Annotated in this window: 92 protein-coding genes, 4 tRNA genes, 1 other RNA gene and 1 riboswitch; of the genes, 38 read left to right on the top strand and 59 right to left on the bottom strand. The window is 64.9% G+C overall.

The genetic code is table 11. The annotated features are described in order from the left end of the window. The 7 genes from MJ606_RS17500 to tpiA form a co-directional block, all read right to left on the bottom strand. Nucleotides 1-314: transposase (locus MJ606_RS17500; RefSeq protein WP_243050843.1), on the bottom strand; the 314-nt coding region annotated here is incomplete at its 3' end. A 419-nt stretch (nucleotides 315-733) separates the two neighbouring features. Further along, nucleotides 734-2,077, bottom strand: a complete 1,344-nt coding sequence (locus tag MJ606_RS17505) for a hypothetical protein (RefSeq protein ID WP_243050844.1) — start codon at nucleotides 2,075-2,077, stop codon at nucleotides 734-736. Between the two features lie 92 nt (nucleotides 2,078-2,169). Continuing rightward, complete coding sequence (locus MJ606_RS17510) at nucleotides 2,170-4,128, bottom strand: N-6 DNA methylase (RefSeq protein ID WP_243050845.1); 1,959 nt, start codon at nucleotides 4,126-4,128, stop codon at nucleotides 2,170-2,172. Nucleotides 4,129-4,353: 225 nt separating this feature from the next. After that, nucleotides 4,354-5,652: an integrase arm-type DNA-binding domain-containing protein gene (locus tag MJ606_RS17515; protein ID WP_243050846.1), complete on the bottom strand. Its 1,299-nt coding sequence runs from the start codon at nucleotides 5,650-5,652 to the stop codon at nucleotides 4,354-4,356. Nucleotides 5,653-5,817: 165 nt separating this feature from the next. Then, a tRNA-Leu gene (locus MJ606_RS17520) sits at nucleotides 5,818-5,902 on the bottom strand. 11 nt (nucleotides 5,903-5,913) lie between these two features. After that, on the bottom strand, nucleotides 5,914-6,366 hold the full coding sequence (gene secG / locus MJ606_RS17525; protein WP_243050847.1) for a preprotein translocase subunit SecG: 453 nt from the start codon (nucleotides 6,364-6,366) through the stop codon (nucleotides 5,914-5,916). A gap of 24 nt (nucleotides 6,367-6,390) precedes the next feature. Next, nucleotides 6,391-7,140: a triose-phosphate isomerase gene (gene tpiA, locus MJ606_RS17530; protein WP_243050848.1), complete on the bottom strand. Its 750-nt coding sequence runs from the start codon at nucleotides 7,138-7,140 to the stop codon at nucleotides 6,391-6,393. 121 nt (nucleotides 7,141-7,261) lie between these two features. Between tpiA and MJ606_RS17535 the strand changes: the two genes are divergently transcribed. Continuing rightward, nucleotides 7,262-8,077 (top strand): SDR family oxidoreductase, encoded by an 816-nt coding sequence (locus tag MJ606_RS17535; RefSeq protein WP_243050849.1) that lies wholly within the window; start codon nucleotides 7,262-7,264, stop codon nucleotides 8,075-8,077. A gap of 84 nt (nucleotides 8,078-8,161) precedes the next feature. Here the strand turns inward: MJ606_RS17535 and MJ606_RS17540 are convergent, their stop codons facing one another. From MJ606_RS17540 to orn, 4 genes are all read right to left on the bottom strand, one after another. Then, nucleotides 8,162-9,097 carry a 2-oxoglutarate and iron-dependent oxygenase domain-containing protein gene (locus MJ606_RS17540; protein WP_243050850.1) on the bottom strand — a complete coding sequence of 312 codons (936 nt, stop codon included), beginning with the start codon at nucleotides 9,095-9,097 and terminating at the stop codon, nucleotides 8,162-8,164. A 93-nt stretch (nucleotides 9,098-9,190) separates the two neighbouring features. After that, on the bottom strand, nucleotides 9,191-10,543 hold the full coding sequence (glmM, locus tag MJ606_RS17545) for a phosphoglucosamine mutase (RefSeq protein WP_243050851.1): 1,353 nt from the start codon (nucleotides 10,541-10,543) through the stop codon (nucleotides 9,191-9,193). A gap of 57 nt (nucleotides 10,544-10,600) precedes the next feature. Next, nucleotides 10,601-11,512 carry a dihydropteroate synthase gene (gene folP / locus MJ606_RS17550; protein WP_243050852.1) on the bottom strand — a complete coding sequence of 304 codons (912 nt, stop codon included), beginning with the start codon at nucleotides 11,510-11,512 and terminating at the stop codon, nucleotides 10,601-10,603. A gap of 23 nt (nucleotides 11,513-11,535) precedes the next feature. After that, entirely contained in the window at nucleotides 11,536-12,096 is a 561-nt protein-coding gene (gene orn / locus MJ606_RS17555) for an oligoribonuclease (RefSeq protein ID WP_243050853.1), read from the bottom strand. A gap of 101 nt (nucleotides 12,097-12,197) precedes the next feature. Between orn and sbcB the strand changes: the two genes are divergently transcribed. Together sbcB and MJ606_RS17565 are read left to right on the top strand one after the other, a co-directional pair. Next, nucleotides 12,198-13,646 (top strand): exodeoxyribonuclease I, encoded by a 1,449-nt coding sequence (gene sbcB, locus MJ606_RS17560; RefSeq protein WP_243050854.1) that lies wholly within the window; start codon nucleotides 12,198-12,200, stop codon nucleotides 13,644-13,646. A 7-nt stretch (nucleotides 13,647-13,653) separates the two neighbouring features. Further along, nucleotides 13,654-14,340 carry a DUF2461 domain-containing protein gene (locus MJ606_RS17565; RefSeq protein WP_243050855.1) on the top strand — a complete coding sequence of 229 codons (687 nt, stop codon included), beginning with the start codon at nucleotides 13,654-13,656 and terminating at the stop codon, nucleotides 14,338-14,340. 47 nt (nucleotides 14,341-14,387) lie between these two features. On the opposite strand, the gene MJ606_RS17570 is transcribed toward MJ606_RS17565, so the two are convergent. Together MJ606_RS17570 and MJ606_RS17575 are read right to left on the bottom strand one after the other, a co-directional pair. Then, nucleotides 14,388-15,299 (bottom strand): LysR family transcriptional regulator, encoded by a 912-nt coding sequence (locus MJ606_RS17570; protein WP_243050856.1) that lies wholly within the window; start codon nucleotides 15,297-15,299, stop codon nucleotides 14,388-14,390. Between the two features lie 199 nt (nucleotides 15,300-15,498). Further along, nucleotides 15,499-18,090 (bottom strand): bifunctional aconitate hydratase 2/2-methylisocitrate dehydratase, encoded by a 2,592-nt coding sequence (locus MJ606_RS17575; RefSeq protein ID WP_243050857.1) that lies wholly within the window; start codon nucleotides 18,088-18,090, stop codon nucleotides 15,499-15,501. Between the two features lie 384 nt (nucleotides 18,091-18,474). Between MJ606_RS17575 and acnA the strand changes: the two genes are divergently transcribed. Then, a complete protein-coding gene (acnA, locus tag MJ606_RS17580) occupies nucleotides 18,475-21,225 on the top strand; it encodes an aconitate hydratase AcnA (RefSeq protein WP_243050858.1) in 2,751 nt (916 codons plus the stop codon). 118 nt (nucleotides 21,226-21,343) lie between these two features. Here the strand turns inward: acnA and MJ606_RS17585 are convergent, their stop codons facing one another. Further along, nucleotides 21,344-21,781, bottom strand: coding sequence for a hypothetical protein (locus MJ606_RS17585; protein ID WP_243050929.1), 438 nt, complete (start codon nucleotides 21,779-21,781; stop codon nucleotides 21,344-21,346). A gap of 137 nt (nucleotides 21,782-21,918) precedes the next feature. Between MJ606_RS17585 and MJ606_RS17590 the strand changes: the two genes are divergently transcribed. Beyond that, nucleotides 21,919-23,607, top strand: coding sequence for a long-chain-fatty-acid--CoA ligase (locus tag MJ606_RS17590; RefSeq protein ID WP_243050859.1), 1,689 nt, complete (start codon nucleotides 21,919-21,921; stop codon nucleotides 23,605-23,607). A 73-nt stretch (nucleotides 23,608-23,680) separates the two neighbouring features. Here MJ606_RS17590 and MJ606_RS17595 read toward each other — a convergent pair whose 3' ends face one another. After that, entirely contained in the window at nucleotides 23,681-24,052 is a 372-nt protein-coding gene (locus tag MJ606_RS17595; protein WP_243050860.1) for a PilZ domain-containing protein, read from the bottom strand. A gap of 98 nt (nucleotides 24,053-24,150) precedes the next feature. Next, nucleotides 24,151-25,326 carry a DNA polymerase IV gene (locus tag MJ606_RS17600; RefSeq protein WP_243050861.1) on the bottom strand — a complete coding sequence of 392 codons (1,176 nt, stop codon included), beginning with the start codon at nucleotides 25,324-25,326 and terminating at the stop codon, nucleotides 24,151-24,153. A gap of 472 nt (nucleotides 25,327-25,798) precedes the next feature. Here MJ606_RS17600 and MJ606_RS17605 point away from each other — a divergent pair, with 472 nt between their 5' ends. Genes MJ606_RS17605 through arsC form a run of 4 tightly spaced genes read left to right on the top strand, consistent with a single transcriptional unit; the run spans nucleotide 25,799 to nucleotide 29,434 of the window. After that, nucleotides 25,799-26,707, top strand: coding sequence for a ScpA family protein (locus MJ606_RS17605; RefSeq protein WP_243050862.1), 909 nt, complete (start codon nucleotides 25,799-25,801; stop codon nucleotides 26,705-26,707). A gap of 50 nt (nucleotides 26,708-26,757) precedes the next feature. Then, entirely contained in the window at nucleotides 26,758-27,582 is an 825-nt protein-coding gene (scpB, locus tag MJ606_RS17610) for an SMC-Scp complex subunit ScpB (protein WP_243050863.1), read from the top strand. Continuing rightward, on the top strand, nucleotides 27,579-29,072 hold the full coding sequence (locus tag MJ606_RS17615) for a pseudouridine synthase (protein ID WP_243050864.1): 1,494 nt from the start codon (nucleotides 27,579-27,581) through the stop codon (nucleotides 29,070-29,072). Before scpB ends, MJ606_RS17615 begins: the two co-directional genes overlap by 4 nt. Before the next feature lie 14 nt (nucleotides 29,073-29,086). Then, nucleotides 29,087-29,434, top strand: a complete 348-nt coding sequence (gene arsC / locus MJ606_RS17620; RefSeq protein WP_243050865.1) for an arsenate reductase (glutaredoxin) — start codon at nucleotides 29,087-29,089, stop codon at nucleotides 29,432-29,434. 64 nt (nucleotides 29,435-29,498) lie between these two features. Here the strand turns inward: arsC and MJ606_RS17625 are convergent, their stop codons facing one another. Then, nucleotides 29,499-31,397, bottom strand: a complete 1,899-nt coding sequence (locus MJ606_RS17625; protein ID WP_243050866.1) for a sigma-54-dependent Fis family transcriptional regulator — start codon at nucleotides 31,395-31,397, stop codon at nucleotides 29,499-29,501. A 255-nt stretch (nucleotides 31,398-31,652) separates the two neighbouring features. Between MJ606_RS17625 and adh the strand changes: the two genes are divergently transcribed. The 3 genes from adh to MJ606_RS17640 all read left to right on the top strand — a co-directional run bounded on the left by adh (nucleotide 31,653) and on the right by MJ606_RS17640 (nucleotide 34,706). Continuing rightward, nucleotides 31,653-33,182: an aldehyde dehydrogenase gene (gene adh / locus MJ606_RS17630; protein ID WP_243050867.1), complete on the top strand. Its 1,530-nt coding sequence runs from the start codon at nucleotides 31,653-31,655 to the stop codon at nucleotides 33,180-33,182. Between the two features lie 109 nt (nucleotides 33,183-33,291). After that, on the top strand, nucleotides 33,292-34,320 hold the full coding sequence (gene adhP, locus MJ606_RS17635; protein WP_243050868.1) for an alcohol dehydrogenase AdhP: 1,029 nt from the start codon (nucleotides 33,292-33,294) through the stop codon (nucleotides 34,318-34,320). Further along, the gene (locus MJ606_RS17640) at nucleotides 34,320-34,706 is read left to right on the top strand and encodes a DUF779 domain-containing protein (RefSeq protein ID WP_243050869.1); all 387 of its coding nucleotides are present in this window, start codon (nucleotides 34,320-34,322) and stop codon (nucleotides 34,704-34,706) included. The genes adhP and MJ606_RS17640 overlap by 1 nt, the downstream gene beginning before the upstream one ends. 15 nt (nucleotides 34,707-34,721) lie before the next feature. Here the strand turns inward: MJ606_RS17640 and MJ606_RS17645 are convergent, their stop codons facing one another. From MJ606_RS17645 to MJ606_RS17655, 3 genes are read right to left on the bottom strand one after another with little or no spacing between them, the layout of a single operon-like run. Beyond that, complete coding sequence (locus tag MJ606_RS17645) at nucleotides 34,722-35,525, bottom strand: amidohydrolase (protein WP_243050870.1); 804 nt, start codon at nucleotides 35,523-35,525, stop codon at nucleotides 34,722-34,724. After that, nucleotides 35,513-36,658, bottom strand: a complete 1,146-nt coding sequence (locus tag MJ606_RS17650; RefSeq protein ID WP_243050871.1) for a pyridoxal phosphate-dependent aminotransferase — start codon at nucleotides 36,656-36,658, stop codon at nucleotides 35,513-35,515. The genes MJ606_RS17645 and MJ606_RS17650 overlap by 13 nt, the downstream gene beginning before the upstream one ends. A gap of 60 nt (nucleotides 36,659-36,718) precedes the next feature. Continuing rightward, nucleotides 36,719-37,672 (bottom strand): LysR substrate-binding domain-containing protein, encoded by a 954-nt coding sequence (locus MJ606_RS17655; protein WP_243050872.1) that lies wholly within the window; start codon nucleotides 37,670-37,672, stop codon nucleotides 36,719-36,721. 115 nt (nucleotides 37,673-37,787) lie between these two features. Between MJ606_RS17655 and MJ606_RS17660 the strand changes: the two genes are divergently transcribed. Then, nucleotides 37,788-38,372: an FMN-dependent NADH-azoreductase gene (locus MJ606_RS17660; protein ID WP_243050873.1), complete on the top strand. Its 585-nt coding sequence runs from the start codon at nucleotides 37,788-37,790 to the stop codon at nucleotides 38,370-38,372. A gap of 126 nt (nucleotides 38,373-38,498) precedes the next feature. On the opposite strand, the gene MJ606_RS17665 is transcribed toward MJ606_RS17660, so the two are convergent. Next, nucleotides 38,499-38,957 carry a hypothetical protein gene (locus MJ606_RS17665; protein ID WP_243050874.1) on the bottom strand — a complete coding sequence of 153 codons (459 nt, stop codon included), beginning with the start codon at nucleotides 38,955-38,957 and terminating at the stop codon, nucleotides 38,499-38,501. Between the two features lie 226 nt (nucleotides 38,958-39,183). Here MJ606_RS17665 and MJ606_RS17670 point away from each other — a divergent pair, with 226 nt between their 5' ends. Together MJ606_RS17670 and ligD are read left to right on the top strand one after the other, a co-directional pair. Beyond that, the gene (locus MJ606_RS17670) at nucleotides 39,184-39,420 is read left to right on the top strand and encodes a hypothetical protein (RefSeq protein WP_243050875.1); all 237 of its coding nucleotides are present in this window, start codon (nucleotides 39,184-39,186) and stop codon (nucleotides 39,418-39,420) included. A 51-nt stretch (nucleotides 39,421-39,471) separates the two neighbouring features. Further along, a complete protein-coding gene (gene ligD, locus MJ606_RS17675; RefSeq protein ID WP_243050876.1) occupies nucleotides 39,472-40,365 on the top strand; it encodes a non-homologous end-joining DNA ligase in 894 nt (297 codons plus the stop codon). A gap of 52 nt (nucleotides 40,366-40,417) precedes the next feature. Here ligD and recJ read toward each other — a convergent pair whose 3' ends face one another. The 3 genes from recJ to MJ606_RS17690 are packed head-to-tail and all read right to left on the bottom strand — an operon-like array spanning nucleotide 40,418 to nucleotide 44,963. Next, entirely contained in the window at nucleotides 40,418-42,133 is a 1,716-nt protein-coding gene (gene recJ / locus MJ606_RS17680; RefSeq protein WP_243050877.1) for a single-stranded-DNA-specific exonuclease RecJ, read from the bottom strand. After that, nucleotides 42,130-43,047: a phosphoglycerate mutase gene (locus MJ606_RS17685; RefSeq protein ID WP_243050878.1), complete on the bottom strand. Its 918-nt coding sequence runs from the start codon at nucleotides 43,045-43,047 to the stop codon at nucleotides 42,130-42,132. Before MJ606_RS17685 ends, recJ begins: the two co-directional genes overlap by 4 nt. An 8-nt stretch (nucleotides 43,048-43,055) precedes the next feature. Further along, nucleotides 43,056-44,963: an ATP-binding cassette domain-containing protein gene (locus tag MJ606_RS17690; RefSeq protein ID WP_243050879.1), complete on the bottom strand. Its 1,908-nt coding sequence runs from the start codon at nucleotides 44,961-44,963 to the stop codon at nucleotides 43,056-43,058. Between the two features lie 174 nt (nucleotides 44,964-45,137). Here MJ606_RS17690 and MJ606_RS17695 point away from each other — a divergent pair, with 174 nt between their 5' ends. The 4 genes from MJ606_RS17695 (at nucleotide 45,138) to MJ606_RS17710 (ending at nucleotide 49,014) form a co-directional block, all read left to right on the top strand. After that, nucleotides 45,138-45,473, top strand: coding sequence for a hypothetical protein (locus tag MJ606_RS17695; RefSeq protein ID WP_243050930.1), 336 nt, complete (start codon nucleotides 45,138-45,140; stop codon nucleotides 45,471-45,473). A gap of 148 nt (nucleotides 45,474-45,621) precedes the next feature. Beyond that, on the top strand, nucleotides 45,622-46,656 hold the full coding sequence (locus MJ606_RS17700) for an agmatine deiminase family protein (protein WP_243050880.1): 1,035 nt from the start codon (nucleotides 45,622-45,624) through the stop codon (nucleotides 46,654-46,656). Nucleotides 46,657-46,796: 140 nt separating this feature from the next. Next, on the top strand, nucleotides 46,797-47,687 hold the full coding sequence (locus tag MJ606_RS17705; protein ID WP_243050881.1) for a carbon-nitrogen hydrolase: 891 nt from the start codon (nucleotides 46,797-46,799) through the stop codon (nucleotides 47,685-47,687). Nucleotides 47,688-47,781: 94 nt separating this feature from the next. Further along, nucleotides 47,782-49,014 (top strand): TraB/GumN family protein, encoded by a 1,233-nt coding sequence (locus tag MJ606_RS17710; RefSeq protein WP_243050882.1) that lies wholly within the window; start codon nucleotides 47,782-47,784, stop codon nucleotides 49,012-49,014. Between the two features lie 48 nt (nucleotides 49,015-49,062). On the opposite strand, the gene MJ606_RS17715 is transcribed toward MJ606_RS17710, so the two are convergent. Beyond that, a complete protein-coding gene (locus MJ606_RS17715; protein ID WP_243050883.1) occupies nucleotides 49,063-50,169 on the bottom strand; it encodes a glycoside hydrolase family 18 protein in 1,107 nt (368 codons plus the stop codon). 242 nt (nucleotides 50,170-50,411) lie between these two features. Here MJ606_RS17715 and MJ606_RS17720 point away from each other — a divergent pair, with 242 nt between their 5' ends. Both MJ606_RS17720 and MJ606_RS17725 read left to right on the top strand, forming a co-directional pair. Continuing rightward, the gene (locus MJ606_RS17720) at nucleotides 50,412-50,735 is read left to right on the top strand and encodes a cytochrome c (protein WP_243050884.1); all 324 of its coding nucleotides are present in this window, start codon (nucleotides 50,412-50,414) and stop codon (nucleotides 50,733-50,735) included. Between the two features lie 18 nt (nucleotides 50,736-50,753). Further along, on the top strand, nucleotides 50,754-51,107 hold the full coding sequence (locus MJ606_RS17725; protein WP_243050885.1) for a cytochrome c: 354 nt from the start codon (nucleotides 50,754-50,756) through the stop codon (nucleotides 51,105-51,107). 75 nt (nucleotides 51,108-51,182) lie between these two features. Here MJ606_RS17725 and MJ606_RS17730 read toward each other — a convergent pair whose 3' ends face one another. Then, nucleotides 51,183-51,791 (bottom strand): NfuA family Fe-S biogenesis protein, encoded by a 609-nt coding sequence (locus tag MJ606_RS17730; protein ID WP_243050886.1) that lies wholly within the window; start codon nucleotides 51,789-51,791, stop codon nucleotides 51,183-51,185. Nucleotides 51,792-51,930: 139 nt separating this feature from the next. Here MJ606_RS17730 and MJ606_RS17735 point away from each other — a divergent pair, with 139 nt between their 5' ends. Beyond that, a complete protein-coding gene (locus MJ606_RS17735) occupies nucleotides 51,931-52,272 on the top strand; it encodes a 4a-hydroxytetrahydrobiopterin dehydratase (protein ID WP_243050887.1) in 342 nt (113 codons plus the stop codon). Beyond that, nucleotides 52,269-53,798 (top strand): CPBP family glutamic-type intramembrane protease, encoded by a 1,530-nt coding sequence (locus tag MJ606_RS17740; RefSeq protein WP_243050888.1) that lies wholly within the window; start codon nucleotides 52,269-52,271, stop codon nucleotides 53,796-53,798. Before MJ606_RS17735 ends, MJ606_RS17740 begins: the two co-directional genes overlap by 4 nt. Here the strand turns inward: MJ606_RS17740 and MJ606_RS17745 are convergent. Continuing rightward, on the bottom strand, nucleotides 53,766-54,779 hold the full coding sequence (locus tag MJ606_RS17745) for an RluA family pseudouridine synthase (RefSeq protein WP_279236967.1): 1,014 nt from the start codon (nucleotides 54,777-54,779) through the stop codon (nucleotides 53,766-53,768). The two genes, MJ606_RS17740 and MJ606_RS17745, sit on opposite strands and share 33 nt — an antisense overlap. Before the next feature lie 341 nt (nucleotides 54,780-55,120). On the opposite strand from MJ606_RS17745, the gene MJ606_RS17750 reads away from it, so the two are divergent. Next, nucleotides 55,121-58,231, top strand: a complete 3,111-nt coding sequence (locus MJ606_RS17750) for an Rne/Rng family ribonuclease (RefSeq protein ID WP_243050889.1) — start codon at nucleotides 55,121-55,123, stop codon at nucleotides 58,229-58,231. A 75-nt stretch (nucleotides 58,232-58,306) separates the two neighbouring features. On the opposite strand, the gene MJ606_RS17755 is transcribed toward MJ606_RS17750, so the two are convergent. The 5 genes from MJ606_RS17755 to MJ606_RS17775 form a co-directional block, all read right to left on the bottom strand. Further along, complete coding sequence (locus MJ606_RS17755) at nucleotides 58,307-58,960, bottom strand: response regulator (protein WP_243050890.1); 654 nt, start codon at nucleotides 58,958-58,960, stop codon at nucleotides 58,307-58,309. A gap of 152 nt (nucleotides 58,961-59,112) precedes the next feature. Next, nucleotides 59,113-59,358, bottom strand: a complete 246-nt coding sequence (locus tag MJ606_RS17760; protein WP_243050891.1) for a hypothetical protein — start codon at nucleotides 59,356-59,358, stop codon at nucleotides 59,113-59,115. Nucleotides 59,359-59,402: 44 nt separating this feature from the next. Beyond that, nucleotides 59,403-59,489 (bottom strand) — tRNA-Leu (locus MJ606_RS17765). Between the two features lie 115 nt (nucleotides 59,490-59,604). Then, a tRNA-Cys gene (locus MJ606_RS17770) sits at nucleotides 59,605-59,678 on the bottom strand. An 81-nt stretch (nucleotides 59,679-59,759) separates the two neighbouring features. Continuing rightward, nucleotides 59,760-59,835, bottom strand: a tRNA-Gly gene (locus MJ606_RS17775). A gap of 281 nt (nucleotides 59,836-60,116) precedes the next feature. Here MJ606_RS17775 and MJ606_RS17780 point away from each other — a divergent pair. Further along, the gene (locus tag MJ606_RS17780; RefSeq protein ID WP_243050892.1) at nucleotides 60,117-60,818 is read left to right on the top strand and encodes a pirin family protein; all 702 of its coding nucleotides are present in this window, start codon (nucleotides 60,117-60,119) and stop codon (nucleotides 60,816-60,818) included. Between the two features lie 115 nt (nucleotides 60,819-60,933). Beyond that, a complete protein-coding gene (locus tag MJ606_RS17785; protein ID WP_243050893.1) occupies nucleotides 60,934-61,878 on the top strand; it encodes an MBL fold metallo-hydrolase in 945 nt (314 codons plus the stop codon). A 31-nt stretch (nucleotides 61,879-61,909) separates the two neighbouring features. Here the strand turns inward: MJ606_RS17785 and MJ606_RS17790 are convergent, their stop codons facing one another. From MJ606_RS17790 to cmk, 12 genes are all read right to left on the bottom strand, one after another. Then, a complete protein-coding gene (locus MJ606_RS17790) occupies nucleotides 61,910-62,266 on the bottom strand; it encodes a tRNA-binding protein (protein ID WP_243050894.1) in 357 nt (118 codons plus the stop codon). Continuing rightward, nucleotides 62,263-63,552 carry an FAD-binding oxidoreductase gene (locus tag MJ606_RS17795; protein ID WP_243050895.1) on the bottom strand — a complete coding sequence of 430 codons (1,290 nt, stop codon included), beginning with the start codon at nucleotides 63,550-63,552 and terminating at the stop codon, nucleotides 62,263-62,265. The genes MJ606_RS17790 and MJ606_RS17795 overlap by 4 nt, the downstream gene beginning before the upstream one ends. A 91-nt stretch (nucleotides 63,553-63,643) precedes the next feature. After that, entirely contained in the window at nucleotides 63,644-66,049 is a 2,406-nt protein-coding gene (pbpC, locus tag MJ606_RS17800) for a penicillin-binding protein 1C (RefSeq protein WP_243050896.1), read from the bottom strand. Nucleotides 66,050-66,098: 49 nt separating this feature from the next. Beyond that, complete coding sequence (locus tag MJ606_RS17805) at nucleotides 66,099-72,134, bottom strand: alpha-2-macroglobulin (RefSeq protein ID WP_243050897.1); 6,036 nt, start codon at nucleotides 72,132-72,134, stop codon at nucleotides 66,099-66,101. Between the two features lie 297 nt (nucleotides 72,135-72,431). After that, entirely contained in the window at nucleotides 72,432-73,304 is an 873-nt protein-coding gene (galU, locus tag MJ606_RS17810) for a UTP--glucose-1-phosphate uridylyltransferase GalU (protein WP_243050898.1), read from the bottom strand. After that, complete coding sequence (locus tag MJ606_RS17815; protein ID WP_243050899.1) at nucleotides 73,305-75,200, bottom strand: nucleoside-diphosphate sugar epimerase/dehydratase; 1,896 nt, start codon at nucleotides 75,198-75,200, stop codon at nucleotides 73,305-73,307. It lies immediately after the preceding gene. Further along, nucleotides 75,187-76,218, bottom strand: coding sequence for a glycosyl transferase family 4 (locus MJ606_RS17820; protein ID WP_243050900.1), 1,032 nt, complete (start codon nucleotides 76,216-76,218; stop codon nucleotides 75,187-75,189). Before MJ606_RS17820 ends, MJ606_RS17815 begins: the two co-directional genes overlap by 14 nt. A gap of 7 nt (nucleotides 76,219-76,225) precedes the next feature. After that, a complete protein-coding gene (gene lapB / locus MJ606_RS17825; protein WP_243050901.1) occupies nucleotides 76,226-77,401 on the bottom strand; it encodes a lipopolysaccharide assembly protein LapB in 1,176 nt (391 codons plus the stop codon). Next, on the bottom strand, nucleotides 77,398-77,664 hold the full coding sequence (locus MJ606_RS17830) for a DUF1049 domain-containing protein (RefSeq protein WP_243050902.1): 267 nt from the start codon (nucleotides 77,662-77,664) through the stop codon (nucleotides 77,398-77,400). The genes lapB and MJ606_RS17830 overlap by 4 nt, the downstream gene beginning before the upstream one ends. A 179-nt stretch (nucleotides 77,665-77,843) precedes the next feature. Continuing rightward, nucleotides 77,844-78,131, bottom strand: coding sequence for an integration host factor subunit beta (locus MJ606_RS17835; RefSeq protein WP_046973381.1), 288 nt, complete (start codon nucleotides 78,129-78,131; stop codon nucleotides 77,844-77,846). 67 nt (nucleotides 78,132-78,198) lie between these two features. Beyond that, nucleotides 78,199-79,872, bottom strand: coding sequence for a 30S ribosomal protein S1 (gene rpsA / locus MJ606_RS17840; protein WP_243050903.1), 1,674 nt, complete (start codon nucleotides 79,870-79,872; stop codon nucleotides 78,199-78,201). 166 nt (nucleotides 79,873-80,038) lie between these two features. After that, a complete protein-coding gene (gene cmk, locus MJ606_RS17845) occupies nucleotides 80,039-80,719 on the bottom strand; it encodes a (d)CMP kinase (protein WP_243050904.1) in 681 nt (226 codons plus the stop codon). 115 nt (nucleotides 80,720-80,834) lie between these two features. Between cmk and MJ606_RS17850 the strand changes: the two genes are divergently transcribed. From MJ606_RS17850 to ykgO, 4 genes are all read left to right on the top strand, one after another. Then, on the top strand, nucleotides 80,835-81,092 hold the full coding sequence (locus MJ606_RS17850; RefSeq protein ID WP_243050905.1) for an acyl-CoA-binding protein: 258 nt from the start codon (nucleotides 80,835-80,837) through the stop codon (nucleotides 81,090-81,092). Between the two features lie 109 nt (nucleotides 81,093-81,201). Further along, on the top strand, nucleotides 81,202-83,220 hold the full coding sequence (locus MJ606_RS17855) for an NADPH-dependent 2,4-dienoyl-CoA reductase (RefSeq protein WP_243050906.1): 2,019 nt from the start codon (nucleotides 81,202-81,204) through the stop codon (nucleotides 83,218-83,220). 240 nt (nucleotides 83,221-83,460) lie between these two features. Next, a complete protein-coding gene (locus tag MJ606_RS17860) occupies nucleotides 83,461-84,357 on the top strand; it encodes a LysR substrate-binding domain-containing protein (protein ID WP_243050907.1) in 897 nt (298 codons plus the stop codon). A gap of 88 nt (nucleotides 84,358-84,445) precedes the next feature. Then, on the top strand, nucleotides 84,446-84,571 hold the full coding sequence (ykgO, locus tag MJ606_RS17865) for a type B 50S ribosomal protein L36 (RefSeq protein ID WP_008215056.1): 126 nt from the start codon (nucleotides 84,446-84,448) through the stop codon (nucleotides 84,569-84,571). A gap of 126 nt (nucleotides 84,572-84,697) precedes the next feature. On the opposite strand, the gene greA is transcribed toward ykgO, so the two are convergent. From greA to carA, 3 genes are read right to left on the bottom strand one after another with little or no spacing between them, the layout of a single operon-like run. Further along, on the bottom strand, nucleotides 84,698-85,174 hold the full coding sequence (gene greA, locus MJ606_RS17870; RefSeq protein ID WP_243050908.1) for a transcription elongation factor GreA: 477 nt from the start codon (nucleotides 85,172-85,174) through the stop codon (nucleotides 84,698-84,700). Continuing rightward, complete coding sequence (gene carB, locus MJ606_RS17875; protein ID WP_243050909.1) at nucleotides 85,171-88,398, bottom strand: carbamoyl-phosphate synthase large subunit; 3,228 nt, start codon at nucleotides 88,396-88,398, stop codon at nucleotides 85,171-85,173. Before carB ends, greA begins: the two co-directional genes overlap by 4 nt. Next, nucleotides 88,391-89,527, bottom strand: coding sequence for a glutamine-hydrolyzing carbamoyl-phosphate synthase small subunit (gene carA / locus MJ606_RS17880; RefSeq protein ID WP_243050910.1), 1,137 nt, complete (start codon nucleotides 89,525-89,527; stop codon nucleotides 88,391-88,393). The genes carB and carA overlap by 8 nt, the downstream gene beginning before the upstream one ends. 214 nt (nucleotides 89,528-89,741) lie before the next feature. On the opposite strand from carA, the gene MJ606_RS17885 reads away from it, so the two are divergent. The 3 genes from MJ606_RS17885 to MJ606_RS17895 all read left to right on the top strand — a co-directional run bounded on the left by MJ606_RS17885 (nucleotide 89,742) and on the right by MJ606_RS17895 (nucleotide 92,110). Continuing rightward, on the top strand, nucleotides 89,742-90,437 hold the full coding sequence (locus MJ606_RS17885) for a 2OG-Fe(II) oxygenase (RefSeq protein ID WP_243050911.1): 696 nt from the start codon (nucleotides 89,742-89,744) through the stop codon (nucleotides 90,435-90,437). A 58-nt stretch (nucleotides 90,438-90,495) separates the two neighbouring features. After that, the gene (locus tag MJ606_RS17890) at nucleotides 90,496-91,248 is read left to right on the top strand and encodes a tetratricopeptide repeat protein (RefSeq protein WP_243050912.1); all 753 of its coding nucleotides are present in this window, start codon (nucleotides 90,496-90,498) and stop codon (nucleotides 91,246-91,248) included. Nucleotides 91,249-91,360: 112 nt separating this feature from the next. Continuing rightward, nucleotides 91,361-92,110 carry a DUF4184 family protein gene (locus tag MJ606_RS17895; protein WP_243050913.1) on the top strand — a complete coding sequence of 250 codons (750 nt, stop codon included), beginning with the start codon at nucleotides 91,361-91,363 and terminating at the stop codon, nucleotides 92,108-92,110. Here MJ606_RS17895 and MJ606_RS17900 read toward each other — a convergent pair. From MJ606_RS17900 to hrcA, 7 genes are all read right to left on the bottom strand, one after another. Beyond that, the gene (locus tag MJ606_RS17900; protein WP_243050914.1) at nucleotides 92,098-93,102 is read right to left on the bottom strand and encodes a sodium:calcium antiporter; all 1,005 of its coding nucleotides are present in this window, start codon (nucleotides 93,100-93,102) and stop codon (nucleotides 92,098-92,100) included. The genes MJ606_RS17895 and MJ606_RS17900 overlap by 13 nt on opposite strands. Nucleotides 93,103-93,186: 84 nt before the next feature. Next, nucleotides 93,187-93,337: riboswitch (yybP-ykoY riboswitch) on the bottom strand. Nucleotides 93,338-93,420: 83 nt separating this feature from the next. Then, complete coding sequence (gene pdxY, locus MJ606_RS17905; protein ID WP_243050915.1) at nucleotides 93,421-94,329, bottom strand: pyridoxal kinase; 909 nt, start codon at nucleotides 94,327-94,329, stop codon at nucleotides 93,421-93,423. Nucleotides 94,330-94,400: 71 nt separating this feature from the next. After that, nucleotides 94,401-95,204: a 4-hydroxy-tetrahydrodipicolinate reductase gene (gene dapB, locus MJ606_RS17910; protein WP_243050916.1), complete on the bottom strand. Its 804-nt coding sequence runs from the start codon at nucleotides 95,202-95,204 to the stop codon at nucleotides 94,401-94,403. 123 nt (nucleotides 95,205-95,327) lie between these two features. Then, on the bottom strand, nucleotides 95,328-96,449 hold the full coding sequence (dnaJ, locus tag MJ606_RS17915) for a molecular chaperone DnaJ (RefSeq protein ID WP_243050917.1): 1,122 nt from the start codon (nucleotides 96,447-96,449) through the stop codon (nucleotides 95,328-95,330). Nucleotides 96,450-96,582: 133 nt separating this feature from the next. Next, nucleotides 96,583-98,508: a molecular chaperone DnaK gene (gene dnaK, locus MJ606_RS17920; RefSeq protein WP_243050918.1), complete on the bottom strand. Its 1,926-nt coding sequence runs from the start codon at nucleotides 98,506-98,508 to the stop codon at nucleotides 96,583-96,585. A gap of 159 nt (nucleotides 98,509-98,667) precedes the next feature. After that, nucleotides 98,668-99,186 carry a nucleotide exchange factor GrpE gene (gene grpE, locus MJ606_RS17925; RefSeq protein ID WP_243050919.1) on the bottom strand — a complete coding sequence of 173 codons (519 nt, stop codon included), beginning with the start codon at nucleotides 99,184-99,186 and terminating at the stop codon, nucleotides 98,668-98,670. Between the two features lie 86 nt (nucleotides 99,187-99,272). Next, entirely contained in the window at nucleotides 99,273-100,325 is a 1,053-nt protein-coding gene (hrcA, locus tag MJ606_RS17930; protein WP_243050920.1) for a heat-inducible transcriptional repressor HrcA, read from the bottom strand. A 119-nt stretch (nucleotides 100,326-100,444) separates the two neighbouring features. Between hrcA and recN the strand changes: the two genes are divergently transcribed. Next, complete coding sequence (recN, locus tag MJ606_RS17935) at nucleotides 100,445-102,115, top strand: DNA repair protein RecN (RefSeq protein ID WP_243050921.1); 1,671 nt, start codon at nucleotides 100,445-100,447, stop codon at nucleotides 102,113-102,115. A gap of 87 nt (nucleotides 102,116-102,202) precedes the next feature. Here recN and MJ606_RS17940 read toward each other — a convergent pair whose 3' ends face one another. After that, complete coding sequence (locus MJ606_RS17940) at nucleotides 102,203-102,838, bottom strand: response regulator transcription factor (RefSeq protein WP_243050922.1); 636 nt, start codon at nucleotides 102,836-102,838, stop codon at nucleotides 102,203-102,205. Between the two features lie 68 nt (nucleotides 102,839-102,906). On the opposite strand from MJ606_RS17940, the gene MJ606_RS17945 reads away from it, so the two are divergent. Then, the gene (locus MJ606_RS17945; protein WP_243050923.1) at nucleotides 102,907-104,502 is read left to right on the top strand and encodes an MASE1 domain-containing protein; all 1,596 of its coding nucleotides are present in this window, start codon (nucleotides 102,907-102,909) and stop codon (nucleotides 104,500-104,502) included. Between the two features lie 335 nt (nucleotides 104,503-104,837). On the opposite strand, the gene fur is transcribed toward MJ606_RS17945, so the two are convergent. Beyond that, nucleotides 104,838-105,254, bottom strand: coding sequence for a ferric iron uptake transcriptional regulator (fur, locus tag MJ606_RS17950; RefSeq protein WP_243050924.1), 417 nt, complete (start codon nucleotides 105,252-105,254; stop codon nucleotides 104,838-104,840). A gap of 76 nt (nucleotides 105,255-105,330) precedes the next feature. Between fur and bamE the strand changes: the two genes are divergently transcribed. Next, complete coding sequence (gene bamE, locus MJ606_RS17955) at nucleotides 105,331-105,789, top strand: outer membrane protein assembly factor BamE (RefSeq protein WP_243050925.1); 459 nt, start codon at nucleotides 105,331-105,333, stop codon at nucleotides 105,787-105,789. A gap of 15 nt (nucleotides 105,790-105,804) precedes the next feature. On the opposite strand, the gene MJ606_RS17960 is transcribed toward bamE, so the two are convergent. Beyond that, complete coding sequence (locus MJ606_RS17960) at nucleotides 105,805-106,086, bottom strand: RnfH family protein (protein ID WP_243050926.1); 282 nt, start codon at nucleotides 106,084-106,086, stop codon at nucleotides 105,805-105,807. Next, complete coding sequence (locus MJ606_RS17965) at nucleotides 106,079-106,510, bottom strand: type II toxin-antitoxin system RatA family toxin (RefSeq protein ID WP_243050932.1); 432 nt, start codon at nucleotides 106,508-106,510, stop codon at nucleotides 106,079-106,081. Before MJ606_RS17965 ends, MJ606_RS17960 begins: the two co-directional genes overlap by 8 nt. A gap of 83 nt (nucleotides 106,511-106,593) precedes the next feature. On the opposite strand from MJ606_RS17965, the gene smpB reads away from it, so the two are divergent. Then, nucleotides 106,594-107,085, top strand: a complete 492-nt coding sequence (gene smpB / locus MJ606_RS17970; protein ID WP_243050927.1) for an SsrA-binding protein SmpB — start codon at nucleotides 106,594-106,596, stop codon at nucleotides 107,083-107,085. 17 nt (nucleotides 107,086-107,102) lie between these two features. On the opposite strand, the gene MJ606_RS17975 is transcribed toward smpB, so the two are convergent. Continuing rightward, complete coding sequence (locus tag MJ606_RS17975) at nucleotides 107,103-107,555, bottom strand: GNAT family N-acetyltransferase (protein WP_243050928.1); 453 nt, start codon at nucleotides 107,553-107,555, stop codon at nucleotides 107,103-107,105. Nucleotides 107,556-107,674: 119 nt separating this feature from the next. On the opposite strand from MJ606_RS17975, the gene ssrA reads away from it, so the two are divergent. After that, nucleotides 107,675-108,026: a transfer-messenger RNA gene (gene ssrA, locus MJ606_RS17980) on the top strand. Nucleotides 108,027-108,327: the final 301 nt, after the last annotated feature.

A 108,327-nucleotide genomic window follows, 5' to 3' on the forward strand; every position in this document is an offset into this window, starting at 1 on the left:
TGCAAACTGCTCTTCGTCAACAGCCGCGGTCCTTGCAGACCGGGGGCGGACCATACATTTTTTCGAAGTGCCTCACGGGTCACCTCGATCTCCAGCATCGACTCGGCCAGCAGCTTCTTCAGCCGGGCGTTCTCGGTCTCCAGCTCCTTCAGCCGCTTGGCTTCGGGCACCGTCATCCCACCGAACTTGCTCCGCCACAGGTAGTACGAGGCTTCACTGAAACCGTGCTTGCGGCAGAGGTCCTTCACCGCCACGCCGGCCTCTGCCTCGCGCAGGAAGCCAATGATCTGTTCTTCGGAAAAGCGCTTCTTCACGTCCAATCTCCGTCAGTTGTGGGATTGGACTCCAAATCGCTGCACTACTCAAAAGCGGGGGGACGTCGCACGTCCTCGACGGGTGTGCCCATCTCCGCCTGTTTCAGTGCGAACGCGATCTGCTCTTCGGTGAACTTTGACTTCTTCATGGCGACGGGCCTCCTTGGGGCCGAAGTGTCGCCGAATTTTCTTGTTCTGGGCGAACCTGTTTAGCGGGAGGACGTCATTCGGGCAACAAGGCGACCAAGCGCCTCATGCCTCGGCCACAGCCATTACGAATGGGAGCACTCATTTGCCAGGCGAGGCGAACCTTCTCTTCACTGAGAGAAAAGTCCGCCTCGTGGCAGAGCCGGATGAGCTAACAACTCCGAAGCGGCGGGTTTTCTCGCCATTGCACACCAAGATGGGAACGACTCCCTTCAGTCGCTGCGAGCTCCCGCAAGGAACGAATTGATCTCATGCGTGGCTCTACTGGCTAGCTGCCGCTCAAGATCGCTTGCCTCGGCTCTTTTTTTCACCGAGTTGATCATCTTTCGGCCGATCTCAACCTCCAACTCTCTCTCCAGACGAACTATCGGAATGTCAGCAACATCCGAAGGATCTAGATGGGGGATAGATGTTCCATAAGCATTGCGGATCACCAGCGGTCGGCCGAGATCGGGATGACCAAGGACGGTGAACAGATACCCAGGATCAATCACTCGCTTGTCGGGGATGATGCGAACTAGGTCGTGAGAGAAGAAGGCTTGTTCATGCTCTTCCGTCATGAGCGCAACACTGCCATTCAAACCGTAGGTTTGCCCTGAGCACGCCATCACAATCCAACCAGCCTTCACGCGATAGTCGTCTGGATTATCCGCCTGCTCTACCAAGACTCGCTTGAGACCCATGGTGTTAATTGAGAACAGCTCATCCGCACTCAGGTACGGCTCGCCGCCGTCGCCAAACACTCGCTTGAAGCGAGTTAGCCACCACACTGCTTCGGATACCTCTGACAATGGCTGGGACTTCAGCTTTCGCTTGGTGAACTGACCGAGAATGGAAGTGGCAGCCGGCGTATGAAAGCTCGCTTCCAATCGCCTGCGTCTCTTAAAGAGCTCAGATGCAGCAACACTGAATCCGAGTTCCGCATCGGCGGTAGCGCGCACCTTTCCTACGGCGTTAGAAAGCAGGTCCTCGGCCTCCCGCTGAGACTCCCAAGCCTTGTTCCTGGCTTGGATGATCCTATTCCGCAGCTCGTCAAACTCGGACAGAATTGCCGGGTCTGGCAGCGGCACCGGCAATGAACCGAGATGAGCTGGCTCCAGGTGTTTAATGACGTGGCCGTATTGCGCAGAAGTCATCATCGCGAGGGCTTGATCACTCCGCAGATAACCATATACCCACCCCGCATACTTCTTCTCCAACGGATCCACACGCAAAAGGTCATCAGAAATGACTGCGCCCTCGTGAGGAGCATATGCGAGTATGCAGCGCCCGACGGTCCCGGAGCGGGTTACTAGCAGCTGACCAGCATTTACGAAGAGTTGCTCTGCATCCCGAGTCTTATCAAGCGCCAGATATTTTCGCGGGGTAGGACGTGAATCGAACACCTGTGTGGCAGCGAGGAATGGCCGACCATATTCCCGTGAAACCTGTATGCCCTTAAGGCGAGACGGCTGCCAAATGCGCGCAAGATCGTCTAGGCGAGCTCGTGAGCCAACCTGCGCCTCTAATGCCAGATGAATACCGTATCCGCCCGAAAGATAAGTTGCAGCCTCCATCCGTCTCTCACGTCCAAATAGAACGGACGCAGGCAACGTCAACCAGCTCGGCTCATGCCATGTCTGCTTTTGTCGCTCCGGGCGCGGTGCGCTCAAGCGTGCTCGGATAGCCATTCCCTAAATGCCTTCGCGATGTCCAGGGTATTGTCGTCAATGACCTTCTGAAGCGTCTTTTGAGTACGGTAGACGATTCGGCCGTTCTCGTACTCTTTCAGCTGCTCTTCGATCTCCTCAACGATCTCGTTGCCCTTCTTGTCTCTCACGTACGTCCTATTGCCCCGCTTATCGTGACCGATGTGATTTGCCACGGCCATGAACACTGGGTAGTTGGCTTGCGTACGCGCCGCACGCTCCAGAGCGATCTCTGCATCAGTTTTCCTCTCTAGCACGAGGAGGCTCGTTTGTACGCTGACGTTGGGTTGAAACGTATCAGGATGGAGATCAATAGAGGCCAAAACTCGCGTGTTCTCCAGAATCCATGCTCGGACGTACCCGAGCCCTGGAGACCCCAAAATGCCGTCGGGAAGGACCATTGCTACGCGACCGGTCCCTTGCTTCAGGAAGCGCACGCACCGTTCAATGAAGAGGATTTCCGGCGGCTGAGATTTCTGCACACCCTGAGTCTTCTCCCATCGGTCTTCACTTGAGTCGTAAGTCCAAATGTATCCAAGGTCGTACTTCTCCAAGATTGCGGGATCATCCACCGGAATCTTGGAGCCGAAGGGAGGGTTCGTGAAGATCAAATCGACCTTTCCCAGGAGCTCTCGATCGCGCAATGCATCAGGCCATATGGCGGGACTTGCCAGAGAGTTGGCCTGATAAAGTCCCCCGGCACCGTCATTGTTCATGACCATATTCATCTTGGTGGCTTTGACGAGTTCAGGATTGAAGTCAATACCAACGATAGATGCACCCGCATACTTCGCGATACGTGGAGCAACCTTTGGCTCCGCCCTGTTGTGGTTTCCCTTCCACTTTTCGAGCTCAGACGCCCTGATCTTTTCGATCACATGGTTCATTGCGGCAATGAGAAAACCGCCCGTACCGCATGCTGGATCCAAGACCAGCTGGTGCTCTTCCGGGTCGAGCATCGCAACAGCCATGTTGCAGACGTTGCGCGGCGTGAAGAACTCTCCCCGATCACCGCGGAGATTTGACCCTACGATCTCTTCGTACGCATGCCCCTTAACGTCCACATCGCTCTCAAGGAGCGAATACATCTGTAGTTGCGTGACGATGTACGCAAGTACAGGTGGATTCAAAGCAATGACGTCGTTGCCTTGAAAAATTGCAGGATATTCAGCTTTAACGACCTCAAAAAGCTTGTCGAGTCGTTTCTTGACCTTTAGCTGCCCATTTATGTTGGTCCGTTCGGACGCGCCCGCGAAAAATTCGACTTCAGTGCTGTCACGTTCGTCGTGAATCTTGCAGAAGATAAGCTTAAGCAACTCCCAGAACGCTTGCGGCTTCTGCAGGCCCTGGTTTCCGGCGATGTAGTTATGACACCGACGAAAGGCGAACAGAAGAGCGTCTGAGGACGCTGGCTTGAGCTGATCGAATTTTGGCCGGTCAGAGTCATCAGGCGACTGTCCGAAGGTCGGTAGGTCGGGCACCTCCTCGAAGGTTACTCTTCCGCTACGAACAACTTTTCGGAAGCAGTGCCGCTCCAGGCCATTGGTCCACATTCCGAACTCAACATTTGGGCACGCCGCCATATAGCTCTGGAGTTGCCCAACACCTTCCTTACGGTCAGCAGCCTTGACCTTTTGCTCCTTGCACTCAACCACAATGTAGGCATTCGCCTGCTCGCGGCCGGATGATGGGTGAAAGACAACCAGGTCTGCCCGAGGCTTACGACTCCCTAGGCGAAGGGTAAATTCGACAGAGATGTCCGTGCGTGGATAGCCATACTCCCTAACGAGCGACTTCGAGATCTCTTGCCTTACATACTCTTCTGGCGTCTCAAGCCGCTGAGTAGAGCCGTCGATGAAATCGAGTACACGTCCCTGCTGGACAATGACTGCGACGTGCGACGCGGCGTTACCATGCATTTTTTTGTTCTCCCAGTGCATGCTTTCGGCTAACCCCTCACTGTGCCACAGCACTCTTCGACAAACTACTGTAGGAAGAAAAATTCGAGTCTGGGCACATCACTTGCCCCTTTAGGTATTGCCTAAAGGAGGTATACAGTTGCTTTTGCGGAAAATGCGAAGGTTCCGCCCAAACTCCACGACGCCCTCGAAGCGTCGGTACTGAGATCCTGATAGAAGGTCTCTCTAGCCAACCTTCAGCTGAAGCCTTTGCTCGTTGCTACCGATCTTCAGCTCTTCCAGATAGTCCGCCCAATCCTGCACGATTTCGCGGCGTTTATTGCGAAACTTCATACGCGCGTAGGCTGCCTCAGTCTCGTCTTTTGGAGCGTGCGCAAGCTGCGCCTCCAGGACATCAATTTCGATGCCTAATCGCTCACGTGCAATGGTTCGCAAGGTGGCTCGAAATCCGTGAGGCGTCTGCTCGCCACGAAACCCCATTTCGCGAAGAGCCTTGCTCAATGAATCTCTCGACAAGTGATTAGATTGCTGCCTAGCCTGCAGGGGAAAGGCATATTCCATCCCCTGGGTTCTCTGCAACATCTCCGCCAGAACCTCTTCAGCCTGCATGGGTAGCGATGTGCTGAAGTCCTTTCCCGTTTTCATACGATTCCGACCATCAGGCTCTTTGCCCGGAACATTCCATTCCCTGCTTTCCAAATTGATCTCTGACCAACGGGCACTAGCAACAACACCTGGACGCATCGCCGTCCATGCAGTCAGTAGGAGTGCCGCACGAACTACACGGTTCTCGTAAGCGTCAATGGCCCTCATTACATCACCCAGCCTGCTTTCGCTGTCCGTCACTGCCGGCATGTGACCAGCTTGACGAGTTGGCAGCAAGCGCTCCAACCTCAGAAGACTTTCCTCTCCACGCAGCCCCTCATCAATCGCCTGACCCACGATACGCCCGATGAACTGCTTTGCTTTGCGAGCAAGCTGGGGAGTACGCATGGCCATCTCCAAGAGAAGCGGCCGAACGTCACGGGTCGCCAAAGTACGCATATCCACATTACCGAGCCTCGGGATGAAATAGGATTCCACGACAAGCTTAGCTTTGCGGTACGTTTGATCCGCCCACTGTGGCTGGCCAGCGACCAACCATCTCCGCGCCACAGCCCTCAGGGTGGCATTCTCAGTCTCGGCGTCAGCCCGCTCCTTTTCGTCAATCCGCTCAGCGTCGAGCGAAGCGGCAATATGTCGTGCCTTGCGCACTCCAGGTGTTGCTATACCCTCTTTTGCGTCTCTCTGAATCTGGATGGCGCTGATCCGCGCTTCTGCGAGTGACATCGCCGAGTAGTAACCGATACTGGCTGGTGTGGCTGTTCTGCTACCCGGGAGCCGATAGCGGACCACCCACGTCTTCAATCCAGCCTTGCTCACTTGCAGGTAGAGCCCTTTGCCGTCTGGGAGCGTGTAGGCCTTCTGCCTCGCTCTAGCATTGCGGACTTCCAACTCCGTTAGAGGCTTTGCGCGCTTAGGCATCAGCGGGGACCATCTTGTGTATGAAATCCATATTCATGCACAAGAGCATACACAACATTCTGGGATCTACTGAGACATCCTGAGAACAGCAGACACAAAAAACCCCGCAAAATGCGGGGTTTAGTGCGTTCCGTGGGACTCATTGAGACTCCCTGAAACTTCTATTGGTGCCCAAGGGGGGACTCGAACCCCCACGCCTTACGGCGCTACCACCTCAAGGTAGTGCGTCTACCAATTCCGCCACCTGGGCAGGTGTCTTACTTAGTTTTTCTTTGCCGGTTCCGTCGCGGCCGGGACATCGCCTGCAGGCTTGGCCGGGGCGGTGGCTGCCGGGACGTCGCCCTGGCTGGCCGTCGGCTTGGTGGCCTGCGGGATTTCCGGGTTGGCCGGCGCGGCGGGCTGCGCATTCTGCGTGGCCGCCGGCTTGTTGGCAAGACCCGCCATCACGCCAAGGCCGTTGCCATCACTGCCCTGCTCCGCACCATGGTGGCTCAGGTACATGCCCATGCCGAGGCTGAGGATGAAGAACAACGCGGCGAGCACTGCCGTGGAACGGGTCAGGAAGCTGGCCGAGCCGCGCGCCCCGAAAACGGTGGCGGAAGCACCGCCGCCGAAACCGGAACCCGCGTCCGCGCCGGCACCGCGCTGCATGAGGATCAGCACGATCATCGCCGCGGCGATCAGGATGTAAAAGACGCTGAAGATGACGAACATGGTTCTCTAAAGAGTCCGTTGCGCTTAATGCGCCGCAGCGCAGATTCCCAGGAAGTCGGCTGCCACCAGCGAGGCGCCCCCGATCAGTCCTCCGTCAACGTCCGATTGCGCGAACAGGTCCGCTGCATTCGTCGCCTTGACGCTGCCGCCATAAAGCAGCCGGGTCAGACGGGCAATCATAGCATCTTCTTTTTCCAGTTGGCTACGGATGAACGCATGAACCTGTTGCGCCTGTTCCGGCGTGGCGGTGCAGCCGGTGCCGATGGCCCAGACCGGCTCATAGGCAATCACGGCGGTGTCGAAGCTGCCGATGCCATTCAACGCGATAACTGCCTGCAGCTGGCGTGCGATCACGGCCTCGGTCTGGCCCGCTTCGCGCTCGGCCAGCGTCTCGCCCACGCAGAGGATGGGAGTGAGGCCGCCGGCGCGCGCGGCGGCGAACTTGCGGGCCACCAGCGCGTCGCTTTCACCGTGGTACTGGCGACGCTCGGAATGTCCCACCAGCGTCCACTGCGCGCCGACGTCGGCCAGCATGGCCGCGGATACTTCGCCGGTATAGGCACCCTGCCCGTCATGCTCGCTGACGTCCTGCGCGCCAAAGCCCAGGCCCGAGCCCACGTGCTGGCTGGCCAGTTCGCCCAGATAGGGGAACGGGGGAAACACCGCCACATCCATGGAGGAAGGCAAGGCGGCAATGATGTCGCCGACCAGCGCCGACGCCATACTGCGGCTGCCGTGCATCTTCCAGTTGCCTGCGACGAGTTTCTTTCGCATGTCCCTATTCCATTGCAAATAAACGCAAAAGCTTAGCGAACGACCATGCCACTGGCAATGCATGACCGACAAGCCACTGTTGCCACGGCAAAAATCTGCAAAACCACAAAGAGACCACTTTATGACCCCTGCCCGTCCGCTCACCCTGGTCACTGGCGCCTCTGCCGGCATCGGGGCCGCTTTTGCACGCGACCTCGCCGCACGCGGACATGATCTCGTGCTTACCGCGCGCCGCGTGGAGCGGCTGGAAGCCCTGGCCGACGAGCTGCGTGCAGCACACGGCGCGACGGTGACGGTATGGCCGGCAGACCTGGCAGCCCCCGATGCCGTGCACCGTCTTTGCGACAGCCTCGCCGAACGTGGCCTTGAGGTGGACTGGTTGATCAACAACGCCGGCTATGGCGTCGCTGGCACCTTCGACGCCAATGAGTGGCCGGTGCATGAGGCCTTTATCCGCGTACTGATGACGGCGCCGACCGAGCTGGCCTGGCGACTGCTGCCCGGCATGCGCCGGCGCGGCTATGGCCGCATCATCAATGTCGCCTCGCTCGCCGGCCACGTGCCGAGCTCGGCGGGGCATACGCTGTATGCGGCCAGCAAAGCCTACCTGATCAAGTTCTCGCAATCGCTGGCGCTGGAGAACCGCCACCTCGGCATTCACGTGTGCGCGCTTTGTCCGGGCTTCACCTGGTCGGAATTCCACGACGTCACCGGCACGCGTGCACTGATGAACAAGTTGCCGGGCTTTATGTGGCAGACCGCCGAGGCCGTGGTCCGCGAGGGGCACGATGCGGTCGAGCGCGGTGACGTGGTGCATGTCACCGGCGGGGTGAACCGCTTTATCAAGGCGCTGATGAAGCTGCTGCCGGACCGGCTGACGCTGTGGCTGTCGGCGCGCGAGTCGAAGCGCTATCGGGATCTGGGGGAGCTGAGTTAACGGGCGAAAGCCGCTGGTATCCAGCAAGGGTTTCGCGGGCGCCTCCCAACCCTCTCCCCCCAAGGGGAGAGGGTGCTGAAGGCTTTAGATCAGCTTGATTTCGCGTAGGCGCTGCAGCAGGTACTCGTGCGAGGTGATGCTGGTGTCGTAGCGGCTCGGGTTGTCGGCCGTGACGGTCTGCGGCAACGGGTCGAGCACCACGTCCGGGTTCGGATGCAGGAAGTACGGCACCGAGTAGCGCGGCTTGCGGGCGTTGTCGTTCTGCGGGTTCACCACGCGATGCGAGGTGGACGGATACACGTGGTTGGTCAGGCGCTGCAGCATGTCGCCGATGTTCACCACGATGGCGTCGCCTTCGGTGGTGATGGGCAGCCACTCGCCCTCGCGCGTCAACACTTCCAGGCCTTCGGCGCTGGCACCGACCAGCAGTGTGATGAAGTTGATGTCCTCATGCGCGCCGGCGCGCACATTGGGGATGTTGTCTTCGGTGATCGGCGGGTAATGGATCGGGCGCAGGATGGAGTTGCCCTGGTCGATCTTGTCGTCGAAGTAATGCTCCGGCAGGTCGATATGCAGGGCCAGGGCACGCAGCACACGTGTGCCGAGCTGGTCCAGTGCCTCGAACAGGCCGTAGCCATACTGCTGGAAATCCTGCACTTCCGCCGGCCAGATATTGGGCGGCATCACGTCGGCAAACTTCGAGTCGCGCGGAATCTCGCGGCCGATGTGCCAGAACTCCTTGAGGTCGGCGTACTTGCTGTCCTTGGCGGTTTCCACCTTGAACGGCGTATAGCCGCGGGCACCGCCGCTGCCGACGACGTGGTACTTCATCTTGGTGTCGGTGGGCAGCGCGAAGAAGCGCTGGAACGTGTCGTAGGCGCCGTCGATCAGCTCGCGCGGAATGCCGTGCCCGCTGATGCAGCAGAAGCCGTATTCGCGATAAGCGGCACCCAGCTCGGCGACGAAAGCGGCACGGTCGGTGTCATAACGACGGATGTCGAGGGTCGGAACTTTCTTCATGGCTTGTCCACAGGTTGTGCGTGCGGTCCACTTGAATCCGCCACCGCAGGGGCGGGGCACGTCGGGCCAATCCTTGGCGACCTGCTTACAGGCTCACGAACGTTCTGCGGCCGATTTTACGACATCGGCCAGCTTTCCCGCCAACTGCCGCACTTCGGCCTCGTCGGCGGCTTCCACCGTCACGCGCACCAGCGGCTCGGTGCCCGAGGCGCGCAGCACCACCCGGCCGCGGCCGGCCAGCGCCTGCTCGGTTTCCACCAGCGCCGCTTTCACGGCCTCGCTGTGCAGCGCCTCGCGCGCGCCCTCGGCACGCACATTGATCATCACTTGCGGCATCTTGTGCAGCCCCTGGCGCGCCTGGGCCAGATCCTGGCCGGCATAGACCAGCGCCTCCAGCACCGCGAGCGCCGAGACGATGCCGTCGCCGGTGGTAGCCCGGTCGAGGCACAGGATATGGCCCGAGGTCTCGCCACCGAGATTGCCGCCGTGCTCTTTCATCTGCTGCAGCACGTAACGGTCGCCCACGTTGGCGCGAATCAGCTTTACGTCCAGCGTCGCCAGGGCCAGTTGCAAGCCGTAGTTGCTCATCAAGGTGCCGACCACCGGCCCCAGCAACAGCCCCTGCGCATGCCAGGCGTTGGCCAGCACATAGAGAATGTCATCGCCATCGCATAGCTTGCCGTGGCGATCGACCAGCTGCACGCGATCGCCGTCACCGTCGAACGCAATGCCGATATCCGCACCCTGCTCCACCACCGCGCGCTGCAGGGCCTGCGGATGGGTGGAGCCTACGTCGCGATTGATATTGAAGCCGTCGGGCTTGTCGCCGATGGCGATGACCTCGGCGCCCAGCTCGGAAAACACCTTGGGCGCGACCTGGTAAGTGGCGCCGTTGGCGCAATCGAGCACGATCTTCATGCCGCGCAGGCTGAAATCCTCGGCCACGGTGGCCTTGCAGAACTCGGCGTAGCGCGCCACCGCATCGCTGACGCGAATGGCCTTGCCCAGCTGCTCCGACGGCACGGTGGTGAACTCGAGTTCGAGTTCATGCTCGATGGCTAGCTCCACCTCGTCGGACAGCTTCTCGCCGTTGGCGGAGAAGAACTTGATGCCGTTGTCGTGATGCGGATTGTGCGAGGCGCTGATGACGATGCCGGCATCGGCGCGCAGCGAACGCGTCAGAAAGGCCACGGCCGGCGTGGGCATGGGGCCGAGCAGCGCCACGTCGGCACCGGCGGCCACCAGGCCCGCTTCCAGCGCCGATTCGAACATGTAGCCGGACACGCGGGTGTCCTTGCCGATCAGCACCCGGGGCCGCGACTTGCCGTCGCGCGCCAGCACCACGCCTACGGCGCGCCCCAGGCGCAGCATGAAGTCGGCGCTGATCGGCCACTGACCCACCAAGCCGCGAATGCCATCGGTTCCAAAATACTTGCGTTGTGTCATCGCTTAACTCCAAGGTTGCGCGGGCCCATGGGCCGCGCAACGTCCATCACTAACTATTCACTCGTCATCCGGCCAGCGCGGCGCGGTGGGCTTGCTGTCGCGCCGCACCGGCGTATCGCCGGCCTGCACCGCATGCCATACGGCCAGCGCATCGACGGTGGCGGCGACATCGTGCACGCGCACCATGCGCGCGCCACGCTGCACCGCGATCAGCGCGGCGGCGACCGAGCCGGTGGCACGCTCGGCCGGCAACTGCCGGCCGGTCATCGCCCCGATCATCGATTTGCGCGACAAGCCCACATAGACGCCGCTGCCGAGCTTGGCGAAGCGCTCCAGCGCGCGCAGCAGCGCAAGATTGTGTTCCAGCGTCTTGCCGAAGCCGAAGCCCGGATCAACCATCACCTTGCGGCGGTCGATGCCAGCCAGCTCACAGGCGAACAGGCGATCGGTAAGAAAGCGGTGCACCTCGCCCACGACATCGTCGTAATGCGGTTCGGCCTGCATGCTGCGCGGCTCGCCCTGCATATGCATCAGGCACACCGGCACGCCGAGTTCCGCCACGGCCTCCATCGCACCGTCGCGACGCAAGGCGTAGACGTCATTGATCATGCCCGCACCGGCGGCCACCGCCGCGCGCATCACTTCGGGCTTGGAGGTATCGATGGCCAGCGGCACCGTCGTGCGCGCCGCCAGTTGCTCGATCACCGGCAGCACGCGGCGCAGTTCTTCCTCCACCGGGACATCGTCGGCGCCGGGGCGGGTGGATTCGCCGCCGATATCGAGCATGTCGGCGCCCTCTTCCACCAGGCGCAGGCCATGCGCCACGGCGTCTTCCACGCCGACGTGGCTGCCGCCGTCGGAGAACGAGTCGGGCGTGACGTTGAGAATGCCCACGACGCGGGGCCGGTCCAGCCGCAGCGGCCGGCCGGCGCAATCGAGCACGGGAGCGAACAGATCATCAAGGGACATGCGGTCTCCCGGGGGGCTTAGCGTCAGGATTCGCCGCCCAGCGGCCCCATGAACTGGCGGTAATAACGCAGCTCGTCGATGGAATCGCGGATATCGGAGAGCGCCGTATGCGCCGACTCCTTGGCGAAGCCCTTGCCGATCGCCGGCGCCCAGCGCCGCGCCAGCTCCTTGAGCGTGGACACGTCGAGGTTGCGATAGTGGAAGTAGCGCTCCAGGCGCGGCATTTCCCGATGCAGGAAGCGCCGGTCCTGGCAGATCGAGTTGCCGCACATGGGCGACTTGCCCTGCGGCACCCAGGCCTTGAGGAAATCCAGCGTGGCCCGCTCGGCGGCGGCATGGTCATCGGCCGAGGCGACCACCTGGTCCCACAGGCCCGACCGGCGATGCTGGTTGCGGTTCCAGGCATCCATGCTTTCCAGCCGCTCCAACGGGTGCCGGATGGCGAACACCGGGCCTTCGGCCAGTATGCGAAGGTCCTTGTCAGTGACGATGGTGGCGATCTCGAGGATGGAATCGTTGTCCGTATCGAGCCCGGTCATCTCCAGATCGATCCAGATCAGGTTGTCGTCGTTCACTTGGCTCATGCGCCCTCCTGGACGCGAAGTCTAGCAGCAGCTTGCGCGCTTACGGGCCGGATCGTGTCCGGGCGGGTGAAGCATGCGCGATGGCATGCGATGATCCGGGAATGCAGACCTTCTTCTGGCACGACTACGAGACCTTCGGTGCCGATCCGTGGCGCGACCGGCCGGTGCAGTTCGCAGGCATCCGCACCAATCTGGAACTGGAGATCGTCGGCGAGCCGATCATGTTTTTCGGCAAGCCGCCGCATGAGATGCCGCCGCACCCCGAGGCCTGCCTGATCACCGGCATCACGCCACAGCAGGCCGAGCGCGAGGGCGTGATCGAGGCGGACTTCGCCGCGCGCGTGCACGAGCAACTGGCCCAGCCCGGTACCTGCGGCGTGGGCTACAACTCGCTGCGCTTCGATGACGAGGTGAGCCGCCAGCTGTTCTACCGCAATTTCTACGAGCCTTATGGGCGCGAGTGGGAGAACGGCAACTCGCGCTGGGACCTCATCGACCTCGTGCGCATGTGCCAGGCCCTGCGCCCCGAAGGCATCGAATGGCCGCTGCGCGAGGACGGCACGCCCAGCTTCAAGCTCGAACACCTAGCCAAGGCCAACCACCTGCAGCAGGAACGCGCCCATGACGCCCTCTCGGACGTCCATGCGCTGATCGACCTGGCGCGGCTCCTGCGCGTGCGGCAGCCGCGACTGTGGGACTGGTACCTGGGCCTGCGCCGCAAGCAGCGCGTGTTCGAACTGCTCGATGTGGCCGCCATGACGCCAGTGGTGCACGTGTCATCGCGTTATCCGTCCAGCCGGCACTGCCTGGCCGTGGTCGCGCCGCTGGCGGCGCATCCGAGCCGGCCGGCCGAGATCATCGTCTATGACCTGGCCAGCGATCCCTCCGAATGGCTGGCGCTGGACGAGGAAGCCATCGCGGACCGCATATTCACCGCGCGCGCGGACCTGCCCGAAGGCGTCTCGCGCATTCCCCTGCGCACCGTGCGCGCCAACCGTGCGCCTGCCCTGGCACCGCTTTCCGTGCTCAAGGGCGTGGACCTGGCGCGCCTGCAGATCGACCTGGAGCGCGTGCAGGCACATCGCGACATGCTGGCCAGCGCCGAAGGCCTCACCGAAAAGCTGCGCCGGGTGTTCCAGCGCGCCGCCGAACTGCCGCCCGCGAAGGACCCGGAACTGGCGCTCTACGGCGGCTTCCTGCCCGATGCTGACAAGCGCCTGCTGGCCCAGGTGCGGGCCACGCCGCCCGACCAGCTGGGACAGCACGCGTTCCCGTTCCGCGATCCGCGCTATCCGGAACTGCTGTTCCGCTACCGCGCGCGCAACTGGCCCGAGACACTCGATGCCGAGGAACAGGCGCGCTGGCACGCGTTCTGCCGCGAGCGCCTGTTCAAGCACACGCCGCTGACCAACCTGACCCTGGACGAATACTTCCAGCGCATCGCCGAGTTGCGCAGCGACCCGGCCCAGCACGGCAAACTTGCCATCCTCGACCAGCTGCAGCTCTGGGGCGAACAACTGGCTGCCGAGTTCACTCCTCTATCCGCCTGACGCCGACATGCCGACCGCCTACTTCACACCCGCCACCTTCCGCTTCCTGCGCTCGCTGGCCCGCAACAACAGCCGCGAATGGTTCCAGTCGCACAAGGACGATTACGAGCGCCATGTACGCGAACCGTTCCTGGCGCTGATCACCGACCTGCAGGCGCCGCTGGCCAAGATCAGCCCGCACTACCGGGCCGATCCGCGCAAGAACGGCGGCTCGCTGTTCCGCATCTACCGCGACACGCGCTTCTCCAACGACAAGCAGCCATACAAGCCGTGGCAGGGCGCGCGGTTCTTTCACGAGCGCCGGCATGAGATTCCGGCGCCTTCGTTCTATGTGCATATCCAGCCGGGCGATTGCTTTGCCGGCGGCGGCATGTGGCATCCGGAGAAAGATGCGCTCAAGCACATCCGCGATTTTCTGGCGGACAATCCCGAGGCATGGAAGCGCGCCACGCGCAGCAAGGCGTTCCGCGAGCACTTCACGTTCTGGGGCGAGACGCTGAGCCGCCCGCCGCGCGGGTTCGATCCCACGCATGAACTGATCGACGACATCAAGCGCAAGGATTTCGCCTGTGGCGAAGGCTTCGACGAGAAGCTGGCCTGCTCTACCGAGCTGCTGCCCTGGCTCACGGACACGTACAAGCGCGTGGCGCCGATGATCGATTACCTGTGCGCGGCGCAGGAGCTGGATTTCTAGGCACGCCGTCAACGCCAGGGCCGTTCCCCTTGCGGGAGCGTGGCCCGCTAGCCGGCTTCGTCAAGCAAGCGCAGGCCTGGCCGCTGTTTCGCCAGCTTGCGCAGCAGCGTCGCGAACGCCTGCAGGTCGCTGCGCCACGGCGAGGCTTCGCGCCAGTACAGCGCGATCTCGCGTCCCGGCGCCTGCCCCTTGAACTTGGACAGCACGATGTCGGGCATCGAGGCGAGCCGGTCATGGGCCAGCGCCGGCACCAGTGCGTAGCCGCCGCGCAGCCCCACCAGCGCGGCGAGGCTTTCCAGGCTCACGTCTTGCACATGGCCGCCACCGAGCACGTCGTCGGCGTGGCTTTCGGTCATCAGCGTGGCATCGCATGCCTCGAGCTGTTCAAGCGCCACGCTGCGCTTGCCGGCGAGCGCGTGATCCGCACGCAACATCACTTCCCACGGCTCGAAGAACAACGGCCGCATGGCGACGCCGCTGACCGGCGCCACGCGCGGCGCCAGCACGGCGTCCAGCTCGCCTTCGTTCAACCGGCGCAACAGGCCGCGCGGCTTGCCTTCGGAGAGGCTCAGCCGTGTGCCGGGAAAATGCTGGGGAAACGGCTCGATCAGATGCGGCAGCAGGTACGGCCCCAACGAGGCCGGCACGCCCAGCCGCAATTCGCCGCCAAACGCGACCTCGCCCGCACGCGCCACCTGCTGCAGATGCTCGGCCGCGGCCAGCACGGCATCGATCTGTTGCAGCAAGCGTTGCCCGCCCGCCGTCGGCACCACGCGACGGCCGCCGCGCTCGAACAACGGCGCGCCCAGTGCCTGCTCCACCTTCTGCACCTGGTGCGAGAGCCCGGAGGGACTGATGTGCATCGCCCGCGCCGCGCTGTTGAAGCTGCCGTGGCGGCTCACCGCCTGCACCAGCATGAGGTCGCGCAGCGAAACTACCGAGAGGTGGGTGGAGATCATGCGCTGGGGATGGGCCCTGGCCGGTGACGTGGCGACAGCATAAACGAGGGCGCGCCTGTCCGCCGTCCTTCACGTCATTCCTGCGCAAGCGGGAATGACGAAGGCGTGCGGATACCGTCGAACGGATAAAGGAACTTGCCCAAAAAGAAGGGCGGCTTGCGCCGCCCTTCCCTTGCTATCACCGGATGATCTGCCTGGCTCAGGCAGTAACCGTATCGGCTACTTCCTGGTAATCGGCGATCTGGTCGAAGTTCATGTACTTGTAGATCTTCTCGCCGTTGGCGTTGATCACGCCGATGTCCGCCATGTACTCCTGCTTGGTCGGGATGCGACCCAGGCGCGAGCAGATCGCGGCCAGCTCGGCCGAACCCAGGTACACGTTGGAGTTCTTGCCCAGGCGGTTGGGGAAGTTGCGGGTGGAGGTGGAGAACACCGTGGCGCCCTCGCGCACCTGTGCCTGGTTGCCCATGCACAGCGAGCAACCCGGCATTTCCATGCGGGCGCCGGCGGTGCCGAGCACGCCGTAGTGGCCTTCCTCGGTCAGCTGCTGCTGGTCCATCTTGGTCGGCGGTGCCACCCACAGCTTGGTCGGGATGTCGCGCTTGCCTTCCAGCAACTTGGAGGCGGCACGGAAGTGGCCGATGTTGGTCATGCACGAACCGATGAACACTTCATCGATCTTGGCGCCGGCCACGTCGGACAGGGTCTTCACGTCGTCCGGGTCGTTCGGGCAGGCCACGATGGGCTCGTGCACGTCGGCCAGGTCGATCTCGATGACGGCCGCGTATTCCGCGTCGGCATCGCGCTGCAGCAGCTGCGGGTTGGCCAGCCATGCTTCCATCGCCTTGATGCGGCGCTGCAGGCTGCGCGGGTCCTTGTAGCCCTGGGCGATCATGACCTTCAGCAGCGTGATGTTGCTGTGGATGTATTCGATGATCGGCGCCTTGTCCAGGTGCACCGTGCAGCCGGCCGCGGAACGTTCGGCCGAGGCGTCGGACAGCTCGAACGCCTGCTCCACCTTGAGGTTCGGCAGGCCTTCGATCTCCAGGATGCGACCGGAGAAGATGTTCTTCTTGCCCTGCTTGGCGACGGTGAGCAGGCCGCTCTTGATCGCGTACAGCGGGATCGCGTTGACCAGGTCACGCAGGGTGACGCCCGGCTGCAGCTCGCCCTTGAAGCGCACCAGTACGGATTCGGGCATGTCCAGCGGCATCACGCCGGTAGCGGCGGCGAACGCCACCAGGCCGGAGCCGGCCGGGAACGAGATGCCGATCGGGAAGCGCGTGTGGCTGTCGCCGCCGGTGCCGACGGTGTCGGGCAGCAGCATGCGGTTGAGCCAGGAGTGGATCACGCCGTCGCCCGGACGCAGCGAGATGCCGCCACGGGTGCTGATGAATTCCGGCAGCGTGTGGTGGGTCTTCACGTCCACCGGTTTCGGATAGGCGGCGGTGTGGCAGAACGACTGCATCACCAGGTCGGCCGAGAAACCCAGGCAGGCCAGGTCCTTCAGCTCGTCGCGGGTCATCGGGCCGGTGGTGTCCTGCGAACCCACCGAGGTCATCTTCGGCTCGCAATAGGTGCCCGGGCGCACGCCCTGGCCTTCGGGCAGGCCGCAGGCGCGGCCGACCATCTTCTGCGCCAGGGTGAAGCCCTTGCCGGTATCGGCCGGCTGCTGCGGCAGGCGGAACAGGGTCGACACCGGCAGGCCCAGCGCCTCGCGCGCCTTGGCGGTGAGGCCACGCCCCACGATCAGCGGAATGCGGCCACCGGCGCGCACTTCGTCGAACAGCACGTCGGACTTCACCTGGAATTCGGCGATCACCTCGCCGTTCTTCAGCGCCTTGCCCTCATAGGGACGCAGCTCGACCACGTCGCCCATCTCCATCTTGGAGACATCGAGTTCGATCGGCAGCGCGCCGGCGTCTTCCATGGTGTTGTAGAAGATCGGGGCGATCTTGCTGCCCAGGCACACGCCGCCGAAGCGCTTGTTCGGGATGAACGGGATGTCCTCGCCGGTGAACCACAGCACCGAGTTGGTGGCGGACTTGCGGCTGGAACCGGTGCCGACCACGTCGCCCACGTAGGCAATCAGGTGGCCCTTGGCCTTGAGCGATTCGATGAAGGCGATCGGGCCGCGCTTGCCGTCTTCTTCCGGCTCGAACGGCGCGCCGTCGCGCTTGTTCTTCAGCATGGCCAGCGCGTGCAGCGGGATGTCCGGGCGGGTGGTGGCATCCGGGGCCGGCGACAGGTCGTCGGTGTTGGTCTCGCCCGGCACCTTGAACACGGTGACGGTGAGGCTCTCGGGCACTTCCGGACGGCTGGTGAACCATTCGGCGTCGGCCCAGCTCTGCAGCACCGACTTGGCGTTGGCATTGCCCTGGTCCGCCTTCTCCTTCACGTCGTGGAAGGCGTCGAACATCAGCAGGGTCTTCTTCAGCGCCTCGGCGGCGATGGTGCCGACCTGCGCGTCGTCCAGCAGTTCGATCAGCGGATGGATGTTGTAGCCGCCCAGCATGGTGCCGAGCAGCTCGGTGGCCTTCGCGCGGGAGATCAGCGTGCATTGCTCGGTGCCGAACGCCACCGCCGCCAGATACGACGCCTTGACCTTGGCCGCATCGTCCACGCCGGCCGGCACGCGATGGCTGATCAGCTCGACCAGGAAGGCTTCCTCGCCAGCCGGCGGGTTCTTCAGCAGCTCGATCACGTCGGCGGTCTGCTGGGCCGACAGCGGCAGCGGCGGGATACCCAGCGCGGCGCGCTCGGCAACATGTTGGCGGTAGGCGTTAAGCATGTGATCTCGTCCGATGAACTACGTGGGAGGCAACGCTCGACAAGGCGCAAAACCTTGTCTCCATGCCACTTTGCAGCGGCATACAAGCCGCTTATTTTGCCAGCCGGGGGGCAACTGCCGCAATGCAAGGCAACGCTTCCGGCAGCGTTCGAAATCTTGCAATGACCGTATGGCGGAATAACCGAACGGGTAGCTTGCACGTCCCGGCTTTTGCCCCAAACTGATCGACAGTGCCGATGGAGAGGAACCATTCCTTGGAATGGCTTGAGCGCAGGACCGTCATGCCGATGCCCGTCTTTGCAATTCCTCTCACGTTTCGTGCCGTAGGATCCCCTAGCTGCGCCCCGCGCGTCCGCCAGACTCAAAGCAACAGGAGTTAGCCCCATGCTGGATTCATTCGCCACCCGCGACACCCTCACTGTCAACGGCAGCCAGTACCAGATCGCCAGCCTGACCAAGCTCGGTCAACGCTTCGACCTCAAGCGCCTGCCTTACTCGTTGAAGATCCTGCTGGAAAACCTGTTGCGCCATGAGGACGGGCTCAACGTCACCACCAAGGAAATCGAGGCGGTGGCCAACTGGAACGCCAAGGCCGAGCCGGACACCGAGATCTCCTTCATGCCGGCCCGCGTGGTACTGCAGGATTTCACCGGCGTGCCCTGCGTGGTCGACCTGGCCGCCATGCGCGACGCCGTGGTGAAGCTGGGCGGCAATGCCAACCAGATCAATCCCCTGGCGCCGGCCGAGCTGGTGATCGACCACTCCGTGCAGGTCGACGTCTACGGCTCGGAGTCGGCGCTGGAGCAGAACGTCGAGATCGAATTCCAGCGCAACCAGGAACGCTACTCGTTCCTGCGCTGGGGCCAGAAGGCCTTCAACAACTTCAAGGTGGTGCCGCCGCGCACCGGCATCGTGCACCAGGTGAACCTGGAGCACCTGGCCCGCGTGGTGTTCACCGCCGAACAGGACGGCCAGCAGTGGGCCTACCCGGACACCGTGTTCGGCACCGACTCGCACACCACCATGATCAACGGCGTGGGCGTGCTGGGCTGGGGCGTGGGCGGCATCGAGGCGGAAGCGGCCATGCTGGGCCAGCCCTCGTCGATGCTGATTCCGCAGGTGGTCGGCTTCAAGCTGAAGGGCAAGCTGTCCGAGGGCGTCACCGCCACCGACCTGGTGCTCACCGTGACCCAGATGCTGCGCAAGCTGGGCGTGGTGGGCAAGTTCGTGGAGTTCTTCGGCGACGGGCTCAAGCACCTGCCGCTGGCCGACCGCGCCACCATCGGCAACATGGCCCCGGAATACGGCGCCACCTGCGGCATCTTCCCGATCGACCAGGAAGCGCTGAACTACCTGCGCCTGTCCGGTCGCAGCGAAGCGCAGATCTCGCTGGTCGAGGCCTATGCCAAGGCCCAGGGCCTGTGGCATGACGAAAACACCCCGCATGCCGAGTTCACCACCACGCTGGAACTGGACCTGGCCGACGTGCGGCCCTCGCTGGCCGGCCCCAAGCGCCCGCAGGACCGCGTGCTGCTGGAAGGCGTGCAAAAGAGTTTCCATGACGCGGTCGGCCCGCTGACCGCCAACCGCCAGCCGCGGAACGGCGACACCGCCAGCTTCCAGAACGAAGGCGGCGCAACGGCCATCGGCAACCCGGCCAATGACATCACCGACGGCGGCGTGCGGGTGGAGAAGGACGGCGAGAGCTTCAAGCTCGGCGATGGCGCAGTGGTAATCGCCGCGATCACCTCCTGCACCAACACCTCCAACCCGGCGGTGATGCTGGGCGCCGGCCTGCTCGCCAAGAAGGCAGCAGCCAAGGGCCTCAAGGCGCAGCCGTGGGTGAAGACCTCGATCGGCCCGGGCTCGCTGGTGGTCACCGACTACCTGGAGAAGACCGGCCTGCTCAAGGAGCTGGAAAAGATCGGCTTCTATATCGTGGGCTACGGCTGCACCACCTGCATCGGCAACTCCGGTCCGCTGCCGCCCGAAATCAGCAAGGGCATCGCCGAGGGTGACCTGGCGGTGGCCTCGGTGCTGTCGGGCAACCGCAACTTCGAGGGCCGCGTGCATCCGGAAGTGAAGATGAACTATCTGGCCTCGCCGCCGCTGGTGGTCGCCTATGCACTGGCCGGCACGCTGGACATCGACCTGACCAAGGATGCCCTCGGCACCGGCAGCGACGGCAAGCCGGTGTATCTGAAGGACATCTGGCCGAGCAACAAGGAAATCTCCGACACCATCGCCGGCGCCATCAATCCGCAGATGTTCGAGAAGAACTACGCGGATGTGTTCAAGGGCGATACCCGCTGGAACAAGATCGCCTCGCCGGACGGCGACCTCTACCAGTGGGGCGATTCCACCTACATCAAGAATCCGCCCTACTTCGACGGCATGAGCAAGGAGCCGGGCAGCATCGAGGACATCCACGGCGCCCGCGTGCTGGGCCTGTTCGGCGACTCCATCACCACCGACCACATCTCGCCGGCCGGCTCGATCAAGAAGGACAGCCCGGCGGGCCGCTTCCTGATCAGCAAGGGCGTCGATCCGAAGGACTTCAACTCCTACGGCTCGCGTCGCGGCAACGACGACGTGATGGTGCGCGGCACCTTCGCCAACATCCGCATCAAGAACCTGATGCTCAACGGCGTCGAGGGCGGCTACACGCTGCACGTGCCTTCGGGCGAGCAACTGGCCATCTACGATGCGGCCGTGAAGTACAAGGCGGAGAAGACCCCGCTGGTGGTGCTGGCCGGCAAGGAATACGGCACCGGCTCGTCGCGCGACTGGGCCGCCAAGGGCACCCTGCTGCTGGGCGTGAAGGCGGTGATCGCCGAAAGTTTCGAGCGCATCCACCGCTCCAACCTGGTCGGCATGGGCGTGCTGCCCTGCCAGTTCGAGGATGGCCAGAACGCGCAGTCGCTGGGCCTCACCGGCAAGGAAACCTTCGACATCACCGGCCTGGACGGCGGCGAATCGAAGACCGCCAAGGTCACCGCCACCGCGGCGGACGGCAGCAAGAAGACCTTCAACGTCAAGGTGCTGCTGCTGACCCCGAAGGAACGCGAGTTCTTCCGCCATGGCGGCATCCTGCAGTACGTGCTGCGCCAGCTGGCCAGCAAGAAGGCAGCCTGAGCCCGATGGAAACGCCGCCATGGAGCGGCGTTTCCTTTTACCCGCTCGTCATCCCAGCCTGGCTCGTCGTCCCAGCTTTCGCTGGGATAACGGTGAGGGCATGAGTGGCTGTGGGGAGCTACAACTGCCGCGTCCAGCTCGCCGAATAGCAGCGCCATGCGCTCCCCTCCTTCCGCCATGCCGTCTCCACCTTGTACATCCCCATCTGCGCCGGTAGCAGTTTCCCGCCACTGGTGAGGGTGATGCTGAAGCTCGCGACGTAGCGCTCGCCATGCGGCTCGACGGTGATCGGTCCGGTCAGTGCGTGAAGGGTCTCGCCACGGAAATGCGCCACGCGCAACAGGTCCACCAGTTGCTGGCGATCGAGTTCGCCGCCATTGCCATCGAAGTCATCAGCGAGCGGATCGCCCAGCGCCGAGGCATCGGTTCGCTCCGCCGCCGTCGTGGCATGCTCGATGGCCCGCCGGATCAGCAACTCGTCCGGCGCCCGATGGCACCCGACCATGGTCGATATTGCGGCGCCGCAAAACAGCGCCCAGATCAGAGTTTTCGCCATCTCGCGCACGCTCGCATCTCGTTGCAGCGCGGCTTGCTGCTATACGCGAGCGTATGCTCCAATGCCGCGTCATCATCTTGCCCTACCCGTGGGATCACCACCAACGGGCCGTTACATACAGGAGCTTTGGATCCAACATGAGCAACGAGCGTCCGTGGCTGGCCCATTATCCGGAAGGCGTTCCGGCACAGATCGATAGCAACCAATACGCCTCCGTGGCCGCCGTCGTGGAAGAGGCTTTCGAGCGTTTCCGCCAGCGCCCCGCGTTCGCCAGTTTCGGCAAGAAGCTCAGCTACGGCCAGATCGACGAGATGAGCCGGCAGTTCGCCGGTTACCTCACCGGCGTGCTCAAGCTCGGCAAGGGCGATCGCATCGCGATCATGATGCCCAACGTGCTGCAGTACCCCATCGCCCTGTTCGGCGCGCTGCGCGCCGGCCTGGTGGTGGTCAATACCAACCCGATGTATACCGCGCGCGAACTCAAGCACCAGCTGGAGGACGCCGGCGCCAAGGCCATCGTGGTGCTCGACAATTTCGCCGCCACGCTGCAGCAGGTGGTGGAGGAGACCGCGGTCAAGCACATCATCACCACCGGCATCGGCGACCTGCTGGGCGCCAAGGGCGTGCTGATCAACTTCGCGCTCAAGCACGTCAAGAAGATGGTGCCGCCGTATCACCTGCCGCATGCCGTGCGCTTCAACGATGCGCTGGCCAAGGGCGCCAGCCACCCGCTGGTCAAGGTGCCGCTGGGCCACGACGATATCGCCTTCCTGCAATACACCGGTGGCACCACCGGCGTGGCCAAGGGCGCCATGCTCACCCACGGCAACATGGTGGCCAACATGATGCAGGCGGGCGCCTGGATCGGCACCAACGCCAAGCCGGGTGAAGAGGTCATCATCACCGCGCTGCCGCTGTACCACATCTTTTCGCTCACTGCGAACGGCCTGGTGTTCATGCGCCTGGGCGGCCTCAACTGGCTGATCACCAACCCGCGCGACATGCCCGGCTTCGTCAAGGAGCTCAAGCAGTCCCACTTCACCGCACTCACCGGCGTCAACACGCTGTTCAACGGCCTGCTCAACACGCCGGGCTTCGCCGAACTCGATTTCTCGCGCCTGCACCTGACCCTGGGCGGCGGCATGGCCGTGCAGCGCGCGGTCGCCGAGCGCTGGAAGAAGGTCACCGGCTGCACGCTGGTCGAGGCCTACGGCCTTACCGAAACCTCGCCGGCGGCCTGCATCAATCCGCTGGATCTCCCGGCCTACAACGGCTCCATCGGCTTGCCGATTCCTTCCACCGACGTGGCGATCTGGTCCGAAGATGGCCAGCCGCTGCCGCAAGGTGAAGTCGGCGAATTGATGGTGCGCGGCCCGCAGGTGATGAAGGGCTACTGGCAGCGCCCGGACGAAACCGCCAAGGTGCTTTCGGCCGATGGCTGGTTGCACACCGGCGATGTCGCGCGGATGGACGAAAAGGGCTATTTCTACATCGTCGACCGCAAGAAAGACATGATCCTGGTGTCCGGCTTCAATGTGTATCCGAACGAAGTCGAAGACGTGGTGATGCAGCACCCGGGCGTGGCCGAAGTGGCTGCCGTGGGCGTGCCCGACGAGCACTCGGGCGAGGTGGTCAAGCTGTTCGTGGTGCGCAAGGACCCGAACCTCACGGTGGAGGAACTCAAGAAGTTCTGCCACGACAATCTCACCGGCTACAAGCGTCCGAAGATCATCGAGTTCCGCGACTCGCTGCCCAAGAGCAACGTGGGCAAGATCCTGCGTCGCGAGCTGCGTGACGAGAAGACGGCCGCCGTCGCCCACAGCTGACGCTGCCGCTATGTACAAACAAAGCGCCCGCCGAAAGGCGGGCGTTTTCGTTGAGGAGCGCTGTCGCCAGCGCTCACTCGTCGTGCCACAGCTCCAGGATGTCGGCGTAGCCACCCAGCAGGTTCCACAGCGGCACCTGCTTGTCCTCGGGGATGCGCGTATAGGCAAAGCCCAGGTGACGATCCGAGACGCGGGCCACCTGGGCCTCCAGGTGGATGTGCAGGTCGTGGCCGAAGATCATGTCCAGGATCCAGCTTTGCCCCACCTCGCCCCGCCAGCCCAGCGGGCGACGCAACAAGACCCCGGTCGCGGAGATATCCACCAGCTCGGTGGGATGCGACTCGTCGCCACGGCTCATCAGCACCGTGGTCTCGATCCGCATGCGCGCCGGTCGCAACTGCTCCGGGTCGGAGCTGTTCCTGGTGTTGTCTTCCGCTCTGCTCATCCTGCCTGGTCTCCTCGCGCCACATTCTCCGTGGCGCTGATGGCTTCGTCCTGAAAGCACTACCGCATCACCTCGATGTGGAGTGCCTCCGCTCAACTTCAATCCTGGCTGCGCGTTCGCAAAACGCCCGCGCGCACCAAGCTTCCCGACCCGAAACGACTGTTGATCCGATCCTGCAACTGGTCGGTGATGCCCTCTGCTTGAGCACTCTCGAACAGTTCCTGCTGATGCCGCTCCGCGAAACCCGACAGACTGACGCCCAGCAAGCGCAAACGCGGCCTGGGCTGGGCTTGCCACCACGTGCGAAGCAAGCCTCGTGCCACCTCGTAAATCTCGCTGACCGATGCGCTGGGCACGCCCAATTGCGCCTGTCGCGTATGCGTGACAAACGGAGGCTCACGCAGCTTGACGGTCACCGTGCTCCCCTTGAGCCCGCGCTGGCGCGCACGTGCAGCGATACGCTCACCGTGGCGCAGCAGCCAGGATTCCGCCAACTCGTACTCCACCAGATCAACGTCGAACGTATGCTCGGCGCCGATCGATTGCTCGGCCTGTTCCGGCTCTACGCAGCGCTCGTCCTCGCCCCGGGCCAAGGCCTGTATGACGCCAACCTGACGCCCCAGCGCACTGGCCAGACGCGCCGTGTCACATGCTGCCAATTCGCCGATGGTGCGGATGCCCAGTCGGTGCAGGGCCTGCTCGGTAACCTTTCCCACCGTCCACAGGCGCCCCACCGGCAAGGGGGCCAGCTCCGCCGCCGCCCGCTCCGGAACGATGCGATGGAATCCATTGGGCTTGGAGATCTCGCTCGCCAGCTTGGCCAGCAGTTTGTTGGGCCCCATGCCCACTGAGGCCACCAGGCGGGTACGCTCGAAAATCGCGTTCTTCACCCGCCGACCAATCACCTCGATCGATCCCAGCAACCGAAGACTGGCACTGACGTCGAGGAAAGCCTCATCCAGCGATAGGCCCTCGACCAGGGGCGTCACTTCATGGAATACCTCGAACACCTGCGCCGATACTTCTTCGTAGCGGGCCATACGAGGCCACAGGTAGACCCCATCCGGGCATAGGCGCCGCGCCTGCGCCGTGGGCATGGCCGAACGCACGCCGAAGCGGCGTGCCTCATAACTGCAGGTGGATACGACCCCACGCGGGCCCAGCCCGGCGACGATCACCGGTACGCCACGCAGATCCGGCTGGTCGAGCTGCTCCACGGACGCGTAGAAGGCGTCCATGTCGACATGGATGATTGAGCGTTCGTCGGGTGGCATGAATCACTATTTTGCCGCGAGACGGATGAACACGTGCACTGGACTTGGCGGCGTCCAGCGGCTAATCTTGGCCATGCGTGGGTCCAAGGGTGCACGCACGATCGGCCAGGATCGACCGCTACGGCACCCATCCCGATGCACTCAGCCGACCGATTGAACAGTCAGTGACGCAGGCTGCGTCACCTTCGGACTTGCGTTTTTGCCGTGCCCGACAGGCACGCCAAGGTCGCTCAAGGGTCGCTCATGGCCAGCCTGATCGAAACGCCATACGCGCGATTTCATCATGCATGCCCATGACGGTGGCGCAAGGCGCACCGGCTAGGCATCGTGCAAGACAGTTTCAACCGGTTGCTAGCCCAAGGGCGCTATCCGGGCGGGGGCATTCCGTAATGCGAATGCCGGTGGGACAGAACGTTTCCTAACGTGTTGAATACTACGCAAGCCGTCGTGGACGGCCATACGACAGGTATTGATGAGCACTGAGCCAGTCGAGCCTCAGCCGGTCGCAGCACCGCAGGATGCGTTTGCCTCGGTACCGCAACAGCAGGAAATGCCGCTCGCCATCGTCCGTGGCGAGCCGATGCTGCAGATGCCGCAGGACCTGTACATCCCGCCGGACGCGCTGGAAGTCATCCTGGAGGCATTCGAGGGACCGCTGGACCTGTTGCTTTACCTGATCCGGCGGCAAAACCTGGACATTCTGGACATCCCTGTCGCCGAGATCACCCGGCAGTACATGGATTACATCGAGATGATGCGCGATGTGATGCGCCTTGAGCTGGCGGCCGAGTACCTGCTGATGGCCGCCATCCTCGGTGAGATCAAGTCGCGGCTGCTGCTGCCGCGACCGCCGGCCGAGGAGGGCGTGGAGGAAGACCCCCGCGCCGAACTGGTCCGGCGGCTGCAGGAATACGAGCGCTTCAAGCGAGCCGCGGAGGACATCGACACCCTGCCCCGGATGGAACGCGACTTCGCGCCGGCCCATGCCGACGTGGGCGAACGCAACGTGGTCAAGTTGCCGCCGCCGCTGGAGCTGAAAGAGCTGCTGCTGGCGCTCAAGGACGTGATGCACCGCGCCGAGCTGTTCGGGCACCACGCCATCAAGCGCGAGGCGCTCAGCGTGCGCCAGCGCATGGGCGAGCTGCTGAGCAAGCTGGGCGACACCAGCTTCCACCGCTTCGAGACGCTGTTCGATGTCACCGAGGGGCGCCTGGGCGTGGTCGTAACCTTCCTGGCCATGCTGGAGCTGGCCAAGGAAATGCTGGTGGAAATCGTGCAGGAAGAACCGCTTGCCGCGATCTATGTAAGGGCCAGGACGGGCCACGCCGAGGAACCCGTCGAAGAGCCTAGCGCCGATGAACCGGCCGCCGCCGCCGAATAAGCGGCAACGCGCCGTCGGCATCCACTTCCAACCTCATCCGAATTGAGGCCATGCAGATCGAACAACTCAAACCCATCATCGAGGCGGCATTGCTGGCATCCACCCAGCCGATGACCATCCCTCAACTGCTGGAACTGTTCGGCGAAGAGGACGAGGTCGGCCGCGAACAGGTGGCCAAGGCGCTGGAAGCGCTGGCCGAGGACTGCGGCACCGGTCGCGGCGTGGAACTGCAAGAGGTGGCCTCCGGCTTCCGCTACCAGGTGCGGCAGGACGTACATCCCTGGCTCTCCCGGCTGTGGACCGAGAAACCCAGCCGCTACTCGCGCGCCCTGCTGGAAACGCTGGCCCTGATCGCCTACCGCCAGCCGATCACCCGCCCCGAGATCGAGCAGATCCGCGGCGTGGTGGTGTCCTCCAACATCATCAAGACGATGGAGGAGCGCGAATGGATCCGCGTGGTGGGTTATCGCGACGTGCCCGGCAGGCCCGCCCTGTTCGGCACCACCCGCGCCTTCCTCGACTACTTCAACCTCAAGTCGCTGGACGAACTGCCGCCGCTGTCCGAAATCCGCGACATGGAAGACCCGCAGATGCGTATCGACCAGGAACCGCTGCCCGCCCGCGTGGTGCGCGACCTGCCGATCGATCCGGACGAAGCGAACGAAACCCTGGTGGTGGCCGGTGAAGACACCGAGGCCGTCACCGACGCACCGATCGACGAACCACCGCTGGCGATGGAAGTCGCCGGCACCCCATCCGAACCCGGCGCGGCATCCCACGCCGAGGCACCGATAAACACTGCCGACGAGGCAGCGAACCGCGCGGACGCCGATGACGGCGACGCCACGCAAGACACCAAGGAGTACCGCGCATGACTGCGCCGCAGAAATCCGTTTTGACCCTCAAGCGCACCCCGCGCGACGAAACCACCCCCGCCATCGAAGAGCGCCTGCACAAGGTGCTGGCCAATGCAGGCCTCGGCTCTCGCCGCATGCTGGAGCAGCGCATCCAGGCCGGCGAAGTCGAATTGAACGGCGCCCCCGCCGGCATCGGCGCCAGCGTGCATGCGGGTGACCGCGTGGTGCTCGATGGCAAGCAGTTCATCGTGGCCACCGACAACCGCGACGAAACCGAAGTGCTGGTCTACCACAAGCCCGAAGGCGTGGTGACCACCCGCGAAGATCCCGAAGGCCGCCCCACCGTGTTCGAACAGCTGCCGCGCCTGAAGGGTGCGCGCTGGGTCGCCGTGGGCCGCCTGGACATCAACACCACCGGCCTGCTGCTGCTCACCACCGACGGCGAGCTGGCCAACGCGCTGATGCACCCCAAGAGCGGCCTGGAGCGCGAGTACCTGTGCCGCGTGCACGGCGAAGTGCCCGACGAGATCATCGAAAAGCTCAAGGCCGGCGTGGAGCTGGAAGACGGCCCGGCCCGCTTCGACGAGATCGGCGTGATCAGCCGTGGCGGCAGCCATAGCTGGTTCCGCGTGGTGATCCGCGAAGGCCGCAACCGCGAAGTGCGCCGCCTGTGGGACTCGCAGGGCTTCCTGGTCAGCCGCCTCAAGCGCATCCGCTACGGCAGCATCGAGCTGCCGCGCGCCCTGCGTCGCGGCGATTGCGAAGCGCTGGGCGAAGAGGCAGTGAAGGATCTGCGCAAGACCACCGGCCTCGGCGCCCCGCAGCCGGTGCTCACGCTGAGCCCGGTGCTGCACCAGCGCCGCGCCGCGCGCAACGTCACCGAGTATCGCCCCGAACGCGGTGTCACCGGCGGCTGGAGCAGCGCGCATCAGGACGAGGCCCGCGAGTTGCGCGCCTATGACCGCATCCGCGAAGAACCGGTACGCGGCAAGCAGCGCCGCCGCCCGGGCGGCAAGGAAGTGAACGGCAACGTCGCGCGCCCCGAGCGCTCGGGCAACGCCATGCCGCGCAAGAACAAGCGTGGCGTGGCCCCGGGCCAGGAGCTGCCGTCGGTACGCACCTGGTTCGCTGGCGAAACCCGCGAGGGCGGCGCCCGTGGCGGCGCAGCCGGCGCAGGCAATCGTCGCGGCCCGGGCGCCGGCAAGCCGTTCGGGGCACGCTCCGCGGAAGGCGGCGCCAAGCCGTTCGGCAATCGCGGCGGCGAAGGTCGCAGCGGCAACGCCTATGGCGGCTTCGGCGGCGGCAACGTTGGCGGTGGTCGTGCCGGCGGCGCCGGCGGCAACCGTGGCGGCAAGCCTGGCGGGCGTCCCGGCCAGGGCCAGGGACAAGGCCAGGGTGGTCGCCCGCAAGGTCGTGGCGGCAACCGTCCGCAGGGCCATGGTGGCGGCACCGGTGGCGGCCGTCCGCAGGGCGGCGGCCGTGGTGGTAACCGGCACGGCAATCGCTGAGCCGGTATCCGTCGATGACGGTACGCATCTACCACAACCACCGCTGCTCGAAATCGCGCGCCACCCTGGCGTTACTGGAAGCGCGCGGCGAAGCGTGCGAGGTGGTCAATTACCTCGAAACGCCACCCAGCATCGACGAGCTGACCGGGCTGCTGGACCTGCTCGGCATGACGCCGCGTGAATTGATGCGCAAGGGCGAGCCGGAATACGGCGAGCTGGGATTGGACGATCCCGCGCTCGACGACACCGCCTTGATCGCGGCGATGGCCAGCCATCCCCGCCTGATCGAGCGGCCCATCGTGGTCGCCAACGGCAAGGCTGCGATCGGGCGTCCACCGGAAGCGGTGCTGTCGATTCTCTAGCATCGCCATGGCCAAGGCTGGGTGAGCCCATCCTTGGCCAGGCAGAATCAGCAAGCGGGCTGATTCAAACGCCCGCTGTTTTTCCCGCACCCTGCAATGGCAACCGTCGATACAGGGTGCTGCGGTTGACGCCCAGTAGCCGCGCAGCGCGACTCACGTTACCTCCGCAGGCCTGCAGCGCCTCGCGCATCGCGTGGTCCGTGATGGCCTGCAGATCGTTGATCGCGCCCTGTCCCTCGGATGCCCGCGGCGCGGAAGCAGGCGTCGCCGGCACATAGGCCGGCAACGATGGCATGCCGATCACCGCGCCCTCATCGTGCAACGCCACCAGGGTACGCAGGCACGCCGACAACTGACGCAGGTTGCCCGGCCACGCATAGTCGGCGAGTGCGGCAAGCGCTTCGGTGGTCAGATGACGTCCCTGCCCCAGCCGCGCCCACAATTCGCGCACCAGCTGTTCGCGATCGCGATGTTCGCGCACGGCGGGTATCTGCACGGCGTGATGGGCGATGCGGTAGTAAAGGTCGGCGCGAAAACGCCCCGCGCCGATCGCCTCGTTCAAGTCGCGATGGGTGGCGCAGACCAGCGCGAAATCCAGCTTGATCGGCTTGCCGCCGCCCAGTGGTGACAATTCACGCTCCTGCAAGACGCGCAGTAGCCGCGGCTGCAACGCCAACGGCATGTCGCCGATCTCGTCCAGGAACAACACCCCACCATCGGCCTGCCGCAGCAAACCGGTATTGCCGTTGCGGCGCGCGCCGGTAAAGGCGCCGTCCTCGTAGCCGAACAGTTCGGCCTCGATCAGCCCTTCCGGCAGCGCGGCGCAGTTGATCGCCACGAACGGCTTGCCGGCACGCGCACTGCGACGATGCAGTTCGCGCGCGAAAACCTCCTTGCCGCAACCGGTTTCGCCTTGCACCAGCACCGGCAGGTCGGCATCGAGCACGCGCCGTGCGCGCTCCAGCTCGGTTTCCAGCGCGCGGTCGAACAACACCGCCTCGCCGACGCGAGGGTGCCGCGCACTGCTGGAAACGGTGATCGGTTGCCGCGATGCCAACGGCCGCGGTCGCGCATCACCAGCATCGACGCGTCCGTGCAGCGGATGGCCATGCCGGTCGAGCAGCACGCCATCGCGGCGCAACGCGCTCAAGGGTTCATCGAACAAGGCGTCGTATGACACGCGCCCGATCTCGCTGCGATCCAGTCCAAGCAAGGTCAGCCCGACCTGGTTGGCCGCGACCAGCTTGCCGCTGCGAAATGCCAGCAGGCCCTCGCGCGCCGTGCCCAGCAAGGTCGGATCGAGATGCACGCGCAGCAATTCGCAGCCGTCGATGCCGGCGTCGAAATAGCGATGCTCGATGTGCGTCACCGCCAGGCGAACCAGGCCCAGCGCGTGGATATGCGGCACGTTGGCATCACCGGAAATATCCAGCACGCCGACCAGCTGGCCATAGGGATCGAAGATCGGCGACGACGCGCAGCTGAGAATGCCGTGCGGCGCGAAATAGTGCTCGCCGCCGCGCACTTCCACCGAGGCGCCTTCGACGATGGCGGTACCGATGGCATTGGTGCCCAGATGGGCTTCGCTCCAGCAGGCGCCCGGCATCAATGCCACGCGGCCAGCCTTGTCCAGGAACGCAGGGTTGCCCTCGGCGTCGAGGATCCAACCCTTTTCGTCGGTGAGGATGACGATGCTGCCCGTCGCCGCGACGTCGCCCGACAGCAATTCCAGCTCGGCCCGCGCCAACCGCCACAAGGTTTCATGTCGTTCGCGCATTTCGCGCAGGCGCGCTCCCGGCACCGGCTCGACCAGGGGCTTGCTCTGCGCCTGCAGCCCCTGCCGCTGGCAACGGCGCCATGAACGCAGGATGGTTTCCGGCACGGATCCCGCCGGCTCGCCGCCGACTTCGAAAAAGGTGCGACGCGCCTGGCCGAGGCGACGCTGCGATTGCATGAAAGTCATGACGATGCCACCTCACCTATGTGTCGCAATTTGCAACAGCTGCCGGGAATGCTGTTCCGATAAACAACACAGTTGTGTGAACAACGCAATCGTCGCCGCTGCTGCAATGCGAAAGATTTGAACGCGCTATTGCATCCATGGACGTGGACAGCGTTGCCGCAGCGCGGCATCGATGACTTGGCACTGCAATTGCGTACACCAGGACACCGTCAGCGATGCCTGACTACGTCGTGATGCAAGCCAAGGAGATATTCGATGAATGCCGTTGTTGCCACCAAGCCTTACGCCACCGATCCGCAGTCCATCTTCAAGCAGCGCTACGCCAACTTCATCGGAGGCCAATGGGTGGCGCCCAAGAGCGGCCAGTATTTCGCCAACGTCACGCCGATCACCGGCAAGGTGTTCACCGAAGTGGCGCGCTCCAACACCGACGACATCGATGCCGCGCTGGACGCCGCCCACGCGGCGAAAGACGCCTGGGGCAAGACCTCCGCCACGGAGCGGGCCAACCTGCTCAATCGCATCGCCGACCGCATCGAGCAGAATCTCGAACGGCTCGCCTATGCCGAAACCTGGGACAACGGCAAGCCGATCCGCGAAACCTTGAATGCCGACATCCCGCTGGCAGCCGACCATTTCCGCTATTTCGCCGGCGCCATTCGCGCCCAGGAAGGCGGCCTCAGCGAGATCGATCACGACACCGTCGCCTACCACTTCCATGAACCGCTGGGCGTGGTGGGGCAAATCATTCCCTGGAATTTCCCGTTGCTGATGGCGGCGTGGAAGCTGGCCCCCGCGCTGGCCGCCGGCAATTGCGTGGTGCTCAAGCCCGCCGAACAAACGCCCGCCAGCATCCTGGTACTGATGGAAGTGATCGGCGACCTGTTGCCGCCGGGTGTGCTCAACGTCGTCAACGGCTTCGGCCTGGAGGCCGGCAAGCCGCTCGCCTCCAGCCCCCGCATCGCCAAGATCGCCTTCACCGGCGAAACCACCACCGGCCGGCTGATCATGCAGTACGCCAGCCAGAACCTGATCCCCGTGACGCTGGAACTGGGCGGCAAGTCGCCGAACATTTTCTTCGCCGACGTGATGGCCGAGGACGACGATTTCCTCGACAAGGCGGTGGAAGGTTTCGTGATGTTCGCCTTCAACCAGGGCGAGGTCTGCACCTGCCCGTCGCGCGCATTGGTGCAGGAGTCGATCTACGACAAGTTCATGCAGCGCGTGCTGGAACGCGTCGCCGCGATCAAGCAGGGCAATCCGCTCGATCCCAACACCATGGTCGGCGCGCAGGCTTCCGGCGAGCAGTTGGAGAAGATCCTCTCCTACATCGACATCGGCAAGCAGGAAGGCGCCCAGGTGCTGAGCGGCGGCGCGCGCAACGAACTACCGGGCGAGCTGGCCGGCGGCTATTACGTGAAGCCGACGGTGTTCAAGGGCCACAACCGCATGCGCATCTTCCAGGAGGAAATCTTCGGCCCGGTGGTCTCGGTGACGACGTTCAGGGACGAGGCCGAAGCCCTGCAGATCGCCAACGACACGCTGTACGGCCTCGGCGCGGGCGTGTGGAGCCGCGACGCCGGCCGCCTCTACCGCATGGGCCGTGCGATCCAGGCCGGGCGTGTGTGGACCAATTGCTATCACGCCTATCCGGCGCACGCCGCGTTCGGCGGCTACAAGCAATCGGGTATCGGCCGCGAGAACCACAAGATGATGCTCAATCATTATCAGCAGACCAAGAATCTGCTGGTCAGCTACTCGCCCAAGGCGCTGGGCTTCTTCTGATCCCATACCTGCAGCCATGGGCTGAAGCATATTCACTCCCTCTCCGCCGGTGCGTGGCCAAAACCACGCACCGGCGGCAACCATGGAAGACACGCAGCAAGGAGATGTCATGAACAAGACGATGAAAGCCGCCGTGGTGCGGGCATTCGGCAAGCCGCTGGTGATCGAGGAGGTGCAGGTGCCGCGTCCGGCTGCCGGCGACATCCTGGTCAAGATCGAGGCGTGCGGCGTCTGCCACACCGATCTGCACGCCGCCGAAGGCGACTGGCCGGTCAAGCCCAATCCGCCGTTCATTCCCGGCCACGAAGGCGTCGGCCATGTGGTCGCGGTCGGCGCCGGCGTCAGCCACGTCAAGGAAGGCGACCGGGTGGGCATTCCCTGGCTGTATTCGGCCTGTGGCCACTGCGAGCACTGCCTGGGCGGCTGGGAAACGCTGTGCGAGGCGCAGCAGAACAGCGGCTATTCGGTTAACGGCGGCTTCGCCGAATACGCGCTGGCCAATGCCGACTATGTCGGACATCTTCCGAATGGCATCGGCTTCGTCGAGATCGCGCCCCTGTTGTGCGCCGGCGTCACCGTCTACAAGGGGCTGAAGGTCACCGACACCAAGCCCGGCGACTGGGTGGTGATCTCGGGCATCGGCGGGCTCGGCCATATGGCGGTGCAATACGCCAAGGCCATGGGCCGCAATGTCGCCGCCGTGGACATCGACGACGACAAGCTGGCATTGGCGCGGCGGCTTGGCGCCACCGTGACGGTCAACGCGCGCGATACGGACCCGGCGGCTTACCTGAAGCGCGAGATCGGCGGCGCCCACGGCGCGCTGGTCACCGCGGTATCGCCCAAGGCCTTCGAACAGGCGCTGGGCATGGTTCGTCGAGGCGGCACGGTGTCCCTCAATGGCTTGCCGCCGGGGCAATTCCCGCTCGACATCTTCGGCATGGTGCTCAACGGGGTGACGGTGCGCGGATCGATCGTCGGCACCCGCCTGGACCTGCAGGAAGCGCTGGACTTCGCCGCACAGGGCAAGGTCGCCGCCACCGTCAGCGCGGACAAGCTGGAGAACATCAACGACGTCTTCGCGCGCATGCACGCCGGCAAGATCGAGGGGCGCGTGGTGCTGGACATGGCGCTTTGATGACCCAGGCACCGCCCGTGCCGCCGCAGGTGCTGGCCACGCCGGCCGCGCTGCGGCTGATCGCCGAACTGCGCAACCGGCACGGGCCGGTTCTGTTCCATCAATCCGGCGGTTGCTGCGATGGTTCCTCGCCGATGTGCTTTGCGGTCGCCGACTTCATCGTCGGCGACCGGGACGTGCACCTGGGCGATATCGGCGGCGCGGCGTTCTACATCAGCGCGCCGCAATTCGCTTATTGGAAGCACACGCAGCTGATCATCGACGTGGTGCCCGGCCGGGGCGGCATGTTCTCGCTGGAGAATGGCGGCGGCCAGCGTTTCCTGCTGCGCTCGCGCCTGTTCGACGACGAGGAATTCACCCTGCTGCAACAGGCCGGCAAGGTGTAATGCCTGGCCTGGCGATCAATCCCTTTCGAGCTGGAAGCGGTCCGCATCCATCCAGGCCGGGAAACGCTCGCGGTGCGCAAGCAGCGGCGCGGGATCGATGGTCACCGTCACCACCTGCTCCTGCTGCCCCAGCTCGACCAACGGCTCACCGACCGGATCGAGCACGGCGCTGTCGCCCGCGTAAGGCAGGTCGTTGCCGTCCACGCCCACGCGGTTGAGTCCCACCACGTAGCTCAGGTTCTCGATGGCGCGGGCGCGCAACAGCGTGCGCCACGGCTGCCGGCGCGGTGCCGGCCAGTTCGCCACGAAGATGGCCAGGTCGTAGTCCATGCCGCCCGCCGCCTCTTCGCGCCGACCATTGCGCAACCACACCGGGAAACGCAGGTCGTAGCAAACCTGCGGCAGGATGCGCCAGCCTTTCAGTTCCACGATCACGCGTTCATTGCCGCCGCCGTAGCGCGTGTGCTCGCCCGCCATGCGGAACAGGTGGCGCTTGTCGTACTGCGCATAGCTGCCGTCCGGGCGCGCCCAGATGAGACGGTTGTAGACCGTGTCGCCTTCGCGAATGGCCAGGCTGCCGCACAGCACCGCGTCCACTTCGCCTGCCAGCGCGCGCATCCAGGCCACGCCTTCGCCATCCATCGTCTCGGCGCTGGCACGGGTGTCGTTGCTGAAGCCGGACAGGAAGGTTTCCGGCAGCACCACCAGATCGGTCTGGCCGGCCACGCGGCGCACCAGCTCGCCGTAATAGGCGCGATTGGCGGGCGCGTCGTGCCAGCGCGTGGCGCCCTGGATCAGGCTTACCCTTAGAGCTTGCATAGACGTTCCGCGGCGGCTTCCATGGTGGCATCGCTCTTGGCGAAGCACAGACGCAGCAGGTGCGTGCCCGGCGCCTGGTCGTAGAACGGTGTCAGCGGGATCGCCGCCACGCCAGCTTCCTTCACCAGCCATTCGCTGAAGGCCACGTCGTCCTTGTCGCTGACGGCCGAATAGTCGACCAGTTGGAAGTAGCCACCGGGAACATCGAGCAGCTTGAAGCGCGAAGGCTGGATCAGCTCGCGGAAACGGTCGCGCTTGGCCTGGTAGAACGCCGGCAGTTCCAGGTAATGCTCCGGCGTGCTCGCCATGAACTCGGCGAACGCCACCTGGGCCGGATGGAAGGTGCAAAAGGTGAGGTACTGGTGCACCTTGCGGAACTCGGCCGAAAGCGCCTTGGGCGCCACCGCATAGCCCAGCTTCCAGCCCGTGCAGTGATAGGTCTTGCCGAACGAGGACACCACGATGCTGCGCTCGGCCAGTTCCGCATGGCGCAACACGCTCTGGTGCTGCGCACCGTCATACACGATGTGCTCGTACACCTCGTCGGACAGCACCACGATTTCGGTGTCGCGCACGATCGCGGCCAGCGCGTCCAGGTCGGCGGCGGACAACACCGCGCCCGTGGGGTTATGCGGGCTGTTGATAAGGATCATGCGCGTCTTCGGCGTAACGGCATCACGCACGCGCTGCCAGTCGACCGCGAACGTCGGCGCCACCAGCGGAATATGCACCGCGCGCGCGCCCTGCAGGTCGATGGCCGGCTCGTAGCTGTCGTAGGCCGGATCGAACACGATCACCTCGTCGCCCGCGCGCACCACCGCGGCGATGGCGGCGAACAACGCCTCGGTGGCACCGGAAGTGACGGTGACCTCGCTATCGGCGCTGATGCGGTGGCCATACATGCGCTCGGTCTTCAGCGCGATCTGCTCGCGCAGGCTCGGCAGGCCGATGCCCGGCGCGTACTGGTTGCGGCCTTCGCCCATCGCGCGGGTGATCGCGTCGCGCAGGGGCTGCGGCGGCTCAAAATCCGGAAAGCCCTGGCCAAGATTGACGGCCTTGTATTCCAGCGCCAGCTGACTCATGACGCTGAAGATGGTGGTACCGACTTTGGGAAGCTTGGTTTCGATCTGCATGGTCCGGATGTCTGGATGGCTAAACGTGAATGCTAGCATGAGCCTTGCGGCACGCTGCGGTTAGACGTACTTGCTGCACTCCGCGTGTTTCTGGCGCACGGCATCGGGCAGGGTCTCGGCCAGGAAGTCGACGAATGCGCGCACGCCGGGCAACAGGCCACGCCGGCTGGGATAGACGAAGTGCATGGTGCCCTGGGGCACGCTCCACTCGGGCAGCACCACCTCCAGCTCGCCGCGCGCTACCGCCGGCCCGCACACGAATTCAGGCAGCAGGGTGACGCCGATGCCGCGCTTGGCGCATTCCAGCAGCGCGGCGAAATCGCCGCAGATCAGGCGCGGCTGGATATCGACCAGCACTTTTTCGCCTTGCGCATCGAGCAACTCCCAGCTCTGCGCACCCTCGTGCTCGTTCATGGTCAGGGCCGGCAGGCCGGACAGGTCGGCAGGCAGCTTGGGGTGGCCGTAGCGCTTGAGCAGGTCGGGGCTGGCCACGGGCAGTACCCGCGACTGGCCGAAGGTGCGCATGACCAGGGTGGCATCGGTATCGAGCTTGCTGCGCACGCGAATGGCCACGTCGAAGCCTTCGCCAATCACATCGACGCGCCGGTCGGTGGCCTGCAGGCGCACCTGCATCTTGGGATGCTGCGCCAGGAAATCAGGCAGCACATGCCTCAGCACCGACTGCACCAGCGAGACGGGACAACTCACGCGCACCACCCCGCGCGGCTCGGAGCGCAGCTCATCCACTGCGTCCTGGGCTGCCCTCGCCTCTTCCAGCACGGCGCGGCAGTGCCCGTAGAAGCGCTCGCCGACCTCGGTGACCACGAAGCGGCGCGTGGTCCGCTGCAACAGCCTTACGCCCAGGCGCTCCTCCAATTGGGCGATGCGCTTGCTCAAGCGGGACTTAGGGATGCCCAGGGCCCTGCCGGCCGAGGAAAAACCGCCGTGTTCCACCACGGCCGCGAAGAAATACAGGTCGTTGAGATCCTGCAGGGCGCCGTCCAACACCGTCATCGCCGTTTCCTTGAGGGAACAATACGTTCGAGTTTACCCGGCTTATCAGCCCATTGTCCGACGCGTACCTTGGCCAAGTCGCCGGTCGATCCGGTCCGTCACTTGAGGAAATACCATGAAACTGCTGCACATCGACGCCAGCGCCCTGGGTAGCCACTCTGTCTCGCGCGGGCTGACCGCGGCCATCGTAGCCGAACTGGTACGCAACACGCCTGAAACTGAAGTCATCTACCACGATCTGGTAGCTAAGCCGCTACCGCACTGGACCCCGGTGGCCGATGCAAGCGACCCGGCCGCCGTGCTGGGCAACCAGATGCTCGAGGAATTCCTGGCCGCCGACGTGGTGGTGATTGGCGCCCCGATGTACAACTTCTCGATCCCCAGCCAGCTCAAGGCCTGGATCGACCGCATCACCGTGGCCGGCAAGTCGTTCCGCTACACCGCCAATGGCCCGGAAGGCCTCGCCGCTGGCAAGCGCGTGATCATTGCCTCGACCCGTGGCGGCATCTACAGCGAAGGCAGCGCCGCCGCGCCGATGGACTTCCAGGAAACCTACCTGCGCGCCCTGTTCGGCTTCCTCGGCGTGACGGACATCGAGTTCGTGCGCGCCGAAGGCGTGGCGATCAGCGAGGACAACAAGGCGGAATCGCTGAAGTCCGCCCACGCGACGATCGGCGTGGTGGCCCGAAAGGCGGCTTAAGCTCGCCCCCCTCTACGCAGGGCAGAGGCAGCAAGACCAACGCCGCGCATTAATGCGCGGCGTTGGTGTGTTCAGCGCGATAAACCGCCTTGCCGTCCAGGTGCTCAGCGGCTTGAGTTCGGCGATCTAGCGTGGCGGCACAGTCGTCAGGTCGCCTTCGAGTATCACGAAGTCCGCGCGCATGCCGGGCTTGAGGAAGTCATCGAGGCTGACACCGGGATCGTGCACACCCGTGAATACGGCTGACACGGCTTCGGCAAACGCCGCCTTGTGGGCCTCCCGCGTCTGCTCATGGGTGAGCGGTGGAATGGCGTTGGCGACCAGCCCCATCGCACCATCCGCCAGCACGGCACTCGCACGCTGGCCGACGCGCATGATGTAGCCACTGTCCGGCTGCCAGTCGCCATCGAGTAGTTGGGTGGCAAGCCGCATCGCGGCCGAATTCACCCAGGCTGCATGGCCGTCGATACGCGGCGCGGGATCCATGGCGTGGACATGCGCGTTGACCAGCCGCGTGGCCGCCTGCAACGGCAACACGCGGAGCGCCAGCAAGGCGGGCGGGAAGCAGCGGAACGACAGACGCATGACGGGTTCCGACCAAAGGGTCCGGCGACCTTGCCTAGCCACCCGGCGCATACAAGCCATCTACATGGCGCAACATCTGTTTCACGCCAGATGCACGCCCCGTCGCTTTCCCTGAACAGCGCCGCCGCAAAATCTGAATCACGGCGCCCGCTCAACATCGGCGTATCACCCGGGATTAACCGCATGGCCCGCAGTTTCGACGCACCCCACGACGGAGCCATGCCCCATGTCTCACGAAATGGAAGACCCGCGGATACACCTAATCCAGGCGTTCGACGAGCTGCTGCACCTGTACCGTCTGCTGGAACAAGAGAACGAACTGCTGCGCGGGCAACTGCGCAGGCATACCGCCGGCGAGCTGCAGATTCGCGAAACCGAACGCAGGATGACGCAGCTCAGGGGCGCCACGCAGGCCTCCATGCAGGAGCGCCTGCATGCGCTGCTGGCGTTGCGGCCACGTTGACGGGTGCGCGACTTTCGATGATTCCAATGATCCGCACAGGCATGCCCCATCATGAAAGAGCACCGCATCGACGGCATCGTCATCACCCATCCCGAGCGCGTCGTCTATCCCGACGACGACATCACCAAGCAGGATATCGCCGACTACTATGCCGCCGTCATGGACTGGTTTCTGGCCGGCGTCAGCCAGCGGCCGACCTCCGTGTTGCGCTATCCCGAAGGCATCGGCGAGAAGGGATTTTTCCAGAAGCATCCCATCCGCGGCCTGCAGCACACCGAACACGTCAGGCTGCGTGAGGAAAGCGGCGAACTGGACGACTACATCTGCCCACGCAGCGCTGCTTCGATCATCGAACTGGTGCAATTCGGCGCGATCGAATTCCACCCGTGGGCGGCCCGCGCCGACAGCCTGGATGAGGCGGACTACCTGGTGTTCGACCTGGACCCGGCGCCCGGCCTGGGCTGGAGCGAGGTGGTGGAAGCGGCGCGCCTGGTGAAGAGCCGGCTCGCCGAGCTGGCGCTGCAAAGCTTCGTGCGCACCACCGGCGGCAAGGGACTGCATGTCGTGGTGCCGCTCCACTCGTCCTGCGGCTGGGACGTTGCCAAGCGCTTTGCCCAGGGCTTCGCCCATCGGCTGGAGGAGGCACAACCGCATGCCTTCGTCGCCCACGCCTCGCGAAGCGAACGCGAGGGAAAAATTTTCATCGACTATTTGCGCAACAGTCGAGGCGCCACCAGCGTGGCGTCCTATTCGCTACGTGCACGCACCGGTGCCACGGTGGCCATGCCGCTGCGCTGGACCGAGCTGGGCAAGTGCCAGGGTGCGCAGGACTTCACCATTCGCACCGCCCGCCGCCGATTGGCCGGTTTACGCAGCTCGCCCTGGGAGGGCTTCGATACCCTGCGCCAAAGCCTGCATGAGGCCTTGCCCGCCGTAGACACCTGACCCGTGCGGTGCGCAGCACACGTCGCTTGCTCACCCGATCTGACCGGACGCGTTACGACGCGTCGATATGCCTTAGCAGCAGGCGCGCACTCTCCCGCCCCTGCCAGTCGTTGATCACCAGTTCGTAGACGGCACGGAACGCGGACGGCGGCGGCGTGCCGGTGTAGGCATTGAACATCACCGCGTCATGCACCGAGCCATCGCGCGGATCACGCAGGCTCAAACGCAGATGGCGCTGCCCCATCACGCGCCAGCTCGCGCATTCGAACAGGTTGTCGAACACCGGCTCGGGAAACGCCTGCCCCCACGGGCCTGCCGCGCGCAGCTGGCGTGCGAGTTCCAGCGTGGCGGCGCCCGGCGGCAATTCGCCATCGGTCAGCTGCACCGCCTGCAGCTGATCCTCGTCGAGCCACTCACGGGCGATGGTGTCGAAGGCGGCGGCGAAACGCGGGTAGTCGTCGGTCTTGAGGCTGAGGCCCGCCGCCATGGCGTGCCCGCCGAAGCGCAGGATCAGGCCAGGATGACGTGCATCGATCATCGCCAGCGCGTCGCGCACATGGAAACCCGCGATGGAACGCGCCGAGCCGCGCAGCTCGTCCTGCATGTCGTCACTGGCGGGCGCGAAGGCAATCACCGGGCGATGCAGGCGCTCCTTCAGCTTGGACGCCACCAGTCCCACCACGCCGGCATGCCAGCTCGGCTCGAACAACGCCACGCCCACCGCATCGGTATCGGCCGCGCGGGCCACCATGATTTCCGCCTCGGCGACCATGGCCTCCTGCAGTTCGCGGCGTTCCTGGTTGATCGAGCTGAGCAGCTCGGCATAGTGACGCGCCTGTGCCACATCATCGGTCAGCAGGCATTCGACGCCGATGCGCATGTCTTCCAGGCGACCGGCCGCGTTCAAGCGCGGGCCAATGGCGTAGCCCAGATCGCTGGCGCCCAGCGTGGCCAGATCCCGCTTGCTCGCTTCCACCAGCGCCACCACGCCCGGGCAGCCACGGCCCGCGCGCAAACGCTTCAAGCCCGCCTCGACCAGCACGCGATTGTTGAAATCCAGCGGCACCAGGTCGGCCACGGTGCCCACCGCCACCAGGTCGAGCAGCACCGAAAGGTCGGGCTCACTGCTCGTCGCAAAAGCGCCCCGCTCGCGCAGCGCGGCACGCAAGGCCAGCAGCAGGTAGAACATCACGCCAACGCCAGCCAACGCCTTGCTGGGAAAGTTGTCGCCTTCCAGGTTGGGGTTGACCATGGCATCAGCGGCGGGCAACTGCTCGCCGGGCAGATGGTGATCGGTGACGATCACGCGCATGCCCTGCGCCTGCGCCGCCGCCACGCCCGCGATGCTCGCCACGCCGTTGTCCACGGTGACGATCAGCTGCGGCTTGGGCTGCAGCGAATCGACCAGCGCGGGGCTGAGGCCATAGCCATGGATAAAACGATTCGGCACTGCGTAACTGACCTGCCGCGCGCCCAGCATGCGCAATCCGCGCACGGCCACGGCGGTACCGGTGGCGCCGTCGCAGTCGTAATCGCCCGCGATCAGGATGGACCAGTCGTTGCCGATGGCCTCGACCAGCAACGCCACCGCCTGATCGAGGCCGCCCAGCTGTTGCGGCGCCAGCAATCGCGCCAGGCGATATTCGACTTGTGCAGGGCTCAGCACGCCACGCGCGGCGTAGATCTGCTGCAGTACCGGATGGACGCTTGCGCTCCAGCCGTTCGGCTCGCCTTGCGGCACGCGGCGACGCAGGCGCAATGGCCTCACTTGCCGCCTCCACGCCAGAAACGCAGCCGATGCCAGGGGCGGATCACCCAACGCTCGCCGCTGGCAAAACTCAGCTGCAACGGTTGCTTCTGCGCCAAGGCCTGCACGCTGGGCCACCAAAGGGTGGCGATGTCGTCGACGGGCAGATCCTGCAGGTCGATCAGCCATCCCGGCGGCGCCGTCTCGATGGCGGCGGCCGTGCGCGGGACCGTGGCGATGCCCGCATGTCTGGCCAACGCGCCCAACAGCACGTCATCGCCGATCACGCCCTGCAGCGAGGTGCGCACGATGTTCGGCAAGGCGCCACCGCCCCACAACCACAGGCTGTTGATCGGCGGCACGCCACGTGTACGGCGTTCGGCATTGAGCGGGTGCTGATGCAGCAACACCTGCACCTCGTTGAGCAGCACGCGCCAGCGGCGGCCATCCGCGCCCTGCGGCAAGTGCTCGAACAAGTCCTCGCCCAAGGCCTGCTCGGGCGACGCGAACGAAGGTATCGGCGCGCCGCTGGGCAGGCGCACATGCCAGTGGTCGGGCGAGGACACTTCCAGGATCATGCCGGCATCGCCGAATACGGGCTTCAGCGGCCGCGCCAATGCCTGCGCTTCCTCCATGCCCAGCTGCATCTGTCCGCAAGCGAGCAGGCGCGCGCCGTTGAGATCGGGCTGCACCCAGGCGGGATCGGCGCACAACCAACTGGCGTCAGCGGCATCGCCAGCCATCAACTCGCGCGTCAGTGCCGCGGCAGGCAAACCGCCATGGACCACGAAACGCTCGGCCAGCCCGGCGAGATACCCCCTGGCGCCCGGCGCCAGCCGATCGGCCTTGTGCAACAAGGCGCGCAATGGATGCGCGGGATCGAAACGCGCCAGGTCAGGCAGCCACAGCTCCAGTGAATCCGGCGACGCACTCATCGACTGCCTCACGCTTCGAGTTGTTCGTACAGTTCAAGCCACTCCACTTCGAGGGCTTCCTTCTCACGGCGCAGCTCGGTCTGGCGCTGCCCCAGGCGCATCATCTCGGCGGTGGGGCCATTGTAGGTAGCCGGATCGGCCAGCTTGCCTTCCAGTTCGGTCAGCTCGCCTTCGATGGTGGCCACTCGCGTCTCGATCTTCTTGACGCGCTGACGCGTGGCCTTTTCGTTCTCGCGCTGGGCGGCCGCACGCTGGCGACGCTCCTCGGGCGACTCGACCACCACGACCGGCTTCACCTCGGCCGCCTTCTTGTTCTTTTTGTTGGTGGCGCCACGGCTGCGCAGCCAGCGTGCGTAATCGTCCAGGTCGCCATCGAAGCCTTCGACCACGCCGTCGGCCACGCGCCAGAAGCTGTCGCAGACCAGGCCCAGCAAGTGGCGGTCATGCGATACCAGCACCAGCGCGCCATCGAACTCGGCCAGTGCATCGGCCAGCGCCTCGCGCATGTCCAGATCGAGATGGTTGGTGGGCTCGTCGAGCAGCAGCAGGTTGGGCTTGTCCCAGGCGATCAGCGCCAGCGCCAGGCGCGCGCGCTCGCCACCGGAGAATCCGTCGATGGATTCGAATGCGCGGTCGCCGGCGAAATTCCAGGTGCCCAGGAAATCGCGGATCGCCTGCGCGCCCACGCCGGGCGCCTTGTCCTGCAGATGATCGAATGGCGAAGCGCCTTCACGCAGGCTCTCCACCGTGTGCTGGGCGAAGTAGCCGATCTTGAGGTCCTTGTGTGCCTTGCGCTCGCCGCCGAGCGGATCGAGTTCGCCCACCAGCGTCTTCACCAGGGTGGATTTACCCGCGCCATTGGGACCGAGCAGGCCGATGCGCTCGCCGGCCTCAAGGCGAAACCGCACGTCCTGCAGGATGGTGGCTGGCGGCGCGCCATGCTCACCCGGGTAACCGGCCGTAATCTCCTCCAGCTGGATCATGGAGTCGGGCAAACGCTCGGGCACCGCGAACTGAAAACGGAACGGCCGTTCCGCGCGCACGGCCTCGGTGCCGGCCAGTTTCTCCAGTCGCTTCACGCGCGACTGTGCCTGCTTGGCCTTGCTCGCCTTGGCCTTGAAGCGATCCACGAACGATTGCAGGTGCGCACGCTCGGCCTGCTCGCGCTCGTGCGCGATCTGCTGCTGGCGCAGCTGCTCGGCGCGCAGGCGCTCGAAGGCGCTGTAGTTGCCGGTATACAGCTTGCCGCCCCCCTCATTGAGGTGCAGCGTGTGGGTGATGACGCCATCGAGGAACTCGCGGTCATGCGAGATCACCAGCAGCGTGCCCTGGTAGCGGCGCAGCCATTCTTCCAGCCACAGCACGGCATCGAGGTCGAGATGGTTGGTGGGCTCGTCGAGCAGCAACAGTTCGGACGGCGACATCAGCGCGCGGGCCAGGTTCAGGCGCACACGCCAGCCACCGGAGAAAGCCTTCACCGGCGTCTCGTGCGTTTCGGCGGCAAAGCCCAGGCCGTGCAGCAGGCGTCCGGCGCGGGCGCGGGCATCGTAGCCGTTCAACTCCTCGATGCGGTGATGGGCCCGGGCCATCGCCTCGGTGTCACCGCGCGCCTGGGCGTCGAGTTCGTCGCGCAACACGGCGGCCAGTTCTTCGTCACCCCCCATCACGTATTCGATGGCCGGGTCGGGCAGCGCGGGGGTCTCCTGCGCCACCGAGGCCATGCGCAGCCGGGCGGGCATATCCAGGTCGCCCGCATCGGGATCGACCTGCCCCTGCAGCGCGGCGAACAGGCTGGACTTGCCGCAACCGTTGCGCCCGACCACACCGAGCCGCCAGCCGCTCTGGATGACCAGGTCGATATCGGAAAGCAGCAACCGGCTACCGCGACGTAGGGCGAAATGACGAAAGGAAATCATGAAGGAAAGCTTATCCGGACCGGGCATGCTGTCGCCCGCAGCCGCCCATCATACCGGGAGCGAATGCCCACCCGATCGCATTGCCCGCAGGTGCTCGTGGAATAGCCGGTGGGCTTCTGCTAAAACGGCGGGGTAACGCCTTGTGCGGAGAGGGGACCCGTGAACAAGTACAGCATCAGCAAGTTCAGTATCGGCCTGTCCATGATCGCGCTGCTGGCCGGGGCCTCCGCGCCCGCCATGGCGCGCGCGGAAGACGTGCTCATCAACCGCGTGCAGCAGGAAAAGGGCATGGACCTGCCCGCCCGCGGCCTGAGCATGGACCAGGTCGAAAAGAAGTACGGCGCACCGCAGCGCAAGTTGGCGCCTCGCGGCGGCGACAGCGCCAAGCATCCGGTGATCAACCGCTGGGATTACTCGAACTTCATCGTGTACTTCGAGAACAGCCACGTGATCCACGCCGTGCTCAATACGCCGGCGGGCAACAACACCAACCCGGGCTCGGCCAACTGATCCAGCGCCATCCGCCAGCGCGGCCCGTGGCGACACGGGCCGCGCTGGCGTTTCCGGCTCCCTGACGCCGCATCGTTTACACTTCGCATCCCACGCGGCACGCCACTGGCGACGGGCCGCTTTCCCCGATGCAAGAGAACTGCCTACGATGACCGACCATAGCCTGCGCCTGCCCGCGGAATGGGAGCCGCAATCGGCCGTACTGATCGCCTGGCCGCACGCCGGCACCGACTGGGCCGCGCGCCTGGCCGAGGTGGAAACCACCTACGTGGCGCTGGCCGCCGCGGTCACCCGCTTCCAGCCACTGATTATCGTGGTGGCCAGCAACGAGCTGCGTCTTCGCGTGCAGGCCCTGCTGACCGGCGAAGGGGTGGACCTGTCCAAGATCCGCTTCGTCGAACTTCCCTATGACGACACCTGGCTGCGCGATTCGGGCCCCATCACGCTCAAGGCCGACGACGGCGCCTTCCAGCTCACCGATTTCCGCTTCACCGGCTGGGGCGGCAAATTCGGCGCCGAGCAGGATGATGCGCTGGTCGCCGGGCTGGTCCATGAGGGCGTGTTCGGCAAGGCCGCGCACCAGCGCATCGACTGGGCCCTGGAAGGCGGCGGCATCGAGAGCGACGGCGCCGGTACCGTGCTGACCACCTGGCGCTGCCTGGTCCAGCGTCATCCCGAGCAATCGCGCGCGGACATGAGCAAGATCCTCGCCGACAGCCTGCATGCCAAGCGCGTGCTGTGGCTGGACTACGGCTACCTCGAAGGCGACGACACCGACGCGCACATCGACACGCTGGCCCGCTTCGCCCCGGGCGACCGCATCGTGTACCAGGCCTGTGACGATGCCAGCGATGCGCACCATGAGGAACTCACCCGCATGGGCGAAGAACTGGCCGCGCTGCGCACGCCGGATGGCCGCCCCTACCAGCTCTATCCGCTGCCGTGGGCACGCCCGATCATCGACGAGGGGCGCCGCCTGGCCGCCTCCTACGCCAATTACCTGATCGTCAACGGCGCCGTGCTGGTGCCGGCCTATGGCGACATGGCCGACGACGAAGCCGCACGCATCATCGGCGAGGCGCACCCGGGCCGCGAAATCGTGCAGGTGCCCTGCCGCCCGCTGATCTGGCAGAACGGCAGCCTGCACTGCATCACCATGCAGTTGCCGGCAGGCATCGTCTAAGGAAAGTCTGAATAAGTGCCTGCCCGTCATTCCCGCGAAAGCGGGGCTGACGGACTCGGACCGCCAAGGTCCTCTTCATAGAGCATCCGCTAGACTTCGCGTCCTGCCTTCGCCGGCAGCCGCCATCAGAGAACACGCCGATGACCCGCAAGACCCTCAAAGTCGCCCTGCTGCAGGAAACCGATCGCGGCAGCCGCGACGCCAACCTCGATGCCATCGAAGCCGGCCTGCGCGAGGCTGCCGCCAAGGGCGCGGAGCTGGTACTGCTGCAGGAGCTGCACAACGGCCCGTATTTCTGCCAGCGCGAGTCGGTGGACGAGTTCGAGCTGGCCGAGACCATCCCCGGCTATAGCACCGCGCGCATCGGCAAGCTGGCCGAAGAGCTGAAGCTGGTGATCGTCGCCTCGCTGTTCGAAAAGCGCGCCACCGGCCTGTATCACAACACCGCGGTGGTGTTCGACCGCTCCGCGGCGATCGCCGGCAAGTACCGCAAGATGCACATCCCCGACGATCCGGCGTTCTATGAGAAGTTCTACTTCACCCCGGGCGACCTCGGCTTCGATCCCATCGACACCTCGGTGGGTCGCTTGGGCGTACTGGTGTGCTGGGACCAGTGGTACCCGGAGGCCGCGCGCCTGATGGCGCTGGCCGGTGCCGAGCTGCTGCTTTATCCCACCGCCATCGGCTGGGACCCGCAGGACGACCAGGCCGAGAAAGACCGCCAGCGCGAGGCCTGGATCACCGTGCAGCGCGGCCATGCCGTGGCCAACGGCCTGCCGCTGCTGTCGTGCAACCGCACCGGCTATGAAGCCGACGCCGCCGGCGTGGGCAACGGTATCCGGTTCTGGGGCACCAGCTTCGTGGCCGGGCCGCAGGGTGAATTCCTGGCCCAGGCCGGCACCGACCAGCGCGAACTGCTGGTGGTGGATGTCGACATGGCGCGCAGCGAACACGTGCGCCGCATCTGGCCGTTCCTGCGTGACCGCCGCATCGATGCCTATGGCGACCTGCTCAAGCGCTTCCGCGACTGAGGCCTGACGCTTCGCCCCGCGGTCGGCGACGCGGCTTGTGCTGCGCCCCTGCCATCCCCATGCAGTGATTTACTCCGCCAGACCGACGCCACGCATGAGCCTGCCCGATATCGCCGATTCCCTGCCCCCCGTGCTGCGCGACCAGCCCATTGAACGCGTGACGCGGGACGGCGTGGAATACGTCGTGCTGGGCACGGCCCACGTCTCACGCGCCAGCGTGGAGGCGGTGGAGGCGCTGCTGGCGCATGAGACTTTCGATGCCGTCGCGGTGGAATTGTGCGACAGCCGCGCGCAGGGCATGCGCGATCCGGATGCGTTCAAGCAGATGGACCTGTTCCAGGTGATCCGCCAGGGCAAGGCCGGCATGGTAGCGGCCAGCCTGGTGCTGTCCTCGTTCCAGAAACGACTGGCCGAGCAATACGGCATCCAGCCCGGCGCCGAGATGAAGGCGGCGATGGATGGCGCCGACCAGCGCGCGCTGCCCACCTGGCTGGTGGACCGCGAAGTCGGCACCACCTTGCGGCGCGCCTGGCACAGCGTGGGCTTCTGGCAACGCTTCGGCCTGCTCGGCGGCCTCATTGCCAGCGTGTTCGAACGTCAGGCGATCGAAGAATCGGAAATCGAAAAGCTCAAGCAAGGCGACATGCTGGAGAGCGCCTTCAGCGAATTCGCCACCAACTCGGCGCCGCTCTACCGCAGCCTGATCGGCGAACGCGATGCCTACATGGCCGCGCGCCTGCGCGAACAAGCCACCCGGGCCGGCTTTGGCGAAGGCCGCCGCGTGCTGGTAGTGATCGGCGCCGGCCACCTCAAGGGCCTGTGCGAACTGCTGCGCACCCAGCAGCGCGATCCATCCGTCGAGGCGGCCGAGCTGGCCGCGCTGCCACCCAAGGCGCGCTGGCCCAAATGGCTGGCCCTCGGCCTGGTGCTGGCCGTGTTTGTCGCCATCGGCTTCGCCTTCCATCGCGATACCTCGCTGGGCACGGCCGCCTTGCGTGACTGGATTCTCTACACCGGCTGCTTCTCGGCGCTGGGCGCCATCATCGCCGGCGCGCATCCGCTCAGCATCCTGGCCGCGTTTATCGCTGCGCCCATCAAGCCCTTCCGCCCCGGCATTCCTTCCGGCGGCATCAGCGCCATGGTCGAGGCGTGGGTGCGCCGTCCGCGCGTGGCCGACTTCGAGACGCTACGCGACGACATCGGCCACTGGAGCGGCTGGTGGAAGAACCGCGTGGCGCGCACGCTGCTCAACTTCTTCCTGGTCAGCTTCGGCACCATCATCGGCGAGTACACCGCCGGCATTCATATCTTCAAGAGCCTGTTCTGAAGACACGGCCATCGCCCCGGCTTTCACCAGGGCGATGGCAAGCGGCTTTCAGTGCGCCCGCAACGACTGATCGAGCACGTCCAGCAGTTCCTCGTTGCGGTCCAGGCTGTGCTCCCAATACATCACTCCACCCAGGCCCTTCGCCTTGACGAAGGCCGCCTTGGCGCGCAGTGACTGGGGATCTTCATAGGTGATGAAGGTGTGGGTGGCGGCATTCCACAAATACGGCGCCTGCGCCCGTGCATCCCAGTGCCGCACATAGCCGTTCTTGTCGATGTCGTTGGCGACCAGTTCGCTCCATGACGGCGAGCCCTCGTACTTGGCGTACTTCTGTTGCAAGCCATCGTGCTGCGGATCGACGCCGGTGAAGGCACGCCCATAGAACGCGACACCGAGATTGAGCTTCTTCGCCGGCACGCCCGCCGCCAGGAATTGCGCGACGGCCTTGTCGCCCGCACGGTCATCTCCTGGGGCAAGCGTCGACAGGTGCAGTCCCGCGTGATGGCCCGTGGTGGGCGTGAGGCTGTTGTGGAAGTCGTAGGTCATCAGGTTGATCCAGTCGAGCGAGCGCCCCACCCGCTCCAGCTCGATGCCCTGCACGAACTCGCCATCGGCTGCGGCAATGGTCAACAGGTAATGGCGACCGCCATGGGCGGCACCGAACTGGTCCAGCCGCGCACGCAGGGTTTCCAGCAGCAGGCTGAAATTGCGCCGGTCTTCCGGCCGGTGGCTGATGCCGGCACCCGGCAGCGTGGGGTATTCCCAATCGAGATCGACGCCGTCGACATCGTATTTGTCGATCAACGCGGCGGCGCTGTCGGCCATGCGCTGGCGGGTGGCATCGGTCAGCGCCACGTCGGAAAAATAATCCGCGCCCCAGCCACCGATGGACACCACCACTTTCAGGTTCGGGTTGCTCTTGCGCAGGCCCACCAAGGCGGCCAACGTTTGATCCGCCGTGGGACTGGGCAAAACCACATCGCCCTTGGGCTCGAGTCGCGCGAAGGCGTAATTGACGACGTCGAGCTTGTTCGCGCTCACCGTCGGCAGGGGCTTGGCATCGGCCACGTATCCGACGATGCGATAGTGCGCCGAGGCATCGGCCGCGAAAGCCGGTGTGCCGCTCCCGAACATGCCCAGTACCAGCAGCGGCAAGGCAAGCCCGCGCCATCTGCTACGGCCGCGCGGCCACCCATGATTCCCCTTCGACATACCCTCTCCCTTTCGTTTGTATCCGGCACGGCCAAGCCGCGCATCCGAGTGCATCTAGCGACCATCGTGAACCCGCTTACCGATGCAGATCAGTGGCTTGCGACATGTTGTCCGTTTGTGAATGCAACCACTATACTTTTGAGACTATTCACCATGTACCAGCCGGAATCGTGGGGACAAACTTGATGACTCGACTGCAACTGCTTGGCCTGACCGTGGCCGCAGCTCTTCTCGCCACTGCCAGTGTGCATGCCGAGGGCGACAAGAGTGCCGGACGCAAGTTGATCTACACCTGCAATGGCTGCCACGGCGTACCGGGCTATGCCAATGCGTACCCGAACTATCCGGTGCCGCGCATCGCAGGCCAGAACGAGCAGTACATCGTCAATGCCTTGCACGAGTACAAGAGCGGCGAGCGCAGCCACCCGACGATGACCGCGCAGGCGCAGAGTCTGTCCGACAAGGACATCGACGATATCGCCGCCTATCTCTCCAGCCTCGCCAAGTAAGCCAAGGACCTCTAACGCATGAAACGTGCGCTCACCCTGCTTTCATTCGGCGCCGTGCTGGCGTTCGCTTCCACCCAGCTGCTGGCCGCCGGCAACATCGAGAACGGCAAGCAAAAGGCCGCCACCTGCTTCGCCTGCCACGGCACCGACGGCAATGCGGTCGATCCGCAGTACCCGCGCCTGGCCGGCCAGTACAACGAGTACATCCAGCAGGCCTTGCACGAATACAAGACCGGCCAGCGCGACAACGCGATCATGAAGGGCTTCGTCGCCACACTGTCCGACCAGGACATCCAGGATGTCGCCGCCTACTTCTCGAGCCTGCCGACCAAGCTCGATACCCTGCAAGGCCACATCCAGGGCGACAAGTAATCGCCTTCGCTGTTCCGGCATGAGCAAGAAGGCGCGCTTGAAGCGGGCCTTCTTTTTGACCGAGGGCCGAGCCGCCTAACCTAGCGCCGACTGCCCTTCGTGCTTCTTGTAGTACGGATTGCTGCCGCCGCTGTGATCGGTGGCATCGCGCACCTCGGTGATCTCGGGCACGCGCTCACGCAGCGTCTTCTCCACGCCGTTCTTCAAGGTGACGTCGACCATGCCGCAGCCATGGCAGCCGCCACCGAACTGCAGCAGCACCACGCCGTTGGCGTCCACTTCCAGCAGGCTCACGCGCCCGCCATGCGAGGCGATCTTGGGATTGACCTCCGCCTCCAGCACGTAGCGCACCCGTTCGATCAGGCCGGCTTCCTGCCCCGGGATCTCGCCCTTGATGCGCGGTGCACGAATATTGAGCTGGCCACCCGTAGCGTTCGTCTCGAAATCGATGGTGGCATCTTCCAGCCAGCGGGCGCTGTCGCCTTCGACGTGGAATTCAAAGCCGTCGCAAACGATGGTCCATTCCTGGCCGGTCAGTTCATCCGGCTCCACGAACTCCAGTTCGCAATTGGCCGCGGGGGTGCCCGGGGCGGTCACGCGCAAACGGATGCCCAGCCCGTCAATGCCTTGCTGGGACAGCAGCCGCAGGAAATGCCGCTGTGCGCGCTCTGAAATATCAATCATGTCTACTCCAACTAAACCCCGGCCAGGCCGGGAATACAGCACCATTTTAGTCCTGTTTCGTCTTCGCTGCTTGCTTTTGACTTTTGCGCGCCAAGCTTCGACGCTTCGCACCTTTCTCTTCAGCACGGAATCCTTCGCCATGAGCCTCAGCCAACTCGCCAGTCAGCACTGCACGCCGCGCAAGGGCAAGGAACACGCGCTGGATGCGTCCAAGGTCACCGAGCTGCTCGGGTCGCTGCCGGGCTGGCAGGTCAGCCATGACGGCAAGGCCATCATCAAGGACTTCACGTTCCACGACTTCCACCATACGCTCGGCTTTATCAATGCGGTGGGCTTCATGGCCAACCAAGAAGACCATCATCCGGACCTGGAAGCCGGCTACGGTCATTGCCAGGTGCTATGGTCGACCCACGACGTCGGCGGGCTCTCGCTCAATGACTTCATCTGCGCTGCGCGTGTCGAGGCCTTGCTCGAGCGTTGAGCACGCCGCACGCCATCCGCCGCATCGCCACCGCCGTGGGCTTTTTGCTCGCGGCGGCCGTGCTGTTCTGGGCGATGGCGGCCCTGTCGGCCTGGATCACCCGCGGTCAGCTGCTGCGCGATGCCCGCCATCAATGGGCAACCCTGCGCGAAGGCCAGCCGCTGTGGCAATGGTCCCTGCGCTATCCCAGCGATCTGGTGGCGGGCCGCGTTTTTGGTCAGGCCGATGTCGCCCGCGACGGCAGTGGCCTGCGCTTCACCAGCCGTGATGGCTCCCCGTTCGAACTGGGCCTGCCGCTAACCGGACCGGTGGATCTTCGTCACTGGCCCCTGCTCCGCCTGCAACTGCAAAGCAGCACCGATGGCCTGCTGGGCCTGAGTTACCAGGCGGACGAATCCAGCGACGCCTGCGTCGCCACCGATGCGCGGCGGATCTCCCCGGGTGTGACCGAACTCTTGATCGATCTGCGTGCGCTGAATTGGCACTCCGCCCAAGGAGCGGGCTGCCAGCCCCCGGACGTCGTCACTTATATGTTGCGCCTGCGCCCGCAACTGCCGGCGCACGCCACGCTGCATCTCGCACAGGCCACCCTTGTCGCCAGCCAGCCGCCTTCGCCACCGGCCGCTATCGATGCCGATGCCGCCGACATCCGGCTGCCGGCCACGCACAGCGTCGCCGACACGCTGGCCACCGTCGCCGCCCCGCCTGGCACGCCACTGGTACGCCTGCCGGCCGATGCCTCGGCCGAGTCCATGCTGTCCCTGCGCGACCGGGTGCGCCAGCATTGGCCGGCCGCCCTGATCGTGCCCTGGGGGCAGCCGCTATCCGCGATCCGCACCGACGCCATGCCAGCCTGGCTGGACGGGGCGGTCTGCGGCATCTACCTGGCCTGCTTGCTGTGGCTTGCCTGGCGGCAGACCCGCGAAGTCAGCCATCCCTGGATCGAGGTGGCCGCCATCGCCGCCGGCCCGCTATGGCTGATCGCCGGTCTGCGTTGGGGGCCTCACGTTTCTATTCCCGGCGTCATCGCCTTCATCGCCGCGCTCGTCTATGCCGGCCAGGGCGAATGGCGACGACGGCCGGTCGCCTGGTCCTGGTGGGGGCGAAGCTGGGCCGACTGGCTGTGGCCACTGGTGCCGCTGCCGGTCGCCGCCGCCCTGACCCTGGCCGACGGCCACCGCCTGGTTCGACTCGACACCGGCCACATACTGGCCTATCTGGCCTGGGCTCTGCTGCAGCAGTGGGCGATGCTGGCCGTGGTAATGGGGCGGCTACAGCATACGCGGCTGCCACAGCCGGTGATCGTGCTGATCACCGCCGGGCTATTCGGGTTGCTGCATACCCCCAACGGATCGTTGATGCAGCTGTGCCTGGCGGCCGAACTATGGTGGGCGTGGCGCTTCCTGCGTTCGCCCCGACTGGTGCCGATTGCCCTGGCCCACGCGGCCAGCGCGCTGCTGGTCGAGAGCGGGCTGACCGGCCACCTGCTGCGCTCACTTGAGGTCAGTGCGCGCTTTTTCCAGTAGATATTCCTGCAGGCGTCGAATCTTTTTTCCTTTTACAGCAAGTACATCCAGGAAGCTCTTCAAGTCATCTGGCAGTGGCGCGGAGAAGCTGTAGGCGCGATCATCCAGCTCGAAGCTCATGTGCGAGGCATGCAGGAACATCCGCTGCAGGCCCAGCTCCTTGAACAGCTTGTTCATCTCCTTGTCGCCGTATTTCGGGTCGCCCGCCAGCGGGTGACCGATATGCGCGGCGTGCACGCGGATCTGGTGCGTGCGCCCGGTACCCAATGTGGCCTGCATCAGGCGAGCCGCCGGATACTGCTCCATCTCCTGGAAAAAAGTGAGCGATGGCTTGCCGTTATCGGACACTCTTACCATGCGTTCTCCGCCCTGGAGCACCGACTTGAGCAGCGGCGCATTGACGTTGAACTTGGCCTTGGAGGGGTGGCCGACCATCAGGCAGAGGTACTGCTTGGTCACCGAGCCCTCGCGGATGGCCGCCTGCAGGCCGGTCAGGCCGGCGCGGGTCTTGGCGAACACCAGCACGCCGCTGGTATCGCGGTCGAGGCGATGGACCAGCTCCAGGTGCTCGTTCGGGCGGGCGGCCCGCAGCAACTCGATGGCGCCGTGGCTGATGCCGCTGCCGCCGTGGCTGGCAATGCCGGCAGGCTTGTCGATCGCCAGAAAGTGCTTGTCCTCGAAAATGATCGCATCGGCCACCGCCGTCACCATGCCGGCCGCCGGTGCCCGGTCGTCGGCCTTTTCGGCCGTGCGCACCGGCGGAATCCGCAAGGTATCGCCGGCCGCGAGACGGGTATCGGGCTTGGCCCGCTTGCCGTTCACCCTTACCTGGCCGGTACGCAGCAGGCGGTAAATCATGCTCTTGGGCACCCCCTTGAGCAGGGTCATCAGCGCATTGTCGATGCGCTGACCGTCCCGCTCGGGGCCAATCGCGACTTGACGCACACCTTGAGGTGCGTCTGGGGAAGTTGCCGTCTGCATTGAAAAAAACCTGGCGAAATAGGATACTCGGCGGGCGCTACGTCCCGCCCTGCCGAAGTTTCGGAGTGGAGTCGGGGCGCCCGCCCGTGACGTCGGCGAGGATAGCGCCGGTCGCCTTCTCTGGCAGCCGGTCGCTGCTCCCTTTCATCGTAACGGTTCGGGTGGTCGTTGTCCGGTTCCATGGGGTTCCGGGGCGACTGGCGTATTGCCACGAATCATCCCGGGACCGGAAACGGTACCGTCATGTTGCCGCTTAACCGCTGCGGCGCGATCCCCGGCAGGCCGCCGACAACCGGCGCCACCAGGGCACGCGACGCGCGGCAAGCCGAGGAAAAATTACAATGAAACGTATGCTGATCAACGCAACTCAGCGTGAAGAGTTGCGTGTGGCCATCGTCGATGGCCAGACCCTTTACGATCTCGACATCGAAATCCCGTCCCGCGAGCAAAAAAAGGCCAATATCTACAAGGGCCGCATCACTCGCGTCGAACCCTCCCTTGAAGCCTGCTTCGTCGACTACGGCGCCGAACGCCACGGCTTTCTTCCCCTCAAGGAAATCGCCCGCGAGTACTTCACGGCGGGCCTCGATCCCAACAAGTCCAACATCCGCGACCTTCTGAAGGAAGGCCAGGAAGTGGTCGTGCAGGTCGAGAAGGAAGAGCGCGGCAACAAGGGTGCGGCGCTCACCACCTTCATCAGCCTGGCCGGCCGCTACATGGTGCTGATGCCCAACAACCCGAAGGCCGGCGGTGTCTCGCGCCGGATCGAGGGCGAGGATCGCCAGGCCCTGAAGGAAGCCCTGGAACACCTCACGGTGCCCGACGATGTCGGCCTGATCGTGCGTACCGCCGGCATGGGCCGCGACGCCGAGGAGCTGCAGTGGGACCTGGACTACCTGCTGCAATTGTGGAAATCCATCTCCACCGCGGCCGGCTCCCAGAAGGCGCCGTTCCTGATCTACCAGGAATCGAAGCTGTTCATCCGCGCCCTGCGCGACTACCTGCGCAACGATATCGGCGAGATCCTCATCGACGAGGAATCGCTGTACAACGACGCCCGCGAATTCGTGCAGCAGGTCATGCCGACCGCGCTGCGCAAGCTCAAGCTGTACCGCGACGACACCCCGCTGTTCTCGCGCTACCAGATCGAGACGCAGATCGAGAGCGCATTTGACCGCCAGGTGCGCCTGCCGTCCGGCGGCTCCATCGTGATCGACCAGACCGAAGCGCTGACCGCCATCGACATCAACTCGTCGAAGGCCACCAAGGGCAGCGACATCGAGGAAACGGCGTTCAACACCAACTGCGAAGCGGCGGTGGAAATCGCCCGCCAGCTGCGCATCCGCGACGCCGGCGGCCTGATCGTGATCGACTTCATCGACATGGACAGTCCCAAGCACCAGCGCGAGGTGGAAGAGCGCCTCAAGGACGCGCTGAAGCTGGACCGCGCCCGCGTGCAGATCGGTCGCATCAGCCGCTTTGGCCTGCTGGAGATGTCCCGCCAGCGCCTGCGCCCGAGCCTGGGCGAAGCCACCCAGATCGTCTGCCCGCGCTGCGAAGGCCACGGCCATATCCGCGGCGTGGAATCGCTGTCGCTGTCGACGCTGCGACTGATCGAAGAACACGCCATGAAGGACAACACCGGCCAGGTGCTGGTGCAGGCGCCGCCGGCGGTCGCCAACTTCATGCTCAACGAAAAGCGTGCCAGCGTGGTCGAGATCGAACTGCGCAACAAAGTGCACGTGGTGATCGTGGCGGACGACAAGCTCGAAACGCCGCACATCGAAATCCAGCGCATCCGCGAAGCGGACATGGGCGAGCACAGCAAGCCCAGCTACGAGCGCCTTACCGCCGTCGAAGCCTCGGCCATACCGAAGATGGGGCAGACGCTGGGTAGCAGCGAGCAGCCGGCCGTCAGCGGCATCGTGCCCGCCACGCCCGCCCCCATCCGCGAAGAAGTACCCGATGCGCCCGCGCCGGCAGCACCGCAGGCCAAGCCGGCTCGCCAGCCCGCCGCCGCTCCGGCGCCCACCGGCGGCGTGATCTCGCGCCTGCTCGGCTGGTTCCGTAGCGGCGCCGCCCCTGCCGCACCGGCCCCCGCAGCCAAGCCCGAGCCGGCTCCAGCCCAGGCCCGCGGCAATCGTCGCGACGAGCGCGGCCGTCCGGCCCAGGGTGGTCAGCCGGGCAATCGTCAGCAGCCGCAGCAACCGCGTCGCGAGCCCGGCCAGCAGGGTCAGAAGGGTCAGCCGCAAGCCAAGGGCAACCGCCAGCAGCGCGGTGGCGACCAGGCCCAGCAGCGTCAGCAGCAGGCCCAGGGTCCCAAGCAGGAGCCGCGTCAGCAGCAGGCCAAGGCCGAAGGCGCCCAGCCGCAGAACGAACGCAAGCAGGGCACGCCACAGCAGCGCCAGGAACCGCGCCAGCCGCGCCCCGCCCCTGCTCCGCAGCAGCAGCCTGCGGCAGAACAGCCGCTGCCCGCCGCGCAGACCGCCGAGCGCCCTGTCGTCGTGGCCCCCACGGCCGACATCGCCAAGGAAGTCATTGCCACGCCAACCGTCGTCGAGACCGCTGTAACGCCCGAGATTGCCGCCAACACGACGCCGGAAACCGAAGGCAGCCAGTCGCGCCGCCGTCGCGGCCGTCGTGGTGGCCGCCGCCGCCGCCGTCACGAAGACACCGCCCAGGGCGGCAGCCCGTCGCCGGAAGGCGCGGACGAGCACTTCGACCTGGACGACGAAGATCGCAATGAAGGTGCCGCCCCTGCAGCTCCGGCCGCCAAGCCAGCCGTTGCTGCGGTCGCCACCGTCGGTGCGGCAGCGGCTGTCGCCCATGCCATCGACGAGACGCCGGCCGCGCCGATCACATCGGTCGAGGCACCCGTGGCCGCACCACGCGCACAGCCCGCCGAGCACGCACCGGAGCAGGTGTTGAGTGCTGTGGCGCCGACCTCTTTCAATCTGCCGACCCTTCCCCCTATTCCGGAAGGCCTGGCAGCGGAAGTCGAGGCCCAGGTGGTCAAGGTCGAGGCACCCGTGGAACCCGTGGTCGTTCACGATGCGATCGCAGCCAGCGAACCGCAGGCTTCCATCCCGGCCTCGCTCACCACCGATGCCGCCGCCAGCACCACGCATGAAGTGCCGCCCCCCCGCATCGCCGTGGTTGAACCTGCTCCGGTCACTGCCAGCACCACCGTCGATTTCCAGAAACACCTGGAAACCTCGGCCCATGTCGAACCGGCCGCCCCGCTGGCGGCCACGGCTGCCGAGCTGGTAAGCGTCCAGCCTGAGCATCAGCATGTGGCGGCACCGGAACCGGCCGCCCCCGTCCTGCCGACGCAGGGCGACCTGCTGGCCCACGCAGGACATCCGCCTGCACCGGTAGCGACACCATCGGTCGTGGTCGAGCCTGTCGCCGGCGAAAACGACGACGCCAAGAAGGATGCCTCGCACGGCTGATGGCCATGCCTCCTTCAGGTATAAAAAAAGCCGGACTCACGTCCGGCTTTTTTTATGTGCTATCCGCAATCCGGGTCAGTTGCCCACCTGGTTGTTATGCGTATCAAGCAGCCCGTGGATGGTCATCAGGTGCGCCAGGCTGATCACGTGATCCACCTGCAACTTTTCCATCAGCCGCTGCTTGTAAGTGGAAACCGTCTTGGGGCTGAGATTGAGCTGCTCGCCGATCATGGTGAGCGCCTTGCCACGCACCAGCATCATGGCCACTTCAAGCTCACGGCTGGAAAGCGCATCGAACGGCGAGCCCTCGCCATCGAGCGTGGCCAGCGCCAATTGCTGCGCCACCGCCGGCGCCAGGTAGCGCCGGCCGGTCGAGACCTGGCGCACTGCATCCAGCAGCTCCTCGGCGGTGCAACCCTTGGTGAGATAGCCCAGCGCCCCCGCATCGAGCAGGCGCTTGGGGAAGCGGGCATCGTCCACCACGGTGACGATGATGATGTGCGTCGGCAGCTTGGAACGCGCCACCCGTTCCGTCAGCTCGATGCCGCTCATGCCCGGCATGTGCACGTCGACCAGCGCGATATCGGGCGTCTTCGAACGGATGAGCCGCAGCCCGTCCTCGGCCGTGCCTGCTTCACCACTGATGTGAATATCCGGCTGCTGCTGCAGGATCATCCTGAATCCTGTACGCACCAGCTCGTGATCGTCGATCAAAACCACCTTGATCACCAGGCGCCCTCCTTGGGTTAATTCACCTGAACATAGGCTGCGATTTCGCTTTATGCAAGCGATAAGCATGGGTGGAAAACGTATTACCCGATCTGCCTACGGAACGTTATGACATTCCCCTACAAGAACTTATTGGCGCCGTTTTCTTCCGGCTACTCTACGCCGGTGGACCAGTTCCTGAGCCCGGCAGCATCGAGGTCGAAATCCTCGACAAGAACGGTCAGCGTGTTGCCACTCTCATCCGACCACTGCTGCTCCCCGGTGCGTCGAAGGACCCCGGCAACGGTGGCGCCGTGAACGATCGCGCAGTCGTCCACGCAGGTGCCCACGACATAGCCCTCGGCCAGTTCGGCCGCGACGCGGTCTTCATAGGGACCAAGAAACCGGATGACGCTCATGACTCTCCCCGGATGCACTGACCGTCCGCAACGCTTTTCATCGATGGTGCCCGGAGCGGGAATCGAACCCGCATAACCTTTCGGTTGAGGGATTTTAAGTCCCTTGCGTCTACCAGTTTCGCCATCCGGGCGGGTCGCGGAAGCCCTGCATCCTAACATGCGCCTACCCGGCTCCCGAGCCTGTTGGCGAAGGAGTGGCAGCCACAAAAAACCCGCCGGGAGGCGGGTTTGATGCTTGGTGCGCAATGGAGGCCTGGGTCGGAATCGAACCGGCGTACACGGCTTTGCAGGCCGCTGCATGACCACTCTGCCACCAGGCCATTGCGCACGAATCGTAACCTGGATCAGATCACAACCCGCTTAAAAAACAAAACCCCGGGAGTCCGAGGTTTGCTTGAAACTGGAGCGGGAAACGAGACTCGAACTCGCGACCCCGACCTTGGCAAGGTCGTGCTCTACCAACTGAGCTATTCCCGCATCAGAGTCAGAAATAGTAACAGAACGGCGGCATTTGTGAAGAGTCTCGGCCGACTTTTTTTATTGGCAGGAGACCGGGCACATCGAAACACACCGGGGAACCCGGGCCCAGGGCTTAGGGATAGCCGCCCATTCACGGTGTCATCGCGGCACCTGGATAACCTCGCCCAAGGAGCCTTTTGGCAACAGTCCGTTCGTCAAGTCACGACTGGTGTCGCTCGCCGATCGTCCTATCTTAGCTGGCAGGCCATTTCGGCACAGTCCATTCAAGGGAGTACCACATGATCGAACGTCGACCTTTCGATGCTCTGGGCGGGGCCAACCACGGTTGGCTCGATGCCAAGCACCACTTCTCCTTTGCCAATTACCACGATGCCTCCCGCATGGGCTGGGGCGCGCTGCGCGTGTGGAATGACGACACCATCGCGCCGCAGACCGGGTTTCCGCCGCATCCCCATGGCGACATGGAAATCATCACCTATGTGCGCGAAGGCGCGATCACGCACCAGGACAACCTTGGCAACAAGGGCCGCACGGTGGCAGGCGATGTGCAGGTGATGAGCGCCGGCACCGGTATCACGCATGCGGAGTACAACCTGGAGCCGGGCACCACACGCATCTTCCAGATCTGGATCATCCCGAACCAGCAAGGCAACCCGCCGTCCTGGGGCACCAAGCCGTTCCCCGTGGGCGATCGTTCGGGCCGCTTCGTGGCACTGGCCAGCGGCTTCAAGGAAGACACCGATGCGCTGCCCTTGCGCACCGATGCACGCGTGCTCGGCGCATCGCTGAAGGCCGGTGAAACGGCGTCGTACGAGTTGGGCCCGCAGCGCTTTGCCTATCTGGTGCCGGCCAAGGGCAAGGTGGAAGTCAACGGCGTGACGCTCGATGCACGCGACGGCGTGGCCATCCGCGACGAACCGAAGTTCACCGTTACCGCGCTGGAAGATGCGGAGCTGGTGCTGGTCGACGCCTCGCCCTGAGCATCGCCGTACGCGCGGCGGCAGGCACTGGCCTTGCCGCCGCTCGACCATGGTGGGAGTGATCGTCCACGCATGCCTTGCTACCCTCGCATGATCCGTCCACACGAGATTGGTCATGAACCACGGCATTCACACCATTGATACCGGTTTTGTACGCCCGCGCTTCGATGCGGCCTATCTCGTGGTGCAAAACGGTCGCGCCGCGTTTATCGATTGCGGAACCAACTACGCGGTGCCACGCATGCTCGATGCACTGGCCGCGGCCAAGCTCACACCTGCCGATGTCGACTGGTTGATCCTCACCCACGTGCACCTGGACCATGCCGGCGGCGCGGGCGAATTGATGGCGCGCTTGCCCAATGCCCACCTCGTGGTGCATCCACGCGGCGCACGTCACATGATCGATCCCAGCCAGCTTTGGGCGGGTGCAAGCGCGGTCTACGGCGAGACCGTGATGGCGGCGACTTATGGCAAGTTGCGGCCCGTTCCCGCCGAGCGCGTCGTCGAGGCGCCCGATGGCCATGTCGTGGCATTGGACGGCCGCGAGCTGCGCTGCCTGGATACCCCGGGACATGCGCGTCATCACCTGTGCGTGTACGACGAGCGCGCGAATGTCTGTTTTACCGGCGACACGTTCGGCTTGTCGTATCGCGAGCTCGACACGGCTCAAGGCCCTTTTATCCTGCCTACGACATCGCCGGTGCAGTTCGACCCCGAGGCGTTGCACGCCTCCATCAAGCGCCTGCTCGCCTTGCAACCCGAGGCCATGTACCTCACCCACTACGATCGCGTCAGCGACGTCGCCCGACTGGCTGCCGATCTGCATGTACAGATCGATGCCATGGTGCATATCGCGCAAGCCGCGAACCAGGCCCACTCGGATGCAGCGCAACGCCACGAGGCGATGAAACAGGCACTGACGGAACTCTACGAGACTCGTGCACGCGCCCATGGCTGGCCGGGAGACCACGCCCAGTTGCTCGACCTCCTGGGCATGGATATCGAGCTCAATGCGCAGGGCCTTGGCGTATGGCTGGACAGCCGACGGCAGGCTTCCTAGCCACGTATACGGGCACGCTTGACGATGCCTCTCAGGCAAGCCTGGTGCCGTTGGGAACGCGACGCTCGATGGTGGTAATCACCACGCCCTCTTCGGTCGGGAAGCCGGTGAGCAGAAACTGCGAGCGGAACGGGCCGATCTGCTTTTCGGGAAAATTGATCACGCCCACGATCTGCCGGCCCAGCAGGTCCTCGGCCTGGTAGAGCCGCGCGATCTGCGCGCTGGTCTTCTTCTCGCCATAGGGGCCGAAATCCGCCCACACCTTCCATGCCGGCTTGCGCGCCTCGGGGAATGCTTCCACCCGGGTCACCGTACCGGCCACCATCAGCACCTTCTCGAACTCGGCCCAGCTGATGTCCGCCAGGTCTGCCATCTTCGTCTCGCTCATCCTTCCAACCTCGTCTTGAACCAGTCTTTGCCCTGCTGCCACCAGTAACTGGCCTGCGCACCAAGATAACCCCAGGGGCGATAGGTGCGTGCCAAGCCATAACCACTGAACTGCCTCCAGCGATCATCGCCCTCGGCGAGCGCCGATGCCAGCAGCTCACCCGCTGCGCACGTGGGTGCCAGGCCGTGCCCGCCAAACGCCTGCGCCCACCACAGCCCGTCGCCCGAGCCGCCGATCTGTGGCATCTGGTGACGCGCATAGCTCATCAGGCCCGACCACGCATAGTCGATGCGTACACCCTTGAGCTGGGGAAATACGCGCAGCAGGTCCTGCGTAAGCAAGCGTTGCACGGCGCGTGGCGAGCGGTCGCGGATGGAAATGCGCCCGCCCCACAACAGCCGCGTATCCGGCAGTGGGCGGTAGTAGTCGAAGGCAAAGCGCGAATCGTAGATGGCCGAACGCGTATGCAGGCATTCGGCCAGGCGATCACCCAGCGGCTCGGTCACCATCACATAGGTGGCGATGGGCAGGATCGCCCGGTCGACCTGACGACGCAGTCCGGCGAGGTAGCCACCGCAAGCCAAGACCACCTGGTCGGCATGTACTGCGCCATGTGCGGTTTCGATGCGCCAGCGCGTGCCATCACGACGAAGCTGCCAGGCGTCGGTGTTCTCGTGGATGCGAACACCCTGCCCGGCTGCTGCACCTGCCAAGCCAATCGCCAGGTTGAGTGGATGCAGGTGCAGTGCATTACGTTCGTAGAGGCCGTCGAAATAGCGCTGGGTACGGATGCGCTCGCGCAGCTCGCCCTGCGGCACCCATTCCCATTCGATGCCGTAATGTTTCGCCAGCAGCGCTTGCCGCTGCCGCAGCACGGCGGGGTCACGAAACCAGTTGGCCCAGACGACGCCCTCGTCTACCACATCGCAGGGAATCGCATAGCGCGCCACCTGCTGGCGAATACGCTCCACCGCCTCGGTAGTTAGGCCGAACAAGGTCCTGGCAGCGGCCTCACCCAGCTGATCAAGCAAGGATTGCTCACCCAGCGAGTAGCCCGCAAATACGAAGCCGCCATTGCGACCGGATGCACCAAAGCCAACCTGCTCGCGCTCCAGCAGCACAACATCGGCCACACCGCGCTCGGCGAGGCCAAGCGCCGTATGCAAACCGGCGAAGCCGCCACCGATGATCGCCACCCGCGCGTCGATGCGCTCCTGCAGCGGCGCATAGGGCGCGTAGGGCGTAGCCGTGGCGCGGTAATAGGAAACTGCCGGTGACGAGCTCATGCGCTATGCGTGCGGTTGTCTCGGTGACGACAAGTAAGCATAACGCAGGGTTACCACGTCTCTGCGACATGACTCACGACACGGGGCCGAACTACTCGACCAGGCTGACCCCGAGCGGTCGCTCGTCGCTGCGGCCATGGTCGTCCACCACGCGAACGGTGTAGTTACCCGCCGCCGGTGGCTGCCAGAAGAACGCCTCGCCCGGCGTCGTGCGTCCGACATACGCATCGTTGACGAACCAGTACATCTCGCGCACCGAGGCATCGGCATTGGCGCTGAAGGCGATGCGATCCTCCCCTGCCCGCTTCAAGCGCATCGCGTAGATGCTGCCGCGCAAGGGCGATGTCATCGCCGGCGGTTCGCCATCGATGCTCGCACCGGTACTACCGCAGGCATCGTTGCGCGGCGGCATGCGTCGGGGAATGCCCGCCTGCACGAACACGCGTTGCAGCTCCGAGGGCCAGAACTCGTACACCTCTACATGCGTGTGCTTGCCTGCATACGGCGGGCATGCCGGCTTGCCGGTCGCATCGTCGATCACCACCGGGCGGTGCACCTGGCTTACGCGGATGGGCGACTTGCCCGGAATAAACCAGGTCATGCCGCGCTGGGGACACCACTGGTTGGGCAGGTCGCCGCTGGCCAGGCAGATATCCACCCGGCGCAGGTGAGCTGGCATATGCCTCACCGGCTCGCTCATCTGCGGCTGGGCGGCATGCAGTGCGTCGACGATCTGGAAGAACAATGGCGCGGCCGCCTCCACGCCGACGAAAGCCTGATTGCTGCTGCCATCGAAGTTGCCCACCCACACCACCAGCACATAGGGCCCGAAACTGCCGACGGTCCAGGCATCGCGGAAGCCCCACGAGGTGCCGGTTTTCCAGTACACCGGCAGGCGATCCGGCTGGGCGCCGGTGGTTTCATCAGGGCGCGGATTCTGTCGCAGCATATCCATCACCATGAAACTCGCCTCGTCGCTCAGCAGGCGCGTGCCGGCAGCCGGTGGCTCTGCCGCGGTGAGCCTCAGCGGCCGCAACTCGCCGCGATTGGCCAGCATGGCGTAGAGACCGGCCAGTTCCTGCATGGTCACTTCGCCGCCACCCAGCACGAGCGCGAGGCCATAGTGTTTCTCGCTCGCCATGCGGCTGATGCCGGCATCGCGCAGGAACTGGTAAAGCGTCGGCTGCTGCAACTGCGAGGCCACCCACACGGCGGGGATGTTGCGGCTGCGGATCAGCGCCTCAGTCGCCGTCACCGGGCCCAGGAAATGCCCATCGAAGTTCTCCGGCGTATAGGGGCCGAACGCCGTGGGCACATCCCTCAGCACGGTCTGCGGATGCAGTACGCCCTCGTCGAATCCCAGCGCATAGATGAAGGGCTTCAGGGTGGAACCGGGCGAGCGCTTGGCCAGCGTGCCGTTCACCTGGCCCTGGATATCGGCATTGGCGTAGTCGGCCGACCCTACCAGCGCCTTCACGCCCATATCGCGGGTATCGAGCAGGATGGCCGTGGCGTTGCGGATGCCACGCCCCTGGTTGCGCTGGATATAGCGACCGATCTGGCGCTCCAGCACATGTTGCAGGTCCAGGTCGAGCGTGGTGGTGACGCGGCTGTCCTGCTCGCCCGAAGCGATGCGCCGGGCCGCCAGCACCTGGTCCACGGCATGCGGCGCTTCGAACGGCAACTGCGACAGCGGCCGCAAGCGCAGTGGCAAGGCAAACAAGGGCCGCAACGCTGCATCTTGCGGGTGACGGACTATCCAGCGCGCGTAGAGGCGGTTGCGCGACGCGCTCAGGTTGGCGCCGATCACATCCTTCGCGGCGGCAGCGGCGCCAGCCTGCAGCCGCCGCGTCGGGTCCTGTGGAATCACCGCCAACGTCAGCGCCTCAGGCAGGCTCAGCGCGCTAGCCGACTTGTCGAAATAGGCCACGCTGGCCGCACCTACACCTTCCACGTTGCGGCCATAGGGTGCGTCGTTGAGATATGCCTCGAGAATCTGGTCTTTCGAATAGAACAGTTCCAGTTGCACGGCACGCGCCACCTGGCGCAACTTGCCCATCGGCGTGCGGGTATTGAGGCGCCACAGCAGGCGCGCCAGCTGCATGGTGATGGTGGAACCACCCTGCCGATTGCCATGGCTGACATAGGTGACCCAGGCCCCGCGCACCAAGCCGTAAACGTTGAAGCCCGGATGCCAGCGGTACCAGCGATCCTCATGCAGCTGCACGCCCTCGATCAGCGCCGGCGAAATATCCTTGAGCGGCACCCACAGCCGGTAGCGATCGTCGGAGGCCAAGGTCAGGCGCATGAGGCGGCCACGCGCGTCGTACACCGCCGTCGACGAAGGCAGCCAGTCGCGCAGCGGCCGATGCGGCCACAGGCGACAACCCACCAGCACGACCGCCACCAACGCCAGACCCACCAGCCAGTTCTGCCAGCGATACAGCCAGCGCAACCAGGCGCGGCACCAGCGGACCAGGGTGGATGACGTGATCATGCAGGGATATCGATCGGCGCGCCTTCGTCAGGAAGGCGCGCCGTTCTCCTCAGGGTTGGCGTACGACATTCAGCGTCACGCCGCCGGCCGTGCGCGCCTGCACACGCCGGTCGTACAGCGCCTCGCCATAGGCCGGCGGCACGATGAACTTGCCGGCATTGGTGGCCTTGATGCGATAGACGAACTCACCGACGTTCGAGGTCGCCGTACCGTAGAGCACGACGCGATCCTCGCGCACATCCGCGTAGTCCAGCGCCCAGCTGGAGTTGCCCACGCCGATCGGCGAACGCCACTCGCTGGCCTTCACGTCGCTGTCGCCGCCACCATCACCGTGATCGCGACCATCCTGCTGCTGATCCGTGACGGCCGGCGGCGGCTGGATCACCGGCTCGAAGCCACCGGGCAACAGGTCAACGATGGCGATGTCGTCATAGTCGCTGCCGTCGGTGCTGCGGATCTTCAGATGTACGTCGATCTCCTGGCCCACGGTCACCTTGTCGATGGCCTTGCCATTGGTGTCGGTGTAGTCGCGGGTGATTTCCAGCCCATCCTTGATGGCCTTGGCCGGCTGGTCACGATCGTAGCCGCCCTGGCTGACCACGCGCCAAGCCGGCAAGCTGCTGTCGTTGGTGAAGCGCAGGCGCCTGGCGTCCGCACTCCAGCTACCCGCCTGCAGCAGGTTGCCCTGCGGCGCGGCAATCGCCTTGACCGAGCCGTCGGCCATCACCTGATCGATGCGCAGCTTGTCGAGCTGCGTGTTGTTTTCCTGTGCGTAAGTATCCAGCGCCAGCAAGACCATCGACGACGACAAGGTGTTGTACCAGCCGTACTGCAGCGGCTCGGTGATGTTCTCCATCACGCGTGGCGACAGCGCCTTGGCCCGATCCGGGAAATGCTTGCTGAGCAGGTACAACGTGGTGGCGTCACGCGTCAGCGAGTCGTAGTAATAGCCGTAACTGTAGTCCTTGTCGGCCTTGCTGCGCTCAAGCAGCTTCTGTGGGCCGGCGATGAGCTGCGCGGCCTGCTTGTCCTGCTTGAGCAACTGGTACGACGCCGCCAACCATGCCGCGGCCAGGTCGTTCTTCCACTGGTCGGGATAGGCATCCTGCAAGCGCTTCTGCACGGCAGCCAGGTCATTGGTGGTGACGTTGCCCTGGCGGGTCAGCAGGTACACCGCGTAGGCGCGCTGGCGCACCAGATCCAGCCCATCGAGGCTGTCGTCGCTCGCCAGTTGCTTGAGGTACGTGTTGCCGGCATCGAACATGTCGCGCGGAATATCCACGCCACGATCGCGCGCTTCCAGCATGAAGTGCATGGCGTACGTGGACACGAACGGGTTCGCATCCGGTGTGGCCGACCACAGGCCGAAACCGCCCTGCCCGTTCTGGCGCGAATGCAGCACGTCGAGGAACTGCGACATCGCCTCCTCGTTGGTGAGCTTCTTGCCGCCATTCATCACCGGCTGCAACGCATCGGCGAACACCTTGACCTGCGGCCACTTGGACAACACCAGTCGCGGCATGGCCGCACTCACGATCTGCTCGCTGCAGTAGTGCTGGAAGTTCACCAGATAGGTGGTGAGGCCACTCGACAATACGAGCGGGATGTTGGACATGGCCGCATCGCGCGAGGCGTACTCGCTGTACATGCGCCGCAGCTCCGGCTGGTCCTGCTTGCCGCCGGCATCCACGCGTCCCACGTCCACCTGGGTGCGATAGGCCGACGCCGGACGCACCGAGACATCCACGCCCTGTCGCGCCGACTTGTCGCCATAAGCGGCCACGAAGCTCAGGTTGCCCGAGCCCAGCTTGTCGGTGGCCTTGACCCGGAACAGCACCACGCCCTCGCGCATCTCGCCCAGGTTCACGTTCTGGGTCGCGGAGCCCAGCACCTGCAACTGCGGCCCGGTCTTGAGCGTCACGTTCACCGGCACCTGCTTGCCGCCCAGCCCGGTGAGATTGTTGGCCACGCCCACGCTTACCTCGGCCTCGTCACCGGGAGCCAGCGTGGTCGGTACGTTCGGCGACAGCACGAAGTCGCCACGCACCGTGGTGGAGCCTTCGAAGGTGCCGATGCGATCGGGCGACACGGCCACCGCCATCACATGCAGCTTGCCGTTGAAGTAGTCCGGCACCTGATAGGTCAACTCCTTCTCGCCGCTCACGTCGACAATGCCCGACCAGTAGGCGACCGGCTTGTCGCGCTTGCGCTTGAACGGATTGAGCTGCCGCCCAATGGCGCCATCGGCATCGCCGCCCGGCGCGGCCATCGACATCAGCTTCTCGAAGTCAGGCAGGATCAGGTCGAGAATCTGCGACGTGCCCACTTCCAGCATGCGCTTGCGGAAGAAGAACTTCAGCGGGTCGCCGAGCTTGTAGCGAGCCACCTGCAGGATGCCTTCGTCCACCGCGAACACCACCATGCGGGTGGGCTGTGGCGCGCTGAGCTTGAACGTCACCGTTTCGCCCGGCTTCACCAGCGCCGGCGAGTCGACCTTGATCGCATTGCGCCGCGCATCGAGGTTCACCGAGAACGGCACCACGCCATAGCTCAACGGACTCATGAAGATCTCGTCCGAGGACGGATCACGGATGTACTGCACGTTGATGTAGCCGTTGCCTTCGAAATCCGCCGGCACGGTGATGTGCTGCACCGAGCTGGTGGTGTCGGCGTGGAACCAGGCGTGCGCGTAGACCTTGTCGCGCTCGATGGTGATCAGGCCACTGCCGGCATACGGCGCGCGGATGGCGATATCCACCGATTCGCCGGGTGCATAGTCCTGCTTGCTGAGGTTGAGCTGCAGCTCGGCATTGCGGTCGAGCGAGCGCGAAACGTTGGCGGCGCCCGCCACCGAGTACTCGACGCGGTTCACCTCGACGCCGTCGCTGCTGCGCACGATCACCAGCGCATAGTTGCCGGGCTTGTCGGTGGGCAGGGTGTAGTCCATGCCGGCCGCGGGAATGGCCAGCGGCTTCTCGTCGAGCGGAATCTCCTTGAGCTTGGACTGGTACTTGTAGACACCGGAATCCTGCCTGGTCAGCACGGAGATGTAGCGGCGCTCGACCAGGCGTGCCTTCAGTTCGGTGAGCGGCATCGACTTGGCGGTGTGATCGATGGCCACCAGGTGCACGCTGCGCGGCGCAGCGCGATTGACGTAGTCGAGGTTGTCCACCGACTTGTAGCCGACCAGCCAGTCGTTGTTGGACACCAGCGTCTGCGCCGCGGCGGCGACGCTGCGGCCGCCTTCGGGTTCGTAGGCCTTGGCCAGGAAGTACAGCTGATAGGTCGCATCGGCGTACTTCTTCAGGTCCAGGTCGAACTCGGCATGCCCCTTGTCGTCGGTCTCGCCGTCCTGCAGCGATTCTTCGTAGCCCTCCTTGGCACGACGCACGTCGTAGAAGTGATAGTCCGGCCAGCTGCGGAACGCAGGCCATGCCGGGCGCAGGGTCAACGAAGCCTCGACCCGGCGATTGGCGGCCGGCGTGCCGAACAGGTTCATTACATCGACGATGCCCTTGATCTGGTCGGGTTTCACCCAGCCCTCGGCTACCTGTCCCGCGAGCTTGGCCTCGACTTTCATGCGATCAGGCAGGAACTCCTTCACCTGCAGCGTGGTGCTGCCGATCTGCGCGCTGGCCTTGCCATCCTTGACGATGTACAGGTTCACCGTCCAGGTGCCGGTAGGCGCGGTTTCGGCCGGCGCGTACGCCAGTTCGCCAAAGCCCGACGCATCCATCGACAACGGCAGCTGCTTCACCGTCATGCCGCGCGGGTCGACGATTTCGGCCTGCAACGGAATACCCACCACGCTGCGGGTCCAGCTGGCGGCCCGCACGATCAGGCCGACATGGAAGGTATCGCCCGGGCGATAGATGCCGCGGTCGGAGAACAGATAGGCCGACAACTGCCCTTCGTTCTGCGCATTGCGCTCGCCGCCCACGTCGAAGCGGGAGAAATCGAGCTTGCGCTCGACGCTGCTGTACCCCCCGATGGGCAGGAACGACAGATCGTCGCCCTTCTTCACCACGTAGAGCGTCGGTTGCTTCTCACGCTCCAGCCCCTTGAAGGTGGGGAAGTGCACCACGCCGTCAGCCGCGGTGGTTTCGCTGAAAAGCGTCTGGCCGTTGACCGCCAGCACCGACACATTGGCGCCCACCACCGGTTCGCCGCTGCGGATGGACTGTACGAACACATCCTGGCTGCCATCCAGCGCACGCTTCACCAGCATGCCCAGGTCGGTCACCACGATCATGCGGGTATCGGAGGGAACGGGCGCGTTGTCGTCGGTTGCATTGTCCGACATGTCGCCTTGATCGCCCTCGGCACCCTCCGACTCGCCGTCGCCAGCATCGTTGCGCGGCGCGGCCTGCGCCCCGGCTTGCGCGGCTTTGCGGGCCTCCTCCTGCTTCTGTTCGGCGACGGCGTCGTAGCTGGACAGATGCAGCAGGAACACACCGCGCTTGCCGTCCTTCAGGTACTGGCCCAGGTCGACGCCCTCGTAGTGCGCCTTGGCCGGATCGCCCTTGGGGAAGCTGCGCTTCTGCTCGAAGCGTTCCACGATGTGGTCTTCGCTGAACTCGTAGCTCAGTTGGGGATTCGCGTAGGTGCCCTGGTTGAAACTGACCAGGTGCTGCAGCTGGTCGGGCAACACACGACCGATCTCCATGCGCATGCCCGGCAGGTTGCGCGACACCACGGAAATCCGCTTGCTGCCCGAGATCGACAGCAGCGAGCCATCGGCCATGAAGCGCAGCAGCTTGGGGTAATCCGGCACGGTGACCACGTCGGCGTGCGCCTTGCCAAGGATGTAGCCGCCGAAGGACTTCAGCCCCTTTTCCACGCGCACATAGATCCGCTGACCGGGTTCGGCCTGGTATTTGAAACTCTGCACCGCGTCGTAGTCGTTTTCGGTGGGCACCAGCTCGAGCTTCAGCGGCTGCGCCTGGCGCAGCTCGGCTTCGCCCACTTCGGAGGCACTCCAGCTGTAAGGCGGCTCATCGTCGCCCTGCTTCACGCCGGCTTTGCGCTTGGGCAATACCCAAGCCTTGGTCAGGCCAGCCAGCTCGCTGTCACGCACGTTGCCACCGACGTTGACCACCAGCACCTGCTCGGGCTCGTACTTCTCGTTGTCCACCAGGGTGGGAGCGATGTTGTCGATGGACAGGCTATAGAGCCCGGGCACGCGAACGCGGGCATTGAGCGCATTGGCCGTGCCATCGCCGCCACGAATGCTGCGTACGCCTTTGCCGATGCTGTACTGCACGCCGCCCTCGTCGCGCGGCAAGGCCAGGGGCTGCGAATGAATCCAGGCATGCAGCTTGGGCTGGTCATAGGTCACGGTGAACTTGAGCGGCGCGTCGCTGCCGTCGCGTTGCGCCAACGCCACGCCAATGCGCTTTTCGAAATCCACCGAGTCGACCGGGTAATTGAAGGCGACCGGGAGTATGGTTTTCTTGGCTGTGGCGTCCTGCGGATCCTGGTAGAACTCGCCATTCTGCAGACTGGCCTCGAAGGCCACCGTATCGAAGCTGAAATGGTCCTCCGCCATCAGCACGTGGCCCGCAAAGGCCTTGGCCGCATCGAAACGAACCTCGTAATGGCGGCCGATCGGCCAGTCCTCATCGGGTACGAAGCGCAGCGTGTGATCGTCAATCCAGGTCCAGCGCCCCTTGGCGGCGGGCTGCATGACGATGCCGCTGGTGACCGGCTTGCCAACCAGCTCGATCGGCGCCGCGGACCCGGAGAAGTTGAGCGTCAACGGATGGATAGTGATCGGCTGCGTCGCGTAATCCGTCAGCGCCGGGGCCTCGACCGCGAACGTGATGCGCGCAGGTTCCACCGGCCTGGGACGATGCTGGTACCACTGCCAGCCGAACCAGCCGCCCGCCCCCAGCACCAGAGCCCCCACCAGCACGCCGGCCGCCTGTGCCGGCCGTTGCCGGATCCAGCCTCCCGTGGCCGGCAGCCAGGCTGGCGCCGACCAGCTGACCTGCCCCAGCAAGGGGCGCAGGATCAAGCCTATGCCCGAGAACAGGCCGCGCAGCAGACGCAACGGCAGCAACAGCAGAAACCGCAACAGATCCATGATGCTTCCCTGGCTTTCATCCGATGAACACGAAGACGGCATGCCGCCGGCCCAGGGTACGGATCGGATGCGTCAAAACGCCCGCCTCTTGCGAAGCGGAGTTAAGACAACCGGTGTACCCATGGCCATGCTGCGCGCCAAACATGGCGGAACGCGGGAGGGATTCTGACATGCGTCCGTCAAAGACGCAGTCGGATAAGTCTGATTCCGGGAAGACTGCCGTCTCTACCCTGCCTTGCGCAGGGGATCGCCGGGGCGAATCACCGGCCCGCAGGCCGGCGATTCAGCGTGCAACATTCAGAGCGAAGCGATCAACTCGCGCACCACCGGGGCGAGCTTGGGATCCTGCAGCGCCATGTGCATGGTGGCGCGCACCAGGCCGGCCTTGTTGCCGCAGTCGAAACGGGTACCCTCGAAACGGTAGGCGAGCACCTTGCCGTGCTCCTTGAGCAGCGCCTCGATGGCATCGGTGAGCTGGATCTCGCCACCGGCGCCCGGCGTGGTCTGTTCCAGCAGCTCGAAGATGCGCCCCGGCAGCACGTAGCGACCGACCACGGCCAGGTTGGACGGTGCATCGGCCGGCTTGGGCTTCTCCACCATATGGCGGATCTGCGCACTGCGCTCGTCGATCGGGGTGGCGTCGACGATGCCGTACTTGTCGGTCTCGTTGTGCGGCACTTCCTCGACGGCGATGACACCCGCATGCTGCGCCTCGGCCAGCTCGGCCATCTGGCGCAGCGCGCCCTTGCCCTTGTTCCAGATCAGATCGTCCGGCAGCACCACGCCGAACGGCTCGTCGCCGACCACCGGCTTGGCGCAAAGCACGGCGTGACCAAGGCCCAGCGCTTCCGGCTGGGTCACGAAAATGGCGCGCACGTGCCTGGGCAAGGTGCCCTGCACCAGGGCGAGCAATTCGTCCTTGCCCTTCTCATGCAGCTTCGCTTCCAGCTCGTAGGCCTTGTCGAAGTAATCGGCAATGGCGTGCTTGTAGCGATTGGTGACGAAGATCAGGGTATCGGCGCCAGCATCCACCGCTTCGTCCACCGCATATTGGATCAGCGGGCGATCCAGCACCGGCAGCATCTCCTTGGCGACCACCTTGGTGGCCGGCAGGAAACGCGTGCCGAGACCAGCCACGGGGAAAACCACCTTGCGCAACGGCTTGCTCACTTACTTCTCTCCTGATTCATTGCGGCGAAGCGATACCACGTTGTCCGGCTGCGCCGAGTCGCTCCAGCGGAACGTCGGCAACAGGTTGGACACGCAATAGCGCAAAGCATCCTCGTCATAGGCAACCACGGCTTCCGCCGCCTTGGTCATCTGTGTGTACAGCAAGTCCCACTTCACCGGCCGATACTGCGCGAGGAAAATCTTCGCGTGCGTCGTCTCGATGTAATTCTCGAGGGGATGGAACAATTCCTCGAACAACTTTTCGCCCGCGCGAAGTCCGGTATAGACGATCGGGATCTCGGTGTTGGGCTTGCGGCCGGCCAGACGGATCATCTGCTCGGCCAGATCGCGGATCTTCACCGGCTCGCCCATGTCGAGCGCGAAGATCTCGCCGCCCTTGCCCAGGGCAGCGGCCTGCAGGATCAACTGGCAGGCCTCCGGAATGGTCATGAAGTAACGCGAGATTTCCGGATGCGTGATGGTTACCGGGCCGCCATTGCGAATCTGCTGCCGGAACAGCGGCACCACGGAGCCCGCCGAATCGAGCACGTTGCCGAAACGCACGGTGATGAAATGGGTATCCGAGTGCTCGTTGAAATTTTGGCACCAGATCTCGGCCACGCGCTTGCACGCCCCCATCACGCTGGTCGGGTTGACCGCCTTGTCGGTGGAGATGAGCACGAAGCACTCGACCTTGTGCCGGTCCGCCAGCTCGGCGACGGTACGCGTCGCCAGCACGTTGTTGCGGAAGGCCGCACGCAACTGGCCCTGCAGCATCGGCACATGCTTGTAGGCCGCCGCATGGAACACCACCTGCGGCTGGTACTCGGCGAACAGCTTGCGCATGGCCGCCGGGTCGCCGCAGTCGGCCAGGATGCTTTCGTAGATCAGCTCCGGATACTCGGCGCGCAGCTCCTGCGAGATCCGGTAGAGGTTGTACTCGCTGTGATCGACCACGCACAGCGCCTGCGCGCCCAGCCGGGCCACCTGCCGGCACAGTTCCGAACCGATGGAGCCGCCGCCACCGGTGATCAGCACGCGGCGACCGGTCAGCGTGACGCGGATGGCGGTCCAGTCCAGCTCGACGGTATCGCGCCCGAGCAGGTCCTCGATGGCCACTTCCTTGATCTCGTTGAAATGCGCCCGGCCGGAAACCACGTCCTCGAGCTTGGGCACCGTACGGTAAGGCAGCCCGCTCAGGTCGCACAGCTCGACCACCCGGCGCATCTCCTGGGTGGAGGCGCCCGGCATGGCGATCAGCAGCATCTGTGCCGCCACCTCGCGGGCCAGCTCGGGAATCTGCTCCAGCCGGCCAAGCACCGGGCGGCCATTGATACTGGCGCCGCGCAGGCTTTCCTTGTCGTCGACAAAACCCACCACGGTATAGCCGTTGTCCCGGTGCAGGTCGCGCGACAGCGCCTCGCCGGCCCGGTCGGCGCCCACGATCAGCACACGCTGGGTAGGCTTGGCCTGGAACAGGTCGACCCGACTGTCCTTCCAGAATCGGTAGGTCAGGCGGGGCATACCCAACAAAACACAGAGAACCGCCGGGTAAAGCAGCAGTACCGAGCGAGGAACGTCATCCAGCCGGTTGTAGAGGATCAATACCGCGGCAATGGCAAGCGTGCCGAGTACGGCGGCGCGCAGGATATTCCACAGGTCGGGCAGGCTCGCGAAGCGCCAGACGCCCTTGTACAGGCCCGTCCAGCTCAGCACGGCCCCCTGCACCAGCAACACCAGCGGGAATTCGAGCGTGTGAAAACTGATCGCCGCGTTGTCGACCAGCGCATAACGCAGCGCCTTGGCCACCCACCAGGCCAGCGCCGCCATCAGCAGGTCGTGCACCACCACCGCCATGCGCGGATGGATGACACCGATCAGTTTACGAAGCGACATGACGGCCCTTGTGCAAAACGCGCCTCAGACACTGGCGCTTCATGAGTATCCAAACAGCGGTCGCTATCAAATAGGTACCCATGCATACCAGCACCGACCATGCCGGCTGGAGCCATGCCAGCGCGGCCAATGGGGCCGCCACCAACAGGTTCCAGGCCAGATAGCACGCTCCCCCCGTGGCATGCGTGAATCCACTGCGAACCAACCACTGATAAAGGTGTTCGCGATGCGCAGTGTACCAACGACGGCCACTCACCATACGCCCCAAGAGCGTAAGGCTAGCGTCCGCTACAAAAGATGAACCGAGGATCAAGGCCGGCCATAACAGATACCCATCGACCCGCCACAGCATCGCGATCAGGGCGAACAGCAACAAGCCCATGGTGCCGCTCCCCACGTCCCCCATGAAAATACGGGCGCGTGGCCGGTTGTAGTACCAGAAGCCCAGCGCCGCTGCGGCAAGGCAGGCCGCGGCCCCAGCCAGCGCCGGCTGGGCTGCCGCATAGGCCAGCAAGGCCAGCCCCAGCCCGACGAAGATCACCTGCTGGGCCAGCAGGCCATCGATGCCGTCCATGAAATTGTGCAGGTTGATGCTCCAGGTACCGGCCAGCACCAACACCGGCCCCCACCACCAGGACATGCCAGCCAGGCCCAGGGCCACTGCCAGCAGGGTCGCCGATACCAGCTGGATGCCAAGCCGGGGCAACACCGGGAGGGAGCGATGGTCGTCCCACCAGCCGACCGCCGCCACCAGCACCGCCGACACCACCAGTGCACCGACCACCATGCCAGGCCATGCCGCCGGCAGCTGGCTGAGACCGATCGGCATGGTCAGCACCGCGGCCACCACGATGCCGATACCGCCACCGCGCGGCGTGGGCATGTCATGCGATCGACGCTGTCCGGGCAAGTCCATCATGCCGCGACGATGCGCATAGGCGATGGCGCCACGCACCACCACCATGGCAACCAACCACGAAGCCAGCACCAGTCCTATCGCCAGCGAAGCCGGAGTCATCCGCGCCTCATTCGTTGGCGACGCCGTGAATCGGGCGAATCGTGCTCCAGCTCTTGCAACTCGGGCATTGCCAGTGGTGCGCCTTGGCGCCGAAACCGCAGCGGCTGCAGCGGTACATCGCCTGCCCCTCCAGCAGCTTTCTGGTGAGGTCGCGCAGGATCAGGAAATTCTCGCGCGCCTCGCCCTCGATCTTGTCCATGGTCGCGTCGATCAACGCCATCAGCCCGCGCACGGAAGGACGCTGGCGCAACTGCGAAGTGAGAAACTCGATGGCCGTGCGCTCGCCATCGCGCTGCTGATACAGCCGCGTGAGCGCGAGCACCGGCGAAATGCCGTGATAGCGTTCGAGGATGTCGCGCAGGAAATGCTCGGCATGCTCCATCTGCTGGGAGCGCGCATAGCTGTTCAATAATGGCGGCAGGATCTCCGGCACGAAGGCGATATCCGCCTCCACCGCCTGCTCGTACACCTTGGCGGCCTCGGCATGCTGGCCCTCTTCGGCATACAGGCGGCCAGTGAGCATGAAGGCACGCACGCAATCGGCCTGGCAGGCGAAGGCCTGGCGCAGGTACTCCCGCGCTTCCTGGCGCGCGCCGTGCTGGCGGGATTGTTCGGCGAGTTCGCAATAGAACTGCGCGATCATCCCCGACTCGTCCTCGCCGGTCATCGCCTCGAGGCGACGGGCGTGCTCGATGGCTTTATGCCAATCGCGTTCGTGCTGGTAGATCGCAATCAGGTGACGCAATGCCGACGGCGCATGCGCATCCATCGCCACCAGGTCGGAGAACAGCGTCTCGGCACGATCGAGCAGGCCGGCCCGCATGTAATCCTCGCCCAGTTCGAGCAGGGCGACGGTCTTCATGGCATCGGAAAGGCCCGGGCGCGAAACCAGGTGCTGGTGCAGACGGATCGCACGATCCACCTCGCCGCGCCGACGGAACAGGTTGCCCAGCGCCAGGTGGGTTTCCACCGTGTCGCGGTTGTATTCGGCCAGCTTGAGGAAAACCTCGATTGCCTTGTCCTGCTCCTCGTTGAGCAGGTAGTTCAGGCCACGGAAGTAATCGGAAGACAGCTCGCTGACCTGGGCGCCCGAACGGCGCGCGCCTGCCTTGCGGGCGGTCCACCAGCCACTGGCAAATGCTGCAGGTACCAGCAGGACAAGTACGTACAGAAGCGCGCTCATGCACCAGCCGTCGAGGTCTTGCCCTGGTCCGCGCCGGCCGATGCCTGGCGACGCCGGCGTCGATGTCCGACGCTCACGCCCAACCACGCCGTAAGACCGCCGAGCAACCAGCCAATGACCAGGGCAAGCAGCAAGGCCGCCCCCTTGGGCAGCTCAAGCCGCACGAATGCCAGGTCATAACTGACCAGATCGGCGTTGAGCGCCCCAAGCACGATGCCGGCGGCAATGAAAAGCAGGAGGATCAGCGTAACGATCAGTCGCATGCGGCGACTTTAACCGATTGCCGGGGGCCGTCACAGGCGCGCGTTCGGCCGGCCTTCAGGAAATGGGATACGTGGCGATCCCGCACGGAGAAGCGCTGCTGCCGCCGCAAAAAAAGAAGGCAGGAACGGCTGACGCCGCCTGCCTTCGCCTTGCCTGTCATGAAACCCCTTGAGGGGGATCAATCCAGGTTCAAATTGACACGTTCGCGCAGCTCCTTGCCGGGCTTGAAGTGCGGGACGTGCTTGCCAGGCAGCGCCACGGCGTCACCTGTCTTGGGGTTGCGACCCATGCGCGGCGGGCGGTAGTGCAGCGCGAAGCTGCCGAAACCGCGTACCTCGATGCGCTCGCCGTTGGACAAGGCATGGCTCATCTGTTCGATGACGCTCTTGACCGCCAACTCCACGTCGGCGAACGCAAGGTGGGTTTGACGCCGTGCCAGCGCCTCGATCAATTCGGATTTGGTCATGGGTCCCCAATGTCCGTGACTTGAACCAGCGGGGCGACTGTCGCCGCCCCGCATTCCTTACGCCTGCTTAGTCAGCCTTGTTGAGCTGCTCTTTGAGCAGCGCACCGAGCTTGGTCGTGCCGCCGGAAGCGGACGTGTACTCGGCCATGGCGTCGTGCAGTTCTTCCTCGTCCTTCGCGCGGATCGACAGCTGCAGCTGGCGGCCCTTACGGTCCATGCCAGTGAACTTGGCCTCGACCTTGTCGCCCACCTTCAGATGCTGCGTGGCATCGTCGATGCGCTCCTTGGCGATGTCGTTGGCGCGCAGGTAACCCTCCACGCCTTCGCCCAGGTCGATCACGGCGCCCTTGGCATCCACTTCCTTCACGGTGCCATTGACGATGGTGCCGCGCGGGTTGGTGGCCATGAACTGGCCGAACGGATCCTGCTCCATCTGCTTGATGCCGAGGGAGATGCGCTCGCGCTCCGGATCCACCGCCAGCACCACGGCTTCGATCTCGTCGCCCTTCTTGAAGTTGCGGACGAGGTCTTCACCCGAGGCCTGCCAGGAGATGTCGGACAGGTGGACCAGGCCGTCGATGCCGCCGTCCAGGCCGATGAAGATGCCGAAGTCGGTGATCGACTTGATCTGGCCGGACACCTTGTCGCCCTTCTTGTGCATCGCTGCGAAGGCTTCCCACGGGTTCGAGCGGGTCTGCTTGATACCCAGCGAGATGCGGCGACGCTCTTCATCCACGTCCAGCACCATCACTTCGGTCTCGTCGCCGACCTGCACGACCTTGGCCGGGTTGACGTTCTTGTTGGTCCAGTCCATCTCGGACACGTGGACCAGGCCTTCCACGCCCGGCTCGATCTCGACGAAGCAGCCGTAATCGGTGACGTTGGAGACCTTGCCGAACAGGCGGCTGCCGACCGGGTAGCGGCGGGCGATGGCGACCCACGGATCGTCGCCCAGCTGCTTCAGGCCCAGCGACACGCGGTTGCGCTCGCGGTCGTACTTCAGCACGCGGACGTCCAGCTCGTCGCCGACGTTGACGACCTCGGACGGATGACGCACGCGCTTCCACGCCATGTCGGTGATGTGCAGCAGGCCGTCGATGCCGCCCAGGTCCACGAACGCGCCGTAGTCGGTGAGGTTCTTGACCGTGCCCTTGACCACCGCGCCTTCGGTCAGGCGCTCCAGCAGCTTCTCGCGCTCCTCGGAGAACTCGGTCTCGACGACGGCGCGGCGGCTGACCACCACGTTGTTGCGCTTGCGGTCGAGCTTGATGATCTTGAACTCAAGGGCCTTGCCTTCCAGGTACACGGGATCGCGCACCGGACGCACGTCGACCAGCGAGCCCGGCAGGAATGCGCGGACGTCCTTGATGTCGACGGTGAAGCCACCCTTGACCTTGCCGGAAATCATGCCGGTGATGGTCTCTTCCTTGTCGAAGGCCTGCTCGAGGTCGTCCCAGACCATGGAACGCTTGGCCTTCTCACGGGAGAGCTTGGTCTCGCCGAAACCGTCTTCCAGGGCATCGAGGGCAACCTTCACCTCGTCGCCAACCTGCACTTCCAACTCGCCCTTCTCGTCCTTGAACTGCTCGATCGGGACGATGCCTTCGCTCTTCAGGCCAGCGTTGATCACGACGACGTCGTTGCGGATTTCCACAACGATACCGGTGACGATCGCGCCCGGCTTCAGCTTGGAGATAGCCTGTTGGCTCTGTTCAAACAGTTCGGCAAAACTTTCAGTCATGTTGATTCCAGAAATGAGAAAAGGCCTTAAGCCCCATGCGCGCCGTGGAATGAATAGCGCACGGGCAGTCGGCCCACCGGTTATGGGTGTCGCCGGATCGCTCCGTTGGCACCGTTGACCAAAACCCCCGCCGCGGCAGGGGCACCAAAAGCCATCGACAGCCCCTTCAGGACTGCACGACAGCCAATACTTTCGCGACGACTTCGTCGATGCCCATGCCGGTGGTGTCGATGAAAACCGCATCTGCGGCCGGCTTGAGCGGCGCGACGGTTCGCGATGCATCGCGGGCGTCACGCGCTTCGATCTCGCGCTGAAGGGTGGCAAGTGTAACGCCCAGCCCCTTTTCCTTCAACTGCTTATAGCGCCTTTTCGCACGTTCGGCGGCACTTGCGGTCAGGAACACCTTGAATGGCGCCTCGGGGAAGATCACGGTACCCATGTCCCGCCCGTCGGCGACCAGGCCCGGGGCCTTGCGAAACCCCAGCTGCATATCCACAAGTGCTTGACGTACCGAAGGAATCGAGGCAATCGCCGAGGCTGCCGCACCCGCCGTTTCGGTGCGCAATTCATCGGTGGCGTCGTGGCCATTGACCAGCACGTGGGTATCCCCGCCGTCGGCAGCAGCCTGGAAACGGATCTTGGTGGTCTGGGCGCAACGGGTCACCGCCTCGGCGTCGGACAGGTCCAGCCCCTCCATGCCGGCGGCATAGCCCACCGCGCGGTACAGCGCCCCGGAATCGAGCAACCGCCAGCCCAGCGTCTCGGCGACCCGCCGACTGATGGTACCCTTGCCCGATCCCGACGGTCCGTCGATGGTCAGCACGGGAACGGACGACGAAGGGCTCATGGGGACTCCTGACAGTGGCAGACGAAAGCGCCTATGCTATCGCGTTGCCTACCCCGCATGGACCGCGTGATATCCCGCAGCACCCTTACCAGTCAGGCCCATGCAAGCTTTAACCATGAACGATCTGCGTCACGCATTCGAGCAAGCCGCCGAAGATATCCAGCGGCTGGACCAACGGCCGGATAACGACACCCTGCTGAAGCTTTACGCGCTCTACAAGCAGGGCTCGGAAGGCGACGTTCACAGTAACCAGCCCGGTTTCTTCGACTTCGTCGGCACGGCCAAGTACGAGGCCTGGGCGCAGTTGCGCGGGCTGCCGGAAGAGGAAGCGATGCAGCGCTACATCGAGCTGGTGCATCAACTGCTAGCCTGACGCCAGCAGCGGGACTGCGGCCAGACATCTACCCGCCCCGCTCGCCCCTCTTGCTTTCAAACGCCCGCAGCGGGCACATTCATACGACCGTTTGAACCTTCCGGGCCGTATGAACTATCCCCATTTGTTTGCCCCGCTCGATCTCGGGCACACCACCCTGCCTAATCGCATCCTGATGGGATCGATGCATACGGGCCTGGAAGACAAGTCCGCGGACTACGACAAGCTGGCCGCCTACTTTGCCGAGCGCGCCCGCGGCGGCGTGGGACTGATGGTGACCGGCGGCATCGCGCCCAGCATCCAGGGCTGGCTGAAGCCCTTCGGTGGCCGCCTGTCGATGCCATGGCACGTGGCGCGCCATCGCAAGCTCACCCGCGCGGTACATGCCGAGGGCGGCAAGCTGTGCATGCAGATCCTGCATGCCGGTCGCTACGGTTATCACCCGCTCTCGGTGGCGCCCTCGAAGATCAAGTCCCCGATCACGCCGTTCACGCCGCGCGCCCTGTCCAGCGGCGGTGTCGAGCGCACCATCCGTGACTTCGTGCGCTGCGCCAAGCTGGCCCAGGAGGCCGGCTACGACGGCATCGAGGTGATGGGTTCGGAAGGCTATCTGATCAACCAGTTCCTGGCGGCGCATACCAATCAGCGCAGCGACGCCTGGGGTGGCGATGCCGCCAAGCGCATGCGTTTTCCCGTGGAAATCGTGCGTCGGACGCGCGAAGCCGTGGGCCGCGACTTCATCATCATCTACCGCCTGTCGATGCTCGACCTGGTGCAGAACGGCCAGGACTGGAGTGAGATCGTCACCCTTGCCAAGGCCATCGAGGCGGCCGGCGCCAGCATCATCAACACCGGCATCGGCTGGCACGAAGCGCGCGTGCCCACCATCGTCACCAGCGTGCCGCGCGCCGGCTTCGCCTGGGTGACGAAGAAGCTCAAGGGCGAGGTGGGCATTCCGCTGATCACCACCAACCGCATCAACATGCCGGACGTGGCCGAGCAGATCCTAGCCAGCGGCGAGGCCGACATGGTGTCGATGGCGCGCCCATTGCTGGCCGATCCGGCCTGGGCCAACAAGGCCAAGGCGGGAAAGAGCGAGCGCATCAATACCTGCATCGCGTGCAATCAGGCCTGCCTCGATCACGTGTTCCAGAATCGTCGCGCCAGCTGCATGGTCAACCCGCGCGCCTGTCACGAGACCGAGCTGCGGATCGTTCCGGCCACTACGCCCAAACGCTTTGCCGTGATCGGCGCCGGTCCCGCGGGACTCGCCTGCGCCAGCACGCTGGCCGAACGTGGCCATCAGGTCACCCTGATCGATCAGGCCACAGACATCGGCGGCCAGTTCAACGTGGCCAAGCGCATTCCCGGCAAGGAGGAATTCCACGAGACGCTGCGTTACTTCCGCCATCGCCTGGACGATGCCGGCGTGCAACTGCAGTTGGGCCAGACCGCGGACGCCGCCACACTGGCCGCAGCAGGGTATGACGAAATCGTAGTGGCCACCGGTATCACGCCGCGGCAGGTCAATTTCCCTGGCAGCGACGACCCTCGCGTGCTGAGCTATCTGGACGTGCTGGCTCGCGGCAAGCCCGTGGGCTCACGGGTGGCCATCATCGGTGCCGGCGGCATCGGCTTCGATACCGCGGAATTCCTGGTCGAGCATCAGCCCTCCCCCACCCTGGACATCGCCCGCTGGACCCGGGAATGGGGCGTGGACATGCAACTGGAAAACCGCGGCGGCCTCGCTCCCGCCCAGCCCGAGGCGCCAGGCCGGCAGGTGTGGCTGCTCCAGCGCAGCGAAGGCCGCCCCGGCGCGCGGCTCAACAAGACCACCGGCTGGGTGCACCGCGCCACGCTCAAGGCCAAGCGCGTCACCATGCTCGGCGGCGTGGCCTATGAGCGCTTCGACGACCAAGGCCTGCACGTCACCATCGATGGCCAGCACCAGGTGTTGCCGGTGGACAACGTGGTGATCTGCGCCGGCCAGGAGCCGAATCGCGCGCTGGCCGACGCATTGATCGCCGCCGGCATCAAGACCCACGTGATCGGCGGCGCCGACGTGGCCGCCGAACTGGATGCCAAGCGCGCCATTGATCAGGGCACCCGGCTGGCCGCCAGCCTCTGAAACGACAACGCCCGGCCAGGGGCCGGGCGTTGTGCTGGAAAGAAAGCGCCCCGCTGGGCGACGCGTCGATATGGGTCAGGGGGGAGGAAGACCAGATATCGCGGGGGTAGCGTCGCAGCGGGGCGAGGGTCGCCGCCACCTGGGGGGAGGGGACGGTGGCGGGACGGAAGAAATAATATGATCGACGAGTTATAGAAACAAATATATATTTAGACCACTACTTAGTCGATTTGCATATATATGTTCGATTTCCGTCAGCTTCGTTACTTCGTAACCGTCGCCGAGGAACTGAGCTTTACCCGCGCCGCCCAGCGCCTGTATATCTCGCAGCCCCCACTTTCCCAACAGATCCAAGCACTTGAGAACGACCTGGGGGTGCGCCTGCTGGAGCGAAACAAGCGCCACGTGGCCCTGACCGAACCCGGCAAGCTGTTTCTGGAACAGGCCCGCCAGATCCTGGACAAGGCCGAGGAGGCCCGCATCCAGATGGCCGACGTCGCCACCGGCTTCAGCGGCAAACTGCGGCTGGCCTATACGGTCTCGGTGACCTTTCATCCCGCCCTGCCCCAGACCCTGCTGCGCTATCGCAGCTTTGCCCCGCAGGTACGCCTGATCCTCAGCGAGATGTACACCGAGCACCAGTACACCGCCCTGCTCGCTGGCGAGCTGGACGTGGGCTTCGTGCGTGACCTGCCCGTGCACGAGAGCATCGCGCGCAACCTGCGCCTGGACATCATCGACCACGAACCGCTGGTGCTGGCGCTTCCCGCCGACCATCCGCTGGCCGGCCGCGAAAGCATCTGGCTGCGCGAAGTGGCAATGGAAGCCTTCGTGGTGCAGCCGCGCGACCTCGCCGCCACGCTGTATGACCGCCTGACCCAGATCGCCGCCAAGGCCAACTTCCACCCGCTGATCCGGCAACACGCCCAGCAGATCAACGGCCTGCTGGTGCTGGTGGCCGCCGGCATGGGCCTGGCGCTGGTGCCGGCCTCGATGCGCTCGGTGAACCTGGCCGGCGTGAGCTATCTGCGCCTGGAGGACCCGGACGCCTATATGCTGCTGGCCCTGGCCAGCCGTGCCGACGACCCGTCGCCGGTGGTGCGGCGCTTTCTCAGCGCCATGACGGAACCCGAATGAGAGGCAGCTTAAGGACTTGTGTCAAGCCATTCTGCCGGTTACAATTCCGTTCTTGTATTTTTTCTTTCTTTAGTTTCAGGAGCTGGCCGTGAAGGTGCTTTCCTCTTTGAAGTCCGCCAAGCAGCGGCACCGTGACTGCAAGGTTGTGCGCCGTCGCGGCAAAGTGTTCGTGATCTGCAAGAGCAATCCGCGTTTCAAGGCTCGTCAGCGCTGATCTGTCAGCTGCGACTAGTCACGAAGAAGGGCCGCGAAAGCGGCCCTTTTTTGTTGCCTCGGATACGTGCCGGCGTTGCCGGATGCGGGAGCGCACCCTGTGCGCTCCCGCCCAAGCAAGGCAAGATCAGGCGTAGCGGACGCCGGTGATCTCGTAGCGCTTGACCCCATTGGGCGCCTTGAACTCGAAGCTGTCGCCTTCGCTCTTGCCGATCAGGGCTCGCGCGATCGGCGAAGACACCGCGATAAGCCGCTGCTTGATGTCCGCTTCCAGGTCACCCACGATCTGGTAGGTCACGGCTTCGCCGGTTTCCTCTTCTTCCAGGTCCACTATCGCACCGAACACCACGCGGGTACCGGCGGCAAGGCGGCTGACGTCGATCACTTCGGCCGTGGACAGCGCCGCTTCCAGCTCGGCGATGCGCCCCTCGATGAAACTCTGCTGCTCACGCGCCGCGTGATACTCGGCGTTTTCCTTCAGATCGCCGTGGGCGCGCGCCTCCGCGATGGCCGCGATGATGCGCGGCCGATCGGACGACTTAAGCTTCTCCAGCTCGCCGCGAAGACGCTCTGAACCCGCCTTGGTGATGGGAGCTCGACTCATGCCTTCAATTCCTTATGCAGTTCCTGCAGGCTGTGCACGGAGCCGTCGCCATGGAAATCGAGCGAATGCACCAGCGCACGCGCGCCTGCCACCGTGGTGGAGTACGTGACGCGCTGCTGCAAGGCCTCGCGTCGGATCGAGAACGAGTCGGCGATCGCCTGCTTGCCCTCGGTCGTGTTGACGATATAGACGATTTCGCCGTTCTTGATCAGGTCGACGATGTGCGGACGGCCTTCGATCACCTTGTTGATGCGCTCGCAGGCCACGCCATGCGAGCCCAGGTAGGCGGCCGTGCCTTCGGTGGCGACCAGGCTGAAACCGCGCTCCAGCACTTCGCGCGCCACCGGCAGCAGGCGATCCTTGTCGGCATCGCGCACCGACACGAATACCTTGCCCTTGGGCGGCGTCTTGATGCCGGCGGCATCGTGGCCGCGTGCGAACGCGGCGCCGAAGCTGCGGCCCACGCCCATCACCTCGCCGGTGGAGCGCATTTCGGGGCCAAGGATGGGATCGACGTTCTGGAACTTCAGGAACGGGAAGATCGCTTCCTTCACCGAGTAGTACTCGGGGATCACTTCGCGCGTGGTGCCCTGGGCGATCAGCGAGCGACCGGCCATGGCGCGCGCGGCGATCTTGGCCAGCGGCACGCCGGTGGCCTTGGACACGAACGGCACCGTGCGCGAGGCGCGCGGGTTCACCTCGAGGATGAACACGGTGTCGCCCTGGATGGCGAACTGGGTGTTCATCAGGCCGATGACCTTCAGCTCCTTGGCCATCAGGGCCACCTGGCGGCGCATCTCGTCCTGCACTTCCTGGGTCAGCGAGTACGGCGGCAGCGAGCACGACGAGTCGCCCGAGTGCACTCCGGCTTCCTCGATGTGCTCCATGATGCCGCCCACCAGCACGTTGCCTTCGGCGTCGGCAATGATGTCCACATCCACTTCAACCGCGTGGTCGAGGAAGCGGTCCAGCAGCACCGGCGAATCGTTGGACACCTGCACCGCCTCGCGGATGTAGCGCGTGAGGTCGGCATCGCCGTAGACGATTTCCATCGCGCGGCCACCCAGCACGTAGCTCGGACGCACCACCAGCGGGTAGCCGATCTCGCGTGCCAGCGCCAGCGCCTCGTCCGCGTTGCGCGCGGTGCGGTTCGGCGGCTGCTTCAGGCCGATCTTCTCGATCATCTGCTGGAAGCGCTCGCGATCTTCCGCCAGGTCGATGCTGTCCGGGCTGGTGCCGATCACCGGCGCCCCAGCGGCTTCCAGCGCACGCGCCAGCTTCAGCGGGGTCTGGCCGCCGTACTGCACGATCACGCCCTTGGGCTTTTCAAGATCGATGATCTCCAGCACGTCCTCAAGCGTGAGCGGCTCGAAGTACAGGCGATCGGAGGTGTCATAGTCGGTCGAGACGGTTTCCGGGTTGCAGTTGACCATAATGGTTTCGAAACCATCCTCGCGCAGGGCGAGTGCCGCGTGCACGCAGCAGTAGTCGAACTCGATGCCCTGGCCAATGCGGTTCGGACCGCCGCCAAGCACGATGATCTTGTCGCGGTCGGTCGGGTTCGCCTCGCACTCTTCCTCGTAGGTCGAATACATGTAGGCCGTGGTAGTGGCGAACTCGGCCGCACAGGAATCCACGCGCTTGTACACCGGACGCACGCCCAGGGTACGACGCAGGTGGCGCACGGCGCTCTCGTCCGAGCCGATAAGTTCGGCCAGGCGAGCATCGGCGAAGCCCATGCGCTTGAGTTCGCGCATGCGTGCGGCGTCGAGCGCGGTGACGCCCTGCGCCTGCACGTCCTTCTCGGTCAGCACGATGTCCTCGAACGCGGCGAGGAACCAGGGGTCGACGCGGCTGAGGCTATACACCTCGTCCAGCGTGAGACCGGCGCGGAACGCATCGGCCAGATGGAACACACGATCCGGACGCGGCTCGCGCAGCTCGCGCTTGAGCGCGGCGATGCCTTCCTCGGTGCTGAGATCCAGCCCGGTCGGGTTGAGGCCGGTCTTGCCGATCTCCAGGCCACGCAACGCCTTCTGCAGCGATTCGTGGAAGGTGCGGCCCATCGCCATCACCTCGCCCACCGACTTCATCTGGGTGGTGAGGCGGGCATCGGCCGACGGGAATTTCTCGAACGCGAAGCGCGGGATCTTGGTGACCACGTAGTCGATGGTCGGCTCGAACGAGGCCGGGGTGAGACCGCCGGTGATGTCGTTCTTCAGCTCGTCCAGCGTATAGCCCACGGCCAGCTTGGCGGCGATCTTGGCGATCGGGAAGCCGGTGGCCTTGGAGGCCAGCGCCGACGAACGCGACACGCGCGGGTTCATCTCGATGACCACCACGCGACCGTTCTCGGCATTGATGCCGAACTGCACGTTGGAGCCGCCGGTATCCACGCCGATCTTGCGCAGCACCGCGATGGAGGCATCGCGCAGGCGCTGGTATTCCTTGTCGGTGAGCGTCTGCGCCGGCGCCACGGTGATCGAGTCGCCGGTATGCACGCCCATCGGATCGAGGTTTTCGATCGAGCACACGATGATGCAGTTGTCCGCCTTGTCGCGGACCACTTCCATCTCGAATTCCTTCCAGCCGAGCACGGATTCCTCGACCAGCACCTCGCCCACCGGCGACAGTTCCAGGCCGCGCTTGACGATCTCCTCGAACTCTTCGCGGTTGTAGGCGATGCCGCCGCCGGAACCGCCGAGCGTGAAGCTGGGGCGGATGATGGTGGGGTAACCCACCTTGGCCTGGGTCAGCAGCGCCTGCTCGAAGGTGCGCACCACTTCGGCCTTGGGGCATTCCAGGCCGATCTCGGCCATGGCGACGCGGAACAGCTCACGGTCCTCGGCCATGCGGATGGCTTCGCGCGAGGCGCCGATCAGCTCGACGTTGTACTTCTCCAGCACGCCGTTGTCGGCCAGGTCGAGCGCGCAGTTGAGGCCGGTCTGGCCGCCCATCGTCGGCAGCACCGCATCCGGGCGCTCCTTGGCGATGATGCGCTCCACCGTCTGCCAGTTGATCGGCTCGATGTAGACGGCGTCGGCCGTCTCCGGGTCGGTCATGATGGTGGCGGGGTTGGAATTGACCAGGATGACCCGGTAACCCTCTTCCTTCAGCGCCTTGCAGGCCTGCGCGCCGGAGTAGTCGAACTCGCAGGCCTGGCCGATCACGATCGGGCCAGCGCCAATGATGAGGATGCTCTTGATATCGGTGCGCTTAGCCATGCGTGCGGGCCTCCTGCATCAGGGCGGCAAAACGGTCAAACAGGTAGCCGATGTCGTGCGGGCCGGGGCTTGCTTCCGGGTGACCCTGGAAGCAGAACGCCGGGCGATCGGTGAGCGCGAAGCCCTGCAGCGAACCGTCGAACAGCGAGGTGTGGGTGACGCGCACGTTCGCCGGCAGCGTGGCCGGGTCGACCGCGAAGCCGTGGTTCTGCGAAGTGATCAATACACGGCCGTCGTCCAGATCCTTCACCGGATGGTTCGCGCCGTGATGGCCGAACTTCATCTTCAGCGTCTTGGCGCCCACCGCCAGGCCCATGATCTGGTGGCCCAGGCAGATGCCGAACAGCGGGATCTTCGCGTCGAGGAACTGCTTGGTGGCTTCGATGGCGTAATCGCAGGCCGCCGGGTCGCCGGGGCCATTGGAGAGGAACACGCCATCGGGCTTCAGCGCCAGCACCTCGGCGGCCGGGGTCTGCGCCGGCACCACGGTGATGTCGCAGCCCTGCTCGGCAAGCAGGCGCAGGATATTGTGCTTCACGCCAAAGTCGTAGGCCACGACCTTGAAGCGTTTGGACGGCTGATTGAAGGCCGTGCGGTCAAGGTCGTAGACGCCCTCGCTCCAACCGTACGACTCGCCGACGCTGACCACCTTGGCCAGGTCCATGCCATTGAGTCCGGGGAATGCGCGCGCCTTGGCCAGCGCAGCCTCGGCATCCACCGTTTCGCCAGCCACGATGCAGCCGGACAGTGCGCCCTTGTCGCGCAGGATGCGGGTGAGGCGGCGCGTGTCGATGCCGGCAATGGCCACGATGCCGTGGCGCTTGAGGTAATCGGGCAGGCTTTCGGTGCTGCGCCAGTTGCTGGCGCGACGCGGCACGTCGCGCACGATCAGGCCGGCGGCATGCACCGTCTCGGACTCGGCGTCCTCGACATTGACGCCGGTGTTGCCGATATGGGGGTACGTCAGGGTGACGATCTGCCGGCTGTACGAGGGATCGGTGAGGATCTCCTGGTAACCGGTCATGGCGGTGTTGAAAACCACCTCGCCGACGGTTTCACCAGTCGCGCCCACGGCGTGGCCGTGGAACACGCTGCCGTCTTCGAGGGCAAGCAATGCGGGGATAGGCATGGGAAAGTCCGCCTTTTAGGTGCAGCAAGGTCCGCAAGCCGCACTAAGCAGGCTTGTGGACCTTAGTCGAGGAATGTTTCAGGGCGGGTCGAAATGATAGGTGCAAGGGCCCTTTCTGTCCACCAAAAACAGCTGAACACCGACATCAACTGGCGCTCAACGACAGCGGATTCGGGCTGTACACTAGCGCCGCCCAGCCCATGACCGGACATCCATGAACTTAGCCGCGCTGCTCGATCCCGCCCGTCTCGACCGACCGGATACGGATGTACGGCTGGAGCCGTTTCCGTTCCTGGTAGCGCACGGGCAACTGCCGGACGAGGCGCGCAGCGAGCTGGAGCGGGATTTCCCGCGCTATACCAGCGCAGGCTTCTTCCCCTACGACCCCAGCGACTGTGGCCCGTCGATCAACACCCTGGTGCAGCAATTGAGCTCGGCGGAGTTCGCCAGCGCCATCGGCAAGCGGCTGGGGATAGCGAATCTCGGCCAATATCCCACCCTGATCACCCTGTGCCGCTTGCTGAACAAGCGCCACGGCACCATCCATACCGACAGCAAGTCCAAGGTCGCCACGGCCCTGCTCTATCTCAACCCCATGTGGCCCGATACCAGCGACGGCTGTCTGCGCTTCCTGGGCAGCATCGACAATATCGACAGCCTGGTCGCCCCCGAGCTCAAGCCGCTGTATGGCGAATTCGCCGTGTTCAAGCGCTGCGACAACTCCTTCCATGGCCACCTGCCCTATGAAGGCGAGCGCAGGGTCATCCAGGTGGCCTGGCTCACCAGCGAAGAGGAGAAGCTGCGCAAGACCAAGCGCGGCAAGTTCTCCCGCGCGTTCAAGAAACTGTTCGGCTCGCTCGACCGCAAACTGGGCGCCGGCCGCGACCGTAACGCCGCCCACAAGGACTGAGCCTGCGCCGCCCGGCCAGGCCGGGCGTTCAGGCCGACATTGCATCCAAGGATTAGGCATGCCATTCGTTCTCCTGCTTTCCATCGCCCTGCAGATCGCCTGCGCGGTTCACGTCGTGCGCAGCGGTCGCCCGCTGTACTGGATCTGGCTGATCCTGATCGGCTCTTATCTCGCCGTGGCGGTGTATCTGCTGGTGGCCGTCATCCCCGACTTTCGCCACGACCCGCGCGGACGCAAGGCGGCCAGCAAGGCCTTGCACGCCATCGATCCGCAGCGGCGCAAGCGCGAACTGCAGCGCCAGCTCGAACTCAGCAACACCGTGGAGAACCGGCGCCGGCTTGCCGACGAAAGCCTCAAGCTGGGCGATTACGACAACGCGCGCGAGCTATACCAGGGCCTGCTCACCGGCATGTATGCGACCGAACCCGACTTCATGCTCGGCCTGGCCCACGCACAAGCCGGACTGGGCGACTTCGCTGCCACGCGGGCCACACTGGATGCGTTGATCAAGGCCAGCCCGGCTTACAAGTCAAGCGAGGGGCATTTGCTCTACGCGCGCAGCCTGGAAGAGCTAGGCGAGTACGACTCAGCCCTGGAAGAGTATCGCGCGCTGGCCGACAGCTATCCCGGCGAAGAGGGCCGCTATCGTTATGCCACCCTGCTTGCCCGGCGCCAGCGCCAGGCCGAAGCGCGTGCCGTACTGGAATCGTTGCTCAACCGGGCCAAACTGATGCCCGGCTACTACCGACGCAAGGAGCAATCCTGGCTGAAGGCCGCACGGTCGGAGTTGGCAAGACTAGGCCAATCCTGAAGCGGCACGGCCTTGGCGCGGCCCTGGCCCAGCCTCTGACCGCCACTTTTCAGCCATGGGCATGGCCTGATCCACGCACAGAGTGACGCGGCATCGACCTCTGTGATCCGCCATGCCATTCACCCTGAGCCATGTCGCCGCCGTCCTGCCGTTGCGGCGTCGCTGCAGTGCCGATGCGTTTGCGGCACTAGCCATTGGCAGCGTGATGCCTGACCTCCACTACTTTCTGCCGGTACTGCGCAAGCAGTGGCCGCTGCCCAGCCATCACCTGATCAGCCTGCCGCTGTTCTGCCTGCCGGTGGGCTGGTTGCTATGGCGATGGTGGCGTCCCTTGTGGGCGGCGGCCGGCATGGTCGAAGGCAGGCCACAGCCTATGCCGGCCTTATGGCGCGTGATGCTCGCGCTGACCATCGGCGCTCTCACGCATCTGGCATGGGATGGCTGCACGCATGCCAACTACGGTCTTGGCGTCTACCTGCCCGCGTTGGGGCAACCGCTATTCCGGATCGGCCATGCCACCATTTCCAGCGCCAACCTGTTGCAATACATCAGCAGCGTGGCGGGATTGCTGTTGCTGGCCGCAGCCGCATGGCCTGCCCGCCAGCGCTTCATGCATGACATGCGGGCTGCAGTGCCCGCTAGTTGGCTGATGCTCTCGCTGGTGGTCGCGGCCGTCCTTACCGCCTCACTGACCTTCGCCTTCACCTGGAATCCTGGCGACGACGCCGACCAGCTACGACACACGATCCGGCTGACAGCGTGGAATGGCCTATCCTCGCCCTTGCTGATCATCGTCGCGTATCCGCTGATCTGGCGCCTTCATCAACGCAGGCTCATGGGCAGAAACGGTCAAGCCGCGTAGAAGTGCCAGGCCACGAAAACGGCGAACACCCCATAGAGCAATCCCACCGGCACCAGCCAGCGCGCATCCACGCGCCCCCGGCGAAACAGCCACCACAGGTAGATCACGGCCACGCCCGTAAGCACGCCGGCGACCATCAGCGGCGGATCGAACAACCACGGCGTCGCGAACAGGGCAAGCGAACTGGGAATGGTCGCCTGGATCATCATGGCGCCGGAGATGTTGGCCAGCGCCAGGCGCTCCTTGCCCTGGCGCACCCAGATCAGCGCGTTCATGGTTTCAGGCAGCTCAGTCGCGACGGGGCTGAGCACCAGCGCGACGAGATGCGGCGACAACTGCAACGCCACGCCAATGGCCTCGATCTGCTTGACGAAGGTATGCGAGGCGAAGGCGATCACCACCAATGCCAGCGTCGTCTGCAGGGCAACCCACCACAACGACGGCTCGACAGCTTTCGGCTGGAACTTCAGCGGCTCAAGCTCCTCCTCTTCCGGCGCCGTATCGGATGACTTCAGCTCACGCCATACGTAAAGGCCATAGGCCAGCAGAAACAGCACGCCCAGCCACGGCTTGAAGGCAAAGGCGACCAGGCCCAGCCCGCACTTCACCACGAAGATGGCGAGGAACCACGATTGGTCACGCGCTAGGCGGCCGTACTCGACGCGCACGGCATGATCGGCACGCTGCAGGCGACGGCGATGGGCCCATAGCGCTACGCCGACCACGGCGTAAGCGATGGTGGCGAGGACCAGCGGGCCACCCAGCGCCGCACCGACACCGATATCCCTTTGCTCAGGTGTCTTGCCGAGGATGACAGCCACGAACGTCACCGCGCTCTCCGGGAGAGCGGTGCCAAACGCAGCGAGAATGGTGCCCGTGGCGGTGGCGCCCAGGTTCAACTTCTGGCCGAACCACTCGACGCCGTTGACGAAATACTCGCAGGCAACATAGATCGCGCCGGCCGACAGCAGGAACAACAACACGGTAAGCATGCTTTTTCCATGGCCGGGCGAGCGGAAAACCATTGGCGCGACGACGCGAGCTCGCCCGGCCAGGGTGAGCGCGTCGCGGCCAAAGGTCTCGCCGGGCTGCCGACACCTGACGGCATCGGTGACCATCCGCGCCATGAAGCCGAAGCCTCAAGTCTGTTGACGCGGATTCCTCTGGAATCGCAAACCCGAGGGGCTTGCGGCGGGGTGAGGATGGCTACTCCCCAATGACAACGGGCGGCATGTTAATGGCGATGGGGTGGCCGGGCAAGCCGAGACCGTGCGCGTTATCCCGGTGCATACCGGGATGACGAAGCCCCATCAGGCCTTCTGCGCGGCGAACCGCGGAGCGCCATCGCGCTGCGCCGCCGGCACCGCGACGGTGATATCCAGCTCTTCGTACTGGTTTGCCAGGGTCGACTCCAGCGCGGCATGCACGCCGGCTACGGCCCTTTCCAGCGCCCGCGGCATCGCTTCGCCCGCCAGCAGGCTCGCGACCAGCAAGGCCGTCAGTACGTCACCGGGGCCGTCCGGGTCGATGGGCAGCTCGGGCGAGGTCACTTTCCACGCCTCATCACGCCCCACCGCCAACGTCACCAGTTCGCCAGCGGCATTGCGGAGACTATGCGTGATGATCCAGGCCGGCCCCTGTGCAAGCAATGCACGTGCAGCGGCGAGGCCGTCCGCCTCGGTCACCGCAGGCAAGCCACTAAGACGCTCCAATTCGAAGGCATTGGGTGACAGCAGCCAAGCCTGCGGCAGCAGCCGCTCGCGGAACACGGTTTCAAGACCCGGTTCGACATAGGGGCCGGTATGCGTATCACCCATGACCGGATCGAGGCAGAAACGCAGTTGCGGCGCTTCTGCCATTACCCCTGCGACCCAGTCGGCGAACCGGTGGCCATTGTCGATACTGCCCAGATATCCCGAAAGCAGTACCCTCGCGCGCCGGTGCAGATCACGTTCGCGCACTCCTTGCAGCAGGTCACCGAACCAGTCGGAAGGCAGCACCCTGCCACGCAGGGTGCCGTAGAAAGGCGTATTGCTGAGCAGCGTCGTCGGTACCTCGGCCACGCGCAGGCCCCACTGGCGCAGCGGTGGCACGGCGGCACTGTTGCCGGCATGGCCGTACACCAGTTGCGACTGCACGGAAATGACATCCACCGGCACCGGCCCTTCAGGGCGGTTGCGCCGGCGATGGACGAAATGGTCGTCGAGCGGCTGGCTCATGGCCTTCCCTCATTCGGCGTGCCATCGGCACGCCAAGATGGCGCAGCGTGAAGCGCCGCCGCCGGAAGTCGTTAGTGTACGCAGCGATCCGTCAGCATCGCGTCCAGGTCATAGGGGCCCGCGGGCCGCCCACTGATCCAGTGCGCCGCCTCCAGCGCACCGCGCGCAAAGATGGAGCGGTCGGTCGCGCGATGCCCCAGCTCCACCCGTTCACCCTGCCCCATCAAGAGCGCCACATGCTCGCCGACGATGTCGCCGCCGCGCACCACGGCGAAGCCGATGGTGCCGTGCTCTCGCGGGCCGGTACGGCCTTCGCGGGCATACACCGCGCTCTCGCCCAACGAGGTGCCGCGCGCAGCGGCGGCCGCTTCGCCCAGCGCCAGGGCCGTGCCCGATGGCGCATCTTCCTTGCGGTTGTGGTGCGCCTCGATGATATCGAGGTCCCATTGAGGGAGTGCGGCGGCGGCTTCGCGCAGCAGGCGCGTCAGCACCGCCACACCCAGGCTGAAATTGGCCGCGCGCAGCAGCGCAATGCGTCGTGCCGATGCGGCCAGGCGAGGCGCAAAGCTGGCATCCAGGCCGGTGGTGCCGGTCACCAGTGCCGCACCATACGACTCGCAATAGGTCAGTGCGCCCGCCAGCCCGGCCGGGCCGCTGAAATCAATGACCACGTCCAACGCATCGGCGGCGGGCCATTCGTGGGTGAAGCGCAAACCATCCTCGCCCGGGTATATCGGGCGCCCCAGCTGCGGCGAATTCGGCCCGGTGATGGCGGTCACCAGCACAAAGCGGGCGTCCCCCTTGACCAGTCCAAGCAGGGCCTGCCCCATACGACCAGTAGCGCCATTGATGGCGAGGCGAACGGGGTGGCTCATGCGTGGGCTCCTTCCGGGGACGGCGGCAAAGACGGAAGACGCGATGCTACCGTCAGCCACCCACGCCGTACACCTGCGAACGCGAAAAGCGGCGCTCCTTCCCTGCGGAAGGAGCGCATGGACTTACGAGGTGACGCGCGACCAGAACTGCTTGACGCCATCGACCCACGACTTGGCGCGCGGCGTGTGCTTGTCGGCCTCGCCGTTGGCGAACGTGGCCTCAAGCTGCTCGAACAGCTCACGCTGCTGCTTGGTCAGGCGCACCGGCGTTTCCACCACCACGCGGCAGATCAGGTCACCGGTACGGCTGCTGCGCACCGACTTCACGCCGCGTCCGCGCAGGCGGAACAACTGGCCGGTCTGCGTTTCCGCGGGAATGCTGATGGACACCTCGCCGTCCAGCGTGGGCACCTGCAGTTCCGCGCCCAGCGCCGCCTGCGAGAAACGGATCGGCAGCTCGCAATGGAGGTCGTTGCCGTCGCGCTGGAAAATGGCGTGCTCGCGCACGCGTACTTCGACGTACAGATCGCCCGCTTCCGCGCCGGCGGGACCCGCCTCGCCCTGCCCGGCCAGCCGGATGCGGTCGCCATTGTCGACGCCGGCGGGAATGTTCACCGACAGCATGCGGGTTTCTTCCAGGCGCCCCTCGCCATCGCATGCCTTGCAGGGATTCTCGATCGCCTGGCCGGAGCCACCGCAATGCGGGCAGGCCTGCTGGATGGAGAAGATGCCATTCTGCATGCGCACGCGGCCATGGCCATGGCAGGTCTTGCAGGCCACCGTCTTGCCGTCGGCCGAACCCGAGCCGTTGCAATGGTGGCAGTTCACCTGGGTGGGGATCTCGAACTTCCGCTCGACGCCAAACACGGCTTCCTCGAGGTCCAGCTCCATGATGTAGCGCAGGTCCGAACCGCGGCGGGCACGACCACGCGCGCCACCACCGAAGATGTCGCCAAAAATGTCGCCGAAGATATCGCCCATGTCGCCGAAACCGGCACCGCCGCGGCCGCCCATGCCATGCTCGAAGGCGGCATGGCCGTGCTGGTCGTACAGCGCACGCTTCTGGGGATCCGACAGCACTTCGTAGGCCTCCTTGGCCTCCTTGAATTTCTCCTGCGCATGCGGATCGTCCGGGCAGCGGTCCGGGTGATATTTCATCGCCAGTCGACGGAAAGACTTTTTCAGCTCGACTTCCGTGACGGTACGCTCGACGCCCAGAATTTCGTAGTAATCACGCTTGCTCATTGTTGCATCCGGCATGGACCGCTCTCTCTTGCACATGAATCGAGCGATCCATGTCTCCTCAGCAAGCAGCCCGCGCCTAGGTTGAGAGCCTGGGCGCGGGCTGCGTCAGATCGGCAGCGCCGACCGGCCAATATTACTTCTTGTCGTCCTTGACTTCAGTGAACTCGGCATCGACCACGTCGTCGTGGCCTGCCGGGCCCTGCTGCGCCCCCGCGTGGGCACCGGCATCCGCCTGTGCGCCACCGCCCTGGGCCGCGGCGTACAGCGCCTGCGCGACCTGCTCGAGCTTCTCGATCTTGGACTCGATGACGCCCTTGTCGTCGCTGTCCTTGACCTTTTCCAGATCGGACAGTGCGCCTTCGATCGTGCTGAGCTGATCGGCCGGCACCTTGCCGCCGTGATCCTTCAGCGCGCTGCGGGTGGCATGCACCAGCTGGTCGGCCTTGTTGCGGGTGCCCACCAGTTCGTGGAACTTGCGGTCGTCTTCCTTGTTGGCCTCGGCGTCGGCCACCATGCGGTTGATCTCGTCTTCGGACAGGCCCGAACCGGCCTTGATCTCGATTTTCTGTTCCTTGCCGGTCTTCTTGTCCTTGGCCGACACGTGCAGGATGCCATTGGCGTCGATGTCGAAAGTGACCTCGATCTGCGGCATGCCGCGCGGCGCCGGCTCGATGCCCTGCAGGTCGAACTTGCCCAGCGACTTGTTGGCGCTGGCACGCTCACGCTCGCCTTGCAGCACGTGCACGGTCACGGCGGTCTGGTTGTCGTCGGCGGTGGAGAACACCTGCGAGGCCTTGGTCGGCACGGTGGTGTTCTTCTCGATCAGCTTGGTCATCACGCCGCCCATCGTCTCGATGCCGAGCGACAGCGGGGTCACGTCCAGCAGCAGCACGTCCTTGACGGTGCCGCCCAGCACGCCGCCCTGGATCGCGGCGCCGACAGCGACGGCCTCGTCCGGGTTGACGTCCTTGCGCGGCTCCTTGCCGAAGAAGTCCTTCACCGACTCCTGCACCTTGGGCATGCGGGTCTGGCCACCGACGAGGATGACCTCGTTGATGTCGGACACGCGCAGGCCGGCGTCGTTCAACGCGGTGCGGCACGGCTCGATGGTGCGCTTGATCAGGTCTTCCACCAGCGCCTCGAGCTTGGCGCGGGTGAGCTTGATGTTGAGATGCTTCGGACCGGAAGCGTCGGCCGTGATGTACGGCAGGTTCACTTCGGTCTGGTGGCTGGACGACAGCTCGATCTTCGCGCGCTCGGCGGCGTCCTTCAGACGCTGCAGCGCCAGCGGATCCTTGCGCAGGTCCATGCCCTGGTCTTTCTTGAATTCCTCGACCAGGTAATCGATGACGCGCATGTCGAAGTCTTCGCCACCCAGGAAGGTGTCGCCGTTGGTGGCCAGCACTTCGAACTGCTTCTCGCCGTCGACTTCGGCGATCTCGATGATCGACACGTCGAAGGTGCCGCCGCCGAGGTCATACACGGCCACCTTGCGGTCGCCGCCCTTCTTGTCCAGGCCATAGGCCAGCGCGGCCGCGGTCGGCTCGTTGATGATGCGCTTGACGTCCAGGCCCGCGATGCGGCCGGCGTCCTTGGTGGCCTGGCGCTGGCTGTCGTTGAAGTAGGCCGGCACCGTGATCACGGCTTCCGTGACCGGCTCACCGAGATAGTCCTCGGCGGTCTTCTTCATCTTCATGAGGACCTTGGCCGAGATCTCCTGCGGCGCCATCTTCTTGCCGTCGGCCGTCTCCACCCAGGCGTCGCCGTTGTCATGCGCGACGATGCCGTAGGGCACGATGTGCAGGTCTTTCTGCACTTCCGCGTCGGTGAACTTGCGGCCGATCAGGCGCTTCACCGCGTAGAAGGTGTTCTTGGGGTTGGTCACGCTCTGGCGCTTGGCCGGCGCGCCCACCAGCACTTCGCCGTCCTTGGTGAAAGCGACGATGGACGGCGTGGTGCGATCGCCTTCCGAGTTTTCGATGACCTTGGCGGTGTTGCCATCCATCACGGCCACGCAAGAGTTGGTCGTGCCCAGGTCGATACCAATGATTTTGCCCATGTCTTTAGCTCCCTCAATACTTGATGCGGCGACGCGGCCGCGAATGGTTTCCAGATGGGGCCCACTGCCTGGCATCTCAATACCGGCAAGACCAACCACCCCTTGCTGTCGTTGCCCAAAGGGGACGCGGTTCAGGCGTCCTCGGCTTGCAGCAAGGCATTACTCCTTGGCGACCGCCACCAGCGCAGGACGCAACAGCCGATCATTCAACACATAGCCTTTCTGCAACACGCTCACGACGGTGTTGGGGGCAGCGCCGGGTGCCTCCACCATGCTCACCGCGTGATGCTTCTCCGGGTCCAGCGGCTGCCCCACCGGGTCGACCTGGACCAGGCCGTTGTTCTCGGCAATCTTCAGCAACGACTTGAGCGTGAGCGCAATGCCCTCGCGCACGCTGGCGACGTCGCCACTTTCCACCTGCAGGCCGCGCTCGAGGCCGTCGTACACCGGCAGCAGCTCGTTCAACAGCTTTTCGTTGGCGAAGCGGCGAGCCTGCTCCACGTCGCGGTGCAGGCGTCGGCGCTGGTTCTCGATCTCGGCCTTTTCGCGCAGCACGGTTTCACGCAGCTCGGCATTGCCAGCCTCGAGTTCGGCGACGCGCGCCTTGAGTGCCTCCAGCTCCGCGTTGGGCGACTCGCCCCGCGCCTCGTTGGACGTCGTTGGGTCATTGCTCTGCATGTGTTACTCCAAGCCTTATCCATGGCTGGCGCGCGAGGCACCAACCGTCAACAAACTTGCGGGCTGAACCCGCCTCCCGAGGCGCGTTATAGGGTCGTCGCGGCGCGATTCAAGGCATCACTAAGCAATCCGGCCGTGGCCTGGACCACCGGGATGACCCTTTCGTAGGCCATGCGGGTGGGACCGATCACGCCCACCGCCCCCAATACCCGCCCCTGGGCGCCATAACTGGCGGTCACTACGCTGCACCCGTCCAGCGCGGCAAACCCCGATTCTTCGCCAATGAACAGCCGCACCCCCGGCGCCTTGGCGCAGACTTCCATCAATTGCAGCAGCTCGTTCTTCTTCTGGAAAGCCTCGAACAGCTCGCGCAGGCGTTCCAGGTTGGCCAGTTCGGAATAGCCCATCAGGTTGGTCTGGCCGCTGACCAGCACATCGTCGCTTTCGGTGGGCGGGGCAAACGAGGCGGCGGCTAGTTCCACGGCGCTGGCCAACAGCTGGTTGAGCTCGCTGCTGGCCTCGCGCAGTTCGCGCAGCAGATGGCCGCGGATATCGTCCAGGCGCAGGCCGGCGAACTGGCTGTTGAGATAGTTGGCGGCCAGCTCCAGCTCACGGCCGTCCAGCGGCTTGGCCAACTGCACGATGCGGTTCTGCACCTGGTTGTCGGAAAACACCAGGATCACCAGCACGCGGGCATCCGGCAGCGGCACGAAATCGATATGGCGCAGCGGGAAGTCCACCTGGCGCGGCACCGTGACCACGCCGGCGAAGCGGGTCATCGCCGACAGCAGGGTGGAGACGTTGCCGAGCAGGTCGCGGGTGGTGGTCGGCCCCGGCGGCAGTTCCAGGCGCAGGCGGGCCATCTCCTCCAGCGGCAGCGGCTGCAGTTCGATCAGGCTGTCCACGAACAGGCGCAGCCCGCGCGGGGTCGGCACGCGGCCGGCCGAGGTGTGCGGCGAAGCGACCAGGCCCGCCTCTTCCAGGTCCGCCATGATGTTGCGGATGGTGGCCGGGCTCACATCCAGGCCGGAGGAACGCGACAGCGTGCGCGACCCGACCGGCTCGCCGTCGGCCAGGTATTGGGCAATCAATGTGCGCAGCAGGCGTCGCGCGCGGGCATCGAGTTGGGAAGAAGGCATGCTGTAGCAATCCGTGAGACAACAAACAAATAAGGTCTGACGAGCCTGCGCGCAAGCCCGACGCGTTTTGCCGCGCCGGTCAGCCGCTACAATCGACCGACTTCAACGTGCCCTAGACCATGCTCACCTCGCTCTACGTCCGTCATTTCGCCGTCGTCGAAGAAGCCGAGATCGCCTTCGGCCCAGGCCTTACCGTGGTCAGCGGCGAAACCGGCGCCGGCAAGTCCCTGCTGGTGGATGCCCTGATGCTGCTGGCCGGCGCCCGCGCCGACAGCGGCATGGTGCGCGCCGGCAGCGACCGCGCCGAGCTTACCGCCGAGTTCGACCTGTCCGACCTGCCCGAAGCGCGCGAGTGGCTGCGCCGCGAGGAACTGGACGAAGAGGACACCTGCCAGCTGCGCCGCGTCATCCGCGCAGAAGGCAGCTCGCGTGCCTGGATCAACGGCCGCCCGGCCAGCGCCGGGCAACTGGGCGAGCTGGCCACGCTGCTGGTGGAAATCCACGGTCAGCACGAACATCAGGCGCTGCTGTCGCGCGCCCATCAGCTGGAACTGCTGGATGCCTATGCGGGCAATGAAACGCTGGTGAGCCAGATCCGCGAGCTGGCCCAGCAATGGCGGGACCTCGACGCCCGCATCCGCAAGCTGAGCGGTGGCGACGATCGCGAACAGCGCATCGAGCTGCTGAGCCACGAACTGGGCGAACTGGAGAAGTGGGCCCTGCCACCGGCCGAGCTGACCGAGCTGGAAGCCAGCCACAAGCGCCTGGCCAATGCCGGCCGCCTCGCCGAAGGCGCCGGCGGCGTGGTCGAGCTGCTGGATGGCGAAAGCGAATTCGCCCTGCGTCGCGCGCTGGGCCGTGCCCAGCTGGAGATGAGCAAGCTGGCCGCCCTGGACGACAAGCTCGCGCCGTGGCTGGAGCTGCTGGACAACGCCTCGATCCAGCTCAGCGAGGCCGCCGATGGCCTGGGCCGCTATGCCCTGGACGTCGACCTCGACCCGGAGCGCTACGCCGACGTCGACACCCACCTCACCCGGCTGCATGAACTTTCGCGCCGCCATCGCGTGCCGGTGACGGAACTGCACGACAAGGCGGCGCTGCTGCGCGCCGAGCTGGACGAGCTGGAAGGCGCCGGCGACGCCCTCGAAAAGCTCGCCACCCAACGCCAGCGCCTGCAGGAACGCTACGACGAAACCGCCACCACGCTCAGCCAGGCGCGCCACGACGCTGCCACCCGGCTTGGCAGCGAGGTCAGCGCGCTGATGACGGAACTGGGCATGAGCGGCGGCCGCCTGGTGGTGGAGCTGGAATCCTCCACTGACAACGAGCCCGATCCGCAGGGCCGCGAGCGCTGCGAGCTGCTAGTCAGCGCCAACCCTGGCCAGCCGCCGCGTCCGTTGCGCAAGGTGGCCTCCGGCGGCGAGCTGGCGCGCATCAGCCTGGCCATCGAGGTAGCCACGCTGGGCAAGGACACGGTGGGCACCATGGTGTTCGACGAGGTGGATACCGGCATTGGCGGCGCGGTAGCCGAAGTGGTGGGCCAGAAGCTGCGCGCCCTGGGCGGACAGCGCCAGGTGCTGTGCGTCACCCATCTGCCGCAGGTCGCGGCCCAGGGCCATGCCCACCTGCGCGTCAGCAAGGCCAGCGATGGCGAGTCCACCCGCACCCAGATCGAGAAGCTCGACGCCGCCGGCCGCCGTGACGAACTGGCGCGCATGCTCGGTGGCGTGGAAATCACCCGCGAGACGCGGGCGCATGCGAAGCAGATGCTGGAGCGGGCGCAGGCTTAAGCCAGCGCCACCGGCTCAACTCGGCCTTTCTCATCCGTCATTCCGGCGAAAGCCGGAATGACGGTGGGGACAACCTAGGGAACCGGGTCAATTCCTGCGCGGCAGCAGTCCGCGCTCGGCGGCCATGCGGTAAAGATCCAGCTCCGACCCGGCCCCCAGCTTGCCCATCAGGCTGGCGCGGTGGATGTAGACCGTCTTCTGGCCAATGCCCAGCTCGCCCGCCACCTGCTTGGGCGCGCGCCCGGCCGCCAGCAGCAGAAACACTTCGCGTTCGCGCGCCGTCAGGCGATGAATCGGGTCGAGCCCCTCGCTTGGCCGCTCGGCACGACGCTTGCGCAAGTCGGAGCTGAGAAAACACTCGCCCTGCATCACCGCGCGCAGGCCGGCCACCAATTCCTCGGGCGCCACGCCCTTGGTCACGTAGCCGGAAGCGCCGCGGCGCAACGCCTCGGAAACGTAGGGCTCGCCATCGTGCATGCTCAGCACCACGATGCGCGTGTCGGCCGCCACGCTGCGCAAATGCTCGATCAGCGGCAACCCGCTGCCATCGGGCAGCGAGAGATCGAGCGCCACGAGATCGGGCCGCCGCGAGCCAACCGCTTCCACCGCATCGTCGGCGCTGCGGCACTCCGCAACCACCTCAAGATCCGGTTCCAGTTCGATCAGCCGCTTGAACCCCTCGCGGACGATGGCGTGGTCATCGACCAGGACAATGCTGTACATGCCTGCATGTATAGCAGCCTGCGACAGGGCCGCCTATCCCCCATACCTCGCCATGTAACATCCCGGGCATGCGATCGAAATCTTCTACGCTTCCCGCTACCGACCTGCTGCTGGGGGTTGGCTATTTCCTGCTCTGGCTGCTGCTGTGGCCCACCGAGCAACCGTATTGGATGCTGCCCTATGGCCTGCGCTTCGGCGCGCTGCTGCTGGCGCCCTTGCGCATGTGGCCGTGGCTGCTGGGTGCCGAGTTCGCCGCCACCGGCCTGATCGCCGTGATGCACGGGCTGCCGATGGGCTGGCTCGGCTTCTTGCTGGGTGAGTTTCCCGAGCCCATCGTGGTGGCGATCTGTATATGGCTGATGCGGCGAGCCAATCTCCACGCCAGCCTGCGCGACCCGGAAGATGTCGCACGCCTGCTGCTGTCGGCCGCCTTCACTGTGGCGGCCACCACCGCCACCGACGCCGTGCTGCTGGCCCTGGTGCATGCCACGCCCACCTCGGACCTGCTGATGCAGGCGCTGGGCCAGGACCTGCTGGGCAACTATGTCGGCGTGTTGCTGGTGGTGCCGCTGCTGGTGATGCTGTTGCGCGCCCGGATGGCCAGGCGTGCGCTGGGCCGGCTGCTGATGGATGGCCTGCTGGTACTGCTGCCGTCGCTGGCGATCCTGCTGGTGCTTTCCTCGCATGAAGCCCCGCAACCACAGTTTGCCCGCGTGCTGTCGCTGGCCCCGGTACTGTTCTTCGCCTTCCGCCATGGCTGGCGCGGGGCCAGCCTGACCATGCTGATTTCGAGCCTGGGCATGACCCTGGTGGACCATGTTTCCGGCCACGGAGCCCCCGGAGCCGCCGGCGAACTGTTTCTGGCCGTGGCCGGCACCGGCGCCCTCATGCTCGGTTCGGCCACCGATGCGCTGCGGCGCAGCAGCGAACGGGTGGCCGAACAGAATGTGTACCTGGCCGCCGTCAACCGCCGCCTGGACCAGCTGGCACGGCAGTTGCGCGACGCCGCCCGCGGCAACCTGCAGGCCGAGGAAAACCAGCGTCGCCACATGGCGGCGGAACTCCACGACGAACTGGGCCAGAACCTCACCGCCATCCAGACCCACGTGAAGTTGGCGCAGGCACGCTTGAGCCAGGCCGGCATGGAGGACATCGGCGTCTCGATCAACGCCATCCTCGGCCATATGCGCCGCGCCCTGCACCGCCTGCTCGACGATCTGCGCCCGGCCGTGCTGGATGAGTTCGGCCTGCTGCGAGCCCTGGATGAAGGCCCTATTCGCGATTTGCTCAATGCCGCGGGCGTCGCCTATCGCACCGAGCTGCATGGCGATCCGCGCCTGCTCGACGACGACACGCGCACGGTGGTCTACCGCCTCGTGCAGGAGAGCGCGACCAATGCCGTGAAGCACGCGCAAGCCGATGTTTTCCAGCTGCGCCTGCGCATCGGCGAGCGCCAGGGCGTGGCGCTGGCGCTGCTCGATATCCGCGACAACGGCGTCGGCTTGCCGGCGCGCATGCCGCGCGGCGGACGGGGCATGCAGGGCATGCGCGACCGGGTCACCTCGCTGGGCGGCCTGTTCCGGGTACGCCCCGAACCGCACGGGGTCCATCTGCGCATTTTGCTGCGAAGCAGCACCGCCGCCGGGGACGCCCCCCGCCCCTGACAACGGTTACATAGGAAATTTTCCGATACCAGCCTTGTAAAGGCTTCGTTAGTCTCATTCCATCGATGTGGGGGAGCCACCATCGCAAGATGGTGAGCCATGCCAACCGTGGGGACGGTGGGCATGAAGAACGGCAGGATGCCGTTCCGCCGGAATCGGTGGCACACCCAGGCAGCGCGAGCAACTCGCCTTCTCTGGAGCCATCCGGTAACGGATCAGCCGCTGGATGGACAGGAGTCCATCCGCGGCTTTTTTTGTGGGCGAATGCCGGGCCGGCCCACGAAAAAGGCCGGCAGCGTCCCCGCTGCCGGCCCTGGATGCCTGCCGCCCGGGGCTTACTTGGCCCGATGCTTGGGCCGCACGTACAGCACCAGGCTGTGATCCTCGATGACGTAGCCATGGCGGGCCGCGATTTCGTGCTGCAGGCGCTCGATCTCCTCGCTGACGAACTCGATGACCTTTCCGCTGTCCACATCGATCATGTGGTCATGATGCTTGCCGCGATCCAGCTCGTAGACGGCCTGGCCGCCCTCGAAGTTGTGCTTGACGACGATGCCGGCCGCCTCGAACTGGGTCAAAACCCGGTAGACAGTGGCCAGCCCGATGTCTTCCTGGTGGGCAAGCAGGCGCTTGTAGATGTCCTCGGCGGTGAGGTGGTGGGCCTCCTCGTCCTCGAAGATCTGCAGGATGCGCATGCGGGGGTGCGTGACCTTCAGCCCGGCTTTGCGTAGTTCTTTGGTTTCCTGTTCCATAGCAAACTCCACGCACACGGCGCCACGAGGCCGTTAGTGTATCATCCGACACCTTTACGATCCGGACGCAACACGCATGCACAAGCTGATTCGCACGCTGGGTTTTGCCATGCTGGCCATGTCGCTGGCCAGCTGCCGCCTTATCTATACCCCCGACGTGCAGCAGGGCAACCTGCTCGACAAGAAAAATGTGGATCAGCTGCAGCCCGGCATGACCAAGCGCCAGGTTCTGGTGCTGCTGGGTTCTCCCTCGGTGAATTCGCCGTTCGACCAGAACCAGTGGGATTACGTCTCCACCCAGCAGCACCGTGGTGGCGAACTCAAGATTCGGACGCTCACCCTGACCTTCAACAATGACGCGCTGGTGCGCACCGAAGGCGATTTCTTCGCCGAGGACGCGCAGAAGCTGGTGAACGACACCAAGAAGTACCACGCCAGCTATCCGGTCGACGAAACCAAGGGTGACAAGAGCACCGATGGCTCCAGCAGCAAGGACGGTGGCGGCGACAACGGCGGCGGCAACGACGGCCACTGATATGACTTGCCGGCGTCAGCCCTCGTGGGCCCGGCGTCGGCGCGCCTCCTTGGGGTCAAGCGTGAGCGGCCGGTAGATCTCCACCCGGTCACCCTCGTCCAGCCCATGATCCGGCGCCACTTTGCGCGAGAAGATGCCGAGGCGGGACGGATCGATCAGCAGGCCCGGCATGTCCTGCTGCAAACCCGATGCCTCGATCGCCTGCATCACCGTACTGCCCGCGGGCAAGCTCAGCCGGTAGGTGAACTGGCGATCGGGCCCGGCGTAGACCACCTCGACGGTGATGCGGTCAGCCATAGGCTCGCTCCGCCTCGCGGCAGAAATCGTCGACCATGCGTCCGGCCAGGCCCTGGAAGCCAAGCTTGAGCGCGGTGCCACCGAGGCGGCCGGCGTAGTCGAAATCCAGCGCGAAGGACACCTTGCAACCGGCGTCGCCGAGCGCGATGAACTCCCACAGCCCGTCGAGACTGCGGAAAGGACCATCGACCAGGCTCATATGCAGCCGCTGGGGACGCACGGTGGTATTGCGGGTGGTAAAACTCTGGCGGAAGCCGGCGTACTTGAGATCCAGGCGCGCCACCAGCACATCCTCAGCGCGCTCCAGAATCTCGGCGCCGACACACCAGGGGAAACGCTTTGGGTATGCTTCGACGTCATTGACCAGGTCGAACATCTGGGCCGGCGAATATCGCACCAGGGCGCTGCGGCGGATTTCGATCACATCAGCCTCTTTTGGAATCATCTGGATCCTGGCCCGTTCGGCCGGATCATCATCAGGGCAAAACAGCCCGAAGTTTAGCGGACATGGCCAAGGCTAAGGACAAAGACAAACACGCTGGTGGCACCATCGCGCTCAACAAGCGCGCACGCCACGAGTACCACATCGACCAGCGCTTCGAGGCGGGCCTCGAGCTGCAAGGCTGGGAGGTAAAGTCGCTGCGCGCCGGCCGCATCAACTTCGGCGACAGCTACGCCATCGTGCTCAAGGGCGAGATCTTCCTGGTCGGTACCTCCATTCCACCCTTGATCAGCGCCTCCACCCATGTGGTGGCGAACGATCGCCGCACGCGCAAGCTGCTGCTGCATCGCGCGGAGATCGACACGCTGGTCGGCGCCGTCGAGCGCAAGGGCTACACCCTCATCCCGATGGCCTTGTACTGGAAGGGCAACAAGGTGAAGGTGGAAATCGGCCTGGCCAAGGGCAAACAGGACCACGACAAGCGCGACGCCGAGAAGGATCGCGACTGGCAACGCGAGAAGCAGCGCACCATGCGCGCGCACAACCGCGCGGCCTGAGCGGCAGGCGCGCCTGCTTACGCCAGCGGCATGCGCATCGCATCCACCGACGTGCGAAACCCGAATCGCTCGTAGAGTCCATGCGCATCGGCTGTCGAGTGCAGGCTCAAGGCATCCACGCCCTGCTCGCGCGCCGCGGCACCCACCGCCGCGAGCAAGGCCGTGGCCACGCCCGCCCTGCGGCTGGCCGGCTTCACATAGACATTCAGCAGATACCAGCCCCAGCCCGCCGGATACTGGGCCGAAGGCATGTGCGGATAGGGATTGACCGCGGCACAGCCCACCGCACGCCCCTCCGTCTCCGCCAGCCACACCTGCAGCCGCCCGTCCTGCAAGGCCTCTTCGACCCAACTGCGCAGATGATCGGCGAAGCCGTCCTCCAACGGCTGTCCCAGCTCATCCAGAAACATGCAACGCAGATCGGTGATCAACCCCGCATCCGCCTGCCCCGCCAGACGTATCCGCAGCATGTCCGTTTCCTTGGGTGGTCGCTGCGCCAACCATAGAGGTTGAAGCGACCTCGTGCGCGGCCTTGATGAAAGTGCATGCGCCTCCATATACTGCCGGGTCAGCAATGCAATCTTTCCCCGGGGGTGTCCTGGCTTCGACGGGGGTAGTGAGATAGCTTGGTGCATGCCGAGGGGGCAGCTTTCCTCGTTAATCCAGCCGCAAACTTATAGTTGCCAACGACGACAACTACGCTCTGGCCGCTTAAGGCCTAGCCCCGAACCCACTTGTGCTCGTGCTCGTGGATGTAGGGTCATTATCACGAGATCGCCCGAAGCTGCCGCCTGTCGGTAAGGGTTAAATCAAGCAGGCTGGTCCTTCGATGCGCTTTGCACGCTGTGCTGTCGCGGGACGAGATCTAACGGCGAGCTAAGCATGTAGTACCGGGCGTCAAGCGCCTTCGGACGCGGGTTCGACTCCCGCCACCTCCACCAACTCAACGTCTACGGACGTTCCAAGAAGGCCGGAATCCCAAGCAATACCAAGGGTTCCGGCCTTTTTCTTTGTCCAGCGGCGTCCAGGCAGATACCTTGAAATTCGGGGGCAACTGGGGGCAAGATCGGGGGCAACACAGATGTCACTATTCAAAGTGCCCCCACATGCCACTCACCAGCGTCGCGATCAACAAAGCCAAGCCCACGGGAAAAACCCGGCGCCTGTGGGATAGCGGTGTGGACCGGCCAGAGTTCTGTAGACACTTACGAGCCGCTTTGCGCGTAGCGCCGTTCAAACTCT

Origin of the sequence: Dyella sp. RRB7, assembly GCF_022761115.1 — a bacterium.
In the GTDB taxonomy this organism is placed as follows: Bacteria; Pseudomonadota; Gammaproteobacteria; order Xanthomonadales; family Rhodanobacteraceae; genus Dyella.

Coding starts and splice junctions, on each gene's coding strand:
- recN (WP_243050921.1), top strand. CDS start 100,445: ATGCTCACCTCGCTCTACGTCCGTCATTTCGCCGTCGTCGAAGAAGCC.
- MJ606_RS17590 (WP_243050859.1), top strand. CDS start 21,919: ATGAGCAACGAGCGTCCGTGGCTGGCCCATTATCCGGAAGGCGTTCCG.
- MJ606_RS17945 (WP_243050923.1), top strand. CDS start 102,907: ATGCGATCGAAATCTTCTACGCTTCCCGCTACCGACCTGCTGCTGGGG.
- MJ606_RS17665 (WP_243050874.1), bottom strand. CDS start 38,957: ATGCGTCTGTCGTTCCGCTGCTTCCCGCCCGCCTTGCTGGCGCTCCGC.
- MJ606_RS17890 (WP_243050912.1), top strand. CDS start 90,496: ATGCCATTCGTTCTCCTGCTTTCCATCGCCCTGCAGATCGCCTGCGCG.
- MJ606_RS17655 (WP_243050872.1), bottom strand. CDS start 37,672: ATGACGGTGTTGGACGGCGCCCTGCAGGATCTCAACGACCTGTATTTC.
- dnaK (WP_243050918.1), bottom strand. CDS start 98,508: ATGGGCAAAATCATTGGTATCGACCTGGGCACGACCAACTCTTGCGTG.
- tpiA (WP_243050848.1), bottom strand. CDS start 7,140: ATGCGAAAGAAACTCGTCGCAGGCAACTGGAAGATGCACGGCAGCCGC.
- MJ606_RS17850 (WP_243050905.1), top strand. CDS start 80,835: ATGAACGATCTGCGTCACGCATTCGAGCAAGCCGCCGAAGATATCCAG.
- MJ606_RS17625 (WP_243050866.1), bottom strand. CDS start 31,397: ATGACTTTCATGCAATCGCAGCGTCGCCTCGGCCAGGCGCGTCGCACC.
- folP (WP_243050852.1), bottom strand. CDS start 11,512: ATGTCCCTTGATGATCTGTTCGCTCCCGTGCTCGATTGCGCCGGCCGG.
- MJ606_RS17820 (WP_243050900.1), bottom strand. CDS start 76,218: ATGACTCCGGCTTCGCTGGCGATAGGACTGGTGCTGGCTTCGTGGTTG.
- MJ606_RS17505 (WP_243050844.1), bottom strand. CDS start 2,077: ATGGAGGCTGCAACTTATCTTTCGGGCGGATACGGTATTCATCTGGCA.
- smpB (WP_243050927.1), top strand. CDS start 106,594: ATGGCCAAGGCTAAGGACAAAGACAAACACGCTGGTGGCACCATCGCG.
- MJ606_RS17860 (WP_243050907.1), top strand. CDS start 83,461: ATGTTCGATTTCCGTCAGCTTCGTTACTTCGTAACCGTCGCCGAGGAA.
- MJ606_RS17960 (WP_243050926.1), bottom strand. CDS start 106,086: ATGGCTGACCGCATCACCGTCGAGGTGGTCTACGCCGGGCCCGATCGC.
- sbcB (WP_243050854.1), top strand. CDS start 12,198: ATGCAGACCTTCTTCTGGCACGACTACGAGACCTTCGGTGCCGATCCG.
- MJ606_RS17685 (WP_243050878.1), bottom strand. CDS start 43,047: ATGAGTGCGTCGCCGGATTCACTGGAGCTGTGGCTGCCTGACCTGGCG.
- MJ606_RS17700 (WP_243050880.1), top strand. CDS start 45,622: ATGACCGACCATAGCCTGCGCCTGCCCGCGGAATGGGAGCCGCAATCG.
- MJ606_RS17835 (WP_046973381.1), bottom strand. CDS start 78,131: ATGACCAAATCCGAATTGATCGAGGCGCTGGCACGGCGTCAAACCCAC.
- MJ606_RS17600 (WP_243050861.1), bottom strand. CDS start 25,326: ATGCCACCCGACGAACGCTCAATCATCCATGTCGACATGGACGCCTTC.
- pdxY (WP_243050915.1), bottom strand. CDS start 94,329: ATGAGCCAGCCGCTCGACGACCATTTCGTCCATCGCCGGCGCAACCGC.
- bamE (WP_243050925.1), top strand. CDS start 105,331: ATGCACAAGCTGATTCGCACGCTGGGTTTTGCCATGCTGGCCATGTCG.
- MJ606_RS17855 (WP_243050906.1), top strand. CDS start 81,202: ATGAACTATCCCCATTTGTTTGCCCCGCTCGATCTCGGGCACACCACC.
- ligD (WP_243050876.1), top strand. CDS start 39,472: ATGAAAGAGCACCGCATCGACGGCATCGTCATCACCCATCCCGAGCGC.
- MJ606_RS17830 (WP_243050902.1), bottom strand. CDS start 77,664: ATGCGACTGATCGTTACGCTGATCCTCCTGCTTTTCATTGCCGCCGGC.
- MJ606_RS17780 (WP_243050892.1), top strand. CDS start 60,117: ATGATCGAACGTCGACCTTTCGATGCTCTGGGCGGGGCCAACCACGGT.
- MJ606_RS17785 (WP_243050893.1), top strand. CDS start 60,934: ATGAACCACGGCATTCACACCATTGATACCGGTTTTGTACGCCCGCGC.
- MJ606_RS17575 (WP_243050857.1), bottom strand. CDS start 18,090: ATGCTTAACGCCTACCGCCAACATGTTGCCGAGCGCGCCGCGCTGGGT.
- greA (WP_243050908.1), bottom strand. CDS start 85,174: ATGAGTCGAGCTCCCATCACCAAGGCGGGTTCAGAGCGTCTTCGCGGC.
- carB (WP_243050909.1), bottom strand. CDS start 88,398: ATGGCTAAGCGCACCGATATCAAGAGCATCCTCATCATTGGCGCTGGC.
- MJ606_RS17725 (WP_243050885.1), top strand. CDS start 50,754: ATGAAACGTGCGCTCACCCTGCTTTCATTCGGCGCCGTGCTGGCGTTC.
- MJ606_RS17705 (WP_243050881.1), top strand. CDS start 46,797: ATGACCCGCAAGACCCTCAAAGTCGCCCTGCTGCAGGAAACCGATCGC.
- carA (WP_243050910.1), bottom strand. CDS start 89,527: ATGCCTATCCCCGCATTGCTTGCCCTCGAAGACGGCAGCGTGTTCCAC.
- adh (WP_243050867.1), top strand. CDS start 31,653: ATGAATGCCGTTGTTGCCACCAAGCCTTACGCCACCGATCCGCAGTCC.
- hrcA (WP_243050920.1), bottom strand. CDS start 100,325: ATGCCTTCTTCCCAACTCGATGCCCGCGCGCGACGCCTGCTGCGCACA.
- MJ606_RS17535 (WP_243050849.1), top strand. CDS start 7,262: ATGACCCCTGCCCGTCCGCTCACCCTGGTCACTGGCGCCTCTGCCGGC.
- MJ606_RS17570 (WP_243050856.1), bottom strand. CDS start 15,299: ATGATCTCCACCCACCTCTCGGTAGTTTCGCTGCGCGACCTCATGCTG.
- fur (WP_243050924.1), bottom strand. CDS start 105,254: ATGGAACAGGAAACCAAAGAACTACGCAAAGCCGGGCTGAAGGTCACG.
- MJ606_RS17650 (WP_243050871.1), bottom strand. CDS start 36,658: ATGCAGATCGAAACCAAGCTTCCCAAAGTCGGTACCACCATCTTCAGC.
- MJ606_RS17645 (WP_243050870.1), bottom strand. CDS start 35,525: ATGCAAGCTCTAAGGGTAAGCCTGATCCAGGGCGCCACGCGCTGGCAC.
- pbpC (WP_243050896.1), bottom strand. CDS start 66,049: ATGATCACGTCATCCACCCTGGTCCGCTGGTGCCGCGCCTGGTTGCGC.
- MJ606_RS17885 (WP_243050911.1), top strand. CDS start 89,742: ATGAACTTAGCCGCGCTGCTCGATCCCGCCCGTCTCGACCGACCGGAT.
- MJ606_RS17900 (WP_243050914.1), bottom strand. CDS start 93,102: ATGCTTACCGTGTTGTTGTTCCTGCTGTCGGCCGGCGCGATCTATGTT.
- MJ606_RS17895 (WP_243050913.1), top strand. CDS start 91,361: ATGCCATTCACCCTGAGCCATGTCGCCGCCGTCCTGCCGTTGCGGCGT.
- MJ606_RS17805 (WP_243050897.1), bottom strand. CDS start 72,134: ATGGATCTGTTGCGGTTTCTGCTGTTGCTGCCGTTGCGTCTGCTGCGC.
- grpE (WP_243050919.1), bottom strand. CDS start 99,186: ATGCAGAGCAATGACCCAACGACGTCCAACGAGGCGCGGGGCGAGTCG.
- MJ606_RS17540 (WP_243050850.1), bottom strand. CDS start 9,097: ATGAAGAAAGTTCCGACCCTCGACATCCGTCGTTATGACACCGACCGT.
- MJ606_RS17690 (WP_243050879.1), bottom strand. CDS start 44,963: ATGATTTCCTTTCGTCATTTCGCCCTACGTCGCGGTAGCCGGTTGCTG.
- MJ606_RS17515 (WP_243050846.1), bottom strand. CDS start 5,652: ATGCCTAAGCGCGCAAAGCCTCTAACGGAGTTGGAAGTCCGCAATGCT.
- MJ606_RS17660 (WP_243050873.1), top strand. CDS start 37,788: ATGAAACTGCTGCACATCGACGCCAGCGCCCTGGGTAGCCACTCTGTC.
- MJ606_RS17640 (WP_243050869.1), top strand. CDS start 34,320: ATGACCCAGGCACCGCCCGTGCCGCCGCAGGTGCTGGCCACGCCGGCC.
- MJ606_RS17760 (WP_243050891.1), bottom strand. CDS start 59,358: ATGAGCGTCATCCGGTTTCTTGGTCCCTATGAAGACCGCGTCGCGGCC.
- glmM (WP_243050851.1), bottom strand. CDS start 10,543: ATGACACAACGCAAGTATTTTGGAACCGATGGCATTCGCGGCTTGGTG.
- dapB (WP_243050916.1), bottom strand. CDS start 95,204: ATGAGCCACCCCGTTCGCCTCGCCATCAATGGCGCTACTGGTCGTATG.
- MJ606_RS17585 (WP_243050929.1), bottom strand. CDS start 21,781: ATGGCGAAAACTCTGATCTGGGCGCTGTTTTGCGGCGCCGCAATATCG.
- acnA (WP_243050858.1), top strand. CDS start 18,475: ATGCTGGATTCATTCGCCACCCGCGACACCCTCACTGTCAACGGCAGC.
- cmk (WP_243050904.1), bottom strand. CDS start 80,719: ATGAGCCCTTCGTCGTCCGTTCCCGTGCTGACCATCGACGGACCGTCG.
- MJ606_RS17510 (WP_243050845.1), bottom strand. CDS start 4,128: ATGCATGGTAACGCCGCGTCGCACGTCGCAGTCATTGTCCAGCAGGGA.
- MJ606_RS17745 (WP_279236967.1), bottom strand. CDS start 54,779: ATGCAGACGGCAACTTCCCCAGACGCACCTCAAGGTGTGCGTCAAGTC.
- MJ606_RS17795 (WP_243050895.1), bottom strand. CDS start 63,552: ATGAGCTCGTCACCGGCAGTTTCCTATTACCGCGCCACGGCTACGCCC.
- MJ606_RS17720 (WP_243050884.1), top strand. CDS start 50,412: ATGACTCGACTGCAACTGCTTGGCCTGACCGTGGCCGCAGCTCTTCTC.
- rpsA (WP_243050903.1), bottom strand. CDS start 79,872: ATGACTGAAAGTTTTGCCGAACTGTTTGAACAGAGCCAACAGGCTATC.
- MJ606_RS17710 (WP_243050882.1), top strand. CDS start 47,782: ATGAGCCTGCCCGATATCGCCGATTCCCTGCCCCCCGTGCTGCGCGAC.
- MJ606_RS17605 (WP_243050862.1), top strand. CDS start 25,799: ATGAGCACTGAGCCAGTCGAGCCTCAGCCGGTCGCAGCACCGCAGGAT.
- adhP (WP_243050868.1), top strand. CDS start 33,292: ATGAACAAGACGATGAAAGCCGCCGTGGTGCGGGCATTCGGCAAGCCG.
- scpB (WP_243050863.1), top strand. CDS start 26,758: ATGCAGATCGAACAACTCAAACCCATCATCGAGGCGGCATTGCTGGCA.
- MJ606_RS17815 (WP_243050899.1), bottom strand. CDS start 75,200: ATGTCGCTTCGTAAACTGATCGGTGTCATCCATCCGCGCATGGCGGTG.
- secG (WP_243050847.1), bottom strand. CDS start 6,366: ATGTTCGTCATCTTCAGCGTCTTTTACATCCTGATCGCCGCGGCGATG.
- MJ606_RS17790 (WP_243050894.1), bottom strand. CDS start 62,266: ATGAGCGAGACGAAGATGGCAGACCTGGCGGACATCAGCTGGGCCGAG.
- MJ606_RS17940 (WP_243050922.1), bottom strand. CDS start 102,838: ATGTACAGCATTGTCCTGGTCGATGACCACGCCATCGTCCGCGAGGGG.
- orn (WP_243050853.1), bottom strand. CDS start 12,096: ATGAGCCAAGTGAACGACGACAACCTGATCTGGATCGATCTGGAGATG.
- MJ606_RS17750 (WP_243050889.1), top strand. CDS start 55,121: ATGAAACGTATGCTGATCAACGCAACTCAGCGTGAAGAGTTGCGTGTG.
- MJ606_RS17565 (WP_243050855.1), top strand. CDS start 13,654: ATGCCGACCGCCTACTTCACACCCGCCACCTTCCGCTTCCTGCGCTCG.
- MJ606_RS17595 (WP_243050860.1), bottom strand. CDS start 24,052: ATGAGCAGAGCGGAAGACAACACCAGGAACAGCTCCGACCCGGAGCAG.
- MJ606_RS17670 (WP_243050875.1), top strand. CDS start 39,184: ATGTCTCACGAAATGGAAGACCCGCGGATACACCTAATCCAGGCGTTC.
- MJ606_RS17735 (WP_243050887.1), top strand. CDS start 51,931: ATGAGCCTCAGCCAACTCGCCAGTCAGCACTGCACGCCGCGCAAGGGC.
- lapB (WP_243050901.1), bottom strand. CDS start 77,401: ATGAGCGCGCTTCTGTACGTACTTGTCCTGCTGGTACCTGCAGCATTT.
- MJ606_RS17975 (WP_243050928.1), bottom strand. CDS start 107,555: ATGCTGCGGATACGTCTGGCGGGGCAGGCGGATGCGGGGTTGATCACC.
- MJ606_RS17615 (WP_243050864.1), top strand. CDS start 27,579: ATGACTGCGCCGCAGAAATCCGTTTTGACCCTCAAGCGCACCCCGCGC.
- dnaJ (WP_243050917.1), bottom strand. CDS start 96,449: ATGAGCAAGCGTGATTACTACGAAATTCTGGGCGTCGAGCGTACCGTC.
- MJ606_RS17730 (WP_243050886.1), bottom strand. CDS start 51,791: ATGATTGATATTTCAGAGCGCGCACAGCGGCATTTCCTGCGGCTGCTG.
- arsC (WP_243050865.1), top strand. CDS start 29,087: ATGACGGTACGCATCTACCACAACCACCGCTGCTCGAAATCGCGCGCC.